The organism is Mycobacterium sp. 852002-51057_SCH5723018, assembly GCF_001667035.1.
GTDB lineage: Bacteria > Actinomycetota > Actinomycetes > Mycobacteriales > Mycobacteriaceae > Mycobacterium.
Genome location: NZ_LZIR01000127.1, coordinates 1 through 110193, shown reverse-complemented (window position 1 = coordinate 110193; position 110193 = coordinate 1). Strand labels below are relative to the sequence as shown.

Below are 110193 nucleotides of genomic sequence, written 5' to 3'. Positions count from 1 at the left end.
GCCCGCGCGCCTGGTGCGCCGCGACGATCTCGTGCATATGTGAGTAGAGCCGCGAGGCGACGCGTTCCACAAACAGCCGCTCGCCCAGCGCATCCAGCTCGTCGAGCAATTCGCCGCGTAGGTAGCCCGCGGCGCGCACGATCAGGCGCTCGAACTGCAAGCGGCCGAGTCGATACCGCAGCGCGGCGTCGAACACCCCGAGCAGCTCACCGACACCCGCCTGGCGGCGCCGGATCCGGTCGCCGACGTGTACCGCCGCCGTGAAGCCGTCGACCAGCGTGCCGTCAAGGTCGAAGAAGGCGCCGATTCCCGGTCCGGCCTGGCTCACGCGGATCTCCGCGACGGCGTCGGCGGGCGAGAACTTCGTGAGCGCCATCATCGCGACTCACCCCGACCGGGTCGCCGCGATGTATTGCGAGTGCATGAAGGCGTCGATCTTGACGTCCACTTCGGGTGGGGTCATCCCGTAGCCGGTCTGCAGCTCGAGCGTGTTGCGGACGGGTTCGACGGTCCAGCCGTGCGCGGTCAGCGATTCCGCGGTGTCGGCTGTCGTTTCATACGTGAGCGCTGAGAAGTCGACGTTGCCCGACATGTTGACACCGGGGTGGTCCGCCTCCAGGTCGGCGAGCCGCTCGCGGTCCAGGCGGGTTCCCAGCGCGCCGATGGCAATTCGGCTCCTCGGCGCACTGAGTCCGCTGATGCGGGTGAACAGCGCGTTTTGGGCTTCGTCGGTGAGGTAGGGCAACACCCCTTCCACCGACCAGGCGCTGGGGCTTTCCACGTCGAAGCCGGCCGCTTCCAGTGCCCGCGACCAGTCGGTGCGCAAATCCGCGGCGACCTCGACGCGGCGGGCCTTCGGCTCGGCGCCATGCTCGTGCAGCACCCGCGACTTGAATTCCAACACCTTCGGCAGGTCGACTTCGAAAACCGTTGTGCTATTGGGCCACTCGAGCCGATAGGCGCGGGAGTCGAGGCCCGCGGCGACGATCACCGCCTGCCGTATGCCCGCGGCGCCGGCAGCGGCGAAGAAGTCGTCGAAGAATCGGGTCTGCACCCCGTACAGGCGGGGAAAGGCCGTCTCGTCCTCGGTGGTCCCCGGCTTGGCAAGCACATCCGCCAGATATCGGTCCTGCGACGCGACGATGAACAGCTTCGCGAATTCGTCGCGTACCAGCGGTTGCGGGCCGACGGCGTGCAGCGCCCGCCATCCCGCCACCAGTAGGGCGGTGTAGCCCACGCCGCTGACGATGTCCCATTGGTCGTCGTCGGAACGAAGCGAACCGAATTCCGGTGTAGTGCTCATGTAGAACCAAGGTACTGCGGCGGCACCGTCACAACTCCAGAATCACCGTCACGGGGCCGTCGTTCACCAACTCCACCTGCATGTGCGCCCCGAACACGCCCGTCTCGACGTCGGCGCCCAGCCCGCGCAGCGCCTCGGCGAACGCCGCAACCAGCGGCTCGGCGAGCGCACCCGGGGCGGCCGCGTTCCACGACGGGCGCCGGCCCTTCGCGGTGTCGGCGTACAGGGTGAACTGGCTGACCACCAGGATCGGCGCGTTCACGTCGGCCGCCGACCGCTCGTCGGCGAGAATGCGGAGATTCCAAAGCTTTTCGGCCAGCCGCCGCGCCTTCTCCACATCGTCGCTGTGGGTGACACCGACGAAAGCGAGCAGGCCGTGGCCCTGCGGCCGGATCGCGCCCACCACTTCGTCGTCGACCGTCACCGCCGCCGACGAGACCCGTTGCACCAGAATCCGCATGGCCCTCGATGCTGCCAGGCCGGTCCAGAAAAAGGTCACGTAGGCTCGTCAGGTGTCTGTTCTGGTGGCGTTTTCGGTGACCCCGCTCGGGGTGGGCGAGGGCGTCGGCGAGATCGTCGCCGACGCGGTGCGCGTGGTTCGGGAATCCGGCCTGGCCAACAAAACCGATTCGATGTTCACGGTGATCGAGGGCGACACCTGGGAAGAAGTGATGGCCGTGGTGCAGCGCGCCGTCGAGGCGGTAGCCGCTCGCGCGCCCAGGGTCAGCACGGTGATCAAGGCGGACTGGCGGGCGGGAGCCGCTGATGCGATGACGCAGAAGGTTGCTTCCGTCGAGCGTTACCTGTCCGACGGTTAGCCCTGCACCGCGTCGCGGAAAGCCCGCTCGGCCGCACCGCCGTGCACGGCGAACACCACCCTTTCCAGCGAACCCGCCCGGTGTCGGCGAACGGCGCCGACCATCAGCCGGGCGGCGTCTTCGAGCGGGAAGCCACCGACGCCTGTGCCGAACGCGACCAGCGCCAGCGAGCGGCACCCGAGGTCGTCGGCCTTGCGCAACGTAGAACTCGTCGCCCGCTCGATGATCTCGGCCGAGGTCGGGCCGCCCAGCTCCATCGTGGCGGCATGGATCACGAAGCGCGCGGGCATGTCGCCGGCCGTGGTCTCGACCGCCTCACCGAGCTCGATCGGCGCCTTGCCGGTCGACTCGCGCTGCACCGCGGGCCCGCCGGCGCGCGAGATCGCCGCCGCGACACCGCCGCCGTGTCGCAGTTGGGTGTTGGCCGCGTTGGCGATCGCGTCGACCTCGAGCTTGGTCACGTCGGCCTGCACGACCTCTAACTCGATCATCGGCCCATTGTCTCGCAGACGCGCGTAGGGTTTGTAGACCCTGAACTGAGGAAGTGGCATGGACCCTGACGGCATGACCGGTAACGAGACCCCTGGCGCCGGGGGGCAAGGTGGCGATGGCGGCAGAGGCGGTAGAGGTGGTGCCGGGGGAGCCGGCGGCGCCGGTGGCCGAGGCGGAGATGGGGGATCCGGCGGCGCCGGTGGTCGAGGCGGCGATGGCGGCATGGGCGGCGCGCCCGGCCGCCGCGGTCAGCCCGGCGACGGCGGCGAGGGCGGCGCCGGCGGGGCGCCAGGCCCCGGCGGCACCCCCGGCCAACCCGGGCAGCCCGGCCGACCCGGGCAGCCGGGTGCGTAGAGGCATTGGTCCGCTAGGCCGCCAGTAGGCTCATCCCGGTGAGCGCACGCGCAGGCATCGTTGTCACCGGAACCGAGGTCCTCACCGGACGAGTCCAAGACGCCAACGGCCCCTGGATCGCCGACCGCCTGCTGGAGCTCGGGGTGGAGCTAGCACACATCACCATTTGCGGTGACCGTCCGGCCGACATCGAGGCCCAGCTGCGGTTCCTCGCCGATCAGGGTGTTGACCTGATCGTCACCAGCGGCGGCCTGGGGCCCACGGCCGACGACATGACCGTCGAGGTGGTGGCGCGCTTCTGTGGCCGCGACTTGGTGTTGGATACGGAGGTCGAGGAAAAGATCGCCAATATCCTCAAAAAGCTTATGGCGCATTTCGATCGAGAAAACTTCGATGCGGTGCGCGCCGCCAACCGCAAGCAGGCCATGATTCCCGCCGGGGCGCAGGTGCTCGATCCGGTCGGCACCGCACCCGGTGTCGTCGTGCCGGGCAAGCCGACGGTGATCGTGCTTCCCGGCCCCCCGCGAGAGCTGCAGCCGATGTGGCAGCGTGCCATCGAAACGTCCGCGGCACAGCAGGCGATCGCGGGCCGAACGACCTACCTGCAGAAGACGATTCGGATGTTCGGGCTGCCGGAGTCGGGGCTGGCTGAAACATTGCGCGGCGCTGAGGCGTCCGTCCCCGGCTTCGAGTCGCTGGAGATCACCACCTGCTTGCGCCGGGGCGAAGTCGAAATGGTCACGCGCTACGAGCCGGACGCCGCGGACGTGTACGCACAGCTGACCCAGCTGCTGCGCGACCGGCACGCGCAGCAGATCTACTCCGAAGACGGCTCGCGGGTCGACGACCTGGTAGCGCAGTTGCTGGCCGGCCGCTGGATCGCGACGGCGGAATCCTGCACGGCGGGGCTGCTGGCGGCTCGGCTGACCGACCGTGCCGGCTCCTCGGATTATGTGGCCGGCGGCGTGGTGAGCTATTCCAACGAGGCCAAGGCGGACCTACTCGGCGTCGACCCGGCGCTGATCGAAAAGCATGGCGCTGTCTCGGAGCCGGTGGCCGAAGCGATGGCCGCCGGCGCTCTGGAACGCTTCGGCGCCGACACCGCCGTGGCGATCACGGGAATCGCCGGCCCGGGCGGCGGCACACCCGAAAAACCCGTCGGCACAGTGTGTTTCACCGTCAAGCTGGCCGAGGGCGGCACCGACACCCGGACGCTGCGGCTGCCCGGCAACCGGTCCGACGTCCGCGAGCGCTCGACAACGGTGGCGATGCACCTGCTGCGGCGCATGCTGGCCGACGAGAAATCGGCCTAGCTCACTTCACTTCGGTTGGCAGAAAAGCGCTTTCGGCGGTGCCGAAGCGGATTCCGGTGGCGTCCTTGCCGACAAACGTCAGGAACGCCACGGCGATCAACACCGGCACGATCGTCGCGGCCAACGCGAACGGATAGCCGTGCGTCTCGGCCAGGCGCTCCTGAATGGGCAAGTTGAACGCCGCCAACAGGTTTCCGAGCTGGTAGGTCACGCCCGGGTAGAGGCCGCGGATGGCGTCCGGCGACAGCTCGGTCAAGTGGGCCGGGATCACCCCCCACGCGCCCTGCACGCAGACCTGCATCAAGAACGCGCCGAGGCACAACATCGCCGCGGTGCGCGAGTAGGCGAACAGCGGCACGATCGGCAGCCCCAGCAGGGCACAGAACACTACGGTGTAGCGACGGCTGATCCGCTGCGACAACGTGCCGAAGAACAGCCCGCCCATGATGGCGCCGAGGTTGTAGACCACGGCGATCCACTTGACGGTCACGCTGGAGAGGCCCGCCCCGTGATTGGTGGTCGCGCCGAGGAACGTGGGGTAGACGTCCTGGGTCCCGTGGCTCATCCAGTTGAAGGCGGTCATCAGCAGCACCAGGTAGACGAACCGGCGGATGATCGTGCCGTCGCGCAGCACGTCACGAATCCTGGTGCTGGTGAGCCGCATTCGATCCTGGGCGGCCTCCCAAACCTCCGACTCCTCAACGCGATAGCGGATGATCAGGCTGATCAGGCCCGGGATGATGCTCAGGGCGAACAACCAGCGCCACGACAACCCGAGCCAATTCATCACCACCAGCGAGGCGAGGCTGGCCAGCAGGTAGCCGAGGGCGTATCCCTCCTGCAGCAGCCCTGAGAAAAAGCCGCGTCGCTCGACGGGAACCTTCTCCATGGCGAGCGCGGCGCCCAGCCCCCATTCGCCGCCCATGCCGATGCCGTACAGCACACGCAGGATCACCAGGATGGTGAAGTTGGGCGCGAACGCGCACAGGAAGCCGACCACGGAATAGAACATCACGTCGACCATCAGCGGGAGCCGCCGGCCGACGCGGTCGGCCCACAGCCCGAACAGCAGCGCCCCCACCGGACGCATGACCAGCGTCGCCGTGGTGATGAAGGCGACCTCGGCCTTGCTGTGGTGGAACGTCTTTGCGATGTCGGCGTAGACGAACACCACGATGAAGTAGTCGAAGGCGTCCATCGTCCAGCCCAACAACGCGGCAATGAAGGAGTTTCGCTGATCGGCGGTCAACTTCTTTCGAGGGCTTTGTGTGGTCACTTGAGCATCGTGCAGTACCCCGCGGCGAATCGCGAGAGTAAGTTCGGCGAACATGCGAATCATCGACGCCGACGGCCATGTTGCCGAGAACCCTTCGCTGGCGATCGAAGCGATCAAACGCTGGCCGCAATACGTCAAGCCCAGCACCGACGGGCGGATGCGGCTGACGTTCGAAGGCCGCAACTATCCCGAGGACGAGGGTCCGGGCGCGGGGTGCCCGCCCGAACACGGCATCAGCGAGGCGGCCGACATCAATTGCCGCTCGGCCGAAGGCGTCCTGGGCGACGCCGACCGCGACCACATCGACACGATGGTGCTGTATCCGAGCCTCGGGCTGTGCGCGCCCAGCCTCGAGGACCCGGAGTTCGCCGCGGGCTTCTCGCGGCTCTACAACCAATGGATCGCCGACTTCTGCGCCTCATCGGGTGGCCGGTTGCGCGGCGTCGCCGTCGTCCCGATCGAGCACGGCCGGGCGGCCATCGACATCTTGACCGAAGCCAAGGACCTCGGTCTGGTGGCGACGCTCGTCCCGCCGGCGCTCAAGACCCGCAACCTCGACCACCCGGACCTCGATCCGTTCTATGCGGCCGCCGTCGACCTCGACATGCCGCTCGGCATCCACGGCGCCCCCGGCATCCACCTGCCGAAGATCGGCGTCGACCGCTTCACCAACTACATCCAGGTGCACTGCATCAGCTTCCCGTTCGACCAGATGACGGCGATGACCGCGATGGTCTCCGGCGGCGTCTTCGAGCGCCACCCGCGGTTGCGCGTCGCCTTCCTCGAGGCGGGCGCGGGCTGGGTGCCGTTCTTCATCGACCGCCTGCACGAGCATTACGAGAAGCGGGGGGACTGGGTCGAGCGCGGCTGGCGCCGCGATCCGCACGAGTACCTGGCCGCGGGCAACATCTTTGTGACGTGCGAGCCCGAGGAACCGATCCTGCCCGGCGTGATCGACGTGCTGGGCGCCGACTTCATCATGTTCGCCAGCGACTACCCGCACTGGGACGGCGAATGGCCGGAGAGCACCAAGCATTTACGCACCCGCGCGGACATCAGCGACGAGGCCCGCGAAAAGATCGGCGCGCGCAACGCGCAGCGCTTCTACAACCTCAACTAAGCCGCTGCCGCGTGGCAGGATCTGTTGAGCATGGGCCCTTTTCTGCTCCGCGCCGCGCTGACCGGTCTTGCGATGTGGATCGTCACCCTCTTCATGCACGGGATGAGATTCGTCGGCGGCAACACCACGGTGCAGACGGTCGGCGTCATCTTCGTCGTCGCCGTGATCTTCGGTCTGGTCAACGCATTCATCAAGCCGATCGTCCAGATCTTGTCGATCCCGCTGTACATCCTGACCCTTGGCCTGATCCACGTCGTGATCAACGCGTTGATGTTGTGGATCACCGCGTGGATCACCGCCCACACGACTCACTGGGGGCTGCAGATCGACCACTTCTGGTGGACGGCGATCTGGGCCGCCATCGCGTTGTCCATCGTGAGCTGGGTGCTGTCGCTGGTAATTCGTGACGTGACGCGCGCCTGAGATCGCCAAAATCTTTAGCGGGCCTGCCACCGCGGCGGTCGCTTCTCGGCGAAGGCACGCGGTCCCTCCTTTGCGTCCTCGGTCTCGAAAACCCGGTCGCTGTGCCGAGTTTCGTTGTCGTACGCCGATTCCAGGTCGAGCGCCAAACCCTCGACGGCTGACTGCTTCGTCGCGAAGACGGCCAGCGGTGCGTTGGCCGCGATGCGCTCGGCGTAGTCGTAGGCGGCATCCAGCAACCGTTCCGCCGGCACCACCCGGTTGATCAGCCCCATGGCCAGGGCGCGCTCGGCGTCCACCATGTCGGCCGTCAGCAGCAGCTCCATCGCCAGGGCGTAGGGCATCTGACGCGGCAGCCGGACGGTGCTGCCGCCGCCGGCGAACAGGCCGCGCTTGGGTTCCATCACCGCGAAGCGCGCCTCGGGGACGGCGACGCGGATGTCGGTCGAGGTCAGCATCTCGAAGCCGCCCGCAACGCAGGTTCCGTTGACCGCCGCGACGATCGGCTTGTACACCGGGAAGCGATGTAGCACGGCGTGGATGGCGTCATCCTTGTTCCACCCGTGGGGCCTGGGCAGATCGCCCGTGAGTTCCGGGATGAACTTCTTCAGGTCGGCCCCGGTGCAGAAGTCCCGGCCGGCGCCGGTGATCACCGCGACCCAGGCGGCGGCGTCGTCGCGGAACCCCGCCCAGGCGCGGGCCAGATCGCGGAAGTGTTCCATGTCCAACGAGTTACGCGTCTCGGGGCGGTTGATCGTGATCGTGGCGATGTGGGCGTGCAGCTCGTAATCGATGCTCACCGCGCCTCCCGCTGGCTGACCAGGCGAGCCACGTCGCGCGCGCAGCCCCACGACAACGTCACGCCATTGCTGCTGTGCCCGTAGTTGTGAACGCAGCGCGCGCCCCCGAGTGGTTCGGCCTCCACCCGCACCGACGGACGGTCCGGACGCAGCCCGGTGATCACCTCGATCACCTCGGCCTCGCACAGCCGCGGCTCGATCCGGCGGCACCGCTGCAGGATGCGGTCGGTCACCTCAGGATCCGGCGTGGTGTCCCAGCGGTCGGGGATGCTGATCCCGCCGCACACCACGCGCTGGGGGTGCGGGAAGTAGCAGGTCCATTCCGGGCCGGTGTTCATCTCCAAGAACAGTTGCCGCAGACCGGGATTGGTGAGCACGACGTGCTGGCCGAACAACGGCCGCACCGTGTCGTCGCCGGCCAGCTCCCCGGCGGCGAGCCCGGCACAGTTCACGACGATCGGCGCGGCGCCGGCGGCCTCGGCCAGGGACCGCACCGGACGCTCCTCGATTTCGCAGCCCGCCGCGGCCAGCCGCCGCGTCAGGTAGCCGAGGTAGTGCGGCATGTCGATCATCGGCACGGTGGCCCAAAAGCCGGCGCCGGAACCCGCGGGGACGTCGGCGGGGCCGGCCGGCCGCAGGTCGGGGATCAGGTCGGCCGCGGGCGTCGTCGCCTCGGCGGTCAAGTCGCCGACGGCCAGCGCCGGCGCCATCCGCACTCCGGTATCGGGGTCGTCGGCCAGTTCGCGGAACACCCGCAGCGAGTACGCCGTCCAATCCAGCGTCGCGGCGGCGCGTTCGGCCGGTCGCGGCGGTGCCCATACCGCACCGGCCACCGCCGAGGTGGTCCGCCGGGGGATTGCGGCCGCCCACAGCCGCACCGGCCAGCCCGCTTCGGCCAGGCAGATTGCCGACGTCAACCCGCTGACGCCGGCTCCGATCACAACGACCGGTTGCGGGTCACCCGCGTTACGCACCAAAGGCAGCGAGCTCCCGTCAGGAGTGGGGCGGTTGCTGGCCGTTCTGGCCGCCGAGCAGGCCGTTGAGGATGCCGAGAGTGCCTTGCACACCCGCGGGCGGCGTACTGGCCGGTGGAGTGGCGTCGGGAGTCAGCTGCCAGGGCTGGCAGCCCGAGGTCTTGAACGACTTGTCTGCGGGATCGATCTGCACCACCTGAGGCTTTTTGCTCAGCGCGTTGTCGATGAGGTTGCCGTCGGGGTTGCCCAGCCGCTTCCAGTAGCAGGTGCCGTCGCCGACCGGCCCCGCCGAGCTGTAGATGCCCGGCGCGATGTCGGAGCCCACCGCGAACGTGCCGTCATGGTCGATGGACGTCTTCGGCCCGGGCGGCGGCGCCGGCTCCGGATCGGCGGCGGCAACACCCGTCGACGCGGCCCAACCCGCGAGCAGCAGACCCGCGGCGGCACTTCGCGCGGCGAGCAGCTTAAACCCCATGGAATAGCAGCGTACCGGGGCGAGCACCCTATTTCACATCGGTGTTACCGCGCACACCGAGGACCGGTAGGGTCCCTCGCCCGCCTGCACTCGGCATCTGACACGGTTGGCACGACGAAAGAGCGCGGCCCATAAGACCTACGTCAGTCGACGCACCTTGCCGGCGTAGCCCAGCGCATGCTCGTACGTCTTGAGGTTGTCGCGAGAAATTTTTGCGTGCACCGGACGTTCGAGGAAGAAGCGCAGCACGGGGTTGTAGGCGTGGTAGGTCTCGTGGAAGGTCAGCACGGTGCTGCCGTCGGGTTGTTCTTCGAGCTGGTGGTAGCCCTCGGCACGGGACCACAGCGGCGCGCCGACCGCCACGTACCGCGACAGCTTGTTGAGCTCCGCCTCGGTCACCGTCTCCCAGGACCGCGCCCTGCCACCGGTCAGCAGGTACTTGGGCACTTCGAAGATGCAGGTGCGGACCAGGCCCTCGCCGGCTTCGTTGCCTTCGTTGAGGATCTCCATGCTGCCGGTGGGCCACTCGAGGACCCGCGGCCGCGGCGCGTCCGGCGGGGCCGGCGGATGAAGCACCCGCCACACCTTCCTCGGCGGCGCGTCGACATGGAATCGCACGGTGTAGGACTGCATCAGCTTGCTCCAACCAGGCTATCCCCAGGTATCCCAATATGTGACGGTCTCCACGGGCGGCCGCGCGGCCGGCCGGAAGTCGGTGCCGATGGTGTAGGCGACAGGGAACAGCGCGGCCTGGGTGGCCGTGGGCGGAATGCCCAACAGCTCGGCAACCTCTTGCTCCTTGGCCAGATGCATCGTCGTCCACACCGATCCCAACCCCCGTGAGCGCAGGGCGAGCAGGAAGCTCCAGCCGGCCGGGATGATCGACGCCCACGCCGACGCGGCGGTCAGCAGGCTGGAATTGTCGATGCGGTTGTCCAGGCACGGGATGACATGCACCGGAACTCGGCCCAGCGTGTCGGTCAGGGCCAGCGCGCTGGCGTAGACGCGTTGGGTCTGCGGATCGGACGCGTCCTTGGCGGCGTAGGCAAGGTACTCGGCACCGACGCCGCGGTAGATTTCGGCGATCGCGGCGCGCTTGTCCGCGTCGGTGACGACCAGCCATCGCCAGTCCTGGGCGTTGCTGGCCGTGGGGGCCTGCATCGCGAGGCGGATACATTCGAGGATCACCTCGCGGCCGACCGGCCGGTTCAGGTCCAGGCGCTTGCGGACCGCGCGCGTGGTGGTCAGCAATTCATCGACCGAGGCGATGTCCATCGGATCCTTAACGTTGGTTGAAGCGCGGTCACACGTCGATCGCACAAGACTGGTCGACGCCCAGCACGGTCAACGACCGCCCGAGGCCTAGGAAGACCGCGACGCACAGCGTGAGATCGAGGATCTCCTCGTCGAAGAACGACCCGCGCATCCGGCCGAAGAAAGCGTCGTCCATCGACGCGTGGTCGGTCGCGAAGCGTTCCGCGAACTCGATGGCGAGGCGCTGGCGTGCCGTGTAGCCGGGGTAGCTGGCGTACGCGGCGACGTTGTCGTAGAGCTCGGGCGCGACCCCGGCGTCGAGAACCGACTGGGCGCGAAAACCCGAGCAGGCCACGCAGTCGTTGATCTGAGCGATTCGCATCCTGGCCAGTTCCCGCTCCTCGGCCGGCAGGATGCTCTGTTGATATGCGCCGCGGATCATCCGCTCGACCATGGCGCCGAGCTGGGGCCGCAGCGTCCAGATCATGGCGGCCTCGCCACCGGGGCCATCCGGCACACTCAGTCGGGCCATCAGCGAACTCCGCTCGGTGAACATCGTTACCGAGTCGAGCAAACCAGATTCTCAAGTCGGCTGTCTAGGTCGGTGCCCGCGCTCAATTTGGCATATGTAGACCCGGCGTAGACCCGAAAGGTTGGTCGCGTTACCGTCCCTTGATCGAGGGCGCTCATCGGGCGAGCGCCCCGTGTCGGGAGGTCTCTGACGTGCTGTTCATGCACGAGGTGCACAAGGTGCGCGGCCGCCGCGAAGACGACTTCGAGGCCGCGTTTCGGGAGGGCTGGATGCCCATGCTGGGAGCCGGGGAGGACGCCCGGCTGCTGTGGTACGCCGATCACGCGCAGGGCAGTGGCCCGTCCTACACCGTCGTCACCATCACCGCGGTCAAGGACGGAGCGGCATGGGAACGGCTCGCGCGGAGGATTCAGCAGGGAGATCTGCGGGACTGGATCCGCAGCCTGGACGACCTGCGCCACGAGGTCGATGCCAAGCTTTTGGTGCCGCTCCCGTGGTCGCCGATTCAGGAGGTGCCTTTCGACGCGGTGCCGACCGTCGCACGCGAGCACGAGCTGTGCCTCTTCATGGAGGACACCATGTGGCCCTATCCGGATAAGTTCGAGGAATACATCCACCGCTGCGGCGACGTCTATGCGCGCAGCCTCGAGCGGCCGTCGTCCATGCTGACCATCCAGGCGGCGTTCCAGCCCGCGCTGGGCAGCCATCTGCGCCGGGAGGTCATCTTGATGCAGCGCATTCAACGGCCGGAGCAACTGCTCGAGTTGCTCCGCACCCACATTCCCCCCCAACACCGCGCCCCGGGAACGTGGATGCACGACGCCCTGGACCTGCGTGACCAGTGGACCAGCCGGCTGCTGCGCACGTCGGCGTGGTCACCCCTGTACTAGAGCCATGAACACCGGGACGATCATCGACGCCGCCGCCGCCGGCGATCCGGCCCGGGTCGCGCTGATCATCGATGGGCGCTCCGTCACTTATGGCGAGCTGGCCGCGACGGTGCGGCGGTGCTCCGCGCGCCTGGCCGCCCACGGCGTGATCGCGGGGCAGCGCGTCGCGGTCGTCGACAACGGAAGCCTGCTGTCGATCGCAACACTGCTCGCGGCGGCACGCGTCGGCGCCGCGGCCGCGCTGATGAATCCCGCGCTGACGCCGCCGGAGTTGCACGGGCTGTTGCGAAGTGCCGGCTGCGCCGACGTGGCCGTCGCGGGGGAGCCGTACGTCGATCGGCTCCGCGCCGCGGGCGCGCCCACGGTGCTCACGGTGTCCGACCTCGCGGGCGATGACGCGGTGTCACCGCCGCCGGCCTCTGACGCCGACCGCGAAGCCCTGGTGCTGTTCACCAGCGGCACGACCGGACTTCCGAAGGCCATCGGGATCACCGGGCGACAGCTCGCGAGGCGGATCAAGGGAATGGCCACTCCGTTCCGGGCGGATGCAAAGCCCTCGGTGGGGATGATGTGCGTCCCGTTCTTCCACGTCGGCGGCGCGCTGGGGACGCTGGGGGGTTTGTATTCGGGGAACACCTCGGTGGTGCAGCCACGGTTCGACGCCGGCGAGTGGTTGCGGCTGGTGTCGCAACATCGGGTCAGCACCACGTTCATGGTGCCGACGATGCTGCAGCGCATCCTCGACCATCCCGACCTCCCCGACACCGATCTGACGTCTTTGGTCGCGATCGCCTACGGGGCCGCCGCCGCGCCGATCACGTTGGTGCGCAGGGCAATGGCCGCCCTTCCCCATGTGGCGTTCGCCAACGTGTTCGGCCAGACCGAGACGCTCGGGGCGTATACGACCCTGCTGCCCGGCGATCACCTGGATCCGGCCCGCGCCGGCTCCGTCGGCCGGCCACTGCCGGGCGTCGAGGTGCGAGTGGTGGACCCCGCGACGGGCAACGACGTCGCGCCCGGAACCGTCGGCGAGTTGTGGGTGAACACCACCCAAAACGTCACCGAAGGCTGGCTGCACACCGGCGATCTCGCCCGCCGAGACGCCGACGGCTACATCTTTCCGTACGGCCGGCTCAGCGACACCATCAACCGCGGGGGAGAGAAGTTCGGGCCGGTCGAGGTTGAGGAGGCGCTGCGCTCGCATCCGGCGGTCAGCGACGTCGCAGTCACCGGGGTCGCCGACGACGAGCTCGGCCAGCGCGTGGGGGCGGCCGTAGTCGCTTGCGCCCCAGTGACTCTCGAGCAGCTGCGGGCGCACTGCCGCGAGTTGATCGCCTATTTCAAGCTGCCCGAGCGGCTGGCGATCGTCGAGAACATCCCCTACAACGCGACCGGCAAGGTCAACCGCCGCGAGCTCGCCGCGCTGATCTTGGATGAGACCTGAGCGGCAAACCAGGGAGGGCCGATGCTGTTTCTTCACGAGACCCACAAGGTGGTGGGCGCGCGGCAGGACGAATTCGAAGCCGCCTACCGCGAAGGCTGGATGCCGATGCTGGCAACCGAAGACAACGCTCGCCTGCTCTGGTACACCAACCACGCCCACGGCACCGGGGTCTCCTACAACGTCGTCACCATCACCGGCATCACCGACGGCGCGGCGTGGGAGAGCATGGTTCGACGCGCGCAGACGGGCGACCTCCGGCCGTGGATGCGCGAGCTGGACGACCTGCGCCACGAAGTCACGGGCAAGCTGTTGCTGCCCGTCGCCTGGTCACCGCTGCAGACCGTCGACCTGGCGAGCGTGCCGACCCGCGGTGAGACGCACCCGTTGACGATGTTCATGGAAGACACCGGCTGGCCCGACGCGCCGCTGGACGACTACATCCAGTCCTGGCACGACATCTACTACCGGCCGCTGTCCCAGGCGCCCGCCCGGATGCGCATCCTCGACATCCAGGCGTGCTTCCAGGTCGCGCACGGTAGCGCCCGCCGACGAGAAGCCATGTTGTGGCAGAAGATTGACGACTCGAACAACTATGCCGCGCTGGTCCATCTGCTGACCAAGGAGGTCCCGGCGGAGCACCGCGCGCCCGGCAGCTACATGTTCGAGGCGCTGAAGTATCGCGATCAGTGGGAGAGCCGCCTGCTGCGCACGTCGGATTGGTCACCCCTGTACTGAGCTCGGCGCCTCCGCCCGGTTCAGGATCCGGGTGGCATCGGCGACCATGCCGGCGCCGGCGGCCGTGGCGAGCGCGGCACGGATGTGACTGTGCGCTCAGGGCTTTCGGTGTGCGCCCAGGGCGGGGTCGGCCGGCGTGTCGCCACCGCGAATGCACACCCCGCGGCCCGTCGGGGCCACCGACTCCAAGAACGGCTCTGCCGCGGCGAGAAAGCCGGCCGGATCCGACGAGAAGACGACGTGCCCGGTATCGAGGAGTTCGAGCCGCGAGCCGCGAAGGGCGCCATGGGTGGCGCGCCCCGCGCGCAGCGGTATGGCGATGTCCTTCGTGCCCCAGACGATGAGCGTGGGCGCAGTCAGGTCGGCGGCGCGGCCGCGCAGATCGTGCCCGGGCGTGGCGAAGCTTCGCCACAGTCCCGTTCCGACGCGGACGCCTTCGGGCGTCTTCGCCATCGCGGTGGCGCGTTGGCTGAGTCGACGGTCGCTGTCGGTCTGGGCCTTCATGTAGCCGCGGACGAACAGGGGAGCGACCCGGCGAAACACCGCCGGCGTCCCGAGCACCCGACAAAACGTGCGGACCAACGGATTTAGCGGTACGAAGCCGCCCGCGTTGACCAGGACCAGGCCCGCGACCGATTCGGGACGGTTGATCGCCAGCCGCGCGGCGGCGAATCCGCCGACCGAGTTTCCGATGAACACCGCGCGCGACACACCCAGGCCGTCGACGACGTCTTCGAGCACGTCGGCCAGCAGCGGCGCGCTTGGCTCCAGCGTGGCATCGAAGGGATCCGATTCGCCGTGTCCGGGCCAGTCCACCGCGATGGTGCGGTAGCGCCGGGCCAGCGCATCGACGATCGGGTCGAAGTCGTGTCGGTCATGCAGCGTCGCGTGCAGCAGCAAAACCGTTGGCCCAGTTCCTTGTTCGCTGTAGGCGACCCGGCCCGCCCGGGTGTGGATGGTCGGCATGGGCAATTCCTCTCGCGCGTTGACCGACTGGTCGGTCAAACTGTACGCTACAACGATAGGAACGCCCTGACAAGGAGGAATCGGGATGCAACAAGCCCCGCCGCCCGAGGCGCCGTTCGCGGACAAGATGGCCTACTACCGAACCCAACACACGTCGACGGGGGTGCGGGCTGCTCATCTCGTCGGCACGCCGATCATCGCGGCCGGCCTGCCGTTGCTGTTCGCCAAACCGAAGATCGGCGCCACCATGTTCGTCGGCGGATGGGCCATGCAGATCATCGGCCACCGGCTGTTCGAGAAGAACCTCCCGTCCACGCACAAGGGCTGGATCACGTATCAACTGACCGGCGTGATCCACGTCTGCGAGCAGTACGGGGAGATGCTGGCGCGACGCGCCAAGCGCAGGGCGGGGTCGGGGTGAGACCGCCCGAACCCGGTCGCAACGCGCTGCTGGACGCCGGGCAGCGACTGCTTGGAACCGCCGACCTGGCCAGGATTTCTGTCAACGCGATCGTCGCCGAGGCGGGGATGGCGAAAGGTAGCTTCTACCAACACTGGCCCAGCCGCGCCGAATACGTGCGCGCCCTGCACGCCCGATTCCACGACGAGCTGCAGGACTCGATCGCTACGGCCACGGCCGACCTGGCGCCCGGGGCCGACCGGCTGGCGGCCGGGATGGATGCGTACCTTGATGGCTGCCTCGCCGAGCCCGCCACCAAGGCGCTGCTGGTCCAATCGCGCACCGAGGCCGGACTGAGCGACCTGGTCGCCGCCCGCAACGAGAGCGCGGCCGCATCGGTGCTGCCCGACCTGGTCGCCCTCGGCTGGGCGCCACCGGAACCGATCGCCGCGCTACTGGTCGCGGCGGTCGCCGAGATCGCCCTGATCGAGCTTGCCGCCGGCAAGCGCGACAAACGGTTGCGCCGCGGCTTGATTCGGCTCGCCACCCGAACACCTGAGGGTTAGGGAGAGGCCGCCGGGCGCGTCGAGCCTGCGCACAGATCGCTGTTGAGGCGCCGGCCCGCGCGCTGGGCGCAGTCTCGCCGCAACAAGCCGCCGCGTCAGCCTTCGAGTGTCCCGGTGAACTGCGCCTGCGCCGAGGCGGCTCGCGCCATCGCCTGTGCCGCCTGCGCACCGACGAGTCCCGGCGACAACTGGAAGGTGGCGGGAAGCTGATAGAGGCTGAACCGGTAGTGGTGTGCGCCGGTGCCCGCCGGCGGGCAGGGCCCGCTGTACCCGGCCTGGCCGGCCGAGTTCGGCAGGCTGCTTCCCCCCGCGGGGGTCTGACCATCCGCGGTGTTCCCGGGTCCCGGCGGGATGCCGACCACGATCCAGTGGACGTAGGGGCCGCGCGGGGCGTCGGAGTCGTCGACGACGAGCGCCGCCCCCGACGGCGACGACCACGTCAGCGGTGGCGCCACGCCGGCCCCCTTGCAGGTGTACTGCGCCGGGATCGGAGCCCCGTCGGGGAAGGCCGGGCTGCTGATCATCAGCGGCCCGCCGGCAGGCGCCGCCGGGACGGTCCGGCCCAGGGTCGTCACCTTCGGCGTCAGGGGAGTCGTCATGTGGGTGCCCCGCTGTCCGCCGCAGCCGGGCAGCGCGGCGAGGAGCGCCAGCCCGCCGACGACCGATGCGATTCGGTGAAATGTGCCCACCCGTCTCGATGCCATACGGAAAGTGTCGCTCGCGAACCGCGGGCGCGGAAGCGACTACTTGTCGCGCTTGACTTCGAGCACGCGCTTGCGCAGGCCGTCGGTCGCCGTTTCCATCAGCCCCTTCGCCCCCCTTTTGACCAGGAATCCCGGGATGGGCACGGAGGGGTCGACGGTGAGCTCGAAGTGGACGCGGGTGGAGTCGCCCTCGGGGGTCAGTGTGTAGCGGCCCTGTTGCGCGCGTTGCTGTTTGGCGCTCACCAGTGTCCAGCCGACGCCGTCGTCGTGCACGGAATAGTCCAGCACCTGCTCATCGGTGACGCCCACGATCTTGACCGCCTGCCGCGATTTGCTGGGGCGGCCCTGCTCGTCCCGCTCCAGGATTTCGATCTTTTTGTGAAACGAGGACCACTCGGTCAGCGACTCGAGGTCGAACAGTACGTCCATGATCTCGTCGGGTGTCGCCTCGATGACGACTTCGCGGGAGTCGGTGATAGCCATGGGGGATACATAGCCAATGCGGCGATGCTGAAACTCAAGGCACCAAAACGACCTTGCCGACGTTCTCCCGGGCCGCCAGCATGCGGTGCGCCCGCGGCGCTTCGGCGAACGGCACCGCCGCGTGGACGACGGGAGCGATCGTCCCGTCGTCGAGCGCCTTGGCGAGCGGGGTGATCCAGGGTTCGAGCGTGCCGCGGTCGTCCCACAGGCGCAGCATGTTCAGGCCGATCACGGCCTTGGACTCCGAGAGTTGGTCGATCAGGTTGAACCCGCGCAGCATCGCCACGGCGTGCGGCGCGGCCGCGCGCAGCGAGCGCTTCTCGCCGTGCTGTAGGTTCGAAATCCCGTATGCCACAAGCCTTCCGCCGGGGCGCAGCAGGGCATAGGACCGGCGCAGCGACGTGCCGCCCAGCGCGTCGAGCACCAGATCGTAGGGGTCGAGGCCCTTCCACCAGCCGTCGCGGCGATAGTCGATCGCCCGGTCCACCCCCAGCTCCGCCAGCTTCTGATGCTTTGCCGGCGACGCCGTGCCGTGCACTTCGGCCCCGGCGGCCTTGGCGAACTGGACGGCCGCGATGCCGACGCCGCCGGCGGCGGCATGCACCAGCACCCGCTCGCCGGCGCGTAGCGATCCGTAACCGTGCAGCGCCGCCCACGCGGTGGCGTAGTTGACGGGCACGGCCGCACCCTGCTCGAAGCTCAACGCGTCGGGGAGCGCGACGGAATCGTCGGCCGCGACGTTGACGACTTCGGCGTAGCCGCCGAATCTCGTTCCGGCCAGCACTCGTTCGCCGATGCGGTTGGGATCGACACCATCCCCGACGGCATCTACCGTCCCGGCGACCTCGTAGCCGACCACCGCCGGAAGTTTCGGCGCATCCGGATACATGCCCACCCGGGCGAGGTGGTCGGCGAAATTCACCCCGCGGCGCGCACCGTGACGCGCAGCTGGCCCGGGCCGGGCGGCGGTGGGTCGGGCCGCTGCTCGACCCGCAGCACCGAGGGGTCCCCGTGCTTGGTTATGACGACTGCGCGCATAGTGCGCCCTCCTGGAGCTCAGGCCTGCGGGGCGATGTCGGCCAGGCGGGGGAGGATGGCGCCGCGCCAGCCGGTGCCCATGCGCTCGAACGCGTCGGCCATCCTTTTGTCATCCAGGTCAAAGCCGCTGTGCTCCAAGAATACTCGGGTCCCGGCACCCTCGGGCTCCAGGCGCCAGGTGAGCGTCCAGGCCGGGGTGAAGGTGTAGACGAAGCGGCGCGGCGGATCGACCTCGAGCACCTTGCAGGCCTGCTTGCCGTAGCCCGGCATGTCCAGGGTGAACTGGTGACCGACCACCGCCGCCACCTCACCCTCGGCCCACCACAGCCGCATCAGCTCCGGTTCGGTCAGCAGCCGCCACACCTTATCCGGTGGTGCCGCCACGAACTGGTCCACCCGGATGGTGGCGGGAGATTTGCCGGCCAGGTCTGCTCGGGTCATGCCAGCTCCTCTGCTGCCTCGGCGAGCCCGGCCAGCCGCGCACGCCAGAACTTCTCGAACGGATGCAGCCACGAGCCCAGCTCCGCCAGCGGCTCTGCGGTCAGGCGGTAGATGCGCCGGCGGCCTTGCGGCTCGTCGGCCACGAGCCCGGCGTCACGCAGCACTTTGAGGTGCTCGGCGACGGCCGGGCGGCTGAGCTCGAACCGGTCGCTGAGTTCTCCCGCGGAAAGCGGCCGCCCGGCGAGGATCTCCAGCAGTTCCCGCCGCACCGGATTCGCCAGGGCGAGAAAGACGCGATCGGCGGTGGCCACGCCGGCAATATATGTCGGAACTTCCCGACATGTCAACTTTGTCCGACATGTGCTGACACCGTCGGACCGCGGCGGCTACCTTCCTCCTTGTGCATTTCGCCTGGGAGCGGCCGGCCGCCGGCGTGCATCGCTGCCGGCTGCCGTTCTGCGACGTCACGATCGGGCTGGTGCACGGCCGCACGGGAACGCTGCTCGTCGACACCGGAACGACGCTCGTCGAGGCGGCGGCGATCGACGCCGACGTGCGCCGGATCGCCGGCGGGCCGGTCACGCATGTTGTGTTGACGCACAAGCACTTTGACCACGTCCTGGGCTCCTCGGCGTTCGCCGATGCGGTGGTGTTCTGCGCGCCCGAGGTGGTCGACTACCTGTCGACGGCCACCGACGAGCTCCGCCGCGACGCGCTGGGCCACGGCGCGGACGCCGCGCAGATCGACCAGGCGATCGCCGCCCTGCGCCCTCCGCCACACGGGATCAACGACGCCGTCGTCGACCTCGGCGGCCGCACCGTTGCCATCGAGCACCCGGGCCGCGGCCACACCGCGTCGGACCTGGTGGTGTCGGCGCCCGGGATGGGGGATGACTGCCGGGTCGTGGTGTTCACCGGTGACCTCGTGGAGGAGTCCGGCGACCCCGCGATCGACGGCGATTCCGATGTGGCGGCCTGGCCGGTGACGCTGGATCGGGTGCTCGAAATCGGTGGTGCCGACGGCATTTACGTGCCGGGTCACGGGAAGGTTGTCGACGCGGGATTCGTGCGCCGGCAGCGGGACTGGTTGGGCCGCCGCGCCGGCCTCGAGTTCCGCTAGGCGCGAGCCGGGGCGCAGGCGGCGACGAGGGCATCCGGGTCGGTGACGCTGACCCACAGCGACCGCAGGGGCACCGAGATTCCCGAGAATTTCGCCCGGGCCGGTGGCTCTATCGTCAACGCCACCAAGCCCTTCCCCGACCCATTGACCAGCCAGCGCCCGCGCGCGTGGTGTACGCCCCGGGATAACACGCGCGCGTCCGTCCTCGCGGCGGTGGCGATCGACGCCAAGGGAATGTCGGCTTCGAACGCCCAGCCCATCTTGACGCGCAGCGTTCCCGCCTCCACCCGCACCTCGCTGCGCTCGGGTCCCAGCCCGAGGGGAACCGCCAGGGGGAGATACCAGCGCTCGAAGCGCATTTCGGTCTCCACGGCGGTGACGCTACTCTTCGCCGCTGTTTCTCGTGACTGATTGCCGGCGCGCGGCGCTGAGGCCGTATGGCAACAGTTTTGCCCCGGGAACGTAACCCCTGATTGAAGCGCCAGGCCCGGGGATAGACTCACGATCAGCGGAATCCTGCTGAAGAGGAGCGTAGACCCATGGCCATCATCGACAAGGACACCGAGGTCCGCGCGCCGTTCGAACAGGAGGTCGCCGCCACCCAGCAGTACTTCGACGACCCGCGCTTTGACGGGATCATCCGCCTGTACACGGCACGCCAAGTCGTGGAGCAGCGTGGCACGATTCCCACCGACTACACCGTCGCCCGCGAGGCTGCGGGCGCCTTCTACCAGCGTTTGCGGGAACTGTTCGCCGTGAAGAAGAGCATCACGACCTTCGGGCCGTACTCGCCCGGGCAGGCCGTGAGCATGAAGCGGATGGGGATCGAGGGCATCTATCTCGGGGGCTGGGCGACGTCGGCCAAGGGTTCCACCACCGAAGACCCCGGCCCCGACCTGGCCAGCTACCCGCTGAGCCAGGTGCCCGACGACGCCGCGGTGCTGGTGCGGGCCCTGCTGACCGCCGACCGCAACCAGCATTACCAGCGCCTGCACATGAGCGAGCGGCAGCGGGCCGCGACCCCGGCCTATGACTACCGGCCGTTCATCATCGCCGACGCCGACACCGGCCACGGCGGCGATCCGCACGTGCGCAACCTGATCCGCCGCTTCGTCGAGGTCGGCGTGCCCGGATACCACATCGAGGACCAGCGCCCGGGCACCAAGAAGTGCGGCCACCAGGGCGGCAAGGTCCTGGTGCCCTCCGACGAACAGATCAAGCGGCTCAACGCCGCCCGCTTCCAGCTCGACGTCATGCGGGTGCCCGGGATCATCGTGGCCCGCACCGATGCCGAGGCGGCCAACCTGCTGGACAGCCGCGCCGACGAGCGCGACCAGCCCTTCCTGCTCGGCGCCACCAACGTGAACATCCCGTCGTACAAGGCCTGCTTCCTGGCGCTCGTCCGGCGCTTCCACGAACTGGGCGTCAAGGAACTCAATGGCCATCTCCTCTACGCGATGGCCGACTCCGAGTACGCCAACGCCACCGGATGGCTTGAGCGCCAAGGCATCCAGGGGCTGATCTCCGACGCCGTCAACGCCTGGCGGGAGAACGGGGAGCATTCGATCGACGACCTCTTCGACCAGGTCGAGTCCCGGTTCGTCGCCGCCTGGGAGGACGACGCGGGGCTGATGACCTATGGCGAAGCCGTGGCCGAGGTCCTCGCGTTCGGCGAGAGTGAGGACGACGAGCCGCCCAGCATGAGCCCCGAGGAATGGCGCCGGTTCGCCGAGCGGGCGTCGCTCTACGAGGCCACGCAGAAGGCGAAGGAATTGGGCGTCAACTCGCCCTGGGACTGCGAGCTGGCGAAGACCCCGGAGGGCTACTACCAGATCCGCGGCGGCATTCCGTACGCGATCGCCAAGTCGCTCGCGGCCGCGCCGTTCGCCGACATCCTCTGGATGGAGACCAAGACCGCCGATCTCGACGACGCCCGGCAGTTCGCCGAGGCGATCCACGCCGAGTTCCCCAACCAGATGCTGGCCTACAACCTCTCGCCGTCGTTCAACTGGGACACCACCGGGATGACCGACGAGGAGATGAAGCGCTTCCCCGAAGAGCTCGGCAAGATGGGCTTCGTCTTCAACTTCATCACCTACGGCGGCCACCAGATCGACGGCGTCGCCGCCGAGGAGTTCGCCACCGCGCTGCGCCAGGACGGCATGCTGGCGCTGGCTCGCCTGCAGCGCAAGATGCGTCTGGTCGAATCTCCTTACCGGACACCGCAAACCCTGGTCGGTGGCCCGCGCAGCGACGCCGCGCTGGCCGCCTCGTCGGGCCGCACGGCGACGACCAAGGCGATGGGCAAGGGCTCCACCCAGCATCAACATCTCGTGCAGACCGAGGTGCCGAAGAAGTTGCTCGAGGAGTGGCTGGCGCTGTGGAGCGAGCACTACCAGCTCGGCGAGAAACTGCGCGTGCAGCTGAGGCCCCGACGCGCCGGTTCCGACGTGCTGGTGCTCGGCATCTACGGCAACGGTGACGAGCAGCTCGCCAACGTCGTCTTCGACCCCATCAAGGACCGCCACGGTCGCAGCATCCTCACCGTGCGCGACCAGAACACCTTCGCCGAGAAGCTGCGCCAGAAGCGGCTCATGACGCTGATCCACCTGTGGCTCGTGCACCGCTTCAAGGCCGACGCGGTGTACTACGTCACGCCGACCGAAGACAACCTGTATCAGACCTCGAAGATGAAGTCCCACGGGATCTTCAGCGAGGTCAATCAAGAAGTCGGCGAGATCATCGTCGCCGAGGTGAACCGCCCCCGCATCGACGACCTGCTTCGGCCCGACCGCGTCGCGCTGCGGAAGCTGATCACCAAGGAAGACTAGGGAGAACCTTCCCCCGGCCCCGGCCGGGACCCCAACGCTGGCCCGGCGAGTCATTTGCCGGCGCGGCCGCGGCGACACCGCCGCCCAGCCGTCCCGACCTCGACCGAGGTCCCTCGTGTCACGGTTTGAACCAGCCCGTGCCTGGAGTGCGCCCGGATAGCTGCAGCCGCTCGCTGCGTGGGTTTCATTTGCCTGCGCAACTCTCCCTTGCAGCAATAGTTGCACAGGTGTAGCATTAGCTATTGATATGCACACCGCAAGCGGAGGAGAGGGTAATGAAGACACAAACCAAGGCGGCGACCGCGCTGTTCGGCGGCGCCACGGCGCTGGTCCTGACGCTCGGACTCGGCGGCGTGGGCGTTAGCCCGGTAGGCGGCGCGGCGACGACCGCGGCGCACCAGTCCACCGCAGCAGCGCCCGCGCACCCAAACGCCGCACCGGCGGCCGGCACCGTCGTTCACACCGCAACCCTCACCGCGTGCGTTTCCGGCCTCGACTGCTGAGCCTGGCAAATTCCCACATCCGGCCGTTCGGCACGGTTTGCGGAAGCGCACGCGGGGGTAGGAATACCTCACCGCAATAACAGTGGCGAGTGAAGTGGGGGCTCTGATGAGATCTGACGCTAGGACCGCCGTCGCGCTTTTCGGCGGTGCGGCCATGCTCGTGTTGGCGGTCGGCTGCGGCGGCGGGAACAAGGGGCCCGCCAGCAGCAGCACGACGCCTCCCACTACCACCACTCCCACGTCCAGCGTGCTGCCCGCGCCCTCCACTGCTCCGGGCGGCCCGACCGGTGGCGGCGGCCCGGGCGGCGGTGGCGGCTGCGTGGGCAACGTCTGCGGCGGCATCCCGTGATCGCGCGCCGGCGTTAAGCACCGAGCGACGAAAGACTTGTTTCCCTAGCCGGTGGGGCCATGAGGATCTGGCCCCACCGGCTGAGCAATTCCTGGGGTCTTCCCTTCCGGCCCAGCGGGTAGCGCCTTGGGTTATGGTTCTCCGCAACTGGACTGCAAGGGGAACCCCATGGCCAAGCTCAGGTTTGGATATTTCATCGCCCCGTTCCACCGGGCCGGCACCAATCCGACGCTGGCTTTGCAACGTGACCTGGAGTTCGTCCAGCACCTCGACGCCCTCGGCTTCGACGAGGTCTGGCTCGGCGAGCATCACTCCGCCGGCAGCGAAATCATCAGCTCCCCAGAGGTTTTCATCGCCGCCGCCGCGGAACGCGCCAAGCGGATTCGGTTTGGTACCGGGGTCATTTCGCTCGCGTATCACAACCCACTGTGGGTCGCCGACCGGTTGATGCTGCTGGACCACCTCACCCACGGTCGCGTGATCGGGGGGATGGGCCCCGGCTCGCTACCCACCGATTCCTCGATGATCGGGCTCACCCCGACCGACACGCGCGAGCTGCTGGAGACCAACCTCGACATCGTCGTCCGGTTGCTGGCGGGGGAGACGGTGAGCGCCAAGACGGCCACGCATCAGCTGTTCGACGCCAAGTTGCAACTGGCGCCCTATTCCGACGGTGGCATCCCGCTGGCCGTCGCCGCGGTCGCCTCTCCCACCGGCGCCCGGCTGGCCGGCAAGCACGGCATCGGGCTGCTGTCCATCGGGGCGACGCTGATCGTCGAGGGCTTCGACGCGCTCGCCTACCACTGGGGGATCGTCGAGGAACGCGCCGCGGCTTTCGGCACCCAGGTCGACCGCAATGACTGGAGCCTGGTCGGGCCGATGCATATCGCAGAGACCGACGAACAGGCTCGCGCCGACGTGAAGTTCGGTATCGAGCCGTGGTTCCGGTACTTCCAGAAGGTGGCGGCCTTCCCCCAGATGACCATGCCGGGCGAGCGGCTCGACGAGATGATCGACATCATCAACGACAACGGCGCGGGGGTCATCGGCACACCGGAGCGGGCGCGGGCCCAGGTGCAGCGGCTGTGGGATCAGTCGGGGGGCTTCGGCTGCTTTCTGCAGATGGGCCACGAGTGGGCCAACCCGGCCGCGACCAAGCGGTCCGCCGAACTGTTCGCCGCCGAGGTGATGCCGCACTTCCAGGGGCAGGCGCAACCGACGCTGGACGCCGCCGCCCGCGCCGGCCAGGTGCGAGACGACCTCGCGCAGACCCAGCTGCAGGCTATCGAGTACATGACCAAGAAATATGAAGGCGAGAAACGGCCTACCTAGCGACGACCCGCGGCCGCCCCTACGGGTTTTCCGTAGTCACCGGGTTGGGGGTGGCCGGGTTTGTCACACCGGGAAGATGCCCGGGCCAGTCCGGCAGCTCCGCATTCGGTTCGGAAATCGGCGCAACTTCTAGCGGGACGCATTTTTTCGGGGTGAGCGCGTTCTTCCATGCGCCGGGTGGGTTGGGCGCGGCCGACAGCGCGCCGTCGGGGCAGCGGAACGAACACGAACCCTCCAGCGCCCCCAGAGGAGCGATGACCGAGGCGTTGAACAAGAAGATGTTGATGCCGCCGATCCCCTGCACGGCACCGCCGCCGTACTCGCAGTGCCAGCGACTGCCGTTCTCCTCGACGGGGAAGTCGCACCAGTAGTGGTAGGCCCCCATCTCCATGCCCGAGCCCCCCACCCCGGGGTAGTCGCACAACCCGGGGCCGGGCACGTTTCCGCCGATATCCGCCTGCGCCACGGGAACACTCAGACCTAGCCATGCGGTGGCCACGATGCCGAAAATAGCGAATCTTTTCATTCATTCACCTCTTCAAAGCCACCGAAGGTCACCGCCGCATCATCGGCACTTACCGTTCCGGCAAACCGACCAGGACACCCTTAGTAATTCGCCTTCCAGTGTCTTACTTAAACCCACGCCCATCGGCTTTTTGGTCTGAATTCCCGATGCCCGCGACTTCATTTTCGGTCAATGCCCAAGAAGCAGGAAAGAGACAAACGGGGCCGATGATCCGGTTTGAGCTGGTGTTTTCGGCAGTGTCCCGTGTTGATATCCGTATCTGGCGCCCGTTCACAGCTAACTCGGGGCTCCGCCCCGTCGAGCGCACCGATAGCCGCCCGGTAAGCGATCAAGCATCAGGACGAGTCGTTGCACAGAGCGGCTCAAAAGCCGAACCAGCGTACGAGCGCGGCACGCAATTCGCGCAATTCGTCGGCATCCGGTGTGGCCGCCGAGGACGCCCACGCCACGTAACCGTCCGGACGCACCAGCAGGGCGGTGGCCGGCACGTCGCCGACGGGTCGACCCGCCGCGACGGTGATTTGGTCGGCGATATCGGCGGCCGCGGCCGCAGCCACGCCGCGCTCGGTGAGATCGACGAGGAGCGGCCGCCCATCGCGGGCGAGCTGCGCGACGCGCCTGGTGCCGCCGGCGTCTTCGACGCCAAAGTCGGGCACCCAGCGCCCGGCCAGCGGGTGGGCGTTATCGACTGTGCCGTAACGGTTTTCGGCTCCCGAGATCAGGTCGCTGAGGCGACGGACGATCTCGGGGTCGGCGACGAGTTCGGAGAACAGTTCCCGCAGCGCGGTCACCTCGGGCCCGGGCCGGACCAGAGCCAACTGGGCCCGGCTGTGCATGATGACCCGCTCGGCGGCGGGCCGCCGCTCGGTCTCATAGGTGTCGAGCAACTCCGGCCCGACGCGACCTTGGAGGACGGCGGCCAGCTTCCAGCCGAGGTTCACCGCGTCCTGCAACCCGAGGTTGAGCCCGGGCCCGCCCATCGGGGAGTGAACGTGCGCGGCGTCGCCGACCAGGATCACCCGTCCCACCTGGTATCGGGAGGCGAGCCGGGAATTGATGCCGGAGAACCGGCGCAGATCCAGCGGCGCGTCGGGGGATGCGGGCCGCAGCGGCACGTCGGCGCCCAGGACGCGCTTGGCGCTGGCTTCCAATTCGGCCAGGCTCATCGGCGACTCGTCGACGTTGTCGTCGCGGGGTTCTTCGCGGGCCGCCCTGTCGAGTTCGAAGACGATCACCGCCGCCCGGCCGCCGAGCGCACCGTATGCGAAGACACCCTGCTCGGCGCGATGGAACTGCAGCGGCGGAACGCGGCCGAACCCCGGTATGTCGAGCCCGCCGTCCGGATCGACCCATTCGTCGGGCGGTAGGACGTCGAAGCCCAGGCGCGCGACCAGGTCGTACGACGACATGCCGCGGAAATCGATGCCGGCCAACTTGCGGGTCGTGCTGGTGCCGCCGTCGGCGCCGACGAGATACCTGGCCGTCAGCTGGTAGGGACCGTCCGGGCCGATGACGTGGACGGTGACGCCGTCGTCGTGCTGGTCGAAGCCGGTGAGCTTGTGGGCCCAGCGAATATCCGTGCCGTGTTGGCGGGCCCGCTCCGCGAATACCTGCACAAGCCGGGGTTGCTGAACCGGAAGCAGGAAGACCTGCGCGTCCGGCACCAGCGTGAGATCCAGCGGGAAGGCCGCGAACATCGCGCGCGGGTTGAGCCGCGGCGGCTCGTCGGACCCGGCCAGCGGGCCGTAGAGGCCGCGGTGGTCCAGCATCCGAACCGCTTGGCCCACAATGCCGTTGGCGCGCCGCCCCGGATTGGGGCCCGGCAGCGGGTCCAACACCATCGGGCGGATCCCGGCCAGCCCCAGTTCGCCCGCCAGCATCAGCCCGTTCGGGCCCGCGCCCGCGATGACGACATCAATCACTTACGCAAGCTTACGAGTTTGGGCAGCCCGACAACCGCCGGACCGGGTGTGCGATCTCATATGCGAGCGACAGCCGCTTCCCAGCCTGCAGCCAGCAACGAGGCGCAGACCTGAAGGATGACCCCCACCCCCCACCGTCGGCGCCCCGAAATCACTGTCTACGGAAAGCGGCGCCCGCGATTACGCATACCGCAGCTCGTTTTCACCGCGGCCGCCACCCTGGCAGTACTCTCGCTATTCGATGCGGCGTCCCCCGAGAAGGCACAAACCCAGCCGGGGTCAGTGCGTCTGACGGCCGCGGCCGTGGACTTGCCGGCGTCTCCGGGGCCTCCGTTCAGCCCGTATGCCCAAACCCGGCCAGGCGTGGTTGGCACCGGCGGCTTCGCCACCGACGGGAACGACGACCAAGCTGAACAACAAGCGCAGCTGCAGGAGCAGCAGGCCCAGCAACAGGCCCAACAGCAGGCCGAACAGCAAAACGAAGAGGCCCAACAGCAGGCTCAGCAAGCTGAGCAACAGGGTCAATGGGTCGAGGATCACCCGGGCCCGTAGCCGTGTGCGTTTGAAGCCCTTAAGGCTCAGTGCTAATGGGGCTCGCGTTCGGCCGCCTTCACCAGCCGCCCGGCGAAATACCGCACCGTCCCGCCCAGCGCGGCCCGCATCATCGGACCCGTCCCGCGGACGCCTTCGGTAAACGAACCGGTCCAGCGGATGTCGGTGCCGCCCGCCGGATTGGGCGTCAAGACCACCTCGCCCGAGTAGTCCTTGGCGGGGGTGGCCGGTGCGATCAGCTTGTAGGCGTGCCGGCGATCCTGCTCGTACGCGACGGTCTCCTCCTGCACCAGCACGGGCCACATGCCCACCTTGCGGACGGACCCGACGCCGCCCGGCGCGGGATCGCCCTCGCGCGCCCAACTCGACTGAACGACGAGGGGCCTGGCCCAGGTCGACCAGTTGGCGCCATCGGTCACGAGCCGGAACAGCGTCGCGGCGGGCGCGCTACTGGTGCGGTTGATTTCGAACGAGAACTTGCGACCCGACATGCCGACTCCCTGATGACAACCGCTAGGTGACCGTGAATGCAATTTCTTTGCGCGAAGGTGCATAGCGCGCAATCATTCATGCTATGCCACTGCCACCCACGCGAGGTGCGGCAGTTCGCTGTGCCCGGTCGTGCGGCGGATCAGACTGCGGCACAACATGTTAACGGCGCCGGGCGGCAGAGCCCACCGCGTCCGACGGTTGGTGGTTTCCGCGGTCATCCTCTCGCTCAGCGCCTGCGGCGGTGGCCACCACACGCCGCCCACCGCCGCGACGGCCCCCACCGCGCCGACCACCGATAGCACCGCCGCCAAGGCACGCGGCAGCCAGAAGGTGCTGGACGACGCGATCGAACCGGGCGCGCCGGGATGCTCGGCGGCGGCGGGCCGCAACGGCAATGTCGCCTGGACGGGGGTACGCGGACTGGCGGACATGTCGACAGGCGGCGCGATCACGACACGCACGGTGTTCGACATCGCCTCGGTCTCCAAACAATTCACCGCGACCGCCTTGCTGCTGCTCGTCGATGCGGGCAACCTGGCGCTCGACGACCCCATGTCCCGGTATCTGCCCGAGCTGCCGGCTTGGGCCGCCGCCGTCAACGTCGGACAACTGATGCATCAGACAAGCGGAATCCCCGAGTACGTCGGGCTGCTCGAGGCGCAGGGGTTCCAGATCGGTGACCGTACCACCGAGGACCAAGCCCTACGGGCCCTGGTCGGCGTCCCGAAGCTGGGTTTCCAACCGGGCTCCCAGTTCGAGTACTCCAATTCCAATTACCTACTGCTCGGCGAGGTCGTCCGCCGCATCGCGCGAAAGCCATTGGCGCAGTTCCTCGCCGACCAGATCTTTCAGCCGCTTGGCCTGGCGATGGTGTTGGATCCGACCGGGCCGATTCCCGACAAGGCCGTCTCTTACGAGAAGCGCAGCGGCGGCTACGGCGCCACCGAATCCCTCTGGGAGCAAGTGGGTGACGGCGGCATCCAGACCACGCCCAGCCAATTGGTCGCCTGGGCGGACAATTACCGGACCGGCCGGGTGGGCGGCTCGCGACTGCTTGATGCCCAACTCGCAGGGGCGGTGCCCACCGAACCCGGTGGCGCCGACCGCTATGGCGCCGGGATCTACCTACTGGGCAACGGAATGCTGGACCACGACGGCGCCTGGGGTGGATTCGTCTCGGCATTCCGCGTGAGCAGGGACCGCAACACGTCGCTGGCGGTCAGCTGCAATACGGACAAGCAGGACCCCGAAACCCTCGCCGACTCGCTAGCGAGGATCTGGATGTGATCGGGCGTCGGTCGTTAAAACGAGTGCAGTGCGGCCGTTTTCGAGGTGGACGCGGCTCAGGGTGGCGGGCACCGGAAGAGATGCCAGCAGGTGGCCCAGGCCGGCTTCGGAGATGCGGAAAAGGTCGCCCTCGACGGTCGCGCCCCGCTCCATCGTGTTGACCCGGGCAGTGTAGCGCGCGCCGAGTTGTTCGAGTTGCCGGCGCATAGTCACCTGTGCGCCTGATAGCGCTACGTCGCAGCCCGTTTCGACCAGGAGTGGCGATGTCGTCCCGCTCAATCGTGCGGCGATGTCCACGGCGGTCTGGTCGGCAAAAGCCGGCACGACGACCGTCACCCCGAACGGAGCGCCCGTTGCCGTCGCTGCGCCGGGCACCGCGACCGCGGCCATGTCGAGCAGGTTGCCGAAATTGGTGTAGGTGCCCATGCGGCGGTTGATCGAGTAGGGGTCGGCCCGTACCTCGGCCAGCGTGGGGTGTTCGGTGGTGGTGGGCAGCAGCAACGCATCGAAGCCGCCGAGGAGCTGGGCGGCGTCGGCTCGCGCGCGTGCCAGCGCATTCAGGTCGGCGGCGAACGCCGGGCCGGTGATCGCCCGTCCCGCGGTGATGATGGAGGCCACGACGGGATCCGCGCCCGCCGGTCGGGTCTCGAGGAATTCCCCGACGGCGGTGTATCGCTCCGCGACAAAAGCGCCGTCGTAGAGCAGTAGGGCCGCGTCGAGTAGCACGGAGATGTCGACCGGTTCGACAGTCAACCCCGCGTCGACGGCCAGGGCGACGCTCCGCTCGAACGCCGCCCGGTAGGCGTCGCTGAGGGCGGTCAGGTTGGCGGCGTTGGGAATTGCGACCCGGGCGGCGGTGGGTGCGGCGAGCCGAACGTCGGCGGGCCAGGGCCGGCTGCGGGGGTCGCGGGAATCGGGGCCGGCCATCACCGCGGCCGCGGCGGTAGCCACGTCGAGGTCTGCCGCGAGCACGCAGAGGGCGTCGAAGCTGGCGCACGCCGGGACCACCCCGTGCGTCGGGATGATCCCGAGGGTGGGCTTGATGCCGACGATGCCATTGAGCGCGGCGGGAACCCGAACGGATCCCGCGGTGTCGGTGCCGATGCCGATGTCGGCGATGCCCAGCGCCACCGCCACGGCCGAACCGGAACTGGAGCCCCCCGCGACGAGGCGGGGATCGCGTGAATTGCGCACGGCGCCATAAGGACTGCGGGTGCCGACGAGCCCGGTGCCGAACTGGTCGAGGTTGGTCTTGCCGAGGACGACGGCCCCGGCGGTGCGGAGCCGGTCGACGGCGGCGGCGGTGGTTGCCGGGACGTAGGCGAACTCGGGGCACGCCGCCGTGGTGGGAAGGTCCGCCACGTCGATGTTGTCCTTGACGGCGACCACGAGTCCCGCCAGCGGCAGGGCCTCGCCCGCGGCGAGCCGTTGTTCGACCGCGTCGGCGTCGGCGAGCACGTCCGCCTGTTCACGCAGCGTGATCCAGACCTCGGGCCGGTCGACTTCGGTGATTCTGTGATACGCGGCGGCCACCCGCGCGGTGGGGGAGAGGCGCGTGTTGGTGGTCATCCGGATATCAGAGCACGTGCGGCGCGATGAGGACCGCCGCGCTGGCCACGCCGAAACCGATCAGGAAAGCGATGACCGTAAAGCCCATCACCTGGCGGACATTCAGCTTTGCGATGGCGAGCACCGGCAGCAGCCAAAACGGCTGGATCATGTTGGCGACACCCTCGCCAATCGCCACCGACATCGACATCAGCCCGAGGTACACCGGGGAATGTTGGCCAATGGCCAGCGCCGAGCCGACCGCGATCGGCCCCTGCACGGCCCAGTGCCCGCCGCCGGACGGCACGAACAACGAGATCACGACCGACCCGATGAAGGTCAGGAACGGCAGCGTGTATTGGTCTGCGCCCCGCACCACCGCCTCGGCGAGCACCGTCTGCAGCGCCTTGCCCGATCCGGTGGGCAGATAACCCAGCAGCCCAACGATTCCGCCGTACAGCGGATACTGCAGCAACAACGGGCCAGACACCCGCGCCGCGCTCGAAAATGCGCGGATGAATCGAATCGGCGTGCCGTGCAGCAGGGCGCTCGTGACGGTGAACAACATGATCATCGACGAGATGTTCAGCGCGAAGCCGCTGAGTACGAAGTACGTGATGCCCGCGGCGAAGACGACGACGTTGAGGATCCACAGGTTTTCCAGCCACTCGGCAGGTGTCCGCTTGCCGGTACGCGCAGCCGCTTCCGGTTCCTCCTCGAACACCGCGGGGTCGGGCTCCAGGCTCTGTCTGGGCGCCATCCGCCAGATGGCGATGGCGAGCAGGCCCACCATGACGAGCACGGCGACCAAGTTGTAGGGCTGGAAAACCGTCGACGTCAACGGAACTGTCATGCCTGTCATCTTGTGAATCACGTTGATGGGGCTGGACGCATCGGTGTTGGCGAGCGCGATCGAGGACGACAAGCCCTGGGTCCAGACGATGTAACCCATGAAGCCGGTGGCGATGAGGTAACCGAAATGCGCGCCGGAGAGCCGTTTTGCCACCTGGCGCGCGACCAGCGCCCCGGCTACCAGACCCAGGCCCCAGTTCAGTAGCGACAACACGGTGCTGACACCGAAGCACAGCAGGGCGCCCTGCACCTGGTTTGTCGGCTTGCTCGCGACACGGATGATGGCCCGCTTGAGGATGGGGGCCTCGGCCAGCGTGTACCCGGTCACCAGGACGAGCACCATCTGGAACGCGAAGGTGTAGATGTTCTGCGCTCCCCACACCCCGCCGTACCAGGCCTTGAGCACGCCGGAGGCCGTCGCGCCGCGCACGAGCAGCGCGACGAGGGCGACCACGATGAGCGTGAGGATGACCGCAAACAAGTACGGGTCGGGCATGAGGCGTTCGACATACCGGACGCACAGCTCGGTGAGGCGCTGAACAACGCCCCGTCGTTCGACCGGTCGGTCCTCTGTCGTGGTCATCGATTTCCCTTATCTCTGCGCCGCGTCGTGATCTCGTTGCCGTGACGAAACCCTTAGGCAACTGGAAACAGGTTTCCAGCAGGTGAATTAAGCGGGCCCGGCGGGCGGTGACAATCACGATTGTCACCGAAGCAGACGGATTGAGGCCGCCGTTGCGATGAGTTTTGGCACCGAGACTTGTCTATATGTGTAGTTCGATCGGACTCGATCGGCTCAAACGATGAATCGAAGAAGCAGCCCCCGCGCCCCGCGCGGGGGCTTTTCCGTTGGGAAGGGTTGTCATGGGTTTGGGAAAAGGCGAAGTCGCGGACAAAGCAGTCTTGATCACGGGCGCCAATCGCGGCATCGGCCGGGCGCTCGTCGACGAAGCGCTGGGCAGAGGGGCCCGGCGCGTCTACGCCGGCACGCGGGATCGCTTTGCCGCGTCGGATCAGCGCGTCGTGCCGGTCGCACTGGACGTGACGAATGCGGCGCAGATCCAAGACGCCGTCGGCACGATCGACTCGCTTGACGTGCTGATCAACAACGCGGGCATCGCGCTCTACGACGACCTCAGCGATCCCTCGGTCCTCGAACGGCACCTTGCCGTCAACCTGTTCGGCACCTATGCGGTCACCCGGGCCTTCCTGCCCATGCTGATGCGCTCGAGCGGGGCGGTCGTCAACAACCTCTCGATCAACGCATTGGCGCCGCTGCCGCTCATTCCCGCGTACTCGGTTTCGAAGGCGGCCGCGTTCAACCTCACGATGTCGCTGCGCGCCTTCCTGGCTCCCAAAGGGGTGCGCGTTCACGCCGTGTTGACCGGGCCGGTGGACACCGACATGACCCGAGACCTCGACATTCCGAAATCGACTCCGCAATCCGTGGCGTCGGCCGTCTTCGACGCACTGGAACGCGACGAGGAGGACATCTTCCCCGACCCCGTGTCGCAATCGCTCGCGGTGGCGTGGACGAGCAGCCCGACCAAGGCGCTGGAGCGTCAGTTCGCCGAGCTGGTCGCCGCGGCACCGCCGGTGCTGGCGCAGCAGTGAGCACCCAGGAGGACATCATGAACGACCTATCCGGCAAGACCGCACTCGTCGTCGGCGCGAGCCGCGGCCTGGGGCGGGGCATCGCGACCGCGGCGGCCGAAGCCGGCGCGTCGGTGATCGCCGTGGCCCGCAGCGCAACCACCTTTCCCGAGCCGGCCAGCGGCAGCATCCAAGCGGTGGTGGCCGACGCGGCCGACGCGTCGGTGCCCGGCAGCCTGCTGGACCGATACGATCCGCAGCTCCTCATCCTGGTGGCCGGGGCGAGCCCGCTGGTGCGTCCACTCCAGCACCACACCTGGGAGACCTTCTCGGCCAACTGGCACACCGACGTCCGCATCGCCTTTCACTGGCTACGCGAGGCGCTGCTGAAGCCGCTGCGACCCGGAAGCAGGGTGGTGGTGATCAGCAGCGGCGCCGCCCTGGCCGGTTCGCCGCTGAGCGGGGGGTACGCCGGCGCCAAGGCCACCCAGCGCTTCATCACCGGTTACGCCCAAGAGGAGGCCAACCTCGCCGACCTGGGCATCACGTTCACGGCGCTGATGCCGCGGATCACCCCGCTGACCGAACTCGGCCGCCCCGCCGTGCGGGCGTACGCGGCCCGCAGTGGCCAGTCCGAGGAAGAGTACGTCCGCCAGCTCGGGAAACCGCTCAGCCCAGAGGGGGCCGGCGAGGCCGTCGTGGAGCTGCTGCGGGCGGACGCCGCCGGCGTTGCGCCCGGTTACCTGGTGACCGGAACCGGGCTGCAAAAGCTGGCCTGACCGCCAAAAACCCGCTGAAGACCCCAAAAAACCGCTGAAAACCGCAGAACCACAACGCGAAAGGTAAGACATGAACATGCAGACACCGCCGATCGTATCGGCAGACGACTGGGAGGCCGCGCGCCAGCGGCTCCTGGTGAAAGAGAAGCAATTGTTCCGGGAGCGGGATGCGCTGGCCGCCCAGCGCCGGCGGATGCCGTGGCTGGCGGTGGACAAGCCGTACGAGTTCGACGGCCCCGAGGGCAGGGTGCGCCTCGTGGACCTGTTCGACGGGCGGCGTCAGCTGATCGTCTATCGGGCGTTCCTGGAGCCCGGCGTGGACGGCTGGCCCGACCACGCCTGCCGCGGCTGCTCGATGATCGCCGACCATATCGGCAACCTGGCGCATCTGAACGCCCGCAACACCACCCTGGTGTTCGCCTCCCGCGCGAGCCAGCCCGACATCGCGCGGGTGAAGGCCCGGATGGGCTGGCACATGCCGTGGTACACGATCACCGACGACTTTGACAAGGACTTCGGGGTCGACGAGTGGCACGGCACCAACGCGTTCATCCGCGACGGCGACCGGGTGTTCCGCACCTACTTCATCAACAACCGCGGCGATGAGGCGCTGGGCAACACCTGGAGTTACCTGGACATGACCGCGCTGGGGCGCCAGGAGGACTGGGAAGACTCCCCGGACGGATACCCGCAGACGCCGGCCTACGCGTGGTGGAACTGGCATGACGCATACGGCGACGACCGTTCGCAGTGGTGGGAAGACCCCGACCCGGGCGAGCGCGACCCCAACGACCCCCGGCCGCGTCGCCAAGACTCGTGAAAGGCTTTGGGTTCGAGCGAGATAAGTGAGGTGCGCAATGCCGTCCACCAGCGGCGCCGACTTCGCGCAAGTCGCCGAACGGTATCGATCCGAGTTGCAGGCGTACTGCTATCGGATGCTCGGATCCGTCGACGAGTGTGAGGATTTGGTGCAGGACACCTATCTGCGCGCCTGGCAGTCCTACGACCGGTTCGAGGGCCGTTCCTCAATAAGGTTGTGGCTCTACAAGATTGCGACCAACACCTACCTGAACATGTTGCAGACGCGGAAGCGCCGCCCGCTTCCGTCGGGGCTGGGCGCCCCGGCCGACAGCGCCGCCGTCCCGCTTGCCCCGCCGCAATCCGAGATTCCATGGTTGCAACCCGCCCCGGACAGCCTGCTGTTCGGGGCGACCGACGATCCCGCCGTGGTGGTGTCGCACCGCAGCACCGTCCGGTTGGCGTTCGTGGCGGCGCTGCAACACTTGTCACCGCTGCAACGCGCGGTTCTGGTGCTGCGTGACGTGCTGGGTTGGCCGGCCAAAGAGGTCGCCGAGATATTGGAAACGTCGACGGCCGCCGTCAACAGCGCCCTGCAGCGCGCCCGCACGCAACTGGCGGAGGCCCGGCCCACGCCGGACGAGCTGAGCGAACCCGGCGAATCCGGGGCGCGCGACGTACTCGACCGCTACATGGCGGCCTTCCAGCGCGCCGACGTCGACGAACTCGCCGAGCTGCTTCGCGCCGACGTCGAACTCGAAATGCCGCCCATTCCAACGTGGTTCGTCGGACGGGATGCGGTGTGCGAATTCCTGGCGCGGGTGGTGCTGCATACGCCGGATCACTGGCGGCTGGCCCACACCCGGGCCAACGGCGTTCCGGCCTTCGCGTTGTACAAGCGCGTACCGGACGGCTCCTTCCGTGCCGCGGGGCTTGACGTCCTGTCGATGGCAGGCGGTCGCATCTCCCGCATCGTCGCCTTCAACGACCCGGCGCTGGTCGCCAAGTTCGGCCTGCCCGAGACCTTTACGGGACCGGCGAGGGGGTGAGGGACCGGACCGTGCCTGCGCCCGATGACGTGTCCGTACTGACCGCGGCCACCCGGTACCTGTTCGAGAACCTGCTGCTGGTTCGCGGGGCGGACCTCTCGGCGCCGACGCCCTGCCGCGGATGGGATCTGCGCCGCCTGCTGCGCCATGTGGGCGCCTCGTTGGCGGACGTCGCCGACGTGCTGGCGGTGGGGAAGGCGCCCGGACCGTCCGATCGCGAGCCGAGCGCAACGTCCGGGCCCGATCCGGTGGCCGCGCTGCGGACCGGCGTGGTCGACTTCCTGCTCGCCTCGACCGCGCCGCCGACGGCGGGCCGGTGGTGCGAGATCCAGGGGCGGCCCCTGCCCGCCGACGTCGTCGTCTACGTCGGCGCGCTCGAGATGGTGCTGCACGCATGGGATATCGCGCAGGCCTGCCGGGCCGACCGCCCCATTCCCCCCGAGCTCGCTTCGGCGCTGCTGTGCGTTTCGCCACCCCTTGCCGAAGCCGGGCTCGCCGGGCGCGTGTTCGCCGAACCCCTGACGCCACCGGCGACGGCCGCGCCGAGTGACCAGCTCCTCGCCCTTTTTGGCCGCCGACCCCTGCTTCGGTAAGCGCGGACGGACATCGCTGGACGCCGGGCCGGCCGGCTCACGGGCGGCCGGCCCGGTCCCGTCGGGCACCTAGACTGCGCCTATGGATTGCGGTTCCCGGCAAGATGCGGCGCCCGTGCCCGGCATGCTGCAGATCGAGGACTGCCTGGACGCCCTCGGCGACGTCGTGATGCCGCCCGGCGTCACGCTGATATCCCTGATCGAACGCAACGTGGCCAACGTCGGCGATGCCGTCGCGTATCGCTACCTGGACTACAGCCGCGCGGCCGACCGCCAAGTCGCCGAGGTGACCTGGACCCAATTCGGCGCCCGATTGCACGCCATCGGCGCGCGCGTGCAGCACGTCGCAAGCCGCGGCGAGCGGGTCGCGGTGCTCGCCCCGCAAGGCATCGACTACGTCGCGGGTTTCTACGCGGCGATCAAGGCCGGGACCATCGCGGTGCCGCTGTTCGCCCCCGAACTGCCGGGCCACGCCGAACGTCTCGACACGGCGCTCCGCGATTCCGAACCGACGGTCGTCCTGACCACAACGGCGGCAAAGGAATCCGTTGAGAAGTTCCTGAGCAACCTGACGCACCTCAAGCCACCGCACGTCGTCGTCATCGACCAGGTACCCGACTCGGAAGGGGAGTGGTTCGCACCTACCGAACTGGGCATGGACGACGTCTCGCACCTGCAGTACACGTCGGGCTCGACGCGCCCCCCGGTCGGCGTGGAGATCACCCACCGGGCGGTCGGCACCAACCTGGTACAAATGATCCTGTCGATCGACCTGCTGGACCGAAATACCCACGGCGTCAGCTGGTTACCGCTCTACCACGACATGGGCCTGTCGATGATCGGCTTTCCCGCGGTCTATGGCGGGCACTCCACGCTGATGTCGCCCACCGCGTTCGTCCGCCGGCCGCTGCGCTGGATCCATGCGCTGTCCGAGGGCTCGCGGCAGGGCCGCGTGGTCACGGCGGCGCCCAACTTCGCCTACGAGTGGACCGCGCAACGAGGCCTGCCCGCGCCCGGTGACGACGTCGACCTCGGCAACGTGGTGATGATCATCGGGTCCGAACCGGTCAGCATCGATGCGATCAGGACGTTCAACAAGGCCTTCGCGCCATACGGATTACCGCGGACGGCGTTCAAACCGTCGTATGGCATCGCGGAGGCGACGCTGTTCGTGGCGACCATCGAACCCTCCGCCGAGGCCTCGGTCAGCTATCTGGACCGCGAACAACTGGGCGCCGGCCATGCGGTACGTGTCGCGGCGGATGCGCCGAATGCCGCGCCGCAGGTGTCCTGCGGACGGGTGGCCCCCAGCCTGTTCGCGGTCGTGGTCGACCCGGATACCGGGAACGAATTGCCCGACGGCGACGTCGGCGAGATCTGGTTGCAGGGCAACAACGTGGGCCGCGGCTATTGGGGGCTACCCACCGAAAGCCGGCTGGCTTTCGGTGCCACGCTGCGGTCGCGGCTCGCCGAAGGCAGCCACGCCGCGGCCTCGACCGCCGGGCGCGCCTGGCTGCGGACCGGGGACCTCGGCGTCTACCTCGACGGTGAGCTGTACGTGACGGGCCGCATCGCCGACCTGGTGACCGTCGAGGGCCGCAACCACTATCCGCAAGACATCGAGGCCACCACCGCCGAGGCGTCGCCGATGGTGCGCCGCGGCTACGTGGCCGCGCTTACCGCGCCGGCTGACGATGGTGGCGAGCGGCTGGTGATCGTGGCCGAACGCGCCGCAGGCACCAGCCGCGACGACCCGGCGCCGGCCATCGAGGCGATCCGGGCCGCGGTGTCGCAGCGCCACGGCGTGACCCCCTCCGACGTGCGCTTTCTGTCCGCCGGCGCCATCCCGCGCACCACCAGCGGCAAACTGGCCCGGCGGGCCTGCCGCGCCCAATACCTCAGCGGCACGCTGGGCGCGCATTAGTTCCGAACCCTTGCCGAACCGCGCGGTGGTGGCATCCTGGCCGTGTGGGTTTGCTATTCCGCCTGGCGGAGCTGCTGATCGTGATCCTGCCGGTGGCGGGCATGGTCTTCGCCGCGGTGCGGGCGTTCGCCGCCAACAGGCGCCGCGCCGAGGAGCCGCGGGCCCTCGATCACGCACCGGTGGAAGAAGCGACCACACCGGCGGCCCAGCATGTCAATAGCCAAGCCGCGCTATGGCGTTCGCTGCGACGAGTGATCGAGGAGCACGGCCGCACCGACGCACGCTGGCTCGAGTATGAACTCGACGTCGCCAAGCTTCTCGACTTCCCGCTGATGACCGACATGCGCGACCCGCTCACCATCGGCTTCCACAAAGCCAAGCTGCGGGCGGACTTCTTGCGCCCCGTCAAAGCCGAAGACCTCCTCGATGACCGGGAGGCGGCGGCGTTGTATCAATCCGCGGTCGAGGACTACGTGACGGCGTTCAACGTCGCCGAGACCGAGGCGATGCGCCGGCGGCGCAGCGACTTCTCCCGAGGCGACCAGCAGCGAATCGCGCGGGCGCAGAGCCTGTTGCGGGTGGCGGCCGACCCGGCGGCCGCCCCGCAGGAACGCCAAAACGCTTTCGACCTGGCCCGCAAGGAAATCGACGGCCTGATCGTGTTGCCGGCCACCACACGCGCCAGCATCGAGCGCGGAATCTCCGGTCAGATAGAGGGATAGCCCGAGTGACCGCCATACCGGGTCCACCCGCCCCGGAATCAGACGGCAGCCCAGCGCCGGCGGGGTACCCGGTCACCGCACCACCGATTGTCGGTCCGGTGACCTTCGAGCAGCGCTGGGACGATCTGACGTTCCTGCACTGGCCGGTGCGGCCGGCCAGCGTCGAAAGTTTGTACCCGCCCGGGACCCGCCCCGACGTGTTCGCCGACGGGATGACCTACGTCGGGCTGGTCCCGTTCATGCTCAGCAGCACCAAGGTCGGCACCACGCTGGGGCTGCCGTATTTCGGCGGCTTCGCGGAGACCAACGTCCGGCTGTACTCCGTCGATGACGCGGGGCGACACGGCGTCGTCTTCCGTTCGCTGGAAACGGCCCGGCTGGCCGCGGTGCCCGTCATCCGGATCGGCCTCGGCGTCCCGTACGTCTGGTCGCGGATGCGGATCATGCGGGAACGCGGCCACATCACCTACGACAGCGTGCGCCGCTGGCCGGAGCGCGGCCTGCGCAGCCGGCTGGCGATCGCCATCGGCGATGCGGTCGAACCGACCCCGCTCGAGGTCTGGCTGACCGCCCGATGGGGCGCACACACCCGCAAAGCCGGACGGACGTGGTGGGTTCCGAACGAGCACGAGCCGTGGCCGCTGCGCGCGGCCGAGGTGATTGAGCTATCCGACGAGTTGGTGGACGCCAGCGCGGTGCGGCCGGCGGGTGATCGCCTGCGCGCGCTGTTTTCGGCGGGCGTGCGAACGCGCTTCGGCCACCGCTGCCTCGTCCAATGACGCTGTGATCAAGGGCAGGTGTAGCCGCCGTCGATGACGATGTCGGAACCGGTCATGTAGCTCGACGCCTCGCTGGCCAGATACAAGTACAAGGCGGTGAGCTCTTCGGGCCGCCCCATCCGGCCCAGCGGGATCTTCGGCTCCCACAGCCGGTGATACTCCACCAACGGCTCGACCAGCTCGGTGCGGATGTAGCCCGGGCTGACGCTGTTGACCCGGATGTTGTGCGGCGCGAACTCCACGGCCATGGCCTTGGTCAGGTGAATGACCGCCGCCTTGGAGGTGCAGTAGTGGCCCACCTGCTGCGGGATGTTGATGATGTGGCCGGACATCGAGGCGGTGGTGATGATGACCCCGCCGTTTCCCTGCGTGACCATCGCCCGGGCCGCCGCCTGGGCGGTGAGGAACACCCCGGTCACATTGGTGTCCTGGATCGCCTGGAATTCTTCGGGCGACATGTCCAGCAGCGCAGTCACATTCAAGAAGCCGGCGTTGCAGACCGCGATGTCGACGCCACCCAGGTCGGCGGTCACCCGGTCCACCATTTCGGCCACCTGATCCGGCTGGGTCACGTCGCAACGGATGGGCAACACCGCCCCACCGATGGGGGAGAGCTCGTCGGCGACCGCCGCCAAGGCCTCGGAATGCCGTGCCGCGATGGCGACTTGAGCGCCGGCTTGCAGGTATGCCTCCGCCACCTTCTTGCCGATGCCGCTGGACGCCCCGGTCACCAGCGCCGTCTTGCCGCGCAAGTCGAACAGATCCAAAACGCTCATTCGAAATCCCATCCAGAACAGTCACCGTTATGTGGAACACGTTCTAGTGTGTCCGCTATGGGCAAATTCAACAGGGCCGAAATCGAAGAAGCCGTCCGGAACTACTCGACCGTTGTCGAAGGGTGCAGCGCTTCGGGCGACTGGCGACCCTTCGCGGATCTATTCACCGAGGATGTCGTCTACACCGAGCATCACTATGGTGTCTTCCACGGCCGTGAGGCGGTGCGCGACTGGATCGTCGCGGTCATGGCACCCTTCCCGCACATGCGCTTCCCCAACGACTGGGTGGCCCACGACGACGACAACGACGCCGTCGTCATCATGATCAAGAACCTGCTCGACCACCCCACCGACCCGGACGGTGAGCCGTTCTGGTTCCCCAACTGGACCCGCCTCGTCTATGCCGGTGATGGTTTGTTCTCCAGCGAGGAAGACATCTACAACCCCAACCGGGATGCGCCGCGGGTCGTCACGGAGTGGATGCAGGCCGGCGGTCAGCTGGCGACAACCGACATCCTCCAGCCCAGCCCCTGACGCCCGAGGGCGCCTCTGACCGCCGAGCGTGCAATCTACGACGCTTCAACGGCGTGTCGCGTCGTGAATTGCACACTCGGCGTTGACGTTAGGCTGCCGCCTGCGCCGGCGGGCCCGGACCGGGGCCAGCGCCTGATCCCAGGCGAGCAACGTCGCGGCTTTCAGGTTGGCCGGCTTGACGCTGTCCCGGGAAAGCAGCGCAGTCGCAGCGGCTTTCGTGGCCGGCGACGCCTTCGACATGTGGCCGGAGTCGAACGGCGGCTGCGGGTCGTATTCGATGGCGAGCTGAATCGCCTTCGCGCGGCCGGCACCCCCGATCTCGCCGGCCAACCACAGCGCGAGGTCGAGTCCGGCCGACACACCCGCGGCCGTGACGACGTTGCCCTGACACACGATCCGCTCGTCGGCGACCGGGATGACGCCGAACGCCTTCAGCGCGGGAATGGCGATCCAATGCGACGTCGCGCGCCGTCCCTCGAGCAAGCCGGCGGCCGCCAGGATCACCGAGCCCGAACACACCGACGTCGTCCAGCTTGCGGTCCGGTGGGCCCGGCGCAGCCAATCGAGCAGCGCCTCGTCGCGCGCGTGCACCGGCGTCGCCGGTCCCCCCGGCACGAGAATCACGTCGGGGGAAGGGGTCTCGGCCAGCGAGTGGGTGGCACCGATGACCAGCACGCCGGAGTCGGCGGTGATCGGCCCGGTTTCGTGCCACACGAACCGCACGTCGGCGCCGGGCAGGTTGCGCAGCACCTCGTACGGGCCGATCATGTCCAGCGCGGTGAATCCGGGATAGGCCACGAACGCGATTTGGGTCATCGGTGTCGTCCTCTCAACTAAGCGAAAGCCTTGCGGTATTGGTCGGGTGAAATGCCCACGCGTCGAATGAAGTTGCGGCGCATGGTCTCCGCGGTTCCGAAGCCGCACCGGGAGGCGATCGCGACGACGGTGTCGTCGGTCTCCTCCAGCTGGCGGCGCGCGGCTTCGGTGCGGATGCGTTCCACGTATTGGCCGGGCGCCTCGCCGACCTCGTCGGTGAACACGCGCGTGAAGTGGCGCGGGCTCATCGCCGCACGGTGGGCCAGGTCGCCGATGCTGTGCGTGCCGCCCGGTTCGGCCTCGATGGCCTCTTGCACCTCGCGGATGGGTGCCCGTTTGGCGCGCGGCATCCACACCGGCGCCGCGAACTGCGTCTGCCCACCGGGGCGGCGCAGGTACAGCACGAGCCAGCGGGCGACCGTCTGCGCGACCTCGGTGCCGTAGTCGTCTTCGACCAGCGAGAGCCCGAGATCGATTCCGGCGGTGACGCCGGCGGCCGTCCATACCGTTTCCGAGCTGCGGACGAAGATCGGGTCGGGGTCGACGTCGATGCGCGGGAATTCGCGGGCCAGGCGCCCGGCGAAGGCCCAGTGCGTGGTCGCCCGCCGGCCGTCCAGCAGTCCCGCCTCCGCGGCCAGAAACGCGCCGGTGCAGACGGTGACGATGCGGCGGGCATGGCCGGTGATCGCCTTGATCCACGCCATCAGCTCCGGATTGGACCGGGCGGCGTCCACGCCACCTCCGCCGGGCAGCACGACGGTGTCGACGGGGTCGCCGGGCGCGGGCAGCGGCGCGGTGAGAAAGCTCAGGCCGGTGGCGGTGGTGACCGGTTGGCCGCCGGCCGCGGCCATCACGACGTCGTACCCGCCGCTGGTCAGCAGCGAGGCGCTGGTGAACACATCGTGGGGCCCCACCACATCGAGCGCCTGCACGCCGGGAAAGCCGACGATCACGACCTTGCGAGCCATGCGTTCAGTCTCGGTCCGACCAGGGGATGTCGTCTACGCCATGCACCCCACCATTTAGGACATAGGACCTGACCCACGGCCGCCGCGGCCGCCTTGGCAGACTGTGGCCATGGCACAGATAACCTTGCGTGGAAACCCGATCAACACTGTCGGCGAGCTTCCTGCCGTCGGATCTAAAGCCCCAGCCTTCAACTTGACCGGCGCCGACCTCGGCGCCGTCAGCAGCGAGCAGTTCAGCGGAAAGCCCATACTGCTGAACATCTTTCCGTCCGTCGACACGCCGGTGTGCGCGACGAGCGTGCGTACCTTCAACCAGCGCGCCGCCGATGGCGGTGTGTCGGTGCTGTGCGTGTCAAAAGATCTGCCGTTCGCCCAGGCGCGGTTCTGCGGCGCGGAGGGCATCGAGAACGTCAACACGGCGTCGGCGTTCCGGGACAGCTTCGGCGAAGACTACGGCGTCAGCATCACCGACGGTCCGATGGCCGGGCTGCTCGCCCGTGCGGTGGTGGTCATCGGCGCCGACGGGAACGTCGCCTACTCCGAGTTGGTGCCCGAGATCGCGCAGGAGCCCAACTACGACGCGGCGCTGGCGGCCCTGGGCTGAACCGGGCCTGACCCAGCCCGCGTGTTTGCGGCCGGATACGACTGGCCGCGCTGAGCGGTCGCATTGGCGTGCGGGGGTGTTAGCCTGACGTTCCCATGTTGACAAACACCGGTGACCGGGCCCGCTTCGCGGCGGCGATTCTCGCGGTTTCGGCCGTCCTCGCCGGGTGTGACGCCAAGTCCACCGTCAAACCCGACGGCGCCGCGCAATCCGTGGTCGACGTCGTCTCGAGCCAGACGGGCTTTCGTCCGACCGACGTGCACTGCCCGTCGGGCGTGCAGGCCAAGGTCGGCCAGGAGTTCGACTGCCACTTCACCGGGCCGGAGGGCAAGCCGTACACCGCGCACATGCGCATTCTCAAGGTCGACGGCGAACGGGTCGACTTCGACGTCAGAAGCCGTCCAAGCTAACCGGCGCGCTCACCTGGGATCGATGAGGTCACGAAAGCTCGCCGCGGGATAGACCGACGCGCCCACTCTGGCGACCCGATCGGTCAGGCCCTTGTCCGATGTCACGACGCGGATTTCGTCCGGTCGAGCGGCGGCCTGCACCAACCGCACGATCTCGTCGTCGGCGGAGTTGGCGGCCGCCTTCGGCGCATAGGCGACCTCGATCACCGACGAGGTGATGACGGTTGACGGCGGCCGCTCGAACACCACCGTCACTTGGCCTTGTTGGGTCGGCGCCCAGCGGTCGAGGCTGTCCACCAACGTGCGCATGGCGCGGCCGCGATCCTTCCACCAACCGTCGGGGCGACTCCCGATCACGTTCATGCCGTCGACGATCCACCGCACAGACACACGGTAGGGCACCTCGGTCAGGGCGGCGGCTGGCCGGGCAACGGCGGTGGCGGTAGACCCGGCACCCAGACGGAAAGGCCCTCCCGCATTCCCCGAGCCATCTCCTCCTTGAGGGCTGGGCTGCCGGGTGCGGCCGTCTCCCGGCAGCTACAGCCGAGGCCGGCGAAAGGGTCCGGTTCGGTGCTGTCCGGGCTGGGAGCGGCGCCGGCCGGCGCCACTGTTCCAACCCAAAGCCCGACGGCGATGGCGGCGCTGATCAGGCCTTTCGTGATCGCGCGGCGGCGGCGAGTCGTCATGTCATCCCCTTTCCTCGAGATGAATCGGTGAGGCTTCATACCCAGATGGACGCTCCGGCACCCCGATTGGCTGCACCGCCGTAGAGTTATCGGGTCCGCCACTGGATGAGGGGAACGCCGATGACGTCGTTGGCCGATACCGATGACCGGGTGGTTTCGCTGGCCCGCGGCATGCGAGACCTCGTGCAGGCGCAGGCCGCCGAATCCGAGCGGGCGCGCACCCTGACGCCGGCGATCGTCGACGAGATGTGGGCCACCGGACTGATGTCGGCGTTCAACCCCGCCCCGGCCGGTGGTGTCGAGCCTTCATTCACCCAGATGATCGAGACCTGGATCGAAATGGCTTGGCAGGACGGGTCATTCGGCTGGATCGGCATCGCCAACCTGCCGTCGTCCTTCGCCGCGGCGGCCTACCTGCCCGACGAGGGCTTCGCGGAAGTGTTCACGGCCCACGACAACCGCGTCACCCTGGGCGGCCAGTTCTTCCCCAACGGACAGGGCACCGCGGTCGACGGCGGCTATGTGCTGAACGGATCGTGGAACTTCGGCTCGGGCATCGGCCACTCCCAGTACATCGCGGCCGGTTTCCTGCCGCTGGACAACGGTGAGATGCGCTGGATCAGCGAGGGCTTGCCGGAGATGCGGGTGGCCGTGGTGCCGCGCGACCAGATCAGCTTCAACGACGGCTGGTTCGTCCAGGGGCTCAAGGGGACCGGGTCCTACGACTACAGCGCCCAGGACGTCTTCGTGCCGGCCCGCCGCACCTTTGAGCTGTTCGTCCGCCAGCCGCACCGCGGCACGTCGCCGGCCACGCGGATGGGGCTGATGCCCGTCACCGCCGCCGGTCACGCGTCGTGGGCGCTGGGGGTGGCCAAGAGCATGCTCGACGATGTGCAGGAGTTGGCGGCGACAAAGTTCCGGATGAGCGACATGGCGTCGCTCGCCAGCCGCCCGACCTTCCAGAAGGGGCTCGCACACCACCGCGCGGCGTGGCGCGCCGCGCGCCTGCTCGTGCTCGACGCGTTCACCTCCGCCGAGGCGGCCGTCGCCGCCGGCGACGATCTGACACCGGCCCTGCGCGCCGACATGCGGGTGGCGGCCGTCTACGCTACCGACACGGCCCGAGCCTGCGCCGAGTGGGCCCATCTGGTCGCGGGAACCAGCGCCATCCGCGAAGGCACCCGCCTGGAGCGCGCCTTCCGCGACATGTACACCGGAACCCAGCACGCCTTCATCAGCGAGAAGGTGGCCATCGATGTGGCACAGATCTGGCTGGGCATCATCGACGATCAGCCGGGGCTCTGAATCCCTAACGCCAACGCGCCACGGTTACCGCAGGCGCGACCCCCTACCGCTGCGAGTGAGCAGAATGCGCGAAAGTCACAAATGCGCCAAGAGCCGCTCTGCGAAGGCTTCGGGATGCTCGCGGTGCATGAAATGCCCGCCCGGTACCTCTTCGACGACGTACCCACCCTCGAACATCCGGCCCGCGCGGCGATAGTCCGAGGGCGTGGCGACGGGGTCGTCGAGCCCGGCGAAGACGACCGTCGGGACCTTGATCCGCGCCCTGAGCGATGCGCTGGGGATGGGGGAGAGTTTTCGGTAGTAGCCGAACGCCGCGCCGAGGCTGGCCCGGTTCGCGAAGCTCGCGCGCACGGCGTCGAACTCCGCCGGATCGGGATTCCACGTCGGAGACCATCTCCGATAGATGGCGGGCAGGGCAGCGAAGTCGTTGCGCGCGAATCGGTTCGACGCGCCGGGCAGCTTGTATGCCACGAAGTGGCGGGCGCCCCACAGCTTCTTCGGCGCCGGCCTGAGCGTCGCTGGGTGCGGAATCCCGATGACGAACAGCTTTTTGACGCGATCCGGGGCGAGGGCCGCCGCGCCGTAGGCGGCCGAGGCGCCCCAGTCGTGGCCGACGATGATGGCGTCGCGGGCCCCGAATGCGTCGATCAGGGCGAGCGGATCGCGCGCCAGGGTCTCTTGATCCGGGTCGCGATCGGGGATGGCGCTGGGATGGTAGCCCCGCATGAAGGGCGCGATGACGCGGTATCCGTTCGCAGCGATGCGCGGGCGAAGATCGTCCCAGGTGTGCGCCGTGTCCGGGAACCCGTGGAACAGCAGCACCAGCGGCCCAGAGCCCTGTTCCAGGTAGGCGAATTTGAGCCCGTTCGCGTCGACGAAATGGATCGCATCGGCCATGGCCTGAGGACACTACGCGCATGGTTGTCGGGCTGCGGGCGAATGCCCGCTTCTTCGGTCGCCTACCATCAGCGCATGCGCGGCTCGAAGATCCTGATCACCGGTCCGACCGGCCAAATCGCCACTCCGATCGCCCGGGCACTCGCGGCCGACAACGAAGTGTGGGGCATCGCCCGCTTCACCAATCCCGGCGCCCGAGAAGACCTCGAGGAGGCGGGGATTCGGTGCCGGCAGGTCAACCTGGCGGCGGGCGACTTCACCGGCCTGCCAAGCGATTTCGACTACGTACTCAACCTGGCGGTGGCCAAGAGCGGAAGCTGGGACAAGGACCTGGGGGCCAACGCGGAGTCGGTCGGCCTGCTGATGTGCCACTGTCGCGGCGCGAAGGCCTTCCTGCACTGCTCTTCTGCGGCTGTGTACGACCCGCCGGACGACGAACCGCGGACCGAAGCCGCCCCCCTGGGCGACAACCACAAGTGTTTGTTCCCAACGTATTCCATCTCAAAGATCGCTGGGGAGGTGGTCGCACGGTCGATGGCACGCGCGCTCGGCGTGCCCACCACCATCGCGCGCCTGAACGTCCCGTACGGCGACAACGGCGGGTGGCCGTACTACCACATGGAGATGACGCTGGCCGGCATCCCGATCCCGGTCCCGCCCGGCGGCCCCGCCTACTACAACCCCATCCACGAGGACGACGTCATCGCGACCATCCCCAAGCTGCTCGGGGTGGCATCGGTGCCGGCGACCACAGTCAACTGGTGCGGTGACCAGACCGTCAGCCTCCAGGATTGGTGTGGCTATCTCGGCGAACTCGTCGGCAAGGAGCCGGTGTTCACCGAGACTGAGCAGGCGCTGCGCGGCAATCCGACCGACGCGACGCGGATGCACGAGCTCATCGGCGGCACCACGGTCGACTGGCGCGAGGGGTTGCGCCGGATGGCGGCCAAGTTCCACCCCGAGTTGGTCGGCGCCTAAGAACCGGGTTCGACGATGCGGGCCGCCGCCTCGACCGCGGCGGCGCGGCGGCGGGCGACGATCTTCGCGTCCGTGGTGGCAGCGGCCGGGTCGGGCCAGTGCGTCCACGCCAGTCCGATCGCAAATAGAAAGACCACCAGCTGCTGGGGTTCCCACGCGGGATCGACGTGGCCATCCGCCTGCGCCTGTTCCAGGGCGGCGATGGCGCGCTCGGGTCTGTGCTCCTCGTCGAACTCCGGCATGTCCAGCGGAAAGCCTTCCAGCTGGGCCCAGGTGATCATCCGGACGTGTTCGGGCCGGCTCTGCGCCAGGTCGAAGATGTCGCCGACGAACTCGGGTACCGCGTCGGGTCGCAGCTCCACGGCGCGGAAGAACTCGGCCCCATCGGTGGCGACCACATCCCGAAAGAGGGTCTCCTTGTCACCGAAATGCGCGTACAGCCGCTCCTTGCTCGCGTTGGCGGCGCGCGCGATGCGATCGATGCGCGCCCCGGCCAGGCCGTACTGAGCGAACTCCGCGCGGGCGGCGGCCAGTATTTCGTCGCGGAGCTCGCTCTTCGTTCTCACAGGGACATCATACGCAGACGAACTGGTTCGTTTGCTATGGTGGGTGGAGAACCCCACCGTCAAGAATGGAGATGACCCGATGGCCACTACAGATGCGCTCGACCAGGCGATTGCGACGATGCCCAGGGGAGGTCCCGACGCATCGTGGCTGGACCGTCGTTTCGAGACGGATGCGCTCGAGTACCTCGACCGCGACGACGTGGCGGACGAGGTGAAGCAGAAGGTCATCGGGATGCTCGACCGAATCGGCACATTGACCAACCAGCATGAGAAGTACGCGCGCGCGGCACTCGACGTCGTCGCCGACGTCCCGAATCCACGCATCCTGGAACTCGGCGCGGGCCACGGAAAGCTCTCGGCCCAGATCCTCAAGCTCCACCCGACCGCCACCGTCACCATCAGCGACGTGAACCCAAACTCGGTCGCCAATATCGCCGCCGGGGAGCTGGGTTCCCACCCGCGGGCGAGCGCCCAGGTTGTTGACGCCACCGCAATCGACGCCGCCGATAACAGCTACGACCTGGTGGTGTTCGCGCTGGCGTTTCACCACCTCCCGCCGGCGGTCGCCTGTCGTGCCATCGCCGAGGCCACCCGCGTGGCCAAGCGCTTTCTCGTCATCGACCTCAAACGGCGAAGCCCGTTGGCCATGACGCTGTTTCCGGTCTTGACGCTGCCGCTGAATCTGGTGCTGTTGCCGTGGTCATGGATTCAGCCCGCGCTTCACGACGGGTTCATCAGCGCGCTGCGCGCCTACAGCCCGTCGGCGATGGAGGCGCTCGGCCGCGCGGCCGATCAGGAGATGAACATCGAGATGCTGCCCAGCCCAACGCGGTTCGGCATGCCGGCGCTCACCGTCGTGTTCTCCCGTCCTAACGGAGACAACCGTGGCTGAGAACACCGAGCTCGCCACCATCATGGAGCCGAGCGCGCGGGTGCAGACACTGCGCCGGGTTCTCGACACGGTGACCGACCGGCTCCGGCCCCTTGTCGACCTTCATCGGCCCTATGTCGACGGTGTCGACCACCTACCCGCCGACGGTCGATTCCTGTTGGTGGGCAACCACACCCAGTTCGGCTCCGAGATCTTCCTGATCTCTGATGCTGTGCGACGTGCGATCGGGACCCGCGTGCGCCCACTGGCCGAACGCGGTTTCGGGCGCATGCGCGGGCTGCCCGGCGATCTGCTCGCGGCGTACGGTGCCGTGGTCGGCGCGCCGGAGACCGCGCGCGAACTCATGCGCAACGACCAAACCATCCTCGTGTTCCCCGGGGGCGGCCGAGAGATCGCCAAGTTCAAGGGTGAGGAGTACCGGCTGCGCTGGCAGGGACGGGCGGGCTTCGCGCGTGTCTCGGTGGAGAACGGCTACCCGATCGTGCCGGCCGGTCTTGTCGGCGGCGACGACGTCTATCGGAGCTTGACGGAACGCGACAGCGCGTACGGGAGATTCAGCGAAGCGGTGAGCCGCAGGTTTAACGGGCGCCCGGACATGGCGATGCCGTTGATGCGGGGGATCGGCCCAACCTTGATTCCCCGACCGCAGCGCATGTACCTACGGTTCGGCTCGCCGATCGACACGAGCAGACCGCTGGGTGTCGATCAGCAGCAGTGGGTGGACATCGTCAAGGAGCAAACGCAACGGGCGCTGCAGGAGATCCTGGGTGACCTGATCCGGCTGCGCACCGACGATCCCTATCGCGGCCTCAACCCGCTGGCGTGGCGCCGCGCGACGACGCCGGAGGAATCGTGGCAACATCGCGAAGGTGACCAGTAGCTCCGCCGGGCAGCGCCTGCGTGACCTCGCGCTGCTGCGACGCGTCCGCGACCGGATCGACCGGGACTACACGCAGCCGCTGGACGTCGAGGCCCTGGCCCGCGGGGTGCACATGTCCGCCGGACACCTCAGCCGCGAATTCCGGCGCGCCTACGGCGAATCGCCGTACTCCTACCTGATGACGCGTCGCATCGAGCGCGCGATGGCGCTGCTGCGCCGCGGCGACCTCAGCGTCACCGAGGTCTGTTTCGCGGTCGGCTGCTCGTCGCTGGGCACCTTCAGCACCCGGTTCACCGAACTGGTCGGCCTCCCGCCCAGCGCCTACCGGCGCCGGCACGCGGATGCGGCGGCGGGTCTGCCGCCGTGCGTGGCCAAGCAGGTGACCAGACCGATCAGGAATCGAGAAGCGCCCGTCACCGCGCCCTACCTAGCCTGAGCGCATGGACATCACCATTCACTCGAGCTTCCTCCCGCACGACGACCCCGAGGCCTCGCTGGCCTTCTACCGCGACATCCTCGGCTTCGAGGTTCGCCTCGACGTCGGCAAGGGCAAGATGCGCTGGATCACGGTCGGGCCGCCCAGCCAGCCCGGCACCAACATCGTGTTGAATCCGCCGGCCGCCAATCCCGGCATCACCGACGACGAGCGCCGCACCATCGCCGAGATGATGGCCAAGGGCACCTACGCCATGCTGCTGCTGGCCACCAAGGACCTCGACGGCGCCTTCGAGCGGCTGCAGGACAGCGACGCCGAGATCGTCCAGGAGCCGACGGAGCAACCGTACGGGCTGCGCGACTGCGCCGTCCGCGATCCCGCGGGCAACCTCATCCGCATCCAGCAACTGCGCTGAGTTACCGCTTCTCGGTCTGGCCTGCGGCGACCGCGTCCGCCGCCTTCGCGGCGGCCGGACCGGTGATGCGACCCGAGATTTCCGGCGCCAACATCGCCAGACGGGCGAACGCACGTTGGTGCAGGGGAGCAACGCAGATCTCCGGCTCGTTTCGCGAGATCGCGCGCACGACGGCATCGCCGACCTGCTTCGGCGTGCCGGTGCCCACGCCACGCGGCATCGCGGCACCACTCTCGGCGAACATCCCGGCCTCGCGGATCGCACCGGGCGAAATCACCGACACGCCAATACCGCTGCCGCGCAGATCTTCTCGTAGGTTCAATGCGAATCCCCGCAGACCGAACTTGGTCGCCGCATACACCGATGCCCTCGGTAGGGCGGTGAAACCCGACAGGGACGAGACGAAAACGAAGTGCCCACTGCCGCGTCCCTGCCAGCGCGGCAACAGCTCTCGGGTCATGCGTAGCGGTGACTCGAGGTTGACGCGAAGCGCCCGGCCGATCTGTTCCTGGCTGAAGCTATCTAGGCGTCCCGATGCGGGAAGCGCCGCGTTGGCGACCAATACGTCGATGTCGCCGGCCCTTTCGAGCAACGCGAGCGCCGCCCCCTCCTCTGCCAGGTCAGAGACGACCGCCGCGTGCCCCGAGCCAGGGAGCGATTTGGTGAGCTGCTCGAGCTCCTCGGCCTTGCGTGAGCTGAGGACCAGTGTCGCTCCGCGCGCCGCCAGCGCGTAGGCGATCGCTCGTCCCAGGCCGCCTGTCGCCCCGGTGAGAAGGGCTGTCCTGCCGTCAAGATCCATGCCAGAAATCTACGCGCACCAACGGTGCCGACGGCGCGCCGGCACGGGTGACGCCGCCCACACGGAAAAATTCCGAACCCCAAGCGGATTCGGAACTTTCCGGTGCAGCATGCGCGGGTCAAGATCCCTTGCTGTAGCGCGTCAGGAAACCGACAGCCGCGACGCCCGCGGCGGCGCCGATCGCGCCCCACAGCACGACCTGGAAAACCATCGACCCGAAGAACCAACCGAACGTCAGTCCGAGGTACAGCACCCAGATCAGGCGGAACACGCTCCAGGCCGCAACGAGGCCGGCGCTGATTCCGATGTAGAGGCTGCGCTGCCGATCGACGCGGTTGATCTGCTCTTCGATGCTGGCGGGGACGATCTTCATCTTTCTGAGTTCCTTTCATGTGGCGCCGCCGGGTTGGCGTCGTCGTTGCGGTAAGTACAGATCGACCGATCGGCTACCGATCCCAAGAATCTGCGTGGCACAGCACCTCGCGATGCCGCCTTCTAGTCCATTAGTGTCACGCGATAACAGATCGGGTTTGCCAAAGCGTGGAGGAGCCGTGAGCCTGAGGAAGTCGTCCGCGCGGAGCTGAGCGCGTGGAGCCGTCTGAATGTCGACGAGATCGTCAGCTACTTCGCTGATGACGCCGTCTGGGACAACGTCCCTCTCGGCGCTGTGTCAGGCCACGAGGAAATTCGTACGGCCGTGCAGGGATATGTCGACCGCACGACGCAAGGGAACATCGAGATTGTGAATCTCGCCGTTGCGGGAAGTGTGGTTCTGACCGAGCGCGTCGACCACTTTGTGTACGACGGCAGGCCCATCCACGCCCGTGTCATGGGAGCCTTCGAGGTTCACGGCGACAAGATCACGGCTTGGCGCGACTACTTCGACGTGCCCAACAGCGCGTCCTAGCTGTACCCGGCCGTCACGGCGCGACCGAGGCCGTCTCGGCGTCCTCTTCGACCGCGTGATTCATCTCGGCCCTGAACCGGCGATACCTTTCGCTGTGTCCTGGCCGGCGCCGGACGATCAGCCAACCGGCCGCCAGCACGGCGAACCACAGCGGGAACCATGCCAAGGCGAGCGCGGTTTCCCGCTCGGTGTAGAGCGTCCAGATCACGAACACGAAAAAGCCCAGAATGGCCCAGCACATCACCACGCCACCGGGCATCTTGTAGGACGACGCGGCATGGCGCTGTGCGTGCCGGCGGCGGTAGACGAGGTAGCTGACGATGATCATCGCCCACACGAACATGAACAACAGCGACGAAATCGTCGTCACCAGCGTGAAGGCACCCATCACGGAACCGCCGACGTAGAGCAGCGGAATGGACGTCAGCAGGAGCGCGGCGGTGAGAAAAACAGCGAGCGCCGGCACGCCGCCGCGGTTCAGCCGACGGAAGGGCGCGGGGGCGCTGCCTTCGTCGGCCAGACCGAAAAGCATGCGGCCGGTGGAGAATACGCCGGAGTTCGCCGAGGAAGCGGCCGCGGTGGTCACGACGAAGTTGACGATGGACGCCGCGGCGGCGAGCCCGGCCAGGGAGAACATCGTCACGAACGGCGACTCGCCGCTGGGGAACCGCCGCCAGGGGACGACGGTGAGGATCGCCAGGAGCGCGCCGATGTAGAAGATCGCCACGCGCAGCGGCACGGCATTGATGGCTCGGGGGAGGGTGCGGCGCGGGTTGGCCGTCTCGGCCGCCGCGGTGCCGACGAGTTCGACGCCCACGAATGCGAAGAACGCGATCTGGAACCCGCCGACCACTCCCATGAACCCGGTCGCGAAGAATCCGCCGTCGTTCCAGAGGTTTTCAACCGTCGCGTGATTGCCTTGCGGCGAAACGAAATTCGTCGCCAGAAGGACGGCGCCGACGACGATGAAGCACAAGATCGCGGCGACCTTGATCAAGGCGAACCAGAACTCGATCTCCCCGAAGTTGCGCACGCTGAACAGGTTGAACAGCAGGATCAGCCCGACGGTGATCAGGGCCGGTAGCCATGCCGGCAGGCCGGGCCACCAGAACTTCGCGTAGCCGGTGATCGCAACGATCTCCGCGATCGCGGTGACGACCCAGGCGAACCAGTACGACCACCCGATGAAAAACCCTGCCGCAGGCCCCAATAGGTCGGCGGCGAAGTCGAGGAACGACTTGTAGTTCAGGTTCGACAACAGCAGTTCGCCCATCGCGCGCAACACGAAAAAGACGAAGAACCCGATGATCCCGTACACCAGCAGCACCGCCGGGCCGGCCAGCGAGATCGTCTTCCCGCTCCCCATGAACAGGCCGGTCCCGATGGCGCCACCGATCGCGATCAACTGGATGTGTCGGTTGGCAAGGCCTCGGCGCAACTGCGGGAGAGTATCGGCGGCATTGGGACCGGCGACATCGTTTGCCATTGGTGATGTCCTCGTCAGTTAGGAACCGTTGCTGTCCCGCGCTAGGCGCAGACGACCACATGATTCCTTATTTTCCCTCTCCGTGGGTGACGACGGCGGTTGTCGCGTCCCGTTTTACGCTCCGTCGTCGCGTGTCTTGACGACCAGTTTGCCGACGTTCTTGCCGTCGAACAGCATGTTGATCGCTGTGGGCAGCTGCTCGAAACCCTCGACGACGGTCTCGAGCGGCGTCAGCCTGCCGTCGGTGATCAGGCCGGCGATCTCGCTCATCGCCTCCGCCGCGCGCCCCAGGTGGTCGAGGACGATGAAGCCGCGCAGCGTGGCGCGCTGCACGAGCAGGTTGCCGAAGGCGCGCGGTCCCGGCGGCGGGTCGGCCGAGTTGTAGCCGGAGATCAGGCCGCAAAGGGCAACGCGCGCACCGATGTTCAGCCGAGCGAACACCGCGTCCATGATGTCGCCGCCGACGTTCTCGAAGTCGACGTCGATGCCGTTGGGGGTTGCCGCGGCGAGCTGGGCGGCCCAGTCGCGGGCGCGGTGGTCGACGGCCGCGTCGAAGCCGAGCTGGTCGGTGAGCAGGGCGCACTTCTCCGGTCCGCCGGCGATGCCGACGACGCGCGCGCCGGCGGCCTTGGCGAGCTGCCCGGCAACCGATCCGACGGCGCCGGCCGCGGCCGAGATGACGACGGTTTCGCCCGGCTTCGGCTTTCCGATGTCACGGATGCCGATCCACGCGGTCAGCCCGGTCGTTCCGAGCGCACCCAGGTAGGCGCTCGGCGAAATGTCCGCGGCGATGTCGACCGGTGTCACAAACGTCGCGTCCGAGACGACCGCGTACTCCTGCCAGCCGAGGAGGCCTTGCACCATCTGCCCCACCGCATATTTCGGATTCTTGGAGGCGACGACCTCGCCCAGACCCCCCGCGCGCATGACCTCGCCGATGGCCACCGGCGGCAGGTACGTCGGCGTGTCGTTGATCCATGTGCGATTTGTGGGGTCGAGCGATATCCAGTCGACGCGCACCAGCGCCTCGCCGTCCACGATCTCGGGCACCGCCTGCTCGCTCAGTTCGAAGGTGTCTGGGCCAATGCGTCCGGTGGGGCGCTCGCGGAGGAGAAAGCGGCGGTTTCGCTCGGGCATAGGCGCACCGTACCCTTCAAAAAGGGGCAGCTGAACGGGAGGTTTGGCGCGATGAACGTGGTGTCGCGAATCGCCTTGACGCCCATCGCCCTGACGTCGATGGTGGTGCTGCCGCCGATGGGACCGGCTGCCGGCGATCCGCCCCCCACCGAGGTGATCACCGCGGTTGCCGTCGGGCCCGGCGGCCAACCGATCAACGGCTACCAGGAGGCGCCGCCACAAGGCAACGTCACCACCGTCAGCGAGTGCACCACACCGTCGCCGTCGACGGTGGCAGCGGATGTGTACTCCTGCTCGCCCAGCGCGGCCGGCGCCGGCACCTGCTGGCCGTCGACGCCCGGCTCCCTGTTGTGCGTGGACGATCCCTGGGACAAGCGCCTGCATCGGGTGTCCTACGACGGCCCGCTGCCGCCCGTGCAGCCGACCGCCACCCCGGACCCGTTCGCACTGACACTGGACGACGGCACCCGTTGCCAGCTCCGCAACGGAGGCGCCTGGGGTGGGCGCCCCGACGGGTACGTCGGTGTCTACGGATGCGGCGGCCCGGGCAGCAATCTCGCGGTGCTGTGGCTGCCCAGCCAGGGCGCCGGGACCTGCGTCGACCGCTCGTCGGCGGTGTGGACGGTCAAAGTCGGTCAGCTGGGCGCACCCGGCGCTGCCGTCCCGCCGCCCCAGACCCGGGCGGTGACGGCCGCGTGGCTCGCTGGAGCCAGGGCCGGGGAGTGAAGCGACAAGTGTTATAACGCAACGTATGTCAAGCCCCGGCCAATCGATTAGCCACGTTTCCGACACCGCCCGCTGGACGGCGCTGCACCGGGCCACCGAATCCGCCCGTCCCGACGCGCTGTTCAGCGACCCGCTCGCCGCCCGTCTCGCCGGCGAGCACGGCCGCGCCATCGTCGCGCGCGCGCCCCGGATGACCCGCAACGGGTGGTGGCTCGTCGCGCGCACCAAGATCATCGACGACACCATCATCCAGGCGATCGCCGACGGCTGTGACCGGGTGTTGAACCTGGCCGCGGGCTTGGACACGCGGCCCTACCGGTTGCAGCTCCCCGCGGAATTCACCTGGGTGGAGGCCGATCTGCCGAAGTTGCTCGAGGAAAAGACGCGGCTGCTGGCCGACCAGACCCCGCGATGCCGGCTGACCCGGACCGCCGTCGACCTGGCCGACCCCGGGGCGCGGGCCGCCTTCCTGGATGAGGCGCTCGACGGCGCGACCAGAGCGCTGGTCCTGACCGAAGGCCTGCTGATGTATCTCGACGACGCCGACGTCGTCGCGCTCTCCGACGCGATCAAGCGTCCCGAGGTCACCTGGTGGATGCTCGACTTATCCGGTCCGGGGCTGAAGAAGATGATGAACAAGAAGATGGCCGACCTGCTGCAAAACGCGCCGTTCAAGTTCGCGCCCGAGAACGGGTTGACCTACTTCGAGGACCTGGGCTGGCGCACGGTCGAGGTGGAATCGCTGTTCGTGGCCGCCCACCGGCTCCGCCGGTTGCCGGTGTTCATGCGCCCGGGCGCCTGGCTGCCCCAGCCGGACCCGCGCCGACCGGGGTCGAGGGTCTGGAGCGCGGTCGCCCTATTGACCCACTGAGCGGTCCGGGATCACCAGACCCGTATCCAGTCGACGAGCATGTCGGCCGGATAGGTCCCCGACCCGGGATCCCCGCCGCCGGAGCCGGCAACCGCGAGATTGAAGACCGGATAGACGGTGTACCCGGGCCCGTTGAACGGCCAGTCCGGCAGCGAGCTGGCCGGCACGTCGAAGTACGGCTGCGCGCCGTCGACATAGTCTTTCCAGAAGCGGATGCCGGCGTCGTCCCACTGGGTGCGCCAGGTGTGCCAGGCGCTGTCCACCGCGATGTTGTGCGTCTTCCATTCGCCACCGTTCGCCTTCGCGTGAACGGTGGTGGCCGAGGGCCAGTTGCCGTTGCCGTACCACTCCATGACGTCGATCTCGCCCTGATCGTCATTGCCCAGCCAATACGCGGGCCAAGCGCCCGCGGTCAGGCAGTTGAGCTTGATCCGGGCTTCCCAGGTGTGGCCGACCCCGCCGCGCCAGAGGCTTTGCACCTTGCCGCTGAAGTACGTGGGGCCGTCTTTGGCGGCGCGCAGCACGAGGTTGGAGTTGCCGTCGAGGAAGACGTTGTGGCGGTCGTCGCGGTACTGCCCGATGTTCTCGGGCCGCTCCCAATACGTCGGATCCTTGATCGTCTCGCGGGCCTTCGCGATCGCCCATTTCGACGAGTCGGGCGCCGAGCCGGCCGGGCCGTCGAATTCGTCGTGGAAGATGTAGCTCCCGGTCTGGCCGCTGGGCGCGGCCGGCGGCACCCGACCCTGTCCCGACGGGTAGGCCCGGGCCTGGGGAAGCGGCAGCGCGGCTGCCAGCACGCCGATCCCGGTGGTCAGCATCATGCGGCGGCGGTCCATCTCCGGCATAAGCAAGGGACGATAGCAGCCCAGCCCCCGCGGGGTCGAAACAGCAATTCTGTCGGTGCCCGTCGCTACAGTTCGGATCGCGGTGGGCCGGAAACGGGCGGCGGCGCGGTAGCGGTTCTGGATTCGGGCGAATTCACGGCCAATTCTCATGTTTGCGCATGGTTTGGTCTCAGGATTACCAGGGCATTCTGGAATCACGATCCGATAACCAGCGTTGTTACATTTTGCGGGTTGCCCGGGGAGGAGTGGAATCGTGGCGAATGAATCCGGAGCGACGGTTATTTTCCTTGAATCGCATCCGACTTGGCTGGCTGCCCAGCGCCGTGCCCGGGAGCGAACCGAAGCGATGCACCGCCACCCGTCCTCCCTTACGCGCCACCGCGCGGCGGCTTCGGGCGCGGTTAGTCGGAAGTTCAAGGTGTACTCCAGCACCGACACCCCGGCCTGAGCTTTCCCGCGCGGGCGGGCGAATCGAACGGCGTGACGGCCCGACAACGAATACGCCAATTTCGCATTCGGTCCAGTCGCATTAGCTGGTGTCTTCGCCTGATCGCCTTTAGCGCGCACGCCGGACGCGAATTCGGCTCCCTTTGTGGTTGACCGTTTACATCGCCGGGCCGAGCTACTACGCTGGGTAGTAGCCTGATCTTGGCGGGAGAAGCGGATGGTCAACGCCCCAGTGACAGCGCAGCGCGGCATGACCGTGGCGATGGTCGCGTTCGTCGCGGCGTTCCTCCTCCACGCGGTCGATCACCTTCGACGGGGGATGCAGGCATCGCCGCCGCCGGTCGTGGTTGGCGGCATGATCCAGGCCGTCTTCGTCCTGATGGGGGCGGTTCTGGTGTTGCGGCACCACCGGTGGGCCGCGCATGCCGCGGTCTTCGTGGGTTTCGGCAGCGTGCTGTTGTTCACCTACGGCCACCTGCTGCCCACGTTCCTGCCCGGCTATCAAGACAGCTTCACGTCGGGCCCGCGGATCAACGTCACGTGGTTCTCCTGGCTGACCGCCGTGGGCGAGATCGGTGCCGGGCTGGTCCTCGGCTATGTCGGCCTGCAAGCGCGCGCTCGCCATGAATCACGTTGCGAGGCAAGGCAATAGCAAAGGCTGCGGAAAGGCTCAGACGTCGGCATAATCCTTGGTGTGCCGCAGACCCACAGAGCCAAGGCGCTCGCCAACCCAGCCCAGCCGCATAGCGCACTTCTGCACGAATTGGAGCGCTACATCGAGGCCCACAATTCCAGCGTGACCGACGTCAATGTGGTGAGCGCGACGGACACCGGTCAGGCGGACACCAGCCACAAGCCCGTCCGCCATTGGTACCAGGTCACGTACGAGGCGTGATACCGCCGGAACCCCCGATGATCATCGGCAGCAGGTATTGGCGCACGTAGGCGCGGGTGTCGTCGATGGTGTCGAGCTTGATGCTGGTGTGCGGGGTAACGATGAAGGACAAGGTGAGCCGGGTGTGCAGCTCGGCGACGGTGCGCAAGTGGCGCTCTTGGTCGGCAGTTGTGCCGGTCGTGCCGTAGATCTCAGTGCGCAATTCGGCTGCGGACTGCTCCACGGCGAAGTCGATTATCGGGCCGGCGTCGACGGTCAGGCTCGGCAGGATGGTCTCGGGTTCGGTGCGCAGCAATTTCTTGAGTAGCGCGTGTTCGCGCAGGAACGTCACCGTGAACACGGTGCCGTAAACCAGCCGGTCTTCGAGGCCGGTGGCATGCGAACAGGCTTGTTCGTTGCCATCGAAGTAGCGACGCGCCTCGGCGAGGACGACGGCGTCGATGAGGGCCGCCTTGGTGGGGAAGCGGCGGTACAGGGTCGCCCGGCCGACGCCGCTGCGACGGGCGACGTCCTCCATCGTGATGCGCCGCATTCCGACGAGTTCGGCCTGCTCGACGGTGGCCCCCAGGATCCGGGTGGTGATCTCGTCGGGTCGATGCAGTTGGGCGAGCACGGCGGGCTCGGGAGCGGTGAGGCGCCGCACGAAGTCCGCCGTTCGGCTCGTGGTCACGTGATCGCTCCTTGCTCGCTCATGCGGGTCGCCGTATCGTAGCGATCGATACGCTGCGAGACATTACTCGTCTATCTGTCTCGCAAAGCATCGTAGCGGATATTCCGTCGCTGGGGGGTTGCCATGGGCGTTGGCCTGTTCGGCCGGTGGGTCGCCATGCACGGGGTAGCCCGGGCGTTCATGAAGGTGCAGGCGCGGCGCGGCGACCCGTTGGCCCGGCTGATCGCCGGCCACGGCCGCGGCATCGATCCCTACCCGCTCATGGAGCAAATCCGGGCGGGGCGACCGCTGGTACGCGCGCCGTTCACGTGGGTGAGCGTGGACCACGATCTATGCCGAGAAGTGTTGCGCGACAAACGCTTCGGTGTGACCGCCCCGGCCGCCATGGACCTGCCGAGGCCGCTGCGCGCGCTCATCTCGCGAACCGACGAGCGGGCGGTCGCCAATCCGGTCGAACCGCCCGCGATGGTCGTCGTCGACCCGCCCGAGCACACGCGTTACCGGCAGTTGGTGGCCCAAAGCTTCACCCCGCGCGCGATCGACAGGCTCACCGACCGCGTCACCGAGGTGACCGACCAGCTCCTCGCGCGCCTCGCCGCGATCCCGCACCCGGACCTGATCGGCGATTTCGCGTCCCAGCTGCCGGTGGCGATCATCGGCGAGATCCTCGACCTGCCAGCCGACGCGCACCCGCGGATGTTGGAGTGGGGCCACAGCGGGGCCCCGCTGCTGGACATCGGGATCAGCTGGCGCACCTACCGGCGGGCCATCGACAGCCTGCGCGGCGCCGACCGTGAGCTGCGGGATCGCTTCCACCAGCTCAGTGCCGGTGCCACGGGCGACAATCCGTTCAGCCGGCTGGCCACCCACGGCACGCTGACCGACCACGAGTTCACCGCCAACGCCGCGCTGCTGATCGGCGCGGGCTTCGAGACCACGGTCAACCTGATCGGCAACGGCATCGTTCTGCTGCTGCGGCACCCGGAGCAACTCGCGCGGCTACGCGACGACCCCGAGCTGTGGCCGTCCGCCGTCGAGGAGATCCTGCGGATGGACAGCCCGGTGCAGATGACGGCGCGCACCGCGCACTGCGACGTCGAGATGGGCGGTCAGCGCGTCGCCGCGGGCGACATGGTTGCCCTGCTCCTCAGCGGCGCCAACCGCGACCCAGAGGTGTTCGAGGACCCCGCCAGGTTCGACGTCGCCCGGCCCAACTCGCGCGAGCACCTTGCGTTCGCGTCCGGCATCCATGCCTGCCTTGGCGCGGCGCTGGCGCGCATTGAAGGCACCACCGCGCTGCGCGCGTTGTTCGAGAACTTTCCCGATCTGGAGCTGGCCGCGCCGCCGCAACCGCGGGGGCTGGTGAACCTGCGCGGATTCACCCGGCTGCCGGCGCGGCTCGGCAGCAGGAAAACCGCCGTCGACCTTTCCGCGTGACGAAATCGCCCGACTTAAGGAGCCGCATGTCCCCCCAGGATCATCCCAACAGCGCACCGGGCCTACCCATGCTGTTTCCGCGCTGGCTAGACCGGTGGCAGATGCGGTACATGAATCCGGTCATGCGGCGAGGGGCGCGCTATCTTCCCACGTTCGCGGTGGTCGAACACCGCGGTCGCAAGTCGGGCAAGCCGTATGAGACCGTCGTGAACGCGTTCCGCAAAGGCAACGTGCTCGCCGTCCTGCTGGGCCACGGTAAGACCGACTGGGTCAAGAACGTGCTGGCCGCGGGCGAGGCGGAGGTGAAAATTCGAGGGCGCGACGTGCGCATCACCAACCCGCGGGTGCTGCCCGCCGGTTCCGACGCCGAGGGACTGCCGCGCCTCGTGCGATTGGGAGCGCGCCGCATGGGGGTTCTGGTCGCCGACATCGCCTGAGGCGCGTCGACCCGATCGGCTACAGCTTGCCGGCGACGAAGTCGGCCGCCTGGTTGGCCATGCCCGCGTCGATGTAGGCGCTCGCGAGGTGTTGTGGCCAGTTCTCTTTCCAGGTGTTCGGGTCGGCCGGGTTGCACACGGGATCGGCGCCGTGGCACAGCTCGATCGTCCTGTCGTTGTAGAGCGGGTTGAAGTTCGTGATCGGCCCCATCCATTGGCTTCCGTTGCCGAACAGCGCGACGGCGGCGATGTGTTGATCGGTGCCGTCCGGCAGGGGACTGTCGAAACCGAAGGCGTTGAAGGGCACCGCGAGCACCACGTCGGTGACGGCCGCGCCCAGCGAATAGCCGCCCAGCACCAGCCGCGTGTCGGGGCAGGAGTTGACCACGTTCTGGATGTGATGGCTCATGTCGTTGGCCCCGATGTCGATCTCCGTGTCGGCGGGGTACTTCACCGCGTAGGTGCCGATGTTCTTGTTGCCGGCCTTGGACCGGAGCGCGCTGATGAACGCGTTGCCCAGGACCCCCGCCCCCGCGGATTCGTATCGGCCGCGCGCGAAGACGACCTCGACCTGCGGGCAGCTCGCGGCCGCGGCCGTCGGTGTCGCGGACGGAAGCGCCCACAGGCCGGCCGCGGTCACCACCGCGGCCAGCGTGATATCAACCAATTTGCGGGAAGGCAAAGCGTGCACAGCATGATGGTAAAGGGATCGCGCCCAACCCGCTGGCCGATGGTGTCGACCACCCCGACGATGCGACGTAGCCGACGGATATGTTCGGCTCATGGGCCGCGCCGACACCAGTTCCCCGAAGCGCTTGTTTGCGCTGGCCGAGCAGGTGCAAGGCTTCATGCCACCCGACGAGGGCCGCGCGCTCTATGACGCCGCGCTGCGGTACCTGAACGGCGGCGTGGGCGTCGAGATCGGCACCTACTGCGGCAAATCCACCCTGTTGCTCGGGGCGGCGGCGCAACAAACCGACAGCGTGCTCTACACCGTCGACCATCATCACGGCTCGGAGGAACACCAACCGGGCTGGGAATACCACGACACCTCGATGGTCGACGGCGTCACCGGGTTGTTCGACACGCTGCCGACGTTTCGCCGCACGCTCGACTCGGCCGGGCTGGACGACCACGTTGTCGCCGTGGTGGGCAAGTCGCCCGTTGTCGCGCGGGGGTGGCGCTCACCGCTGCAGTTTTTGTTCATCGACGGCGGCCATTCGGAAAAAGCCGCGACCGAGGACTTCGAGGGATGGGCGAAGTGGGTCAGCGTCGGTGGGGCGCTGGTCATCCACGACGTGTTCCCCGACCCCCGCGACGGAGGGCGGCCCCCCTACTACATCTATTGCCGCGCTGTGGATTCCGGTCAGTTTCGCGAGGTTTCGGCCACGGGGTCGCTGCGGGTACTGGAACGCACCGGCGGCCAACCGGGCGAGCCGATCGTCACCGCCCCGGCCCGGTAACCACGCATTCGCAGTCGAAATCGCTCTGCAGGCCCATCGGCAGCCCGTCACCGCGGAAGATCGCGCCGCCCGCCGTGGTGTCCGACAGCGCGTCGGCCGCCAGGATCATCGCCGCCCCGGTCCAGGTGGTGCGCTCCTCGGGCCAGCGCTTCCCGTCGGCGAATACCAGACCCGTCCAATAGGAGCCGTCCTCTTCACGCAGGTGTTGCATCGCCGCGAACTGCTGATGTGCGGCGGACCGGTGGCCGATGGCATCGAGGGCCATGACCAATTCGCATGTCTCGGCGCCCGTGACCCAGGGCCGATCGTCGACGCAACGGATGCCCAGGCCGCTCACCACGAAGTCGTTCCAGCGCTGTTTGATTCGGTCTGCGGCCGCCGGGCCGCGCAGCGCACCGCCGAGGATCGGGTAGTACCAGTCCATCGAGTAGCGGTCCTTTTCGGTGAACGCCTCGGGGTGCGCTGCGATCGCGTGGCCCAGCCGCCCCAGCGCCAGTTCCCATTCAGGCTGCGGGTCCCCGGCGAGAGCGGCCAGCGCCAGCGCGCAGCGCAGACTGTGGAACACGCTGGCGCAACCGGTCATCAACGCTTCCGGCAGCGGCCCGGATTCGCTTCGGGCCCAAGCGATCTCGCCGTAACCGAACTGCAGGTCGATGACGAAGTCGACCGCCTTGTGTACGACCGGCCACATCTGGGCGGCGAATGACCTGTCGCCGGTGATCAGCATATGGTGCCACACGCCGGTGGCGATGTATGCGCAGAAGTTGCTGTCGCTGTTGGCGTCTTCGATGACGCCTGCACGCGTTTGGATGGGCCACGAGCCGTCGGGCCGTTGCGTGCGGCGGCTCCACTCGAACGCGGCGCGCGCCGGGTCCAGCAGCCCGGCCACGGTGAGCGCCATGGCGCACTCGATGTGATCCCACGGATCGGTGTGGCCACCGTCGAACCAGGGGATGGCGCCCGACGATTCCTGCGCAGCGGCGATCGACATCGCGGTCTGGCGGCATTGGCCGGGCGTGAGGACACCCGGGACGGCCGGCGCGCTATACCGATGCAACTGAATACCCCGGGGCGGCTTCGCTTCCCGTCGCCTGCGGCTTCGTGAAGTACATCGCGATGCTCTTGCCGACGAGCGGGTTGAGCAGTGACTCCGCCAGCTGCGTTATCTTCGGCCGCCGCATCAGATCCCACACCAGGAGCTGGTGATACGCGGCGACGGCGGGATGGTCCGAATTCGACACGCCGACCGCGCATTTGAGCCACCAGAACGGTGAGTGCAGCGCGTGTGCGTGATGGGCGTGGGTCAATTCCATTCCGCCGCCGGTGATCTTGTCCCGCAGCTCGCTGGCCCGGTAGATGCGGACGTGGCCACCCTCGTTGCTGTGGTATTCGTTGGAAAGCAGCCAGCACACCCGTTCGGGAAGCCAGCGCGGCACGCTGACCGCCAGTGTGCCACCGACTTTGAGGACTCTGACCAGTTCGGCGATCGCGGCTTCGTCCTGGAGTACGTGTTCCAGGATTTCGGATGCGATGACGCAGTCGAACGTCTCGTCGGCGTACGGCAAACTCAGCGCGTCACCCAGAACCGCCTTCGCCGACGCCGCCGCGGGCGCCTCTCCGGCTTCTTTCATCGCACGCAAGATAGCTTCCACGGAGCGCAACTCGGACGCGTCGCGGTCGAAGGCGATGACGTCGGCGCCGCGCCGATAGGCTTCGAAGGCATGCCGGCCGGCCCCACAGCCAACGTCGATCACCTTGACCGAAGGCCTGACGCCGAGCCGGTCGAAATCGACCGTCAGCATCGCGCGATCGCCCGCTCGTAAACCCCCACCGTCTGAGCGGCCACAGCTTCCCAGCTGAATACGTTGACCGCGCGATTTCGGCCGGCCCTGCCCATGCTGCGGCGCTTTTCCGGCGAGTCGAGAAGCGACCCGAGCGCGCCGGTCAGCGCGTCGACATCGGCCGCGGGAACCAGCTCGGCGCACGCGCCGTCGGTGCCGAGGACCTCCGGTAGCGCACCGACCCGGCTGGCCACGATCGGGGTTCCGCTCGCCATCGCTTCCACGGCCGGCAGCGAAAACCCTTCGTAGAGAGACGGAATGCAGGCGACCTCGGCCGAAGCGAATAGCGCCGCGAGTTCGGCGTCGGACAGCCCGCTGGTGATGTGGACGATGTCGGAGATCCCGAGTTCGGCGATGAGCTTGTGGGTGGGGCCGTTGGGTTCGACCTTGGCGACCAGCCGCAACTCGAGGTCTCGGCGCGTGCGCAGCCTGGCGACGGCGTGCAAAAGGTTCCGGACACCCTTGAGCGGGGTGTCGGCGCTGGCGATCGCGATGACGCGACCGGGTTTGCGCGGTTCTGCCCCCGGCTTGAACAGGTCGGTGTTGACGCCCAATGGCACCACGTGCAGTTGATCCGGCGAGACACCGAAGTCGGCGACGATGTCGGCGGCGGACGACGATGACACCGTCAGCAGGTCCGGGATGCGCCGCGCCACCTGCTCCTGCATCTTGGAGAATCCATACCAGCGGTGCACCAAGGGCTTTCGCCACCATTTCGCGGCGGCAACATCGAGCACCCGGTCGCGCGTGATGGGGTGGTGCACGGTGGCCACCACCGGCAGCCCCGCGCCGGCGAGGGTGAGCAGGCCGGTGCCCAGGCTCTGGTTGTCGTGTACGAGGTCGAATTCGTCAGCCCGCTCGGCCAATAGCCGGGCGACGCGCAGCGTGAACGTTCGCGGTTCGGGGAAGCCCGCCGTCCACACCGTCAGCAATTCCAACAGGTCGATCGAGTCGCGAATCTCGCGCGGGTGCGGCACCCGGAAGGGATCGGGTTCGCGGTACAGGTCGAGGCTGGGCACCTTGGTCAACCGCACTCGTGGATCGAGCAGTTGGGGATAGGGCTGGCCGGAGAACACTTCGACGTCGTGGCCGAGTTCGACCAGACCGCGGCTGAGGTGGCGCACGTAGACGCCCTGTCCGCCGCAATGGTCCTTACTGCGATAGGACAGCAGGGCAATTCGCATACTCAACTCTTAGCCGCCGAGGAGTTAGGACGGACAGCCGCCCCCCAATCCATCGCGATCAACGGGCCGCCGAGATCCGTGACAGCAAACTGGACATGTGTCCAGACTATAGTTCGATCACCTAAACGACGCAACGAGCCCGAACAACGCCGGGGCTGGGCGTAGCGGTCACGGCGCACCCGCCTCTGGGAACGCTGGCCGCCGAACTGCGGCGGGTTGGGAGGAGCGAACCTCGCACGATCGCAGTCGCGGCGCGGCGCGCTTCCTGCGCAGTGGGGCAGCTGTGGCGGATGTGACCTCACGGGGTAATTCACCGACCTCTCTCCTAGCGAGCATTTCGCATCCGCGAGTCGCCATCAATGAGGAAGGTTTGCGACCGTCATGCCCCAACCACATCGCTCGCTCAGTGCGCTGCCCGCCGTCGCCGCGACCGTGGCAGCTGTGGCGTTGGCCACAGGCTGCGCGAGTTCCGGCCCAACAGCTCAGCAGCAACCATCGATCACCTTCGGTTCTCAAGGCAGCGCAACGCCCGGAATGGCGGGTCAGGCCGCGCCGGTGCCCTCCGCTCCCGGCACGAGCAACATCGGGCCGTCGTCCGCGCCGCAGGTGCCGCTACCAGGCGCGGGCGAGCGGGTCGTGTTCGAGCGCAACGTCAAACCACTGTTCCGGCAACACGACCGTGAGTCCGGTTCTAGCCTTCAGACCGGCACACGGTAACGACGATCCGCCGCCCGTTAGTGCGCCTGACGTCCACGCGAAACGCGACGAGGTATATCTGGCAAATCCAAATGTCTTGGGGAACAGACATATTGGAAAACCCTGTGACTGAACTCAGATGAGGCCCTGATCCCGAGCCACTTCTTCCAGCAACCCGCGCAGCCTGCGGCGCGCGCTATGCAGGCGCGACATCACCGTTCCGATCGGGATGTCCAATATCTCCGCGATCTCTCGGTATCGGTAACCGTGGACATCGGCGTAGTAGACGGTCATTCGTTGGCTTTCCGGCAACGCTTCGAGTGCTTCGATCACCTTGCGGTCCGACAGGCTCTCGAGCACATCGAGCTCCGCGGGGCGCCACCGCGCCGAGCAAACCTCAAACCGCCCCCGGTGCTGTACGTGATCGATGTCTGCGCTTAGCTGCTCGGCGGGCCGGGACAGGGACTTCCGATGGTTGTTGATCCACGTGTTATGCATGATGCGATACAGCCATGCACGCAGACGCGATTCTTCCCGGAGTGTATGAAATTGACTGTAGGCCTTGAGCATCGTGTCCTGGATCAGATCCTCGGCGTCGGCGCGATTGCCAGTCAGCCTTCGAGCGGCGCCATAGAGGTCATCGAGCAGCGGGCCCACGTCGCGTTCGAATCGCATCGCCAACGCCGCGTCCCTGTCCAAGCATCCGGTTCCCATGCTCACATGGTCGGCTCGTGGAGCCTTGCCGCCAAGTTCTGATTTCGTTGAGACTCGACCGATTTCGGCGGCGCTCAAGCAACCGCAGCCCCACAGCAGCTCGATTATCGGTACATTCGCCCTCGAGTTATCGGCCCATTAGTGACGAGCATCATAGGGATAGACGCGAATACCCGGGCGCCACTGAGGTGTCAAACATCGTGTGAGCAAACAACTCCGAGAGACGCAGCTCACTGTCCCGTTAGCTAACAAGAGGTTTAGCAATGTCGTTCGCCGCTGTGACGCCAGGTCCGACCTGGCGCCGCAATGCCTCGGAGGCTTTGCTGGGCGGCGTGCCGGCCGAATGACATCAATTCGCCCTTGATGCTGGGGATTTCGTACACGGAAGGGAACGGGGTATGTCGTTTGTAGTCGTAGATCCGGAATGGGTGGAGTCAGCGGCCGGGCAGGTGGACAGCATCGGATCCGCCCTGGACGAGGCGCGTGTGGCGGCCGCCGTTCCCACTACCGCGCTGATGCCGGCTGCCCAGGATGAAGTATCGACCGCAGTGGCATCGCTATTCGCCGGAGTCGGCAAAGACTTCCAGGCGCTCGGCGCGCAGGCCAGCGAGTTTCATCAACGGTTTGTGCAGGCGCTGACCTCCGGCGTGGGCGCGTATGCGACCGCCGAGGCGGCCAATGCCTCACCGCTGCAGACGCTCGAGCAAGACGTGCTCGGGGTGATCAATGCACCCACCGAGACATTGTTGGGGCGTCCGCTGATCGGCAACGGCGCGAACGGAGCGACGGGCACCGGCCAGGCCGGTGGGGCCGGTGGGTTGTTGATCGGTAACGGCGGCAATGGCGGTTCGGGTGCTGCCGGGCAAACGGGTGGTGCGGGCGGCGCTGCCGGGCTGATCGGTGTCGGCGGAACCGGCGGCGCCGGCGGTACCGGCGCCGCGGGCGGCAACGGCGGCACCGGCGGGTTGCTGTGGGGCAGTGGCGGCATCGGCGGGGTAGGCGGAACCGGCGGCGGGACCGGCGGGGCTGGGGGTAACGGGCTGCTGTTCGGCAACGGCGGCATGGGCGGCATCGGTGGGGCCGCCACCGGCACCGGGAACGGCGGAGCCGGCGGCGCCGGCGGCAACGCTGGCTTCCTGGAAGGCATCGGCGGGACCGGCGGGGCTGGCGGCGCCGCTACCAGTGGGATCGCCGGGGCCGGCGGCGCCGGCGGCAACGGGTTAGGCCTCTTCACCGGTTTCGGCGGTACGGGTGGCACCGGGGGCGCCGCGACCACTGGAACCGGCGGGGTCGGCGGCACCGGCGGCGCCGGCTTCGCCCACAGCATCTTCGGAATCGACCTGGCAGCGGGCGGGACCGGCGGCGCCGGCGGCGCCGCTACCTCTGGATTGGCCGGCGCCGGCGGCGCCGGGGGTACCGGCACTGCCGCGGGCCTCGTCGCAATTGACCTGACCGAGGGCGGGGCGGGCGGCATCGGCGGCGCCGCCACCACGGGCGCCGCCGGAATCGGCGGTGCAGGCGGCGGCGCCGCCGCTCCCGACCTCGTCGGGTGGGGCGTTGCTGTGGGTGGCGCCGGTGGGTTCGGCGGGGCCGCCAGTGGTACCGGCGGGACCGGCGGGATCGGTGGTGCCGGGGGCATCGGCGCCGCGGCGGTCGGCATCGGCAGCGGGGGTGCCGGCGGGCACGGCGGCGTCTCCGCCCTCGGCAACGGTGGCGCGGGCGGCGGCGGCGGTGAGGCCGCCGGGCTACAGGCGGCCATCGGCGGGGCCGGCGGGGCCGGCGGCGACGCCCCCAATGGGATCGGCGGCAACGGCGGCAACGGTGGTGACGCCCTCAGCTTCCTCGCCGGCGGCGGTAACCGCGGGAACGCCGGCAGCGGCATCGGGCCCGCCGACGGCGGCAACGGCGGCGATGCCGGGGCAGTCGTCGACGGCTCCTTCACCCAGTCACTACTTGGCAACGGCGGCAACGGCGGCAATGGCATCAACGGCGGGACGGGTGGCATCGGCGGTAGCGCCGGCACGATCATCGGCACGCCCGGAACGAACGGATTGGCATAGCAGCGTTGTCGAGCCGCGGCTGCGCCGAGCATTTCCAACGTGGAACCTGCATGCGACCGTCGTCGACCCGAAATCCAGTCGCATCGCTGGGTGAGTCCAGCCCGCTTGTTACCATCGCGCCGTGCGATCGTTCTCACGCCGCGACGTCCTCAAGTACTCGCCGGTCCTCCTGGGCCTGGGGGCGGCGGCCGCATCGGTCGGAGCGCCCAGGGCCTCAGCCGCCGACCTGCGGCTGATCGATTTCGCCGAGCGCAGGATCGCGCCGGACGAGATCAAAGCGGCGGGCTATGGCGGCGTGGTGAACTATGTGTCCGACTCGCGGCCCGGCGCCAACTTCGAGGCGAAGCCCATCACCAGCGCGTACGCGGACTCGCTGCGCGCCGCGGGTCTTCAGATCGTCAGCAACTTCCAATACGGCAAACCGGGTTGGCCCGACCCGTCGGACTCCACCCGCGGCTACGACGGCGGCGTGGCGGACGCCCAGACGGCCCAGCGACTGCACGCCGCCGCGGGTGGCCCGGGTTCGGCCCCCATCTTCTTCAGCATCGACGACGACATCGACCAAAACTTCTGGAATACCTCTGGGGTGCAATGGTTTCGGGGAATCAACTCGGTGCTGGGCGTGGGCCGCACCGGCATCTATGGCCACGCCCAGGCGTGCGGCTGGGCGATCAGGGACGGCGTCATCGGCAACTCCAGCACCCCGGGCCACCGGTGGGCGTGGCAGACCAGGTCCTGGTCGCACGGGGACCGCGAACCCGCGGCGGTGCTTTATCAGACCGTGGTCAACAGCCCGTCGAACCCGGGACCCTTGCTGGGCGGGATCAACGTCGACGTCGACGAGGTGCTGGCGCCCGATTACGGGCAGTGGGATTTCAATCGCTGACCCGGGCGCTAATGCCCAGGTGTGCCGAACTGTCAGTGGTTTCCTGGGGTGTCGTCGAGGCGATGAAGTCCTCCAGAATTTCCGCCACGGCCATTGGCGCCTCCACGTGCGGGAAGTGCCCGATACCCTCGAGCACCTCGAGGCGACTGCCGTCCAGGGCATCGTGGGCGGCATAGGCGTGCGCGACGGGAATGATCCGATCGTGGTCTCCCCAGATCAGCACGGTGGGCAGGCCGGCTGCGACATGTAGCTTGTTCAGGGCGCTGACGGCCTGGCCGCGGTAGTCCACCACCGAGCGCAGCGTCCGCAAGAACGCCTGGCGAGTTCCAGCATCCGAGAGCGAGGAGTACGCGTACCACATCTGGCCGGCTCGCGGTGCCTGAATCCCCGCCGAGGTCAGCCACGAACCCAGCTTGTTGCCGAGGCTCAGCACCGGTTGCGGTGCGACGATGGGCAGCACCAACTCGGCGCCGGGCGCAGAGAGAAATCGCAGCACCGGACTGAGGTCGGGGCCGAGGCCGCCGCTGCCGATCAGGACCAGCCGCTCGCAATAGTCGCGGTGCTGATGGGCGAACTGCATCGCGATACCGCCACCGAGCGACTGCCCGACCACGGTTGCCCGGTCCACCCCGAGTTCGTCGAGCAGATCGCGCAGAAAGACCGCGAACGCTCCCAGGGAGTAATCGCCGCGCGGCTTCGCGGACATGCCGTGGCCGAGCAGGTCCGGCGCGATGACGCGATATTTCTTCGACAACAGCGGGATGAGCGCCTGCCAGGTCGCCGAACTGCCGGCCATTCCGTGGATCAGCAACAGGACTGGCCCATGCCCAGCATCCCGGTAAGCGATTCGGTCTCCGTGCAGTTCGAGGTACGTCAATTCGTTCATGTCCACCGTTTACCCAGCTTCAGTAGTTGGACGCATCGGCCCTTACCCACGGTACGCAACTTACGCCTTCGTAGGTTACCCACGGGTAATAGTGTGGTTGGCCTCACTTCGCGGTCTGAATTGCCGGCACCCCGCGAGCCGATGGCTCGCGGGGTGCCGCGCGTTATACGCACTCCGGGTGTTACTTGAGGTCGAACCGGTCGGCGTTCATCACCTTGACCCAGGCCGCGACGAAGTCCTCGACGAACTTCCCCTGGCTGTCGTCCTGGGCGTAGACCTCGGACAGCGCACGCAGCACCGAGTTGGAGCCGAACACCAGGTCGTTGGCGGTGGCCGTCCACTTCCGCTGACCCGAGGAGCGGTCGACCACTTCGTAGACGTTCTCCGCCGTCTCCGACGCCTTCCACTCATTACCCATGTCGACCAGGTTGACGAAGAAGTCGTTGGTCAACACTCCGGGCCTGTCGGTGAACACGCCATGCTTGGCGCCGCCATGGTTGGCGCCGAGGGCGCGCAGCCCACCGACCAGCACCGTCATCTCCGGCCCCGTCACGCCCAGCAGGTAGGCCCGCTCCTGCAGCAGCTGCTCCAGCGGCGCCTTCTCGCCGGGGCGGATGTAATTGCGGAACCCGTCGGCCCGCGGCTCGAGCACCGCGAACGACTCCACGTCGGTGTTCTCCTGCGAGGCGTCGGTACGCCCGGGCGCGAAATGCACGGTGATCTCGTAGCCGGCGTCCTTGGCCGCCTTCTCCACCGCCGCCGAGCCGGCCAGGACGATCAGGTCGGCCAGCGAGATCTTCTTGCCGCCCGACGCCGAGTTGTTGAAGTCCTGCTGGATCCCTTCCAGGACGGGCAGCACCTTGTCCAGCTCGGAGGGCTCATTGACCTCCCAGCTGCGCTGCGGCTCGAGGCGCAGCCGCGCCCCGTTCGCGCCGCCCCGCTTGTCGGTGCGACGGAAACTCGACGCCGCCGACCACGCCGTCTTGACCAGCTGGGGAACCGACAGGCCGGACTCGAGCACCTTGCCTTTCAGCGCCGCTACGTCGTTCTCGTCGACCAGCTCGTGATCGACGTCCGGAACCGGGTCCTGCCACAGCTGCGGCTCGGCAATCCATGGCCCCAGGTAGCGGGTGATCGGCCCCATGTCGCGGTGCAGCAGCTTGTACCAGGCCTTGGCGAACGCGTCTTCCAGCTCTTCGGGATGGTCCAGCCAGCGCCGCGTGATGTCGCGATAGATCGGGGACTCGCGCATCGAGATGTCGGTGACCAGCATGGTCGGTGCGCGACCCGGCCCGCCGAACGGGTCGGGGATGGTGCCCGCGCCGGCGCCGTCCTTCGCGACGAACTGCCAGGCATCGGCGGGGCTCTTGGTCAGCTCCCACTCGTAGCCGTACAGCGTCTCCAGGAAGGTGTTGTCCCACTTGGTGGGGGTGGGCGTCCAGACCACCTCGAGGCCGCTGGTGATGGCGTCCTTGCCCACGCCGGTGCCGTAGGAGCTCTTCCAGCCCAGCCCCTGTTGTTCGATCGGCGCGGCCTCCGGCTCCGGGCCCACCAGATCGCCACTGCCGGCGCCGTGAGTCTTGCCGAACGTGTGGCCGCCGACAATGAGTGCGGCGGTCTCCTCGTCGTTCATCGCCATCCGGCCGAACGTCTCGCGGATGTCGATCGCCGCGGCGACCGGATCCGGCTTGCCTTCGGGACCCTCCGGGTTCACGTAGATCAGGCCCATGGTGGTCGCGCCGTAGGGCTGGGAGAGGGAACGCTCGCCGGAGTAGCGCTTATCGGTGCCCAGCCAGGTGTCCTCTTCACCCCACAGGATCTCTTCGGGCTCCCAGACGTCCTCGCGGCCGAAGCCGAACCCAAAGGTCTTGAATCCCATCGATTCCAGGGCACAGTTGCCGGCAAAGATGATGAGGTCGGCCCAGGAGATCTTGTTGCCGTACTTCTTCTTGACCGGCCATAGCAGCCGGCGGGCCTTGTCCAGGCTGACGTTGTCCGGCCAGCTGTTGAGGGGGGCGAAGCGCTGCATGCCCTGGCCGCCGCCGCCGCGGCCGTCGTGAATGCGGTAGGTGCCCGCGGCGTGCCAGCTCATCCGGATGAACAGGCCGCCGTAGTGGCCGTAGTCGGCGGGCCACCAGTCCTGTGAGGTGGTCAGCACCTCGAACACGTCGGCCTTGAGCGCCTCGACGTCGATCTTGGCGAACTCCGCGTCGTAGTCGAAGTCCTCACCGAGCGGATTGCCCTGGGGCGAATGCGGGTGCAGCGTCGTGACGTCGATCTGGTCGGGCCACCAGTCCCGGTTGGTCAGGGGCGCATGCGATTTCGGCTTTGGGGAAGAGATTGCCGGATTTTCGCTCTCACTGGTGCTGCCCGTCTTGCTGTCTTCGTGGGGCGGGCGGCTTTCAGAGATATCGGATGACACAACGTTCCTTTCCGGTGGTGGGTAATGCGGGCTGCGATCACGGAGTGATCAGGAATCTGCGGTCGAGCAGTCGGGGCACAGACCCCAATAGATGACTTCGGCCTCGTCGAGAACGAAGCCATCCAGAACGTTGTCGTCCGATGGGGTCAGGCAGGGCGCCTCGCCGACCGCGCAGTCGACGTCGGCGATGACGCCGCAGGAGCGGCACACGACATGGTGGTGGTTGTCGCCGACGCGGGCCTCGTAGCGGGCGACCAGGCCCAACGGCTGAATCCGCCGAACCAGACCCACGGCGGTCAGCGCATTGAGCACGTCGTAGACGGCCTGGCGGGACACATCGGGAAGGCCGACGCGGACCGCCGAGAAGATCGATTCGGTGTCGGCGTGCGGATGCGAGTGCACCGCCTCCAGGACGGCGATCCTGGGCCGGGTCACACGCAGATCGGCCATCCGCAGTTGTTCCGCGTGCTCAGCCGTTGAGGACACATTTGCCAATATGCCACTTATCTGGATTCAGTCAAGACTCTCTTCGAGGACGGCGCACAAATAGGCGGTGAACCGTGCGCGCGGCGGCATGAACGACCTTGCACGAAAGGGAAACTGCGCCCGCCGGCCTTACGAGGCGGGCTTCAGGGCGCTGCCGTTGCGCCACTGATCCCAGCTGAGCGTCCAGTCGCCGTTTTGTGCCAGGGTCAGCGGCGGGCCGCCGCTGTTGCGGATCTCCACCACGTCACCCGGCACCGAGAAGTCATAGAACCATTTGGCGTTGCCGGCGTTGAGGTTCAGACAGCCGTGCGAGGTGTCCTGGTGGCCCTGGGCCCAAACCGTCGCGTCCAGCTCGTGCAGATAGATGCCGTCGCTACTGATCTTGGTGGCCCAGTTGATGGTCTCGCGGTAGCCGAGCCGCGAGTTCTTGGGCAAGCCGAACGTCGAGGAATCCATCACCACCGGGTTGCCCTTGTCGAGCACGGTGTAGATGCCCGGGGGAGTCCACAACGAGATGGTGCGCCCGCCGACGTTTTCGGTGCCGCCCATTCCCATGGACGTGGGCATGGTGCGCACCAGGGCCCCGTTGTTGAAGACGCTGACCTGATGGGTGGCGTCGTCGGCAATCGACACGTGCGCGTCGCCGATCCGGAACGAGACCCGGGTGTCGTCTTGCCCGAATAGCCCGCTGCCCAAGGAAATTCCGTAGATCTTGGCTTCGGCGGTCACCGTCGTGCCCGGCGCGTAGTAGTGCTCGGGTCGCCAATGCGCGTTCTGGTTGTCCACCCAGTACCACGAGCCCTGCGCCGTCGGGTTGGTGGTCACGTGCAGCTGCCGCTCGGCGGCTGCCCGGTCGGCGATCTGCTCGTCGAAGTGGGCGACGACGACCGTTCCCACGCCATAGGTGCCGCCGTCGTGCAGCGCGGCCTCCGACGTGGTGGTAAACGTCACCTTGGTCTGGTTGGACGGCTGCAGCGTGGAGAACGACGAAACCTGTGTGCTATCAACACCATTGGCCCCGTGACTGGTGACGGTCAGCGTGTAGGTGCGCCCGTAGCCGAGGGGCACGGTGGGCTTCCAGACGACGTTGTCCGGGGTCATGACGCCGTCGACCGGCTTGCCGCTCTCGTTGACCATGCGGACGTCCACCAGCGTCCCGCCATCGGCCTTGACCAGCACTGGCGCCACCGGGTCGACGTCGCGTGCACCCGAGGCAGGGGTGACGCTTATTCGTGCCGGCTCAGGCGGTTTCGAAGCAACCCCGTGCTGCGCGCATGCGCCCACCACCCCGACGACGACGAACAGGGCCAGCAGGAACCGACGAGGCCAGCCGACGCCCCGCGCTCGCCGGACGAACCCGCCGCTGGTCTCGGATTTCATCTCGCTGTCAGATCCCATGTTGTGCTGTAAGTAGCCCAGGGTGTTCTCGCCGAAACGTGACGCGAGAATGGCGTCATGGCCGACGACGAACTCGACAGTCTGTACTTGGCGGAGCCGGAGGCTTTCACCGCGCGGCGCACCGAATTGGTCGCCGCGGCCAAGAAGCGCGGCGACGATGCCGCCGCCAAACGGATCTCCGCGGCGCGCAAACCAACGACGGCGGCCTGGATCGTCAACCGGCTCGCGCTGTCGGACAAGGACGCCAAACGGCGCCTGGCGGACCTGGGCGACCGCCTGCGCGCCGCACACGCCGAGATGGACGGCGAAGGCATCCGGGAACTGTCGGCCGAGCAGCACAAGCTGATCGGCGAGCTCGCGCGGGCGGCGTTCGAAGCCGCCGATGCCAAGCAGCCTTCGTCGGCGGTCCGCGACGACGTGACCAGCACCTTGCAGGCCGCGGTCGCCGATCCCGACGTGACGGCGCGCCTCGGTCGACTGGCCAAGCCCGAGCGATGGTCGGGTTTCGGCTCGTTCGGCGATGCGGTGCCGGTGCTCACCGCCTCGCGGAAGGCGAAGGGCGAATCCGAGCGATCGCGGCCGCAGCCGGCAAAGCAACCGCCGCGCGAGGCGGCCGCCCAGCGCCGTCTCGAAAAGCTGACCGCGGCCGTGACCGCCGCCGAGCACGACAAGGCCGAAGCCGACGCCACGCTCGAGGAGAGTCAGGCGGAACGCGATGCGGCTCGGCAGCGTCGTGACGAAGCGCTTGTGGCCCTGCGTAGGGCGGAGCGCGAATTCAGCACGGCCGAGGACAAATTCGAGAAGGCCAAGCGCGCCAGCCGTGCCGCCGCCGATTTGGTGAAAGAGGCCAAGGCCCAGCTCAAGCGCTCGTAGGCGGGGTTGAGCGGCCCGGTTTTCGATGCACGGCCCGTTTCCCAGCGGGCTGCCGGGGTATTAGCACAGCCGTGACTTCTTTATGGTTGGCCGATCGGGCCGAACAGCCTTGGGCCGCAAGCCAGCTTGACGAGCTTGGCCAGGCTCCGCGTTCCGCCGATGTCATCGTCGTGGGCGCCGGTATCACCGGGCTCATGACCGCCGTGCTGCTGGCCCGCGCCGGCAGGGACGTACTGGTCCTGGAGGCGCGCACGGTGGGGGCCGGCGCGACCGGAAACACCACCGCCAAAATCAGCCTGTTGCAGGGCACCCACCTCTCCAAGGTGCTGCCCAGGCACGGCCGGGACCTGGCGCGCGCGTACATCGACGGCAACCGGGAAGGCCAGGATTGGGTGATCAACTACTGCCAGTCCAACGGCATCGCGGTGCAGCGCGAGGACGCCTACACCTACGCCCAGTCCGCCAAAGGCGTGTTTTCCGCCCGCGCCGAGCTGAAGGCGTGCGAAGCGGTTGGCCTGCCCGTCGTGTGGGACGACGCAGCCGACGTGCCGTTCTCCTACCACGGGGGCGTGCGGCTGCCCGAACAGGCGCAGTTCGACCCGATGCCGTTCCTGGACTCGTTGGCCACGGAGCTGCTCGACCGCGGCGGACGCCTCGTCGAGCACACCCGCGTGCGGCGGGTGTCGGCCCGTGGCAAAGGGGTCCACGTGCACGTCAACGACGCCGCGCAGCAGGACGTCGAACTCGAGGCGGGCCAGCTGGTGCTCGCCACCGGCATCCCGATCCTGGATCGCGGCGGTTATTTCGCGCGGGTGAAGCCGAGCCGGTCCTACTGCCTGGCGTTCGAGGTCCCGGGAAACATCACGCGGCCGATGATGATTTCCACCGACTCGCCGACCCGCTCAGTGCGCTACGCGCCCGCCGCAGACGGGGAGCGACTGATCGTGGGCGGCGCCGGCCACACCGTGGGTCGCAAGAAGAGCCCGTCCAAGGCGCTCGAGGAACTGTCGTCGTGGGCACGCAAGCACTACCCGGGCGCCGTGCAAACCCATTTCTGGTCGGCGCAGGACTACACGCCCATCGACCAGTTGCCGTACGTCGGACCCATCCTGCCCAACACCGAAACCATCTTCATCGCAACGGGTTTCAATAAATGGGGAATGACGAACGGGGCCGCCGCGGCGCTGGCGTTGTCCAGCCGCATCCTGGGCGGGCGGATGGACTGGGCCCGCGCGTTCGCCAGCTGGAGCCCCCATGAGCTGACGGGGCTGTTCACCGCCGTGCAGTTCAACGCCGAGGTGGGATTCGACTTGGCGAAGGGCTGGATCACCCCGGTGACACGCACCGGCCGCCGCGACCCCGTCAACGGCGAAGGCGGCGTGGTGAGCGGACCCCCGTGGCACCTGGAGGCCCGCTGCCGAATCGACGGCACCGAACACCGCGTTTCGCCGGTGTGCCCACACCTGGGTGGGATCGTGAACTGGAACGATGCCGACAAGGCGTGGGAATGCCCGTTGCACGGGTCGCGGTTCGCGCCCGACGGCACCTTGCTGGAAGGGCCGGCCACCCGCGATCTGACCGCATCACGCTGAGACCGTCACACCTGACGCCATGACGGCTGCGCAGGGTCGACCAGCTTCTGATCGACGGGGCCTACCCCGAAGACGGCGATCACCGCCGGGTCGGGTTGGTCTGCCGGAACGCCATCGTAATGCGGCGTATGCGCGGCCCGCTTCACAAAACCACCCGGGCCGACGGGAACCGCGTCCTGCGGCTGAAAGTCATTGCCGCTGTTGACAAACCAGGTACCGAACACCACCACCTGGATCCGGTCGGTCGCATAGGTGTGCGGTGCGCTGAACCAACCCGGATTCCACTTCATCACGACCAAATAGGGCCCGGGCTTGTCGAAATCGCCGTATAGCTTGGCCATTTCGCCGCTGTGCGGCGGCAGGTTGCCCCAGGGCTGAAACCCGATTTGTTCGTACGGCTGGACGAAGGTTTCGGCCGGATCCGGACCCGTCTTGTGTGGCGGCGACAACGCGATGTCTGCCATGTTGCCCGTCTTGTCACCCGCACCTAGCGCCGCAACCAACAGCGGCGCCGCCATGAGCAGCGACCGGCGGCTCGATTCCATCTCACCCATCAGATGCCCCTCAATATCCGGCTGATCAACGATAAGTTTCAGGCCAGCTTCCGGTAGACAAGCCAGCGCAACTCGATCGGCGACTCCTCGCGCGTGACATCGAACACGTCGAGACCGCTGGCCCACCCCTCGAACCAGCCCGTGGGCGGCCAGGCCCCTTCCGGTAGGTGGGCCTTCTCGTACTCGTAGGCCGAGTCGTCGGCCACCAGCTCAAGAGGCAGCTCGGCGGCCGCCGCGGTCACCTCGGTGCGCGTGAAGATCATGGTGTTGCACTGCTGCCCGAGTTCGAGCGCCGTGCTGTCGGGGGTGTAGCCCGGCCGCGTCAGGAAGGCGTTGAACACCAAATATCCGCCGGGGGCCAGGCAGTCCGCGGCGAGTTCGAACACCCCCCGCAACTCGTGGGTGGTCCGAAAGTCCGGCACCACCTCGGACAGCACCATCAGCTGGTATTCGTCGTGGACGCCTTCCACGGCCGTGAAGACGTCGCTCTGGATGACGCGCACGCCAAGCGATTGGCTTTCGGCCTCCGAGCGCATCACCTCGGCGAACTTCGGCGCCATTTCTACCGCGTCCACCGGATGGCCTCGCCGAGCCAGGGCCAGCGCATTGCGCCCGGTTCCCGCGCCGATGTCCAGCACCCGATAGGCGCTCGGGTCGGCTGCCTCGCCGGCCAGCGCCATCACGCGCGCGTCGGGTTCGGTGCCGAACAGCGGCGGCGGACGGGTCGCAACCCAGTGGTCGTAGTCGGCCTCGACGGTCCGCCATTCGGCCGTGACGCGGTAGTTCAGGCCCGTTCCGAACGGAACCTGGAACGAGATCACGACGTCCGAACGCTGGGACGCCTTGAAGGACTTCGCCAGCTCAGCCTCCAGCACCGTCCTGAGCTGAACGGACTGCTCGGAGGAGTACCAAACGCCCAGGGTGGCGCAGAGGTTGCGGCACAGCTGGACGTACTCGTCGAGCATGCCGGGGACAGCCGGCACCGCGATCTGGCCCTCGGCCATTGTTCGGCGGTACATCCGCCTGACCATCGCTTCGCGCAGCGTCGAGGAATCGAAAGATTTGGGGGGCGGCTCGTCCACCAGACCCTTCTACCGCACCGCGTGCCAGGCCGCACAGCGGGAGGGTCCGGCGCCTCCGCTGATGCAGTCGGCGCGGTGCCGGCCATTTGTGGACGCGGGAGATGTAGTACTAGAGGAACGCGATTGGTTGCTGGTCCCGCGCCGCCCAGTACGCCGTCACGGAAGCCGTCAGCGGGCCTGACGGCCGTTCGAACCGATCGGAGGGAACGTCATGGATTTCGCGCTACTGCCCCCGGAGCTGAATTCCGCGCGGATGTATGCCGGCCCTGGTTCGGGACCGATGTTGGCCGCCAGCGTGGCCTGGGAGGGACTCGCCGGCGCCCTGCATTCGGCGGCGAGCTCGTATCAGTCCGAGATCGCCGTGCTGACCGCCGGACCCTGGATGGGCCCTTCGGCGGCGGCCATGGCCGCCGCGGCCGCGCCCCATGTGGCGTGGACCAGAATGGCCGCCGCACAGGCGGAGGAGGCCGCCAACCAGGCCAAGGCCGCGGCCGCCGCCTACGAGACGGCTTTCGCGGAAACGGTGCCGCCGCCGGTGATCGCCGCCAACCGCGCCCTGCTGATGGCCTTGGTCGCGACCAACATCTTCGGCCAGAACACCGCGGCGATAGCCACCACCGAGGCCCAGTACGCCGAGATGTGGGCCCAAGACGCCGGCGCCATGTACGGCTACGCCGATGCGTCGGCGGCGGCGACGACGATGACGCCGTTTTCTTCGCCGCCGCAGAGCACGAATTCGGGCGGTCCGGCCGCCCAGGCCGCGGCGGTGGCGCAAGCCACGGGCACCTCCGCCGGAAACGTGCAGAGCAGCGTGTCCAGCGTCCCGCAGGCGATCTCCGCGGTGCCGAATGCCCTCACCAGCCTCGCGGCCCCGGCCCAAGCCACGCCGCTTGACCTGCTGGACCTGATCAATCTCTTGGGCAGCCTGAGCGGGATCTTCGTCGACCCCGAGATCAGCGCGGCGGGACTTGCGGCCGACACAACCCTGGGAACGACGGCGCTGCCCTACGACATCGGCGGTTACTACGTCGGTATCCACACCGACGACATCGTCAGTGGCTGGGCGGGAATTCAGACCTGGCCCGGCTCGGCGCCCGTGCCCCCGACGCCGTTCCCGGTGATCACCAACTTGGCAGGCGGATCGGCGGTGTCCGCGGGCATCGGTGAGGCGAAGACAATTGGGGCACTGTCGGTTCCGCCGGCATGGACCTACGAGACGACGATGATCCGTCCGCTTGCGGTGGCGTTGCCGGCCGCCGGCGTCGGCGCCGCGGAAGCCACGGCCGGGAGCGCGGGAAGCTTGTTCAGTCAGATGGCCCTGGCGAGTATGGCCGGGCGCGCGATGGCCGGCACCGGCCCCGGCACCGGCGGCGGCCCGGCCCGCCGGGAGCGGATCGGGATGCCCACAGTGCCCACAGCGGCTGAGAAGGGGCCGCCGCAAGTCCCAGAGGGAGGGCCTGTCACGAGCATCGCAGCCGAGTTACGTGAACTGGCATCCCTGCGCGACTCGGGAATCCTCACCGACGAGGAATTCACCGAGCAGAAAAGGCGCCTGCTCGCTCATTGACCCCGGGGCAAATTGTGCATCACGGCAATAGTTGCCAATTGATTCGTTATCGCCTTATGTACCCGACCGGTAACCCGGCGTATTCGATCGGTTCGCATTCGGGCAACCGGCGAACGCCGGTCGGTCTCCACTAAATGCAGATTTGTATCGGCGTCATTCCACCGGCCGAAGTGCTACGGTTTGCACGCAATTCGAAATCTCCGCGGGCCTCGAGAGCCATCATGTCCAATTTCGGACGCGCAAGAGCGGCGCGCACCGCATTGGTGGTCGCGTGTATCGGTCTGGCCTGGTTTGTCGCGCCCTGTACCCCGCCGGCGACGGCCGCCAGCGGCGTGTACGGCAACCCGGAGGCGGCCGCCAAGTATTGGCAGGCGCAGTCGCTCGAGGACAACTGCGGTCTGGTGTCGGTGGCCGACGTGGTGGGGGAGGTGACCGGCCAGTCGCCGACCGAGAAGCAGATGATCAAGCTGGCCCAAAACACGCCCTCGGGAACCAACCCGGGCCCGATTTACGCCCCACGCGACGACCCCAGCCACTCCAACGGCAACGGCGGGATCGAAATGGCGGACGAGGTCGTGCTGCTCGGCCACTTCGGGATCAAATCGGCCATGATGTGGGATGCACACCCCGAACAGACCGGGCTACCGGCGCTGGAGCAGTACCTGAGCAACCACCGCAAGGTCATCGCCTGGGTCAATTCCGCGATCATCTGGAACACCAGCGACGAGCGCAGCAAGGCCGATCACTTCCTGGTCGTCACCGGCGTCGACACCAATCAAGAGATCGTTCACCTCAACGACCCCGGCGCCGACCACGCCGACGAGCAGGTCAGCATCGCCACCTTCACCAAGGCGTGGCACACGGGGCAGGAGTCCATCGTCGTCACTTCGGCAACCGGCTGAGCAAAGGCGCCGCCACGAATTTCGCCATTTTTAATAATTGTGCTCGGCGACGGCCCATATACTGGCGGCACCCTCGACGCCGACAGAAAAGAAGGCATGAAATGTTTGCACCTCGTTGGCTGGCCAAACTCACTATCCCCGTGATCGTTGGCGCTGCCCTCACCACTGGCACCGGGATTGCGATGGCCGACAGCAACGACGACACATATCTCACCAAACTGAAGAGCCTCGGATTCACGTGGACGTCTGGGGGCGACTCCGACATCGTTGCACTGGGACACCAGATCTGCGCGGAGCGCATGTCTGGCAAAACGCCAGATGCGATCGCCACGGATACCCACGCCAACCTGAGTTCAAAGGGCTACTCATTCGCGGACGTCACCGGGATGGTCAGCGCCGCGGAATCCGTTTACTGCCCGGGTTAGTCGTCGCCCGGCCCGACGCGCAAGCCTGAGGGCGGTACTGTTTCCATAACCGTGTGGGCAATACCGCTGGGTGGGAACGTGTCATGGAAGCACCGATGCGGGTGGAGAGCTTGCGCCGCTACCCGGTGAAGTCGATGCTCGGCGAAACCGTGGACAGCATGTTCGTCGACGAGCACGGCGCCGAAGGGGACCGGCGGCTGGCACTCGTCGACACCGAGACCGGTTACGTGGCCAGCGCCAAGCAGGCGCGGCTGTGGCGCGGGCTGTTGAAGTGCACCGCCAACGCCGATACCGGGCGGGTCAGCATCGGGCTGCCCGACGGAACGCAGGTCGAGGCGGACGACCCGCGCATCGACGAACTGCTCTCGAAACTGTTGGAACGCAGGGTCCGGCTGGTCAGCAAGCGACCCCACGGCGCCACGGTGGAACGCCCCGACCCGGAGAAGTTGCTCGAGCTCGGCTTGGACGCCGAGGTCGGCGGCCGCATCCTTCAGATCGCCCAGGCGACCCCGGGTGACTCGTTCACCGACGACGCCCCGTTGCACGCGATCACCACGGCCACCCTCGAGCAGATCGGCGTCGAGGCCCTGCGCTACCGGCCCAACCTGGTGATCGCGACCCCGGCCGGCTACCCGCCGTACACCGAAAACCACTGGAACGGCAGGGAATTCAGCATCGGCGAGACGCGGATGCGGGGCCTGCCCGCCACCACACGATGCGTAGTGCCCACCCTCGAACACGGCCCACTGCCACGGGCCCCGCAGGCACTGCGCACGCCCGCGCTCGAGAACCGTTGGAACGCAAGCGGTTCCGGAGGGCAGCCGTGTGCAGGGGCATACCTCGAGGTAATGAGGCCCGGCATCATTCGCGTCGGCGACCCCGTCACCATCGCTCCGTAGCGCGTCAGGCGCCCAGATTGCGCACGGCCGTGTCGAGGTCCTCGGCCTGCTCGGCCAGCTCACGATCCGAGAGCTCGCCGCCGCCCGTTCGCTGCACCACGTCGTCACGCGTCGCGATCTGCAGCGCGCCTCGGTAATCGGCCGAGTCCAATTGCGCCGGCGTGACGACCTCGATGCGGCCCTCGATGGCGACCAGCGCGGCATCCGGTTCCCGGGCGGCCAGCAGCCGCCGCACGTGTTCGGCTTTGACCGTCAATGGGTTCGACATCAGCTCGCTCCAACCATTTTCAGGACCAGCAGCACCGCGACCGCGAGGAATACCACGACGAAGACGCAAACGGCGACGACGGTCAGCACGGAGCCAGGGGTGAATCGCCGGGTGTTGGGCGGCTGCGGCTGGGCCACACCCGAGGTCTGCGGCGCGGCCGGCGGGGTGGTTCCCGGGGCGACACCGCCACCCGTCTCGAGCCCGGGCGTTTGGACGGGATCAGGATCGGGAGGTTGCGCGGTCATCGCTGATACCGGTCCTTTCGGGGCTTCCAGCTCGGATGGGGCGGCTTTGGCTCCCGGCCCCATCACCACCCGAATGCTGCGATACCCGGCCAGTCGGCGCCCAAACCCGCAGGTCGGATCCGAGCCGGGCAGTGACCCAGGCCACACGAATGTTTGAGGACCCGGCCCTGTGGAACCACTGGCAGAGAACAACCAATCGATTCGCGGCAGTTGCTGGCTAACGCCCGAAGGAGACTTTTATGAGCGAGCACGAGAAGGCCGACGAAGCCCGCAAGGGCCTCGTCGACTCGGTGAAGGGCAAGGCGAAAGAGGTTATCGGCGCTGTTACCGGGAACGATTCGCTCACTGCCGAGGGGCAGCTCGAACAGACCCAAGCCCGCCAACGCAAAGAGGCCAACAGCGCTGAGGCCGTCGCCGAGGCCGAGGCCGAGCGCGCCCGGGCCGAGGCGGCCGAAGCCAAAGTCGAAGGCGCCCAACAGCGCATTGCGGCCAACGCGCAGGCCGTGGCGGCCGAAGATTCGATCGAAGCCCAGCAGGCCGCACAAAAGCGCGCGGCCGAGCAGGCGGCTCAACAAACCGCGGTCAGGGAAATGACCCAGGCCGAGCTGAATGCCCAACGCGAGGCTCAGCGGGCGAAGGCCGAGGAGCGCGAGGAAAAGCGTGACGCCACAGCGGAAGTCGTCGACGCCGCCGCCGAGCATCAAAGCTCGGTGCAGGCGGCCGCGAACGAAAAGCTGGAAGCCGAGCGCCTCCGTCGCCACGCCGACGACGTGGCCAACGAAGCCGACCTGCCCTGACACGGGGCCAGACACAGGAGCAGTTGATGAAAATATCCGAAGTCCCGTTTGCACTGCTGCGGTTTAACTACCAGCTCGCCCGCTTTCCACTGCAGGTGATCGAGGAGCGGGTGGTCACCCGAATCGGCACCGAAGCGCCGGCGCGACTGTTTTACGAGCGCTCGCTGGGCATGCTCGACGCCACAGTCGGCAACGCTCTGGGTGACCCGGAGCTCGTCGAGCGCGGGACGGCGCTGGTCGAGCGCACAGACGCGCTGAGTCGTGCGGCGAAGCTCGACGCGAAGGCGGAGACCACGCGCGAGCAGGCCAACAGCAAGCTGGAGCGCACCCGTGACCAGGCAGTCGCGGACCGGCAGGAGGCGGAGGCGGCGACCGAGCAGGAGATCAAGGAGGCCCGCGCCGCCGCCGAGCAACGCAAGCGTGACGCGGCCCGGTCCGCCCAGAAGCGCAGCGCCTCGGCCAAACAGCAGGCGGACAAGGTGGCCGCCGAACGCAAGGACGCTGTCAAAACGACCAAACGCCAAGTCGAGTCGACGACGCGGTCCGTCGAGAAGGCCGCCGCCAAAGCCGCCGAGGCCAGGCTCGACGATGCCGAGGAGAAGCTGGGCGAGGCCGCGGCCAAGCGCGCCGAGGCGGAGCGGGTGGCCGAACTGGCTACCGCCGAGAAGCAGAAGCGCCAGGCCGAGCGGTCGAGCGGGTCTAGTTAGGCCTCACGCCACTTGATGCCGCACCCGATCGACGGCCGTTGGTTCGGATCGACGGGCCGGCCGGCGAGCACCGCGTCGACGGCCGCCCGAACGTCGGCGGCGGTCACAGGCTGGCCGTTTTTCGGGCGAGAGTCGTCGAGCTGGCCGCGGTAGACGAGCCGACGCTCGCCGTCGAAAACGAACGTGTCGGGGGTGCACGCCGCGGAGAAGGCGCGGGCGACGTCCTGGGTCTCGTCGTAGAGGTACGGAAACGTCCAGCCGTGGCGGCGCGCCTCTTCGACCATCTCGTCGGGGCCGTCCTGCGGGTAGGTGACGACGTCGTTGCTGGAGATGCCGACCATCGCGACGCCCTTGTCCGCGAGGTCGCGGCCCAACTCGGCGAGCCCGGACGCGACGTGCTTGACGTAGGGGCAGTGGTTGCAGATGAAGGTAATGACGAGCGCGGGGCCGGTGAGGTCGTCGAGGCTGACCGTGGCGCCGGAGGCCGGCTCGGGTAGCGAAAACGACGGCGCGGGGGTGCCGAGGGCGAGCATGGTGGATTCGATGGCCATGGCAGCGAGGCTAGACCTTGGAACCGAGCCCGGCGATCAGGTTGACCGTGACCGCCAGCACCACCGCCCCGAGCAGGTAGGACAGCAACGCATGGCGCAACACCGTCGCCCGGATCGACGTCAACCCGATCTCGGTGTCGGACACCTGGAACGTCATGCCGACCGTGAAGGCCACGTAAGCGAAGTCGCGAAAGCGCGGCCGCTCCGGGTCGTGGAAGTTGATTCCGCCGGGTTCGCCGGAGTAATAGAGCCGCGCGTAGTGCACCGTGAACAGGGTGTGCACGGCGAACCACGACGCCGCGACGGTCAGGATGCCCACCAGGGCGGCCCCGAGCGCCTCGGTACCGGAGCGGGACCCGGCCGCCACCACATAACCGACCCCGAACAGGCTCGCGACGCTGGCCGAGAGGATGACCGCGTCGGCGACCCATCGGGTGGGGTCCTCGCGGGTCACGTATTCGGAGGTTCGGTCGGCGTCCATTCCGACGATGATCAGCAGCGTCCACACCACGTACACGCCGGCGGTGACGACCCAGCCGACGAGCGCGAATCGCCACCCGGCGGTGTTGCCCACCGTGATGGCGACGGCCACTCCCAGCAGCACGGCAATGAAGATCCGAACCGCGACGGTGTCGCGGGACAGTACAAGTAGGGATTTCACAAATCCTGGCCTAGCACCCGACCTAAACACCCGCACCCATCGCCACGCAGCCGGCCGCGCTAGGTGTTGGGACCGCCCCGGCCGAGCCTGTTGGCCGCGAAGGTGGCGGCCTGGGCGGTCATCCCGGACTGGATGTAGGAAACGTGCGCCATGATGTTGCCGCCGGCCGAGCAGATCGGGTCGTCGGGCGCGCACAGGCTGATGGTCCTGCCGGCGAGCACCGGGTTGATCGTCGGCAGCGGCTGGCCACCCCACAGCATGCTGGAGAACCCGCTGGACGGCTCACCGAACAGGGCGACGGCGGCGACGCGATCGGCCACCGGGGCCGGCAGCACCTGGCTGGCGAGGTCGATCACGGTCGAGCCCTGCGAATACCCGCCGAGCACCATTTTCGTGTTGGGGCAGCTGGCGGCGACGTCCTGGATGTGCGCGCTCGCGTCATTGGAGCCGGCCGTTGCGCTGTTGTGGTAGTCGTCGTTCGCCGGGTAGTTGACCGCGTACGCACTGACGGAGCGCCCACCGACCTGCGACGTGAGCGAGTCCACGAACGCCTGGCCGACGTCGGCGAGGCCGGGCTCCTGATGGGTGCCGCGCGCCCACACCACCGCGACGTCCGTACATGGGTCGGCGGACGCGGCGGGAGCCTGGATGGGCGCGCACAGCAGCGCCCACGCCGTCACAGCCGAAATTCCAACGATGCGAGCAAGTCTGCGTGCACTCATCGCCAAAGCCTGACACACCGCCGCCACCGATGGTGCGCCCGGTGTGGTCTGCCGACCGTTAACACGCGGCGGCGCGGGCGATCCGATCGGCGCGCCAACACGACGCGCGCATCGGTACGTCGATCACGTCGGCCCCGGGGAATCGCTCCGCCAGGGCGGCGCCCGCATCGGCCAGCTTGCGCGCGCGGTCGTCGGGCGACGCGACGATGACCCCGCTGTAGGTGCCCAACATCGCGACGACGTCGGCGACCGTCATCGTTCGCACGAATCGGAACGTCTCGCGGGCGATGTTGTGGAAGATCGGCGGCTCCGGGAGAACCACGTCCAGGCGCCGCCGGATTCGGTCGTCCGGTTGCGCGTCGGACGAGTCCACGCTGGGCAGCCGGACAAGATTGCGCACCCAGTCCACCTCGCGGTCACGGCTGGTCCAGATCACGCCGAACCGACCGCCGTCGCGCAGCACCCGACCGATCTCCGGGACGGCGCGCTCGTGGTCCATCCAATGCCAGGCCGACGAGACGAACACCGCGTCGGCGGACGCGTCGGGAAGCGGAATCGACTCGCCGCGGCCCTCGACGACGCGCACTCCCGGGGAGCGTGCCGTCAACACCTCCCGCATCCGCGCATCGGGCTCGACCGCGATGACCTGCGCGGCACGGTCCACCAGCGTGCGGGTGAACAGTCCGGTGCCGGCGCCGACATCGACGGCCACCTGGCATCCGGGCGGCACCAGCCAGTCCACCGCCTCCTGCGGCGGGTGCGGCCGCAGCCCGTCGTAGTCCTCGGCGATAGTTCCGAAGGACATCGCGCGTTCTTGGCGATCGGTCACAGCCGCCACCGTAGCCCGCTTGCCCTCAGCACCGCGGGTTACATGAAGCGGAGGTTGTTGGGATGGAAACGGTTGGGTGAATTCCGAGATTTTTCGGCCAGGTTTTCCTAGAGTCTGGCATGCCGGCCCTGTGACGCGTCCGACCGTCAGAAATGTGGCGTGAGGTGCTCGTCCCGGTGATAGAGCGTGGATCCATGGGGTTAGAGGGAAGGACACCGGGGGATGAGTTTTCTGACGTCGCCGCCAGAGATTATTTCGTCGCTGTTGCATGCGGGCGCGGGCCCCTCGCCGATGCTGGCCGCCTCCGCGGCCTGGGATGGGCTGGCCACCGAGTTGGGTTCGGCGGCGCAGTCGTTTTCGTCGATCACCTCCGGGTTGGCCTCCGACGCCTGGCAGGGAGCCGCGTCGGCGGCGATGGTGTCGACCGCCGCGCGGTACACCGGGGTGCTGAGTGCGGCGGCGTCGCAGGCGCAAACGGCCGCCGCGCAAGCACAGGCCGTCGCCGGCGAGTTCGAGTCCGCGCTGGCCGCGACGGTGCACCCCGCGTTGGTGAGCGCCAACCGGAACCAGCTGGTGCAGCTGGTGTTCTCGAACCTGTTCGGGCAAAACGCACCGGCGATCGCCGCCACGGAAGCCACGTACGAGGAAATGTGGGCGCAAGACGTGTCCGCGATGATCGGCTACCACGGTGGCGTTTCGGCGGCCGCGGCGCAGCTGCCGTCCTGGCCCGCGGCGGCGCAGGCCCTGCCGGCCCAGGCGTCCGCCGCGATCGCCAACCCGGTGGGCACCGCGCTGAGCTCGCTGAGCCCCGCCGCTAGCGACCCCATTTCCGGGCTGCTCGGGCCGATCGAGCAGAACTTGAACGGCGTCGTCGGCCAGGTCGAACATCAACTCATCAACGTGATCAATGCACCCACCGACCTGTTGTTCGGACGCGAGCTGATCCCCAACGGGCCGCAAGCGACCGGCGGCAGCGCGACGATAAATGGCAACACGGCAACCGCTCCGCTGACGATCGTCGGCGGTACCGAGCCGATCGTGAACGCCTCCGTTGGCGGCGGAGCCCCTGCGCCGCTGCTGGTAGACACCGGATCCACGGGCCTTACCATCCCATTCCAAAAAGTCGGGGGGCTATTAGGCGTACTTCAGCTCGGCGTACCCACCGGACTTGGTGTCGGCGGGTACAGCGGCGGAATCGACTACCTCTACGCCACATACAACGCACCGGTGAATTTCGGGGGCGGACTCGTCACCGCCAGGACGCCCGTCAACGTCGAATTCTTCGCATGGCCAAACTCCATCCAGTCGCTGATGAACAACGGCCTCACGTACCAGTCCTACTTTGCTAGCGACGGTGCGGCGGGCGTTTTAGGCGTCGGGCCAAATGCCGGGGGCCCGGGCCCCAGCATTCCGACCCAGGCGTTGCCGGCACCCTTCAATCAGGGTCTGCTCATCGATCAACCCGCTCATCAGCTTGTGTTCGAAGCGAACCCGGGACCCGGGATAGCCACGCTTAACGGGTCGCCGATTACCAACCTGCAAGTAAGCGTCGGTAATGGGGCACCCGTAACCGTTCCGTCGATAGTCGACTCCGGTGGTGTCGAGGGAACCCTCCCGTTGGGCCTGAACGCCCAACCGGGACAGACGATTACCGTCTCCGCCCCGGGCGGTCCGGTGCTGTACTCGTTCGTTTACGGCGGGACCTACTTCCCAACACCAATCTCCAGCGGATTGATGAACACCGGGAACCTCCTTTTCGCGCAGCACCCGGTGTACATCAATTACGGCGCTAACACCACAACCATTTATTAGCGCGTCGCCGTGACCGAACCGAGTTTCGCCGCCCCGAGCCGCTGGGTATCCGCGGGGCCATGGGTTGGGTGACGCAGCATGCCGTGGCGATCGCGTCGGCATTGCTCGCCGCCTTCTGGGCCGCGGTAGGCATCGTCGTCCGGCAACAGGTCGCGCAAGGTGTCCCGGCCGAAAAGGGCATGTCAGGGACCATGGTGACGACGCTGTTTCGCGAACCGCTGTGGTGGGCAGGCACTCTGGCCGCCGTGGCCGGCTACGTGTTTCAAGCCCTGGCGCTGGCGCACGGCTCCCTGCTGCTGGTGCAGCCCCTGCTGGTGTCGTCGCTGCTGTTCGCGTTGCCGTTGAGCGCGAGGCTTTGCCACCAACGCATCAAGTGGGCCGATTGGGGCTGGGCCACGCTGTTGACGGCCGCGCTGGCGGTTTTCGTGCTCGTCGGCCAGCCGCGTGAGGGCCATGACCGGCCGCCGGTAGCGGCGTGGACGCTGGCGTTGGCGATCACCGTGCCCCTGGTCATCGCCTGCGTGGTCGCGGCCGGCCGCACCATTGGCCGTGCGCGTGCCGTGTTGCTGGCCGTCGCGGTGGCGGTCCTGCTGGGGATGATCGCCGTGTTGACGAAGATCTGCACCCACCGCTTCGCCGTCGGCGGCTGGCATGGGCTGCTGAGCGTCCCGGCGCCCTATGTGCTGGTTGCGCTGGCAGTGGGACTAACGCTGTTGCAGCAGTCGGCTTTTCATGCCGGAGCGCTGCAGGCGTCGGTGCCCATCATGTTGGTCGGTGAGCCGATCGTCGCGGTGCTGCTCGGGATCATTGTGCTCGGCGAGCATGTCGCGGTGCGGGGGCCGGCGATGCTGGGCTTGGTGGCCGCGGTGTTGGCAATGGCGGCGGCCACTGTGGCGCTGGCCCGCGATCAGGCTCCCGAAGCGAATTCGCAGCTGCGGCAGCGCCGCCCGGAGTCTGCGACGGCCCCTCGGGGAGCTGACCCTACGACAACGGTCGCCGTACAAGGGTTTCAGGGGCACTCATAGCGCGGGGCGCAGATCGTTGTCTCGCGTGTCGGGGGATCGCTGCTGCTTGGCGATGTAGAGGTTGGCGTCCGCGGCCGCGTACAGCGTGGCGATATCCGCGTCCTTGCTGCTGGCCGACGCGGTGCCGACACTGGTGCCCGGGGTATGCAGCCGCACGCCGGCGACGAACCGCTCCGCTGTGCTCGGCGTCGGGCCCGCCCGGTCAGCCACGCACACCGCGAACTCGTCGCCGCCGAGCCTCGACAGAACGGCGTTGGCGGGGGCCACTTCTCGCCAAAAATCCGCTCGGCTGATCAAATGTTTATCGCCGGCGAGATGCCCGTCGGTGTCGTTGATCTGCTTGAAGTTGTCGATGTCCAGCGCGATGACGGTGATCGTGCCCGCGGCCGAACGGCACCGCGCCAGCAGGTCGGCGGTGGCAATCTCCCAGCCCGCGCGGTTCAGCAGACCCGTCAGCGGATCGGTGCACGCCGCCGCCACCAGACTTCGCGTCACCAGCCCGAACGACTCGGCCGCCCCGACGATCGCGATGACGAAGATCAAGTAGTCGATGTACAACTTGGGAATGGGCGCGACTGCAAGGCCGACGACAGACGCCAGGGTGAGCACGCCGACCAGCGCCGTGCCGCGGCGCGGCGAGTAGAACGCGCGCAGGTACATCGCCAAAAACATCGGCGCGATCAGGCATGCCAACTCGGCGGTGATCGCCACGTGGAAGGCCATCACGATGGGTGTGGCGACGATCGCGACGGCCGTCGCCGGCGCGGGTTTGCCGGGCCGCACAGCCAGCCAGGCCAGCGCCGCTAATCCCAGGGCGATCGCCACGATGCCTCCGGTCGGATTCCCGGGCTTCAACCCGGGGTGGATCCGAAAGACGGTGCTGAATACCACGCCCCAGATGTAGAGGAATGTCGTGGTGCCCAAGTAGATCCGGAGCAGCCGAACCTGATGTTTCCCGTAGAATCCGCTGCCAGAATCAGCGCGCAGCCGCAATCGGTATCGGCTCGCCCGACGGCCGATTGGGCTTCGCAGCCTAAGACCCATCCGGCCAACTCTCCTGGTCATGTGCTGATGCTCCGCCAACTCTGACATCGCCATTTCGGCGAGCACGCGCGTTTGCGGATTATTCGAACCGTACTAAAGCGTGCCGGGACGCGCGGAAAGAAACCGCAAATTCAGAGCCCAACCGCCGCCGAGCGACGCCGCAATTCAATCCAGGGGCGGAAGAAAGGGATTGGGGACTCTCGCGTCATCCCACTTCAACATATTACGCACCGGGGGGCTTGCGGCAAGACCGGGGTCATGGCGCAAAATCGCTGGCCGAAACGGAAAAACTCACGGAAGCGGGGGATTGCGCTGTGCCGATAACCGAGCATGCGGTAGTTGTTGCCGGAGGCGGCCCGACGGGGCTGATGCTGGCGGGTGAACTGGCGTTGGGCGGCGCCGACGTCGCCATCGTGGAGCGACGCGTCAGCCAGGAATTGACCGGCGCTCGCGCCGGCGGCCTGCATTCGCGCACGATCGAGGTGCTCGATCAACGCGGAATCGCCGACCGGTTCCTGTCGCAGGGTCAGGTGGCGCAGGTCGCGGGTTTCTCCCAGATTCGGCTGGACATCAGTGACTTTCCGACCCGGCATCCCTACGGGTTGGCCCTGTGGCAAAGCCACATCGAGCGCATACTGGCCGACTGGGTCGACGAACTGCGGGTGCCGATCTATCGCGGTCGGGAGGTGACGGGCGCCGCGCAAGACTCGACGGGCGTCGACCTGGAGCTCGCAGACGGCCAGCCGATGCGGGCGCAGTATCTGGTCGGGTGCGACGGCGGACGCAGCCGGGTTCGAAAAGCCGCCGGCATCGACTTTCCGGGCTGGGATGCGACGACGAGCTACCTGCTCGCCGAGGTCGAAATGGCTGCCGACGCGCCAGCGCCGGAATGGGGCATCCGCCACGACGCCCTCGGCGTCCATGCGCTGAGCACGGTGGACGACGGGGAAGCGGTGCGGGTCATGGTGACCGAGCGGCAGGTCGGCCCCACCGGCGAGGCCAGCTTGCGCGAGCTGAGCGAGGCCGTCGTCGCCGTCTACGGCACCGATTACGGAATCCACAGCCCCACATGGATTTCCAGGTTCAGCGATGCGGCGCGGCAGGCCGCGGTCTACCGTGCCGGGCGGATCCTGGTGGCCGGCGACGCCGCACACATCCACCACCCGGTGGGCGGGCAGGGCCTCAACACCGGCGTGCAGGACGCGGTGAATCTGGGGTGGAAGCTGGCGCAGGTGGTCAACGGAAGGTCATCCGACAGCATCCTCGACACCTACCACGACGAACGGCACCCGGTCGCCGCGCGCGTGTTGCGCAACGCGATGGCGCAAATGGCGCTTCTTCGCCAAGACGACCGCACCAAGGCCTTGCGCGACACCATGTCCGACCTACTCGGCATGGACGAGCCGCGCAAGCGATTCGCCGCGATGATGTCCGCCTTGGACATCCATTACGACCTCGGTGAGGGACACCCCCTGCTGGGGCGCCGCATGCCCGACCTTGACCTGGTGACCGCCGACGGACCGCTGCGGGTCTTCGAACTGCTGCACGAAGCCCGGCCACTGCTGCTCAACCTCGGCGAGCCTCGCGCCTTCGACATCACGCCGTGGGCGGATCGGGTGCAATCGATCGACGCCAAACACGTTGGGATATGGGAACTTCCGGCGATCGGGGAGGTCACGGCCCCCACCGCGGTGTTGGTTCGTCCCGACGGGCATGTCGCCTGGGTGGGTGACGGAGATCAGGCCGGGCTCCCAGACGCGCTCACCACCTGGTTCGGGCCGGGCCGCTGACGGCTAGCAGAAGAAGCTCGCCCGAGCCTTCGCGACGACTTTCGCTAGATCCGCGCGGGACGCCGAGAGTATCGTCAGCGAGTCGTAATAGGCGTGCCCGAATTGAACGCCGCCGCCGGCGAACTCGAAGACGTCAACGACGCGAACTGCCAGCGGGCTTCGGCCGTCGCCGCCTGCACCGCGGTACAACCATTCGACACATAGTGCGTCCCCATCGCCGGCCCAGCCTTCCAGCTTGGGATCCAGATCGGGGACGGCGGCGAGAAGCATCGCGTAATAGCCGGGGATTTCAGGCTTCATGATGGGGCGGGCCATGCCAGGGTTAAGGATCATTCCGTTGCTGTTGTAGCAACTGGCTAGTCCCATGCCGACTTCGGCGTTGTCAGCGTGCCAAAGCGCGTCATAGTTTCGGACGAACTTCGCCGGCTCGACCGCGGCGCCGGCGCCGGCGGCGGGCGCGCCGGCCAAGGCCGGTTCCCACGTTGGACGATAGGCCGGAAGCGCGAGTGTGCCGCCGACGGCTGGTGCCAACAGCCTGGCCTGATCATAAAAGCACCTGCCCTCGACGATCAGGCCATCCCGCAGCCTGCATGCGTACACGGCGGGATAGCTGATCTGGCTTCCCTGATATGCACCGAAGTTGTCGGTCAGCAGGTACACGCAATCTTCACGGGCAAAATGCTTTCGAACCGCGATCTGTACGGACGACACGTTGCGTACGAAGCGCTCCGCCGCGGCGCGAAGGCGCGACTGCGGCAGCGGCGAATGCATCCCCGCATCCCACAATGTGCCAGCGGTGTGAAACAGCTGACTGAGTGCCGCCGGCGTCGGCTGGGCTCCGAATTCGCTGAATTTCTCGACAAACTCGTCAACGTCCTGATCGGGCTGCGTCGGTGCGGCGTCCAGCCGGTGAGCCTGGGTCATCATTTTCCTTAGGTGTTTGTCGGCAGGGCGGCTGGTTCGGCGATCATTGGCTCCGTGCGCAGGCCACCGTCAATGAATGGCATCGCGACGAGCGCGTCGAGCAATTCCGGGTCGGGGAACGCTTCGGCCGGACTAACGACCCCCGCGTTAATCGCCTTGCCTGCTGTGAGGCGCTCGGCCGCCTCCACTGAGACGAGTGCGCCAATCTCGTAAATGTCCCCAACTCCCGAAATCCAGCTACGCCGGGGGTCAGTTGGGCCATAGGCATCGACGACGATGCTGAATTGCGTTGAATCCCGAGGCTCCCCCGGACCCGACCCGTTGTGCGGTGCATCGTCGGTGGGGAAGAAGGTGGCCTGCGTCATGTAGACATCCACGGCGCCGGTTTGGACGTGCCGGGGTACGGTCACGGCCTCACAAGTGCCGGAATAATCCGCGATGACGGGCCGCGTTGTGAGCGTCGGCGGGAACCGATACGTGTCGAATCTCGGTTCGCTGGGGGACGGCAGTAGCTGCAGCCGTCCGTCGCGGTAGACCACATGCGCACTGCTTGTTCGCGCCGCCTTTGTCGCGAGGCTCCCAGGAGTCAGCTTCCAACCGTCGATGGCGTACGCGACGGTCACGCGGTGCAGCGGCCCCATCGGCGCAGCGAGCCGATGGGCGATCAGATCGGCGAGCGCAGTGAAGAAGCTCATTCCGGGGACAACCACCGACCCCGCGGCGCGGGCCGGCCCGTCCAATTCGCGTATCAGCCCGTAGAGGTAGTCCGGCTCGGAGGTGTGATCGAGATAGTGTGCACCCGCACGCACCGCGGCCTCGGCGACCGGCTGCCCGTATCGGCTGAATGGTCCGGCGCAGTTGATTACGACTGCGCACCGTTGCGCGAAGCACTGCAACGCATCCAAATCATCGATGCCGGCCTGATAGGTCTCGCATGCGGTCGGCAGGTCCGCCGCGACCTCAGCGAGTCGCCCGGCATCGCGCCCGCACAGCACTGGTCGATGACCCCGATCCGCCAACTGCCTGGCAACGAACTTCCCCGTGTAGCCGGTTGCGCCGTACACACCGATCGGTGCCGGTGCGGCGCGCCCGGTCATGATTCACTCGCCGGCTGATCGAGGCCTGGGCGTAGCCGCTCACAGAGCTTGCGCCTCGTCTCGTTGACCGCTTGTCGCTCTTGGAATTTCGACGTGCCCTCATCAACTTTCATACACACTGTCTTAACGTACTTAGAGTACGTATGTCAAGTACGTAACCTGAGTATGTGATTGGTATATCCTCGGAGAGTGATCAGCCGCGCACGCACACAAGCAGAGCGAACCCGCGCCACGACGGACCAGCTAGTGGCGGCGGGGCGCGAACTGTTCGCTAACAACGGCTACGACCCCACCTTCCTGGACGCAGTGGTCGAACGTGCGCGGGTAACCAAGGGCGCGCTTTACCACCATTTCGATGGCAAGCGTGCACTTTTCGCAGCGGTTTACGAGGCCGAGCAGCGCAGCATCGCGCGCGCGGTCAACGTCGCCGCCGGCAAGGAGGACAACAGCTGGAAAGCCTTCTTGGCGGGTTGCCAAGCGTTCTTCGATGCGGCAACGGATTCAGGGTTTCAGCAGATCTTGATCGACGCGCCCGCCGTCCTCGGCTGGAAAGACATGCGCGATATCGAAGATCGGCACCTGATGGCGATGATCAAGCAGGGCCTAAGTCAGGCCATGGACGGCGGGCACATCAAGCGGCGTCGCGTCGACCCGTTGGCCCATCAAGTGCACGGCGCGATGTGCGAGGCTGCGATGGTCATCGCTCGCTCCGATGACCCCGAACACGAAGCGCACGAAGCAATGTCGGCGCTGACGGAATTGCTCAACGGTTTGGTGTCCCCGCCGAAAGCGCGCGGCAGGGCTTCCAAGCCCACCAGGTCGTCGCGTTCTCGTATTCGCGCATCGTCAGAGCGCTAAGTACGCTCGCCTGCCAGGCTTCGCATTCGACCGCGGCGACGCTTAGCGCCGCCCGAATGCACCGGGCCCGGCGTGGAAGAGTCCTATCAAAAGCACCCCGACCGCCGTCGCGCAGAACGGCCACAGGGGCTCATTCCCGCGAAATGCGGCGTGCAGCGCCACGGCGGCCAGCACCAAACCAGCCCATCCGGCGACGACATTGGGCACGGGACCGCCGCCCCAAGCGTTCGGGTAGCGCTGCTTGGTAATCCCGCGGACAAAGTGCGGAATTGCGTTGCCGCCCAGCACTCCTCCGACAAATGCCAGCACCAGCGTCCACATCACGACCTATCCGCCTTTCGTTGCACCTGGTGCGTCAGCACCGGCATCAGCGCCGCATCCACAATGTGCACGATCTCGTCGTCGCCCAGTGGTTGATCGGTCACCAGGATGCGGGTGAACACGAGCGCGGAGGCGATCTCGGACGCCAACTCGTGGTCCGCGTGAGCCGGCAGTTCCTTTCGCTTGACCGCACGCTCGACGAGCCGGCCGATCACCGCTCGCTTTTCGTTCAGGACCTGAGCACGAACGTGCTCGGCGAGCTCGGCGTTTCCGCGCATCGCGTTGAGCAGACCCAAGATCACCGCGCCGTCTTGCGACGCGAGGCCGTCGCGCATATGGGCGACCGTCTGAATCAGGTCGCCGCGAAGGTCACCGGTGTCGACCTCTTCCGTCGCGACGGCGCCGCGTCGCGCCAGCGCCGCGATCACCAACTCGGCCTTACCCGGCCAGCGCCGATAAATCGTCGCCTTGCTGGCGCCCGCGCGCGAGGCGACGGCATCAATCGTGAGCCGGTCGTATCCGGTGACCGCCATCAGCTCGACCGCCGAATCGAGGATCGCGTCGGTGCGGCCTTCACCTCGGACCACGGACCCTCCTGGTGAACGAAACGGTTTCGTACACTTGGCACGCTAGGTGCCACCCGGGTCGGTGGTCAAGCGTCGAGGCGCGCTCGAGTCGCGGTCAGCGAGCTTTTAGTCGGGCGGCTCTGCCTCCGAGCCGCCTAGGGTGCCCTCGCGCTTCCGATCGCTGGGTTTGCCGGGCACGCCCTCGGCTTCGCGCTCACCGGCAACCTTCTCGTCGAGCTGATCGACGATGTTCTCCAGCTGCTGAGCGCGGTCTGGATGGTCTTGGTCGGGTCCAGTCATGTATCGCTTCCATTGCGTTCGCAGATTTGGGGGAGCGGCTCGGATCGATGCGAGCCCGTCGCTATCCCATACCCCGCCGCGCGGTTGCTAACCGGGCTGAAGCACTTCGATTGCGGACCAAATCGTGATGAGGTGGGCCAGTCGTAGTGGTCCAGTAGATGTGCGGCTCTGTTGCCCGCGTGGTCGGGCAGGAAGAATCACCAACGGCTCCGCCCAAAGTGAACTCGCCCAACCGAATTCGCCCTACAGTGGACCACAACCCACCAACCCCGAGCCGCAGAGCGACTGGACCACCCGATGGCCTACCTTGCAGATCACACCGGCGGGGCCCAGGGAAAGGCAACACGAACATGGCCGACGGGCTGACGCCGCATTTCGAGGATGTGCAGGCGCATTACGATCTATCTGACGACTTCTTCCGCCTGTTCCTCGACCCCACCCAGACGTATACCTGCGCCTATTGGCTTGGCGGCGAGGACATGACATTGGAACAGGCGCAGATCGCCAAGATCGACCTCTCGCTGAGCAAGCTGGGCTTGCAGCCGGGCATGACACTGCTGGACCTCGGTTGCGGCTGGGGCGCCGCCATGTTGCGAGCCATCGAGAAATACGACGTCAACGTCATCGGTTTGACGCTGTCCAAGAACCAGGTTGCTCACGTCGAGCAGCTGTTCGCGGAATCGGATAGCCCGCGTTCCAAGCGGGTGCTGCTCGAGGGCTGGGAGCGGTTTCACGAGCCGGTGGACCGGATCGTGGCCATCGGCCCGCTCGAGCACGTCGGCTACGACCGTTACACCGCGTTCTTCGAGAGGGCCTATGAGCTGTTGCCGGCCGGTGGCACATTCTTGCTGCACACGATCACCGTCCTCTCGGAAAAGGAAATCATCGCGTCGGGATTGCCGCTGACTCCGGCGATCGTCGAGTTCAGCGACTTCATGAAAACCGAGATCTTCCCCGGCGGCTACCTGCCGACCATCGATATGGTCAAGGAGTTCTCGGCGAAGGCCGGCTTCAAGCTGAAGCGTCGCCAGTCGTTGCAGCGGCATTACGCAAAAACTCTGGACGTATGGGCCGCGGCCCTCGAGGCACACAAAAGCGAGGCCATCGCGATTCAATCGGAAGAGGTCTACGAGCGGTACATGAGGTACCTCACCGGTTGTGCGAATCTCTTCCGCAAGGGCTACACCGACCTCAACCAATTCACCCTGCGGAAGTAGTGATCATCGTTCCCACACACCCCTGGACCAACCAAACGGGGTCAGGCCACCGCGATCTTGTCGACCAGCCGCTACCGATTGCAGGTGAACATCTGATTTTGCGGACGACGGATGCAAATTCAGCGGTGCGCGGGCGGCGCGCCGGTGGAAGTATCGCAAGAGTGGCTACCAAGAAACCGCAAACAATCTCTTACCCGGCGCCCGACGCACGCCCGCGCCGCAACGGCGCAGACCCCCTCGACCCGCACGTCATCGTCCTGTTCGGTGCGACGGGGGACCTCGCCAAACGCAAGCTGCTGCCCGGTCTGGCCTACTTGGACCAGTCGGAGCTCGCACCCGATATCCAAATCGTGGCGACGTCGCTCGAGGATTTCAGCGACGACGAGTTCCGGGAACTCGCCAAGAACGCGATCGACTCGTTCGGCGTCCACAAGCTCACGGACGAGCAGTGGGCGAACTTCGCGAAAATGATCAGGTACGTCCCGCAGAGCGCCGGACCCGAAGCGCTCGCCGAGGCGGTCGCCGAAGCCGAAGACAACCTGGGACCGGACGTGCGACGACTGCACTACCTGTCGGTCCCGCCAAAAGCGGCGCGCGCCGTCATCACCACGCTGCGCGACGCCAAGCTCGTCGAGCGCTCCCGGGTGGTGATGGAAAAGCCGTTCGGCACCGACCTGGCAAGCGCGGTGTCGCTCAACAACTTCCTGCATGAAACGTTCGACGAAGCCCAGATTTTCCGTATCGACCACTTCTTGGGAAAGGAGGCGGCGCAAAACATTCTGGCGTTCCGCTTCGCCAACGGTCTGTTCGAGCCGATCTGGAACCGCAATTTCATCGACCACATCCAGATCGACATTCCCGAAGCCCTCGGTCTGGACCAGCGGGCGAACTTCTACGAGAGCACCGGCGCCTACAAGGACATGGTGGTCACCCATCTCTTCCAGGTGATGGCGTTCGTGGTGATGGAGCCGCCGACAGCGCTCGAGCCGCGCGCCATCAGCGAAGAGAAGAACAAGGTGTTCCGGTCGATGCTGCCGGTGAAGCCTTCGAATGTGGTGCGCGGGCAATACAGCGGTTACCGCGAAGAGAACGGCGTGGCAAAGGACTCCGACACCGAGACGTTCATCGCGCTCAAGGTCGGCATCGACAACTGGCGCTGGGCCGGCGTGCCGATCTATCTCCGCACCGGCAAGAAGATGGCCGAGGGCATCCGCATCATCTCGATTGCGTTCAAAGAGGCGCCCCGCACCATGTTCCCGCCGGGCTCGGGCGTGGGGACGCAGGGCCCCGACCACCTCACCTTCGATCTCGCCGACAACTCGAAGGTGTCGCTGTCCTTCTACGGCAAGCGGCCGGGCCCCGGCATGAAGCTCGACAAGTTGTCCATGCAGTTCTCTTCGCAGGAGATCGACACCGTCGCCGACGTGCTGGAGGCCTACGAACGGCTCATCCTCGACGCGATGCGGGGCGACCACACCCTGTTCAACACCGCCGAGGGCATCGAATCGCTGTGGGAGCGTTCGCAGGACCTGCTCGACGAACCGCCGCCGGTCAAGGTGTATCAGCAGGGCACGTGGGGGCCGAACGCGATTCACCAGCTGATCGCCCCTCATGCGTGGCGGTTGCCGTTCGAGCGAGAGTGGCGGGAAGCCAAGGGCTGATCGCGTCGCCGCGCTGCGTAACACTGGATTCATGACGAATGGAAACAACCGCGCACCAGACGTCGCGGCCATCGAGGCGGTGGTCCAGGCCTGGGAGAAGGCGCTAGCCGAACACGACGCCGAGGCCCTGGTGGCCTGCTATGCACCCGATGCCGTGCTGGAAAGCCCGGTCGCGGCTCACATCCTCGGTGGGGCCGGGGTGTGTCGAGGCCACGACGAGCTGCGTCCCTTCCTCGCCGAGGTCGTCGCTCGTACACCCGACGAGCGCCAGTATTACCGGGCAGGGTTCTTCACCGACGGGAGGCGCGCGACCTGGGAGTATCCCCGGGAGACCCCGGACGGCCAACAGATGGACTTTGTCGAGGTGATGGAGATCGAGAACGGATTGATCACCGCCCACCGCGTCTACTGGGGATGGCGGGGCGTCCAGATCCTCATCAACGATCAGTACCACCGGCCGTGATCGCGACCTAGCTGTTGCTGGCCATGACGTTGTTGTCACGGACGGAGCTGAGCCGGGCTTCATGAACCTGGCAGAGAGGAAGCATCTTCACTGCGGCAGGTGACCGGATCCTCAGCGTTCGAATAAGTTCGAGCATGAAGACTTGACCCTCACGCGGCGTGAGGCACCAGCCTGATCGACGTGACGCAGGAGATTCGGGTGGACGAACTCACCGTGGGCGAAGTCGCCGAGCGATTTGGCATCACGGTCCGGACGCTTCACCACTATGACGAAATTGGGCTGTTGACCCCGAGCCGGCGTGCAGCGTCGGGTTATCGGGTTTACACGTCGGGAGACCTGACGCGCTTGTCCCAGGTCATCGTTTACCGCCGGCTCGAGCTGTCTCTTGGCGAGATCGCGAGCCTGCTCGAAGAGGGCAACGAGGTCAGCCACCTGGTTCGCCAGCGCGAACGCGTCATGTCCCGACTCGATGAGATGAAGGACCTCGTCGAGGCAATCGATCAGGCATTGGAGAAAGCAATGACGAACACACCCATTACCGACGACGACATGCGCGAACTCTTCGGTGACGGCTTCGACGACTACCAGGCACAGGCCGAGCAGAAGTGGGGCGAGACCGCAGAGTGGAAGGAATCGCAGCGTCGAACGAAGTCCTATGGTAAGGACGACTGGGTCCAGATCAAGGCCGAGGGAGAAGCTGTTGAGAAGGCTTTGTCCGACGCCTTCCGCGCTGGGCTCCCGGCCGACTCTGAAGAGGCGATGAATGCGGCGGAGCAACACCGGCTCCATGTGAATCGCTGGTTCTACGACTGCCCGCCGGCCTTCCACCGCAACCTGGGCGACATGTACGTGAGCGACCCCAAGTACGTCGCCACATACGACGAATCATTCGGGCTCCCGGGCCTCGCGGCCTACTGCCGCGATGCGATCCACGCGAACGCGGATCGAACTGGCCACTGACCGGCGCGGAAAGTAGTCGAACTAGGGCGAACAGCCACCGGCGTCGCTAGTGCCGATACGCGTCAACGAAGTATTGGCCTCATACACCTAGCCGGTGGACTCGGTCTGCTGAGGTGACTGTCCGAGCCAGTCGTGCAGCTTCGCGTAGATAGCGGAGTGGTTGAGCAGATCGAAGTGGTGCAGGCCGGTGAGCGTCAGGCCGTGGTCCGGCTCGAACGGAACCCGTCGAGACCTGCCCACCCCAGCCGCGCTCGTGGGGCGCACCAGGCGGTCGCCGAGGGCCACGCCCAACGCTCCCGGCCCCGCGCTGGTGGCGACGAAGTGGTAGACGGCGTGGGGGAGGAACGGCACCTCGTGGCAGCGGTCGCACAGGAATTCGTCCGGGTCGCAGTCACTCCAGTCCTCGTCGAGCAATGCGCCGTACCGTAGATCCTTCGTGCCGGCGCTGCGGGCGTTGAGAAATCCAGAGACGGCGCGGGTTTCGGGTAGCCGGGCCAGCAGCCACGACGCGGCGTTGACGCCCTTTTCCAGGTCGGCTCCCAGGTGCGGGGAACCCAGGCAGACGACGTGGCGGACGGCGTCGGGCCAGCCGTGCTGTTGCTCGGTGCCGTAGTGGCACGCGCTGCGCACCACCAGTCCGCCCATCGAGTGCCCGATCAACGCGATCTCCTCGACCGGCACCGGCCACAGCGTCTGCAGCTGATCGATCAGGGCGGCCAGGGCTTTGCCGTTGTCGGAGATGTGCAGGCCCGTGTTGTAGCGCAGGTAAACGGGCGTGAACCCGAGGTCGCTGTGCAGCCGCGCCCCGTAGGGACGCGCGGCCTCGCCGTCGCGCGGGCGCCGCCACCACGACCTTTCGGTCATGCACCAGCCGTGCATGAACACCGCGATGCGGCCGGTCGCCTCCGGGAACGCCGCGGCGATGTCTGCGGCGTTCATCGCGACGGGCCGCCCCTGGCGGCGAATCTGCATGCTCAGCGCGAATCCGTTCTCACGCTCGGTCAGCTCGTCGCCATAGATTCCATTGAGCGCGGCGATCACCCCGGCGACCGTGGGATGCGATTCGACGGTGTCGTCCTCGTCGTCGCCCAGGGCCTCGGCGGTCAGTTCACCGGCCCCGCGCAGTGAGGCGCGTATCGCGCAGTCGACGCCGTAGTAGACGGAGGCGGCGATGCTGTTGTGGACCACCTCCACGGGTTTCGCCACGGGGCCAATCGAGCCGAAGACACGCCGCGCGACGCCGCTGTGCATGTCGCGGATCAGAGTCGTCACAACGCGGGTGCCTTCACCGGCGAGGTCGGCGAGCGAGCGGATTTCCTGTCCTTGCACGAGCTGCTCCTCCCTGGCTTTGACCGTGGGTTCCCATTCTTGCGAGGGTTATTACCGGGGCCGCCTATCCTGGCCGGAGTGGCCGAACCGTCCCTTGACAGACCCGGGGCACTATCTCCGGAGGAGCTGCGCAAACGCCTCGACGGTTTGACCATCCGCGACGCCGCACGCCTGGGCCGGCGCCTGAAGAACCTGCGCGGGGCGAAGCCCGACAAGCTGCGGCAGCTCGCCGACCAGATCGCCGCCGGCGAAGCGCTGGTCGCCACCCGGCAAGCCGCCCGTCCGGCAATCACCTACCCCGACCTGCCCGTCAGCGAGCGGCGACAGGACATCGCCGAGGCCATACGGGACAACCAAGTGGTCGTCGTCGCCGGGGAAACCGGATCGGGCAAGACCACCCAGCTGCCCAAGATCTGCCTGGAACTCGGCCGCGGCATCCGCGGCACCATCGGCCACACGCAGCCTCGGCGGCTGGCCGCCCGCACGGTCGCGCAGCGCATCGCCGACGAGCTGGGCACCCCGCTCGGGGACGCGGTCGGCTACACCGTCAGGTTCACCGATCAGGTCAGCGACCGCACCCTGGTCAAGCTCATGACCGACGGCATCCTGCTGGCGGAGATCCAGCGCGACCGCCGGCTGCTGCGCTATGACACGCTCATCCTCGACGAGGCCCACGAGCGCAGCCTCAACATCGACTTCCTGCTGGGTTACCTGCGCGAACTGCTGCCGCGCCGCCCGGACCTCAAGGTGATCGTCACCTCGGCGACCATCGAGCCCCAACGTTTCGCCGCGCACTTCGGCCGAGCCGAGCATGGACCCAGCGGCGGCGCGCCGATCGTCGAGGTGTCCGGGCGGACGTACCCGGTGGAGATCCGGTACCGGCCGCTGGAAGTTCCCGTGAAGTCGGGCTCCCAGGAAGAGTCCACCGATCCCGACGACCCCGACCACGAGATCGTGCGCACCGAGACCCGCGACGAAATCGAGGCGATCGTCGACGCGATCGGTGAGCTCGAGGCCGAACCGCCCGGCGACGTTCTCGTGTTCCTGTCCGGCGAGCGCGAAATCCGCGACACCGCAGAGGCTTTGGGAGGGTTGAAGCACACCGAGGTGCTGCCGCTCTACGCCCGGCTGCCGACCGCCGAGCAGCACAAGGTGTTCGCGCCCCATACCGGGCGGCGCGTCGTGCTGGCGACCAACGTCGCCGAGACGTCGCTGACGGTGCCCGGGATCCGTTACGTCGTCGACCCGGGCAACGCCCGCATCTCCCGATACAGCCGCCGCTTGAAGGTGCAGCGGCTGCCGATCGAGCCGATCTCGCAGGCGTCGGCCGCGCAGCGGGCCGGCCGCTCCGGGCGGGTGGCGCCCGGCGTGTGCATCCGCCTCTACTCCGAGGACGACTTCGCGGCCCGCCCGCGCTACACCGACCCCGAGATCCTGCGAACCAACCTCGCGGCGGTGATCCTGCAGATGGCCGCGCTGCAGCTCGGCGAGGTCGAGGACTTCCCGTTCCTCGATCCGCCGGACCGGCGCAGCGTCCGCGACGGTGTGCAGCTGCTGCAGGAGCTCGGCGCGTTCGACGCCCACGGTGCGATCACCGACCTCGGCCGGCGCCTGGCGCGGTTGCCGGTGGACCCACGGCTGGGCCGGATGATCCTGGCGGCCGAGGCCGAGGGCTGCGTGCGGGAGGTGCTGGTGCTGGCCGCCGCGCTGACGATCCCGGACCCGCGGGAGCGGCCCACCGACCGCGAGGAGGCCGCGCGCCAGAAGCACGCCCGCTTCGCCGACGAGGGCTCGGACTTCCTGTCCTACCTGAACCTCTGGAACTACCTGCGAGACCAGCGAAAGACGCTGTCGGGCAACGCTTTCAGGCGAATGTGCCGCGACGAGTTTCTGCACTACCTGCGCATCCGCGAATGGCAGGACTTGGTCGGCCAACTGCGCAGCATCGCCCGCGACCTGGGAATTGTCGAGTCCTCAGATGCACTCGAGCCGATCGATGCCGCGCGCGTCCACGCCGCGCTGCTCGCCGGGTTGCTGTCACATGTGGGTATGCGCCGGGAGGATGAGCGCGAGTATCTGGGTGCCCGCAATTCGCGGTTCGTCTTGGCACCCGGCTCGGCGCTCGCCAAGCGACCGCCGCGCTGGGTGGTCGTGGCGGAGCTGGTCGAGACCAGCCGCCTGTACGGGCGGACCGCCGCGCGCATCCAGCCCGAGGTGGTCGAGCGGGTCGCGGGCGACCTGGTGCAGCGCAGCTACAGTGAGCCGCACTGGGACGCCAAACGTGGCGAGGTGATGGCCTACGAGAGGGTGACCCTGTACGGCCTGCCACTCGTCGCGCGCCGCCGCGTCGGCTACGCGGGCGTGGAGCCGGAGGAGGCGCGCGAACTGTTCATCCGCCACGCGCTGGTGGAGGGCGATTGGCAGACCCGCCATCACTTCTTCCGCGACAACGCGCGGCTACGCGCGGAGCTCGAGGAGCTGGAGGAGAGGGCCCGCCGCCGCGACCTGCTGGTCGGTGACGAAGACGTCTACGCGCTCTACGACGTCCGCATCCCGACCGACGTTGTCTCCGCCCGCCACTTCGACGCGTGGTGGAAAAAGCAGCGGCACAAGACACCTGACCTTTTGACGTTCGCCCGCAACGACCTGCTGCGCACCGAGGACACCGCCGACTCCGACCGACCGGACACCTGGCGGGCGGGCGATGTCGCGCTGCCCCTGACGTACCGGTTCGAGCCCGGCGCCGCCGACGACGGCGTCACGGTGCACGTCCCGATCGACGTGCTCGCGCGGTTGGGTGGCGACGAGTTCGCCTGGCAGGTGCCGGCGCTGCGCGAGGAGCTGGTCACCGCGCTCATCCGGTCGCTGCCAAAAGACTTGCGCCGCAACTTCGTTCCCGCACCTGACACCGCTCGAGCGGTGCTGGCCGGGATCGACCCTGCGCGGGAGCCGCTGCTGGAGGCATTGCAGCGCGAATTGCGCCGCCGCACCGGGGTTCTGGTGCCCGTCGACGCCTTCGACCTGGCCAAGCTGCCGCCGCACCTGCGGGTGACGTTTGCCGTCGAGTCCACGGACGGCACCGAGGTCGCCCGCGGCAAGGACCTGCACGCGCTGCAGCACGGGCTGGCGACGCCGGCCCGGCACGCGGTCGCGCAGGCGGTCGCCGGCGAGCTGGAACGACCGGGATTGCGCAGCTGGCCCGACGACCTCGACGAAGTGCCGCGCGTCGTCGAGCGCACGGTTGACCGACGCACCGTGCGGGGCTTCCCCGGGTTCGTCGACGCGGGCACCGCCGTCGACCTGCGCGTGTACGCAACGCCCGCCGAGCGGGATCGTGTGATGCGACGGGGCACGCGGCGACTGCTGCGGCTAAGTGTGGCGTCACCGGTCAAAGCCGTTGAGCGGCAGCTCGATCCGCGCACTCGCTTGCTGCTCGGTGCCAATCCAGACGGCTCCCTGGCCGCGCTGCTCGACGACTGCGCCGACGCCGCGACGGACGCGCTGCTGCGGGCGCCGGTGTGGACCCGCGACGAGTTCACCGCGCTGCGCGATCACGTGGGGGAGGCCCTGCTTTCGACGACGGTAGACATCGTCGGCCGGGTCGCGAAGGTGTTGTCCGCCGCCCAGGACGTGCAACTCGCGTTGCCCGCTCAGGCGCCGCCCGCGCAGGTCGACGCGATCGCGGACGTCCGCGGACAGCTGGACCGGCTGTTGCCGTCCGGGTTTGTCACCGCGACGGGCCGCGCACATCTCGCCGATCTCACCCGCTACCTGACCGCGATCCGCCGGCGCCTCGACCGGCTGCCTCACGCCGTGGAGGCCGACCGGGATCGGATGGCGCGGGTGCACGCCGTGCAGGACGCGTACGACGAGCTGGTGCGCGCGCTGTCTCCCGCACGGTCGGCGGGCGCCGACGTGCGCGACATCGTCCGCCAGATCGAGGAGCTGCGGGTGAGCCTGTGGGCCCAGCAGCTCGGCACACCGCGTCCGGTCAGCGAGGAGCGGATCTACCGCGCGATCGACGCGGTGCTCGAAGGTCCCTGAAGGCCGGCACGGAGAGGCGCCGAGAGATCAATTCCGACGAATCCCTAGGGCATACAGTCGATTTCGAGGCGGCGTTCACTCGGCTCGGGCCTGATCGATCTGGTCGAGGGCGTATCGCGCGGCATCCGCGTTCGCCATCTTCCCGCCCGCGTCCGTCAGCGACTGGTACACGTCCTCGCCGAGCGCTTGCCGTAGGTGGGCGACGGCGGCATCGATTTCGGGGAAAGTGGCGAGCGCGAAAGCCGTAAATGAGAACCCTACGATGGTCGCGGCCGCCTCATACCGTCCGATCCGATCCAAGTGGCTGGCCAGAACGGCCAGCGGACTGACCATGTGGGAGTAGCTACCAGTGTCGAAGAAGTTCTTGATCGCCAGGGTCAAGAAGTCAAGGGCGTCCATCGGGTCGCGGTTGGCGGCGGCGAAGGCCGACAAGTTCACCGCGGTGTAGGACTCGATCATCCGGTTGCCGCTGTCATGAGCGACCATCAGACCGCGGCGGAGCGCCTCGTATGCCGCAGTGGGATTAGCATCGCGCCAGACGTAGCCGTATGCGAGCAATGCAAATGCCTGAGCGCCCGGATTATCGGTCGCATCCGCCGCGTCGAGCAGCTCCTCGGAGGCGGCCTTCGCCTCATCGAACTCGCCTGCGGTTGCTAGAGCCATGACCATTGAGCCGCGATTAAAGGCACTCATACCCTCGCCACACGCGAGCCGCTTACGGCACAGCGCCAGCCAGCGGTCGATGAAACCCACAGTGATGTATGTGCCGCCCAGCGCTGTCGGCTCGATATCGAACAGCATGTCATCGAAATGGCCGGTCCCGAGGATCGCGACGGCAGCGTCGGCGTATCCGACACCATCGGTCAACCTTCCGGTCCGGTAGCACTCGGCGGCTATCACATAGAGCTGACCCAAGCGCGGATGATCGACTGCTCGAGCGCGGCCGATCAGCTCCTCCGCCCACGTGGACGGCTCGTGTAGCTCAATCCACCCGCCGAGATATCCGGCATAGACGGCGATGGCGGCCGCGGTGTCGAGGTGGTCATGAGCCGCTGCCCATCGGAAAGCGGTTCGCAGGTTGGCCAACTCGGTAACCAGCCAGCCGTAAGCGTCGCGCTGGCGCGAGCTGTCCCAAAGTGCGAGCACGTCGGGTTCGCGTTCGGCGAAGTAGCGGGCGTGTGCCTGACGGGTGGCCTCCCCGTCATCCGATGCCTCGAGCTGCTCATCGGCGAACTGGCGGATCGTCTCCAACATCGAGAACCGCGTCTTTCCGGTGGACCGGTGGGCGACCACCAGCGATTTGCGCACCAACGCATCCAGCAGATTGAGTACCGCAAACTGATCCTGGATGCCGGCTACGGCGCGGGCACCTTCGAGGTCGAATCCGCCGGCAAACACCGAACACCGCTCCAGGAGCGCCCTTTCCGGTTCGTCCAGCAGGGCATAGGACCAAGCCACCGCGTGACGGAGTGTTTGGTGGCGTTCCACTCCGCGTCGCGCTCCGACGAGCAACCGGAACCGCTGATCGAGACGATCGCGCACCTCGATCGCCGTCATCGATGCCATCCGCGAGGCTGCCAGCTCGATGGCCAGCGGGATCCCGTCAAGGCGCCTGCAGATTTCCACCACGGCGGCGGCCTCATTGGCCGTGGCCATCGAAAAGTGCGGCGCCACCGCCCGCGCGCGTTCTACGAACAGGGTTGCCGCCGCGGAGTCGATGCCCGCGCCGATGTCATCGACGCCATCCTCGCGGCATCGGCGACCGTGACGGTCCTGGCGACCAGCCGCGAAGGATTGGGGATCGCGGACGAACGACTGTGGCCCGTGCCCGCGCTGGACATAGGCGCCGGCATGGACTCCGCGGCCGCAACCCGGTTAGGATAAACCGCGCGGGCGGTGGCGG

At 67.6% G+C, this 110193-nt stretch carries 122 protein-coding genes and 1 pseudogene (1 of these 123 only partly in view); 62 read left to right on the top strand and 61 right to left on the bottom strand.

Features of this window, described 5'->3' with window-relative positions; genetic code table 11:
- The 3 genes in view from A5764_RS26315 to dtd are tightly spaced (at most 28 nt apart) and all read right to left on the bottom strand, a layout consistent with a single transcriptional unit that may run on beyond the window.
- Positions 1 to 376: the beginning of an HAD-IB family hydrolase gene (locus tag A5764_RS26315; protein WP_067119782.1), read on the bottom strand. 410 nt of this gene lie to the left of the window's left edge; only the first 376 of its 786 coding nucleotides appear in the window; it begins with the start codon at positions 374 to 376; the stop codon falls past the left edge of the window.
- Positions 377 to 385: 9 nt separating this feature from the next.
- A complete protein-coding gene (locus tag A5764_RS26310; protein WP_067119556.1) occupies positions 386 to 1303 on the bottom strand; it encodes an SAM-dependent methyltransferase in 918 nt (305 codons plus the stop codon).
- 28 nt (positions 1304 to 1331) lie between these two features.
- On the bottom strand, positions 1332 to 1763 hold the full coding sequence (gene dtd, locus A5764_RS26305) for a D-aminoacyl-tRNA deacylase (protein WP_067119553.1): 432 nt from the start codon (positions 1761 to 1763) through the stop codon (positions 1332 to 1334).
- Positions 1764 to 1815: 52 nt separating this feature from the next.
- Here dtd and A5764_RS26300 point away from each other — a divergent pair, with 52 nt between their 5' ends.
- Entirely contained in the window at positions 1816 to 2121 is a 306-nt protein-coding gene (locus A5764_RS26300; RefSeq protein WP_067119552.1) for an MTH1187 family thiamine-binding protein, read from the top strand.
- Here A5764_RS26300 and A5764_RS26295 read toward each other — a convergent pair.
- Positions 2118 to 2612 carry a macro domain-containing protein gene (locus A5764_RS26295; protein WP_067119550.1) on the bottom strand — a complete coding sequence of 165 codons (495 nt, stop codon included), beginning with the start codon at positions 2610 to 2612 and terminating at the stop codon, positions 2118 to 2120. The genes A5764_RS26300 and A5764_RS26295 overlap by 4 nt on opposite strands.
- Before the next feature lie 116 nt (positions 2613 to 2728).
- Between A5764_RS26295 and A5764_RS26290 the strand changes: the two genes are divergently transcribed.
- Both A5764_RS26290 and A5764_RS26285 read left to right on the top strand, forming a co-directional pair.
- The gene (locus tag A5764_RS26290) at positions 2729 to 2995 is read left to right on the top strand and encodes a hypothetical protein (RefSeq protein WP_156664897.1); all 267 of its coding nucleotides are present in this window, start codon (positions 2729 to 2731) and stop codon (positions 2993 to 2995) included.
- A 4-nt stretch (positions 2996 to 2999) separates the two neighbouring features.
- Positions 3000 to 4280: a competence/damage-inducible protein A gene (locus tag A5764_RS26285; protein WP_067119543.1), complete on the top strand. Its 1281-nt coding sequence runs from the start codon at positions 3000 to 3002 to the stop codon at positions 4278 to 4280.
- Position 4281: 1 nt separating this feature from the next.
- Here the strand turns inward: A5764_RS26285 and A5764_RS26280 are convergent, their stop codons facing one another.
- On the bottom strand, positions 4282 to 5619 hold the full coding sequence (locus A5764_RS26280; protein WP_231989827.1) for an MFS transporter: 1338 nt from the start codon (positions 5617 to 5619) through the stop codon (positions 4282 to 4284).
- Here A5764_RS26280 and A5764_RS26275 point away from each other — a divergent pair.
- The gene (locus A5764_RS26275; protein ID WP_067119539.1) at positions 5609 to 6676 is read left to right on the top strand and encodes an amidohydrolase family protein; all 1068 of its coding nucleotides are present in this window, start codon (positions 5609 to 5611) and stop codon (positions 6674 to 6676) included. The genes A5764_RS26280 and A5764_RS26275 overlap by 11 nt on opposite strands.
- Positions 6677 to 6706: 30 nt before the next feature.
- Positions 6707 to 7099 carry a phage holin family protein gene (locus tag A5764_RS26270; RefSeq protein WP_067119536.1) on the top strand — a complete coding sequence of 131 codons (393 nt, stop codon included), beginning with the start codon at positions 6707 to 6709 and terminating at the stop codon, positions 7097 to 7099.
- A gap of 14 nt (positions 7100 to 7113) precedes the next feature.
- Here the strand turns inward: A5764_RS26270 and A5764_RS26265 are convergent, their stop codons facing one another.
- The 6 genes from A5764_RS26265 to A5764_RS26240 form a co-directional block, all read right to left on the bottom strand.
- The gene (locus A5764_RS26265; protein ID WP_067119533.1) at positions 7114 to 7896 is read right to left on the bottom strand and encodes an enoyl-CoA hydratase/isomerase family protein; all 783 of its coding nucleotides are present in this window, start codon (positions 7894 to 7896) and stop codon (positions 7114 to 7116) included.
- On the bottom strand, positions 7893 to 8870 hold the full coding sequence (locus A5764_RS26260) for an FAD-dependent oxidoreductase (RefSeq protein WP_067119776.1): 978 nt from the start codon (positions 8868 to 8870) through the stop codon (positions 7893 to 7895). Before A5764_RS26260 ends, A5764_RS26265 begins: the two co-directional genes overlap by 4 nt.
- A 19-nt stretch (positions 8871 to 8889) precedes the next feature.
- Positions 8890 to 9345: a hypothetical protein gene (locus A5764_RS26255; protein WP_067119530.1), complete on the bottom strand. Its 456-nt coding sequence runs from the start codon at positions 9343 to 9345 to the stop codon at positions 8890 to 8892.
- A gap of 138 nt (positions 9346 to 9483) precedes the next feature.
- Positions 9484 to 9978, bottom strand: a complete 495-nt coding sequence (locus A5764_RS26250) for an SRPBCC family protein (RefSeq protein ID WP_067119527.1) — start codon at positions 9976 to 9978, stop codon at positions 9484 to 9486.
- 18 nt (positions 9979 to 9996) lie between these two features.
- On the bottom strand, positions 9997 to 10620 hold the full coding sequence (locus tag A5764_RS26245; protein ID WP_067119524.1) for a nitroreductase family protein: 624 nt from the start codon (positions 10618 to 10620) through the stop codon (positions 9997 to 9999).
- A gap of 28 nt (positions 10621 to 10648) precedes the next feature.
- Complete coding sequence (locus A5764_RS26240) at positions 10649 to 11131, bottom strand: carboxymuconolactone decarboxylase family protein (protein ID WP_067119773.1); 483 nt, start codon at positions 11129 to 11131, stop codon at positions 10649 to 10651.
- Positions 11132 to 11331: 200 nt separating this feature from the next.
- Between A5764_RS26240 and A5764_RS26235 the strand changes: the two genes are divergently transcribed.
- Genes A5764_RS26235 through A5764_RS26225 form a run of 3 tightly spaced genes read left to right on the top strand, consistent with a single transcriptional unit; the run spans position 11332 to position 14200 of the window.
- Positions 11332 to 12021, top strand: coding sequence for a hypothetical protein (locus A5764_RS26235; RefSeq protein ID WP_231989832.1), 690 nt, complete (start codon positions 11332 to 11334; stop codon positions 12019 to 12021).
- 4 nt (positions 12022 to 12025) lie between these two features.
- Complete coding sequence (locus A5764_RS26230) at positions 12026 to 13465, top strand: class I adenylate-forming enzyme family protein (protein WP_067119518.1); 1440 nt, start codon at positions 12026 to 12028, stop codon at positions 13463 to 13465.
- Between the two features lie 21 nt (positions 13466 to 13486).
- Positions 13487 to 14200 (top strand): hypothetical protein, encoded by a 714-nt coding sequence (locus tag A5764_RS26225; protein WP_067119515.1) that lies wholly within the window; start codon positions 13487 to 13489, stop codon positions 14198 to 14200.
- 96 nt (positions 14201 to 14296) lie between these two features.
- On the opposite strand, the gene A5764_RS26220 is transcribed toward A5764_RS26225, so the two are convergent.
- The gene (locus A5764_RS26220) at positions 14297 to 15166 is read right to left on the bottom strand and encodes an alpha/beta fold hydrolase (RefSeq protein WP_082951933.1); all 870 of its coding nucleotides are present in this window, start codon (positions 15164 to 15166) and stop codon (positions 14297 to 14299) included.
- Between the two features lie 85 nt (positions 15167 to 15251).
- Between A5764_RS26220 and A5764_RS26215 the strand changes: the two genes are divergently transcribed.
- Positions 15252 to 15587 carry a DUF962 domain-containing protein gene (locus A5764_RS26215; RefSeq protein WP_067119507.1) on the top strand — a complete coding sequence of 112 codons (336 nt, stop codon included), beginning with the start codon at positions 15252 to 15254 and terminating at the stop codon, positions 15585 to 15587.
- A complete protein-coding gene (locus A5764_RS26210) occupies positions 15584 to 16132 on the top strand; it encodes a TetR/AcrR family transcriptional regulator (protein ID WP_067119504.1) in 549 nt (182 codons plus the stop codon). The genes A5764_RS26215 and A5764_RS26210 overlap by 4 nt, the downstream gene beginning before the upstream one ends.
- Positions 16133 to 16227: 95 nt before the next feature.
- On the opposite strand, the gene A5764_RS26205 is transcribed toward A5764_RS26210, so the two are convergent.
- The 5 genes and pseudogenes from A5764_RS26205 to A5764_RS26185 form a co-directional block, all read right to left on the bottom strand.
- Positions 16228 to 16836: a YbhB/YbcL family Raf kinase inhibitor-like protein gene (locus tag A5764_RS26205; RefSeq protein WP_067119501.1), complete on the bottom strand. Its 609-nt coding sequence runs from the start codon at positions 16834 to 16836 to the stop codon at positions 16228 to 16230.
- A 39-nt stretch (positions 16837 to 16875) separates the two neighbouring features.
- On the bottom strand, positions 16876 to 17319 hold the full coding sequence (locus tag A5764_RS26200) for an SRPBCC family protein (protein ID WP_067119498.1): 444 nt from the start codon (positions 17317 to 17319) through the stop codon (positions 16876 to 16878).
- Positions 17320 to 17353: 34 nt separating this feature from the next.
- A pseudogene (locus A5764_RS26195) lies at positions 17354 to 18357 on the bottom strand (zinc-binding dehydrogenase).
- Positions 18358 to 18375: 18 nt separating this feature from the next.
- The gene (locus tag A5764_RS26190; RefSeq protein ID WP_067119495.1) at positions 18376 to 18798 is read right to left on the bottom strand and encodes an SRPBCC domain-containing protein; all 423 of its coding nucleotides are present in this window, start codon (positions 18796 to 18798) and stop codon (positions 18376 to 18378) included.
- Positions 18795 to 19109: a helix-turn-helix transcriptional regulator gene (locus tag A5764_RS26185; protein WP_156664896.1), complete on the bottom strand. Its 315-nt coding sequence runs from the start codon at positions 19107 to 19109 to the stop codon at positions 18795 to 18797. Before A5764_RS26185 ends, A5764_RS26190 begins: the two co-directional genes overlap by 4 nt.
- A gap of 89 nt (positions 19110 to 19198) precedes the next feature.
- Between A5764_RS26185 and A5764_RS26180 the strand changes: the two genes are divergently transcribed.
- Positions 19199 to 19918 (top strand): MBL fold metallo-hydrolase, encoded by a 720-nt coding sequence (locus A5764_RS26180; RefSeq protein ID WP_067119492.1) that lies wholly within the window; start codon positions 19199 to 19201, stop codon positions 19916 to 19918.
- On the opposite strand, the gene A5764_RS26175 is transcribed toward A5764_RS26180, so the two are convergent.
- The gene (locus A5764_RS26175) at positions 19915 to 20277 is read right to left on the bottom strand and encodes a hypothetical protein (protein WP_231989831.1); all 363 of its coding nucleotides are present in this window, start codon (positions 20275 to 20277) and stop codon (positions 19915 to 19917) included. The two genes, A5764_RS26180 and A5764_RS26175, sit on opposite strands and share 4 nt — an antisense overlap.
- A 180-nt stretch (positions 20278 to 20457) precedes the next feature.
- Here A5764_RS26175 and aceA point away from each other — a divergent pair, with 180 nt between their 5' ends.
- From aceA to A5764_RS26160, 4 genes are all read left to right on the top strand, one after another.
- Positions 20458 to 22749: an isocitrate lyase ICL2 gene (gene aceA, locus A5764_RS26170; protein WP_067119488.1), complete on the top strand. Its 2292-nt coding sequence runs from the start codon at positions 20458 to 20460 to the stop codon at positions 22747 to 22749.
- Positions 22750 to 23024: 275 nt separating this feature from the next.
- On the top strand, positions 23025 to 23252 hold the full coding sequence (locus A5764_RS28640) for a hypothetical protein (RefSeq protein ID WP_067119485.1): 228 nt from the start codon (positions 23025 to 23027) through the stop codon (positions 23250 to 23252).
- A 106-nt stretch (positions 23253 to 23358) separates the two neighbouring features.
- Positions 23359 to 23601, top strand: a complete 243-nt coding sequence (locus A5764_RS28635; protein ID WP_156664895.1) for a hypothetical protein — start codon at positions 23359 to 23361, stop codon at positions 23599 to 23601.
- A 168-nt stretch (positions 23602 to 23769) separates the two neighbouring features.
- On the top strand, positions 23770 to 24933 hold the full coding sequence (locus A5764_RS26160) for an LLM class flavin-dependent oxidoreductase (protein ID WP_067119483.1): 1164 nt from the start codon (positions 23770 to 23772) through the stop codon (positions 24931 to 24933).
- A 19-nt stretch (positions 24934 to 24952) separates the two neighbouring features.
- On the opposite strand, the gene A5764_RS26155 is transcribed toward A5764_RS26160, so the two are convergent.
- Positions 24953 to 25459 (bottom strand): hypothetical protein, encoded by a 507-nt coding sequence (locus A5764_RS26155; RefSeq protein ID WP_067119481.1) that lies wholly within the window; start codon positions 25457 to 25459, stop codon positions 24953 to 24955.
- 362 nt (positions 25460 to 25821) lie between these two features.
- Complete coding sequence (locus A5764_RS26150; protein WP_067119478.1) at positions 25822 to 27381, bottom strand: FAD-dependent monooxygenase; 1560 nt, start codon at positions 27379 to 27381, stop codon at positions 25822 to 25824.
- A gap of 117 nt (positions 27382 to 27498) precedes the next feature.
- Here A5764_RS26150 and A5764_RS28630 point away from each other — a divergent pair, with 117 nt between their 5' ends.
- Positions 27499 to 27933 carry a hypothetical protein gene (locus tag A5764_RS28630; RefSeq protein WP_156664894.1) on the top strand — a complete coding sequence of 145 codons (435 nt, stop codon included), beginning with the start codon at positions 27499 to 27501 and terminating at the stop codon, positions 27931 to 27933.
- A gap of 32 nt (positions 27934 to 27965) precedes the next feature.
- Here the strand turns inward: A5764_RS28630 and A5764_RS26140 are convergent, their stop codons facing one another.
- The gene (locus A5764_RS26140) at positions 27966 to 28424 is read right to left on the bottom strand and encodes an SRPBCC family protein (protein WP_067119472.1); all 459 of its coding nucleotides are present in this window, start codon (positions 28422 to 28424) and stop codon (positions 27966 to 27968) included.
- 157 nt (positions 28425 to 28581) lie between these two features.
- Between A5764_RS26140 and A5764_RS26135 the strand changes: the two genes are divergently transcribed.
- Positions 28582 to 29712, top strand: a complete 1131-nt coding sequence (locus A5764_RS26135; protein ID WP_082951932.1) for a serine hydrolase domain-containing protein — start codon at positions 28582 to 28584, stop codon at positions 29710 to 29712.
- Here the strand turns inward: A5764_RS26135 and A5764_RS26130 are convergent.
- Complete coding sequence (locus A5764_RS26130) at positions 29692 to 31281, bottom strand: allophanate hydrolase (RefSeq protein WP_067119467.1); 1590 nt, start codon at positions 31279 to 31281, stop codon at positions 29692 to 29694. The two genes, A5764_RS26135 and A5764_RS26130, sit on opposite strands and share 21 nt — an antisense overlap.
- 7 nt (positions 31282 to 31288) lie before the next feature.
- Positions 31289 to 32695 (bottom strand): TIGR00366 family protein, encoded by a 1407-nt coding sequence (locus A5764_RS26125; RefSeq protein ID WP_067119465.1) that lies wholly within the window; start codon positions 32693 to 32695, stop codon positions 31289 to 31291.
- Between the two features lie 281 nt (positions 32696 to 32976).
- Between A5764_RS26125 and A5764_RS26120 the strand changes: the two genes are divergently transcribed.
- The 8 genes from A5764_RS26120 to A5764_RS26085 all read left to right on the top strand — a co-directional run bounded on the left by A5764_RS26120 (position 32977) and on the right by A5764_RS26085 (position 40349).
- Positions 32977 to 33726 (top strand): SDR family NAD(P)-dependent oxidoreductase, encoded by a 750-nt coding sequence (locus tag A5764_RS26120; protein ID WP_067119463.1) that lies wholly within the window; start codon positions 32977 to 32979, stop codon positions 33724 to 33726.
- Positions 33727 to 33743: 17 nt separating this feature from the next.
- Positions 33744 to 34484, top strand: coding sequence for an SDR family oxidoreductase (locus A5764_RS26115; RefSeq protein WP_067119768.1), 741 nt, complete (start codon positions 33744 to 33746; stop codon positions 34482 to 34484).
- A 76-nt stretch (positions 34485 to 34560) separates the two neighbouring features.
- Positions 34561 to 35304, top strand: coding sequence for a DUF899 domain-containing protein (locus A5764_RS26110; protein ID WP_067119764.1), 744 nt, complete (start codon positions 34561 to 34563; stop codon positions 35302 to 35304).
- Between the two features lie 37 nt (positions 35305 to 35341).
- Positions 35342 to 36331, top strand: a complete 990-nt coding sequence (locus tag A5764_RS26105; protein ID WP_067119449.1) for a sigma-70 family RNA polymerase sigma factor — start codon at positions 35342 to 35344, stop codon at positions 36329 to 36331.
- 11 nt (positions 36332 to 36342) lie between these two features.
- On the top strand, positions 36343 to 36924 hold the full coding sequence (locus A5764_RS26100; RefSeq protein WP_197501733.1) for a TIGR03086 family metal-binding protein: 582 nt from the start codon (positions 36343 to 36345) through the stop codon (positions 36922 to 36924).
- An 82-nt stretch (positions 36925 to 37006) separates the two neighbouring features.
- Positions 37007 to 38848 (top strand): fatty acyl-AMP ligase, encoded by a 1842-nt coding sequence (locus A5764_RS26095; RefSeq protein WP_067119438.1) that lies wholly within the window; start codon positions 37007 to 37009, stop codon positions 38846 to 38848.
- 44 nt (positions 38849 to 38892) lie between these two features.
- Positions 38893 to 39570 (top strand): hypothetical protein, encoded by a 678-nt coding sequence (locus tag A5764_RS26090; RefSeq protein ID WP_067119435.1) that lies wholly within the window; start codon positions 38893 to 38895, stop codon positions 39568 to 39570.
- A gap of 5 nt (positions 39571 to 39575) precedes the next feature.
- Entirely contained in the window at positions 39576 to 40349 is a 774-nt protein-coding gene (locus A5764_RS26085) for a YqjF family protein (protein WP_067119426.1), read from the top strand.
- An 8-nt stretch (positions 40350 to 40357) separates the two neighbouring features.
- Here A5764_RS26085 and A5764_RS26080 read toward each other — a convergent pair whose 3' ends face one another.
- Complete coding sequence (locus tag A5764_RS26080) at positions 40358 to 41125, bottom strand: SDR family oxidoreductase (RefSeq protein WP_067119423.1); 768 nt, start codon at positions 41123 to 41125, stop codon at positions 40358 to 40360.
- A gap of 57 nt (positions 41126 to 41182) precedes the next feature.
- Between A5764_RS26080 and A5764_RS26075 the strand changes: the two genes are divergently transcribed.
- Positions 41183 to 41659 (top strand): nuclear transport factor 2 family protein, encoded by a 477-nt coding sequence (locus A5764_RS26075; protein ID WP_067119421.1) that lies wholly within the window; start codon positions 41183 to 41185, stop codon positions 41657 to 41659.
- A 45-nt stretch (positions 41660 to 41704) separates the two neighbouring features.
- On the opposite strand, the gene A5764_RS26070 is transcribed toward A5764_RS26075, so the two are convergent.
- Together A5764_RS26070 and A5764_RS26065 are read right to left on the bottom strand one after the other, a co-directional pair.
- Positions 41705 to 42475 (bottom strand): DJ-1/PfpI family protein, encoded by a 771-nt coding sequence (locus A5764_RS26070; protein WP_067119420.1) that lies wholly within the window; start codon positions 42473 to 42475, stop codon positions 41705 to 41707.
- A 17-nt stretch (positions 42476 to 42492) separates the two neighbouring features.
- Positions 42493 to 43443 carry a GlxA family transcriptional regulator gene (locus A5764_RS26065; protein ID WP_067119418.1) on the bottom strand — a complete coding sequence of 317 codons (951 nt, stop codon included), beginning with the start codon at positions 43441 to 43443 and terminating at the stop codon, positions 42493 to 42495.
- A 109-nt stretch (positions 43444 to 43552) separates the two neighbouring features.
- Here A5764_RS26065 and tpx point away from each other — a divergent pair, with 109 nt between their 5' ends.
- The gene (gene tpx / locus A5764_RS26060; protein WP_067119762.1) at positions 43553 to 44047 is read left to right on the top strand and encodes a thiol peroxidase; all 495 of its coding nucleotides are present in this window, start codon (positions 43553 to 43555) and stop codon (positions 44045 to 44047) included.
- A gap of 95 nt (positions 44048 to 44142) precedes the next feature.
- Entirely contained in the window at positions 44143 to 44457 is a 315-nt protein-coding gene (locus A5764_RS26055) for a DUF4333 domain-containing protein (protein ID WP_067119416.1), read from the top strand.
- A gap of 9 nt (positions 44458 to 44466) precedes the next feature.
- Here A5764_RS26055 and A5764_RS26050 read toward each other — a convergent pair whose 3' ends face one another.
- Positions 44467 to 44841, bottom strand: coding sequence for an NYN domain-containing protein (locus A5764_RS26050; protein WP_067119759.1), 375 nt, complete (start codon positions 44839 to 44841; stop codon positions 44467 to 44469).
- Between the two features lie 23 nt (positions 44842 to 44864).
- Positions 44865 to 45143, bottom strand: a complete 279-nt coding sequence (locus A5764_RS27915) for a hypothetical protein (protein ID WP_082951922.1) — start codon at positions 45141 to 45143, stop codon at positions 44865 to 44867.
- A gap of 120 nt (positions 45144 to 45263) precedes the next feature.
- On the opposite strand from A5764_RS27915, the gene A5764_RS26045 reads away from it, so the two are divergent.
- Positions 45264 to 46448, top strand: coding sequence for an acyl-CoA dehydrogenase family protein (locus A5764_RS26045; RefSeq protein ID WP_067119413.1), 1185 nt, complete (start codon positions 45264 to 45266; stop codon positions 46446 to 46448).
- A gap of 75 nt (positions 46449 to 46523) precedes the next feature.
- Here A5764_RS26045 and A5764_RS26040 read toward each other — a convergent pair whose 3' ends face one another.
- Entirely contained in the window at positions 46524 to 47345 is an 822-nt protein-coding gene (locus tag A5764_RS26040) for an alpha/beta fold hydrolase (RefSeq protein ID WP_067119410.1), read from the bottom strand.
- A gap of 75 nt (positions 47346 to 47420) precedes the next feature.
- Between A5764_RS26040 and A5764_RS26035 the strand changes: the two genes are divergently transcribed.
- Positions 47421 to 48323, top strand: a complete 903-nt coding sequence (locus A5764_RS26035) for an NAD(P)-dependent oxidoreductase (RefSeq protein WP_067119756.1) — start codon at positions 47421 to 47423, stop codon at positions 48321 to 48323.
- On the opposite strand, the gene A5764_RS26030 is transcribed toward A5764_RS26035, so the two are convergent.
- Positions 48320 to 48889 (bottom strand): TetR family transcriptional regulator, encoded by a 570-nt coding sequence (locus A5764_RS26030; RefSeq protein ID WP_067119407.1) that lies wholly within the window; start codon positions 48887 to 48889, stop codon positions 48320 to 48322. The two genes, A5764_RS26035 and A5764_RS26030, sit on opposite strands and share 4 nt — an antisense overlap.
- A 79-nt stretch (positions 48890 to 48968) precedes the next feature.
- On the opposite strand from A5764_RS26030, the gene A5764_RS26025 reads away from it, so the two are divergent.
- From A5764_RS26025 to A5764_RS26010, 4 genes are read left to right on the top strand one after another with little or no spacing between them, the layout of a single operon-like run.
- The gene (locus A5764_RS26025; RefSeq protein WP_067119753.1) at positions 48969 to 49781 is read left to right on the top strand and encodes a class I SAM-dependent methyltransferase; all 813 of its coding nucleotides are present in this window, start codon (positions 48969 to 48971) and stop codon (positions 49779 to 49781) included.
- 22 nt (positions 49782 to 49803) lie between these two features.
- Positions 49804 to 50661, top strand: a complete 858-nt coding sequence (locus A5764_RS26020; protein WP_067119750.1) for a lysophospholipid acyltransferase family protein — start codon at positions 49804 to 49806, stop codon at positions 50659 to 50661.
- Positions 50651 to 51097 carry a helix-turn-helix transcriptional regulator gene (locus tag A5764_RS26015; RefSeq protein ID WP_067119405.1) on the top strand — a complete coding sequence of 149 codons (447 nt, stop codon included), beginning with the start codon at positions 50651 to 50653 and terminating at the stop codon, positions 51095 to 51097. The genes A5764_RS26020 and A5764_RS26015 overlap by 11 nt, the downstream gene beginning before the upstream one ends.
- A gap of 4 nt (positions 51098 to 51101) precedes the next feature.
- Positions 51102 to 51512 (top strand): VOC family protein, encoded by a 411-nt coding sequence (locus tag A5764_RS26010; RefSeq protein WP_067119402.1) that lies wholly within the window; start codon positions 51102 to 51104, stop codon positions 51510 to 51512.
- A gap of 1 nt (position 51513) precedes the next feature.
- On the opposite strand, the gene A5764_RS26005 is transcribed toward A5764_RS26010, so the two are convergent.
- Positions 51514 to 52311, bottom strand: a complete 798-nt coding sequence (locus tag A5764_RS26005; RefSeq protein WP_067119399.1) for an SDR family oxidoreductase — start codon at positions 52309 to 52311, stop codon at positions 51514 to 51516.
- Positions 52312 to 52429: 118 nt separating this feature from the next.
- The gene (locus A5764_RS26000) at positions 52430 to 52684 is read right to left on the bottom strand and encodes a hypothetical protein (protein ID WP_067119396.1); all 255 of its coding nucleotides are present in this window, start codon (positions 52682 to 52684) and stop codon (positions 52430 to 52432) included.
- Between the two features lie 150 nt (positions 52685 to 52834).
- Between A5764_RS26000 and A5764_RS25995 the strand changes: the two genes are divergently transcribed.
- Positions 52835 to 53218, top strand: coding sequence for a limonene-1,2-epoxide hydrolase family protein (locus A5764_RS25995; RefSeq protein ID WP_067119393.1), 384 nt, complete (start codon positions 52835 to 52837; stop codon positions 53216 to 53218).
- Between the two features lie 13 nt (positions 53219 to 53231).
- Here the strand turns inward: A5764_RS25995 and A5764_RS25990 are convergent, their stop codons facing one another.
- Positions 53232 to 54704: an amino acid permease gene (locus A5764_RS25990; protein ID WP_067119390.1), complete on the bottom strand. Its 1473-nt coding sequence runs from the start codon at positions 54702 to 54704 to the stop codon at positions 53232 to 53234.
- 114 nt (positions 54705 to 54818) lie between these two features.
- A complete protein-coding gene (locus tag A5764_RS25985) occupies positions 54819 to 55841 on the bottom strand; it encodes an NADP-dependent oxidoreductase (RefSeq protein ID WP_067119385.1) in 1023 nt (340 codons plus the stop codon).
- Positions 55842 to 55892: 51 nt separating this feature from the next.
- On the opposite strand from A5764_RS25985, the gene A5764_RS25980 reads away from it, so the two are divergent.
- Both A5764_RS25980 and A5764_RS25975 read left to right on the top strand, forming a co-directional pair.
- Positions 55893 to 56567: a hypothetical protein gene (locus tag A5764_RS25980; RefSeq protein ID WP_067119382.1), complete on the top strand. Its 675-nt coding sequence runs from the start codon at positions 55893 to 55895 to the stop codon at positions 56565 to 56567.
- 25 nt (positions 56568 to 56592) lie between these two features.
- Positions 56593 to 57438, top strand: coding sequence for an SAM-dependent methyltransferase (locus tag A5764_RS25975; RefSeq protein ID WP_067119379.1), 846 nt, complete (start codon positions 56593 to 56595; stop codon positions 57436 to 57438).
- An 11-nt stretch (positions 57439 to 57449) separates the two neighbouring features.
- On the opposite strand, the gene A5764_RS25970 is transcribed toward A5764_RS25975, so the two are convergent.
- Entirely contained in the window at positions 57450 to 58283 is an 834-nt protein-coding gene (locus A5764_RS25970) for a family 16 glycosylhydrolase (RefSeq protein ID WP_067119376.1), read from the bottom strand.
- 664 nt (positions 58284 to 58947) lie between these two features.
- On the opposite strand from A5764_RS25970, the gene A5764_RS25965 reads away from it, so the two are divergent.
- Entirely contained in the window at positions 58948 to 59382 is a 435-nt protein-coding gene (locus tag A5764_RS25965) for a hypothetical protein (protein WP_156664893.1), read from the top strand.
- Positions 59383 to 59424: 42 nt separating this feature from the next.
- Positions 59425 to 59625, top strand: a complete 201-nt coding sequence (locus A5764_RS25960; RefSeq protein WP_067119371.1) for a hypothetical protein — start codon at positions 59425 to 59427, stop codon at positions 59623 to 59625.
- Here the strand turns inward: A5764_RS25960 and A5764_RS25955 are convergent.
- Positions 59609 to 60295, bottom strand: a complete 687-nt coding sequence (locus A5764_RS25955; RefSeq protein WP_067119368.1) for a TetR/AcrR family transcriptional regulator — start codon at positions 60293 to 60295, stop codon at positions 59609 to 59611. The genes A5764_RS25960 and A5764_RS25955 overlap by 17 nt on opposite strands.
- Positions 60296 to 60418: 123 nt before the next feature.
- On the opposite strand from A5764_RS25955, the gene A5764_RS25950 reads away from it, so the two are divergent.
- On the top strand, positions 60419 to 61732 hold the full coding sequence (locus A5764_RS25950) for a cytochrome P450 (protein ID WP_067119365.1): 1314 nt from the start codon (positions 60419 to 60421) through the stop codon (positions 61730 to 61732).
- Positions 61733 to 61758: 26 nt separating this feature from the next.
- Complete coding sequence (locus tag A5764_RS25945; protein WP_067119362.1) at positions 61759 to 62169, top strand: nitroreductase family deazaflavin-dependent oxidoreductase; 411 nt, start codon at positions 61759 to 61761, stop codon at positions 62167 to 62169.
- Between the two features lie 19 nt (positions 62170 to 62188).
- Here the strand turns inward: A5764_RS25945 and A5764_RS25940 are convergent, their stop codons facing one another.
- Complete coding sequence (locus A5764_RS25940) at positions 62189 to 62860, bottom strand: cutinase family protein (protein ID WP_067119359.1); 672 nt, start codon at positions 62858 to 62860, stop codon at positions 62189 to 62191.
- Positions 62861 to 62951: 91 nt separating this feature from the next.
- Between A5764_RS25940 and A5764_RS25935 the strand changes: the two genes are divergently transcribed.
- Entirely contained in the window at positions 62952 to 63632 is a 681-nt protein-coding gene (locus A5764_RS25935; RefSeq protein WP_067119356.1) for a class I SAM-dependent methyltransferase, read from the top strand.
- Here A5764_RS25935 and A5764_RS25930 read toward each other — a convergent pair.
- From A5764_RS25930 to A5764_RS25910, 4 genes are all read right to left on the bottom strand, one after another.
- Positions 63613 to 64689 carry a prenyltransferase gene (locus A5764_RS25930; protein WP_067119354.1) on the bottom strand — a complete coding sequence of 359 codons (1077 nt, stop codon included), beginning with the start codon at positions 64687 to 64689 and terminating at the stop codon, positions 63613 to 63615. The two genes, A5764_RS25935 and A5764_RS25930, sit on opposite strands and share 20 nt — an antisense overlap.
- Entirely contained in the window at positions 64676 to 65434 is a 759-nt protein-coding gene (locus tag A5764_RS25925) for a class I SAM-dependent methyltransferase (protein WP_067119352.1), read from the bottom strand. The genes A5764_RS25930 and A5764_RS25925 overlap by 14 nt, the downstream gene beginning before the upstream one ends.
- Positions 65428 to 66657 (bottom strand): glycosyltransferase family 4 protein, encoded by a 1230-nt coding sequence (locus A5764_RS25920; protein WP_067119350.1) that lies wholly within the window; start codon positions 66655 to 66657, stop codon positions 65428 to 65430. The genes A5764_RS25925 and A5764_RS25920 overlap by 7 nt, the downstream gene beginning before the upstream one ends.
- A gap of 831 nt (positions 66658 to 67488) precedes the next feature.
- The gene (locus tag A5764_RS25910; RefSeq protein WP_067119747.1) at positions 67489 to 68067 is read right to left on the bottom strand and encodes a sigma-70 family RNA polymerase sigma factor; all 579 of its coding nucleotides are present in this window, start codon (positions 68065 to 68067) and stop codon (positions 67489 to 67491) included.
- A 398-nt stretch (positions 68068 to 68465) separates the two neighbouring features.
- Between A5764_RS25910 and A5764_RS25905 the strand changes: the two genes are divergently transcribed.
- A complete protein-coding gene (locus A5764_RS25905; RefSeq protein ID WP_082951918.1) occupies positions 68466 to 70127 on the top strand; it encodes a PE family protein in 1662 nt (553 codons plus the stop codon).
- A gap of 121 nt (positions 70128 to 70248) precedes the next feature.
- The gene (locus A5764_RS25900) at positions 70249 to 71013 is read left to right on the top strand and encodes a DUF1906 domain-containing protein (RefSeq protein ID WP_067119336.1); all 765 of its coding nucleotides are present in this window, start codon (positions 70249 to 70251) and stop codon (positions 71011 to 71013) included.
- Here the strand turns inward: A5764_RS25900 and A5764_RS25895 are convergent.
- The 4 genes from A5764_RS25895 to A5764_RS25880 all read right to left on the bottom strand — a co-directional run bounded on the left by A5764_RS25895 (position 71003) and on the right by A5764_RS25880 (position 76187).
- Entirely contained in the window at positions 71003 to 71899 is an 897-nt protein-coding gene (locus tag A5764_RS25895; RefSeq protein ID WP_067119334.1) for an alpha/beta fold hydrolase, read from the bottom strand. The genes A5764_RS25900 and A5764_RS25895 overlap by 11 nt on opposite strands.
- Positions 71900 to 72080: 181 nt before the next feature.
- The gene (gene katG, locus A5764_RS25890) at positions 72081 to 74321 is read right to left on the bottom strand and encodes a catalase/peroxidase HPI (protein ID WP_067119330.1); all 2241 of its coding nucleotides are present in this window, start codon (positions 74319 to 74321) and stop codon (positions 72081 to 72083) included.
- A gap of 48 nt (positions 74322 to 74369) precedes the next feature.
- Complete coding sequence (locus A5764_RS25885; RefSeq protein ID WP_067119327.1) at positions 74370 to 74771, bottom strand: Fur family transcriptional regulator; 402 nt, start codon at positions 74769 to 74771, stop codon at positions 74370 to 74372.
- Between the two features lie 165 nt (positions 74772 to 74936).
- Positions 74937 to 76187, bottom strand: coding sequence for an Ig-like domain-containing protein (locus tag A5764_RS25880; protein WP_067119745.1), 1251 nt, complete (start codon positions 76185 to 76187; stop codon positions 74937 to 74939).
- Between the two features lie 75 nt (positions 76188 to 76262).
- On the opposite strand from A5764_RS25880, the gene A5764_RS25875 reads away from it, so the two are divergent.
- Together A5764_RS25875 and A5764_RS25870 are read left to right on the top strand one after the other, a co-directional pair.
- Entirely contained in the window at positions 76263 to 77078 is an 816-nt protein-coding gene (locus tag A5764_RS25875) for a hypothetical protein (protein ID WP_067119322.1), read from the top strand.
- A 71-nt stretch (positions 77079 to 77149) separates the two neighbouring features.
- Positions 77150 to 78670: an FAD-dependent oxidoreductase gene (locus tag A5764_RS25870; protein WP_067119319.1), complete on the top strand. Its 1521-nt coding sequence runs from the start codon at positions 77150 to 77152 to the stop codon at positions 78668 to 78670.
- A gap of 5 nt (positions 78671 to 78675) precedes the next feature.
- Here A5764_RS25870 and A5764_RS25865 read toward each other — a convergent pair whose 3' ends face one another.
- Positions 78676 to 79224 (bottom strand): tat pathway signal sequence, encoded by a 549-nt coding sequence (locus A5764_RS25865; protein ID WP_067119316.1) that lies wholly within the window; start codon positions 79222 to 79224, stop codon positions 78676 to 78678.
- Between the two features lie 38 nt (positions 79225 to 79262).
- The gene (locus A5764_RS25860; protein WP_067119313.1) at positions 79263 to 80306 is read right to left on the bottom strand and encodes a bifunctional 2-polyprenyl-6-hydroxyphenol methylase/3-demethylubiquinol 3-O-methyltransferase UbiG; all 1044 of its coding nucleotides are present in this window, start codon (positions 80304 to 80306) and stop codon (positions 79263 to 79265) included.
- 211 nt (positions 80307 to 80517) lie between these two features.
- Between A5764_RS25860 and A5764_RS25855 the strand changes: the two genes are divergently transcribed.
- From A5764_RS25855 to A5764_RS25840, 4 genes are all read left to right on the top strand, one after another.
- Positions 80518 to 81873 (top strand): PPE domain-containing protein, encoded by a 1356-nt coding sequence (locus A5764_RS25855; protein WP_067119310.1) that lies wholly within the window; start codon positions 80518 to 80520, stop codon positions 81871 to 81873.
- Between the two features lie 221 nt (positions 81874 to 82094).
- Positions 82095 to 82775, top strand: a complete 681-nt coding sequence (locus tag A5764_RS25850; RefSeq protein WP_067119307.1) for a C39 family peptidase — start codon at positions 82095 to 82097, stop codon at positions 82773 to 82775.
- A gap of 101 nt (positions 82776 to 82876) precedes the next feature.
- On the top strand, positions 82877 to 83200 hold the full coding sequence (locus A5764_RS25845; RefSeq protein WP_067119304.1) for a DUF732 domain-containing protein: 324 nt from the start codon (positions 82877 to 82879) through the stop codon (positions 83198 to 83200).
- Between the two features lie 83 nt (positions 83201 to 83283).
- Positions 83284 to 84099 carry an MOSC domain-containing protein gene (locus A5764_RS25840; RefSeq protein ID WP_067119301.1) on the top strand — a complete coding sequence of 272 codons (816 nt, stop codon included), beginning with the start codon at positions 83284 to 83286 and terminating at the stop codon, positions 84097 to 84099.
- A gap of 4 nt (positions 84100 to 84103) precedes the next feature.
- Here A5764_RS25840 and A5764_RS25835 read toward each other — a convergent pair whose 3' ends face one another.
- Together A5764_RS25835 and A5764_RS25830 are read right to left on the bottom strand one after the other, a co-directional pair.
- Positions 84104 to 84367, bottom strand: a complete 264-nt coding sequence (locus A5764_RS25835; protein WP_369807370.1) for a hypothetical protein — start codon at positions 84365 to 84367, stop codon at positions 84104 to 84106.
- Entirely contained in the window at positions 84367 to 84612 is a 246-nt protein-coding gene (locus A5764_RS25830) for a DUF6480 family protein (protein WP_067119298.1), read from the bottom strand. The genes A5764_RS25835 and A5764_RS25830 overlap by 1 nt, the downstream gene beginning before the upstream one ends.
- A gap of 239 nt (positions 84613 to 84851) precedes the next feature.
- Between A5764_RS25830 and A5764_RS25825 the strand changes: the two genes are divergently transcribed.
- Positions 84852 to 85409, top strand: coding sequence for a CsbD family protein (locus tag A5764_RS25825; protein WP_067119295.1), 558 nt, complete (start codon positions 84852 to 84854; stop codon positions 85407 to 85409).
- Between the two features lie 26 nt (positions 85410 to 85435).
- Entirely contained in the window at positions 85436 to 86116 is a 681-nt protein-coding gene (locus A5764_RS25820) for an IF2 family translation initiation factor (RefSeq protein ID WP_067119292.1), read from the top strand.
- On the opposite strand, the gene A5764_RS25815 is transcribed toward A5764_RS25820, so the two are convergent.
- The 4 genes from A5764_RS25815 to A5764_RS25800 are packed head-to-tail and all read right to left on the bottom strand — an operon-like array spanning position 86113 to position 88879.
- Complete coding sequence (locus tag A5764_RS25815; RefSeq protein ID WP_067119290.1) at positions 86113 to 86667, bottom strand: thioredoxin family protein; 555 nt, start codon at positions 86665 to 86667, stop codon at positions 86113 to 86115. The two genes, A5764_RS25820 and A5764_RS25815, sit on opposite strands and share 4 nt — an antisense overlap.
- 10 nt (positions 86668 to 86677) lie before the next feature.
- On the bottom strand, positions 86678 to 87328 hold the full coding sequence (locus tag A5764_RS25810; RefSeq protein WP_067119287.1) for a DUF1345 domain-containing protein: 651 nt from the start codon (positions 87326 to 87328) through the stop codon (positions 86678 to 86680).
- A 59-nt stretch (positions 87329 to 87387) separates the two neighbouring features.
- Positions 87388 to 88050, bottom strand: a complete 663-nt coding sequence (locus tag A5764_RS25805) for a cutinase family protein (RefSeq protein ID WP_067119284.1) — start codon at positions 88048 to 88050, stop codon at positions 87388 to 87390.
- A 58-nt stretch (positions 88051 to 88108) separates the two neighbouring features.
- Positions 88109 to 88879: a class I SAM-dependent methyltransferase gene (locus A5764_RS25800; protein WP_067119281.1), complete on the bottom strand. Its 771-nt coding sequence runs from the start codon at positions 88877 to 88879 to the stop codon at positions 88109 to 88111.
- 222 nt (positions 88880 to 89101) lie between these two features.
- Between A5764_RS25800 and A5764_RS25795 the strand changes: the two genes are divergently transcribed.
- On the top strand, positions 89102 to 90691 hold the full coding sequence (locus A5764_RS25795) for a PecA family PE domain-processing aspartic protease (RefSeq protein WP_082951916.1): 1590 nt from the start codon (positions 89102 to 89104) through the stop codon (positions 90689 to 90691).
- A gap of 59 nt (positions 90692 to 90750) precedes the next feature.
- Positions 90751 to 91716 (top strand): DMT family transporter, encoded by a 966-nt coding sequence (locus A5764_RS25790; RefSeq protein ID WP_067119275.1) that lies wholly within the window; start codon positions 90751 to 90753, stop codon positions 91714 to 91716.
- On the opposite strand, the gene A5764_RS25785 is transcribed toward A5764_RS25790, so the two are convergent.
- Entirely contained in the window at positions 91711 to 92709 is a 999-nt protein-coding gene (locus tag A5764_RS25785; protein WP_067119272.1) for a GGDEF domain-containing protein, read from the bottom strand. The genes A5764_RS25790 and A5764_RS25785 overlap by 6 nt on opposite strands.
- 365 nt (positions 92710 to 93074) lie before the next feature.
- On the opposite strand from A5764_RS25785, the gene A5764_RS25780 reads away from it, so the two are divergent.
- The gene (locus tag A5764_RS25780) at positions 93075 to 94550 is read left to right on the top strand and encodes an FAD-dependent monooxygenase (RefSeq protein WP_255361149.1); all 1476 of its coding nucleotides are present in this window, start codon (positions 93075 to 93077) and stop codon (positions 94548 to 94550) included.
- A gap of 3 nt (positions 94551 to 94553) precedes the next feature.
- On the opposite strand, the gene A5764_RS25775 is transcribed toward A5764_RS25780, so the two are convergent.
- On the bottom strand, positions 94554 to 95474 hold the full coding sequence (locus A5764_RS25775) for a nuclear transport factor 2 family protein (RefSeq protein ID WP_197501731.1): 921 nt from the start codon (positions 95472 to 95474) through the stop codon (positions 94554 to 94556).
- Positions 95475 to 95482: 8 nt separating this feature from the next.
- Positions 95483 to 96571, bottom strand: coding sequence for a trans-acting enoyl reductase family protein (locus A5764_RS25770; RefSeq protein WP_067119267.1), 1089 nt, complete (start codon positions 96569 to 96571; stop codon positions 95483 to 95485).
- Positions 96572 to 96760: 189 nt separating this feature from the next.
- Between A5764_RS25770 and A5764_RS25765 the strand changes: the two genes are divergently transcribed.
- Positions 96761 to 97429: a TetR/AcrR family transcriptional regulator gene (locus tag A5764_RS25765; RefSeq protein WP_231989823.1), complete on the top strand. Its 669-nt coding sequence runs from the start codon at positions 96761 to 96763 to the stop codon at positions 97427 to 97429.
- Between the two features lie 42 nt (positions 97430 to 97471).
- Here the strand turns inward: A5764_RS25765 and A5764_RS25760 are convergent, their stop codons facing one another.
- The 3 genes from A5764_RS25760 to A5764_RS29030 all read right to left on the bottom strand — a co-directional run bounded on the left by A5764_RS25760 (position 97472) and on the right by A5764_RS29030 (position 98616).
- Positions 97472 to 97753: a hypothetical protein gene (locus A5764_RS25760; RefSeq protein ID WP_156664892.1), complete on the bottom strand. Its 282-nt coding sequence runs from the start codon at positions 97751 to 97753 to the stop codon at positions 97472 to 97474.
- Positions 97750 to 98337, bottom strand: a complete 588-nt coding sequence (locus A5764_RS25755) for a TetR/AcrR family transcriptional regulator (protein WP_067119262.1) — start codon at positions 98335 to 98337, stop codon at positions 97750 to 97752. The genes A5764_RS25760 and A5764_RS25755 overlap by 4 nt, the downstream gene beginning before the upstream one ends.
- Positions 98338 to 98442: 105 nt before the next feature.
- Positions 98443 to 98616 (bottom strand): hypothetical protein, encoded by a 174-nt coding sequence (locus A5764_RS29030; RefSeq protein WP_197501730.1) that lies wholly within the window; start codon positions 98614 to 98616, stop codon positions 98443 to 98445.
- 350 nt (positions 98617 to 98966) lie between these two features.
- On the opposite strand from A5764_RS29030, the gene A5764_RS25750 reads away from it, so the two are divergent.
- From A5764_RS25750 to A5764_RS25735, 4 genes are all read left to right on the top strand, one after another.
- Entirely contained in the window at positions 98967 to 99833 is an 867-nt protein-coding gene (locus tag A5764_RS25750) for a cyclopropane mycolic acid synthase family methyltransferase (RefSeq protein WP_067119258.1), read from the top strand.
- Between the two features lie 161 nt (positions 99834 to 99994).
- Complete coding sequence (gene zwf / locus A5764_RS25745; RefSeq protein WP_067119255.1) at positions 99995 to 101494, top strand: glucose-6-phosphate dehydrogenase; 1500 nt, start codon at positions 99995 to 99997, stop codon at positions 101492 to 101494.
- Positions 101495 to 101525: 31 nt separating this feature from the next.
- Positions 101526 to 101957 (top strand): nuclear transport factor 2 family protein, encoded by a 432-nt coding sequence (locus A5764_RS25740; RefSeq protein ID WP_067119252.1) that lies wholly within the window; start codon positions 101526 to 101528, stop codon positions 101955 to 101957.
- Between the two features lie 198 nt (positions 101958 to 102155).
- Positions 102156 to 102917, top strand: a complete 762-nt coding sequence (locus tag A5764_RS25735; RefSeq protein WP_067119733.1) for a MerR family transcriptional regulator — start codon at positions 102156 to 102158, stop codon at positions 102915 to 102917.
- Between the two features lie 87 nt (positions 102918 to 103004).
- Here A5764_RS25735 and A5764_RS25730 read toward each other — a convergent pair whose 3' ends face one another.
- Positions 103005 to 104246, bottom strand: a complete 1242-nt coding sequence (locus A5764_RS25730; RefSeq protein WP_067119250.1) for a triacylglycerol lipase — start codon at positions 104244 to 104246, stop codon at positions 103005 to 103007.
- Positions 104247 to 104315: 69 nt separating this feature from the next.
- Between A5764_RS25730 and hrpA the strand changes: the two genes are divergently transcribed.
- Positions 104316 to 108290 carry an ATP-dependent RNA helicase HrpA gene (gene hrpA / locus A5764_RS25725; RefSeq protein ID WP_067119730.1) on the top strand — a complete coding sequence of 1325 codons (3975 nt, stop codon included), beginning with the start codon at positions 104316 to 104318 and terminating at the stop codon, positions 108288 to 108290.
- Between the two features lie 75 nt (positions 108291 to 108365).
- Here hrpA and A5764_RS25720 read toward each other — a convergent pair whose 3' ends face one another.
- On the bottom strand, positions 108366 to 109946 hold the full coding sequence (locus tag A5764_RS25720; RefSeq protein ID WP_156664891.1) for a hypothetical protein: 1581 nt from the start codon (positions 109944 to 109946) through the stop codon (positions 108366 to 108368).
- A 6-nt stretch (positions 109947 to 109952) separates the two neighbouring features.
- Between A5764_RS25720 and A5764_RS25715 the strand changes: the two genes are divergently transcribed.
- Entirely contained in the window at positions 109953 to 110174 is a 222-nt protein-coding gene (locus A5764_RS25715) for a hypothetical protein (protein WP_067119244.1), read from the top strand.
- The last annotated feature ends 19 nt before the right edge of the window (positions 110175 to 110193 follow it).

Excerpts from the sequence above, each read along its gene's own strand:
- A5764_RS26310 (WP_067119556.1), bottom strand. The coding sequence starts at position 1,303 with ATGAGCACTACACCGGAATTCGGTTCGCTTCGTTCCGACGACGACCAA.
- dtd (WP_067119553.1), bottom strand. The coding sequence starts at position 1,763 with ATGCGGATTCTGGTGCAACGGGTCTCGTCGGCGGCGGTGACGGTCGAC.
- A5764_RS26295 (WP_067119550.1), bottom strand. The coding sequence starts at position 2,612 with ATGATCGAGTTAGAGGTCGTGCAGGCCGACGTGACCAAGCTCGAGGTC.
- A5764_RS26290 (WP_156664897.1), top strand. The coding sequence starts at position 2,729 with ATGGCGGCAGAGGCGGTAGAGGTGGTGCCGGGGGAGCCGGCGGCGCCG.
- A5764_RS26275 (WP_067119539.1), top strand. The coding sequence starts at position 5,609 with ATGCGAATCATCGACGCCGACGGCCATGTTGCCGAGAACCCTTCGCTG.
- A5764_RS26280 (WP_231989827.1), bottom strand. The coding sequence starts at position 5,619 with ATGATTCGCATGTTCGCCGAACTTACTCTCGCGATTCGCCGCGGGGTA.
- A5764_RS26270 (WP_067119536.1), top strand. The coding sequence starts at position 6,707 with ATGGGCCCTTTTCTGCTCCGCGCCGCGCTGACCGGTCTTGCGATGTGG.
- A5764_RS26255 (WP_067119530.1), bottom strand. The coding sequence starts at position 9,345 with ATGGGGTTTAAGCTGCTCGCCGCGCGAAGTGCCGCCGCGGGTCTGCTG.
- A5764_RS26250 (WP_067119527.1), bottom strand. The coding sequence starts at position 9,978 with ATGCAGTCCTACACCGTGCGATTCCATGTCGACGCGCCGCCGAGGAAG.
- A5764_RS26245 (WP_067119524.1), bottom strand. The coding sequence starts at position 10,620 with ATGGACATCGCCTCGGTCGATGAATTGCTGACCACCACGCGCGCGGTC.
- A5764_RS26240 (WP_067119773.1), bottom strand. The coding sequence starts at position 11,131 with ATGGCCCGACTGAGTGTGCCGGATGGCCCCGGTGGCGAGGCCGCCATG.
- A5764_RS26235 (WP_231989832.1), top strand. The coding sequence starts at position 11,332 with ATGCACGAGGTGCACAAGGTGCGCGGCCGCCGCGAAGACGACTTCGAG.
- A5764_RS26230 (WP_067119518.1), top strand. The coding sequence starts at position 12,026 with ATGAACACCGGGACGATCATCGACGCCGCCGCCGCCGGCGATCCGGCC.
- A5764_RS26225 (WP_067119515.1), top strand. The coding sequence starts at position 13,487 with ATGCTGTTTCTTCACGAGACCCACAAGGTGGTGGGCGCGCGGCAGGAC.
- A5764_RS26220 (WP_082951933.1), bottom strand. The coding sequence starts at position 15,166 with ATGCCGACCATCCACACCCGGGCGGGCCGGGTCGCCTACAGCGAACAA.
- A5764_RS26215 (WP_067119507.1), top strand. The coding sequence starts at position 15,252 with ATGCAACAAGCCCCGCCGCCCGAGGCGCCGTTCGCGGACAAGATGGCC.
- A5764_RS26205 (WP_067119501.1), bottom strand. The coding sequence starts at position 16,836 with ATGGCATCGAGACGGGTGGGCACATTTCACCGAATCGCATCGGTCGTC.
- A5764_RS26200 (WP_067119498.1), bottom strand. The coding sequence starts at position 17,319 with ATGGCTATCACCGACTCCCGCGAAGTCGTCATCGAGGCGACACCCGAC.
- A5764_RS26190 (WP_067119495.1), bottom strand. The coding sequence starts at position 18,798 with ATGACCCGAGCAGACCTGGCCGGCAAATCTCCCGCCACCATCCGGGTG.
- A5764_RS26175 (WP_231989831.1), bottom strand. The coding sequence starts at position 20,277 with ATGCGCTTCGAGCGCTGGTATCTCCCCCTGGCGGTTCCCCTCGGGCTG.
- aceA (WP_067119488.1), top strand. The coding sequence starts at position 20,458 with ATGGCCATCATCGACAAGGACACCGAGGTCCGCGCGCCGTTCGAACAG.
- A5764_RS28640 (WP_067119485.1), top strand. The coding sequence starts at position 23,025 with ATGAAGACACAAACCAAGGCGGCGACCGCGCTGTTCGGCGGCGCCACG.
- A5764_RS28635 (WP_156664895.1), top strand. The coding sequence starts at position 23,359 with ATGAGATCTGACGCTAGGACCGCCGTCGCGCTTTTCGGCGGTGCGGCC.
- A5764_RS26160 (WP_067119483.1), top strand. The coding sequence starts at position 23,770 with ATGGCCAAGCTCAGGTTTGGATATTTCATCGCCCCGTTCCACCGGGCC.
- A5764_RS26155 (WP_067119481.1), bottom strand. The coding sequence starts at position 25,459 with ATGAAAAGATTCGCTATTTTCGGCATCGTGGCCACCGCATGGCTAGGT.
- A5764_RS28630 (WP_156664894.1), top strand. The coding sequence starts at position 27,499 with ATGACCCCCACCCCCCACCGTCGGCGCCCCGAAATCACTGTCTACGGA.
- A5764_RS26140 (WP_067119472.1), bottom strand. The coding sequence starts at position 28,424 with ATGTCGGGTCGCAAGTTCTCGTTCGAAATCAACCGCACCAGTAGCGCG.
- A5764_RS26135 (WP_082951932.1), top strand. The coding sequence starts at position 28,582 with ATGTTAACGGCGCCGGGCGGCAGAGCCCACCGCGTCCGACGGTTGGTG.
- A5764_RS26130 (WP_067119467.1), bottom strand. The coding sequence starts at position 31,281 with ATGACCACCAACACGCGCCTCTCCCCCACCGCGCGGGTGGCCGCCGCG.
- A5764_RS26125 (WP_067119465.1), bottom strand. The coding sequence starts at position 32,695 with ATGACCACGACAGAGGACCGACCGGTCGAACGACGGGGCGTTGTTCAG.
- A5764_RS26120 (WP_067119463.1), top strand. The coding sequence starts at position 32,977 with ATGGGTTTGGGAAAAGGCGAAGTCGCGGACAAAGCAGTCTTGATCACG.
- A5764_RS26115 (WP_067119768.1), top strand. The coding sequence starts at position 33,744 with ATGAACGACCTATCCGGCAAGACCGCACTCGTCGTCGGCGCGAGCCGC.
- A5764_RS26110 (WP_067119764.1), top strand. The coding sequence starts at position 34,561 with ATGCAGACACCGCCGATCGTATCGGCAGACGACTGGGAGGCCGCGCGC.
- A5764_RS26105 (WP_067119449.1), top strand. The coding sequence starts at position 35,342 with ATGCCGTCCACCAGCGGCGCCGACTTCGCGCAAGTCGCCGAACGGTAT.
- A5764_RS26095 (WP_067119438.1), top strand. The coding sequence starts at position 37,007 with ATGGATTGCGGTTCCCGGCAAGATGCGGCGCCCGTGCCCGGCATGCTG.
- A5764_RS26080 (WP_067119423.1), bottom strand. The coding sequence starts at position 41,125 with ATGAGCGTTTTGGATCTGTTCGACTTGCGCGGCAAGACGGCGCTGGTG.
- A5764_RS26075 (WP_067119421.1), top strand. The coding sequence starts at position 41,183 with ATGGGCAAATTCAACAGGGCCGAAATCGAAGAAGCCGTCCGGAACTAC.
- A5764_RS26070 (WP_067119420.1), bottom strand. The coding sequence starts at position 42,475 with ATGACCCAAATCGCGTTCGTGGCCTATCCCGGATTCACCGCGCTGGAC.
- A5764_RS26065 (WP_067119418.1), bottom strand. The coding sequence starts at position 43,443 with ATGGCTCGCAAGGTCGTGATCGTCGGCTTTCCCGGCGTGCAGGCGCTC.
- tpx (WP_067119762.1), top strand. The coding sequence starts at position 43,553 with ATGGCACAGATAACCTTGCGTGGAAACCCGATCAACACTGTCGGCGAG.
- A5764_RS26055 (WP_067119416.1), top strand. The coding sequence starts at position 44,143 with ATGTTGACAAACACCGGTGACCGGGCCCGCTTCGCGGCGGCGATTCTC.
- A5764_RS27915 (WP_082951922.1), bottom strand. The coding sequence starts at position 45,143 with ATGACGACTCGCCGCCGCCGCGCGATCACGAAAGGCCTGATCAGCGCC.
- A5764_RS26045 (WP_067119413.1), top strand. The coding sequence starts at position 45,264 with ATGACGTCGTTGGCCGATACCGATGACCGGGTGGTTTCGCTGGCCCGC.
- A5764_RS26040 (WP_067119410.1), bottom strand. The coding sequence starts at position 47,345 with ATGGCCGATGCGATCCATTTCGTCGACGCGAACGGGCTCAAATTCGCC.
- A5764_RS26035 (WP_067119756.1), top strand. The coding sequence starts at position 47,421 with ATGCGCGGCTCGAAGATCCTGATCACCGGTCCGACCGGCCAAATCGCC.
- A5764_RS26025 (WP_067119753.1), top strand. The coding sequence starts at position 48,969 with ATGGCCACTACAGATGCGCTCGACCAGGCGATTGCGACGATGCCCAGG.
- A5764_RS26020 (WP_067119750.1), top strand. The coding sequence starts at position 49,804 with ATGGAGCCGAGCGCGCGGGTGCAGACACTGCGCCGGGTTCTCGACACG.
- A5764_RS26010 (WP_067119402.1), top strand. The coding sequence starts at position 51,102 with ATGGACATCACCATTCACTCGAGCTTCCTCCCGCACGACGACCCCGAG.
- A5764_RS26005 (WP_067119399.1), bottom strand. The coding sequence starts at position 52,311 with ATGGATCTTGACGGCAGGACAGCCCTTCTCACCGGGGCGACAGGCGGC.
- A5764_RS26000 (WP_067119396.1), bottom strand. The coding sequence starts at position 52,684 with ATGAAGATCGTCCCCGCCAGCATCGAAGAGCAGATCAACCGCGTCGAT.
- A5764_RS25990 (WP_067119390.1), bottom strand. The coding sequence starts at position 54,704 with ATGGCAAACGATGTCGCCGGTCCCAATGCCGCCGATACTCTCCCGCAG.
- A5764_RS25985 (WP_067119385.1), bottom strand. The coding sequence starts at position 55,841 with ATGCCCGAGCGAAACCGCCGCTTTCTCCTCCGCGAGCGCCCCACCGGA.
- A5764_RS25980 (WP_067119382.1), top strand. The coding sequence starts at position 55,893 with ATGAACGTGGTGTCGCGAATCGCCTTGACGCCCATCGCCCTGACGTCG.
- A5764_RS25975 (WP_067119379.1), top strand. The coding sequence starts at position 56,593 with ATGTCAAGCCCCGGCCAATCGATTAGCCACGTTTCCGACACCGCCCGC.
- A5764_RS25970 (WP_067119376.1), bottom strand. The coding sequence starts at position 58,283 with ATGCCGGAGATGGACCGCCGCCGCATGATGCTGACCACCGGGATCGGC.
- A5764_RS25965 (WP_156664893.1), top strand. The coding sequence starts at position 58,948 with ATGGTCAACGCCCCAGTGACAGCGCAGCGCGGCATGACCGTGGCGATG.
- A5764_RS25950 (WP_067119365.1), top strand. The coding sequence starts at position 60,419 with ATGGGCGTTGGCCTGTTCGGCCGGTGGGTCGCCATGCACGGGGTAGCC.
- A5764_RS25945 (WP_067119362.1), top strand. The coding sequence starts at position 61,759 with ATGTCCCCCCAGGATCATCCCAACAGCGCACCGGGCCTACCCATGCTG.
- A5764_RS25935 (WP_067119356.1), top strand. The coding sequence starts at position 62,952 with ATGGGCCGCGCCGACACCAGTTCCCCGAAGCGCTTGTTTGCGCTGGCC.
- A5764_RS25925 (WP_067119352.1), bottom strand. The coding sequence starts at position 65,434 with ATGCTGACGGTCGATTTCGACCGGCTCGGCGTCAGGCCTTCGGTCAAG.
- A5764_RS25920 (WP_067119350.1), bottom strand. The coding sequence starts at position 66,657 with ATGCGAATTGCCCTGCTGTCCTATCGCAGTAAGGACCATTGCGGCGGA.
- A5764_RS25910 (WP_067119747.1), bottom strand. The coding sequence starts at position 68,067 with ATGGGAACCGGATGCTTGGACAGGGACGCGGCGTTGGCGATGCGATTC.
- A5764_RS25905 (WP_082951918.1), top strand. The coding sequence starts at position 68,466 with ATGTCGTTTGTAGTCGTAGATCCGGAATGGGTGGAGTCAGCGGCCGGG.
- A5764_RS25895 (WP_067119334.1), bottom strand. The coding sequence starts at position 71,899 with ATGAACGAATTGACGTACCTCGAACTGCACGGAGACCGAATCGCTTAC.
- A5764_RS25885 (WP_067119327.1), bottom strand. The coding sequence starts at position 74,771 with ATGGCCGATCTGCGTGTGACCCGGCCCAGGATCGCCGTCCTGGAGGCG.
- A5764_RS25880 (WP_067119745.1), bottom strand. The coding sequence starts at position 76,187 with ATGAAATCCGAGACCAGCGGCGGGTTCGTCCGGCGAGCGCGGGGCGTC.
- A5764_RS25875 (WP_067119322.1), top strand. The coding sequence starts at position 76,263 with ATGGCCGACGACGAACTCGACAGTCTGTACTTGGCGGAGCCGGAGGCT.
- A5764_RS25865 (WP_067119316.1), bottom strand. The coding sequence starts at position 79,224 with ATGGGTGAGATGGAATCGAGCCGCCGGTCGCTGCTCATGGCGGCGCCG.
- A5764_RS25855 (WP_067119310.1), top strand. The coding sequence starts at position 80,518 with ATGGATTTCGCGCTACTGCCCCCGGAGCTGAATTCCGCGCGGATGTAT.
- A5764_RS25850 (WP_067119307.1), top strand. The coding sequence starts at position 82,095 with ATGTCCAATTTCGGACGCGCAAGAGCGGCGCGCACCGCATTGGTGGTC.
- A5764_RS25845 (WP_067119304.1), top strand. The coding sequence starts at position 82,877 with ATGTTTGCACCTCGTTGGCTGGCCAAACTCACTATCCCCGTGATCGTT.
- A5764_RS25840 (WP_067119301.1), top strand. The coding sequence starts at position 83,284 with ATGGAAGCACCGATGCGGGTGGAGAGCTTGCGCCGCTACCCGGTGAAG.
- A5764_RS25835 (WP_369807370.1), bottom strand. The coding sequence starts at position 84,367 with ATGTCGAACCCATTGACGGTCAAAGCCGAACACGTGCGGCGGCTGCTG.
- A5764_RS25830 (WP_067119298.1), bottom strand. The coding sequence starts at position 84,612 with ATGACCGCGCAACCTCCCGATCCTGATCCCGTCCAAACGCCCGGGCTC.
- A5764_RS25825 (WP_067119295.1), top strand. The coding sequence starts at position 84,852 with ATGAGCGAGCACGAGAAGGCCGACGAAGCCCGCAAGGGCCTCGTCGAC.
- A5764_RS25820 (WP_067119292.1), top strand. The coding sequence starts at position 85,436 with ATGAAAATATCCGAAGTCCCGTTTGCACTGCTGCGGTTTAACTACCAG.
- A5764_RS25815 (WP_067119290.1), bottom strand. The coding sequence starts at position 86,667 with ATGGCCATCGAATCCACCATGCTCGCCCTCGGCACCCCCGCGCCGTCG.
- A5764_RS25805 (WP_067119284.1), bottom strand. The coding sequence starts at position 88,050 with ATGAGTGCACGCAGACTTGCTCGCATCGTTGGAATTTCGGCTGTGACG.
- A5764_RS25795 (WP_082951916.1), top strand. The coding sequence starts at position 89,102 with ATGAGTTTTCTGACGTCGCCGCCAGAGATTATTTCGTCGCTGTTGCAT.
- A5764_RS25790 (WP_067119275.1), top strand. The coding sequence starts at position 90,751 with ATGGGTTGGGTGACGCAGCATGCCGTGGCGATCGCGTCGGCATTGCTC.
- A5764_RS25775 (WP_197501731.1), bottom strand. The coding sequence starts at position 95,474 with ATGACCCAGGCTCACCGGCTGGACGCCGCACCGACGCAGCCCGATCAG.
- A5764_RS25770 (WP_067119267.1), bottom strand. The coding sequence starts at position 96,571 with ATGACCGGGCGCGCCGCACCGGCACCGATCGGTGTGTACGGCGCAACC.
- A5764_RS29030 (WP_197501730.1), bottom strand. The coding sequence starts at position 98,616 with ATGACTGGACCCGACCAAGACCATCCAGACCGCGCTCAGCAGCTGGAG.
- A5764_RS25750 (WP_067119258.1), top strand. The coding sequence starts at position 98,967 with ATGGCCGACGGGCTGACGCCGCATTTCGAGGATGTGCAGGCGCATTAC.
- A5764_RS25740 (WP_067119252.1), top strand. The coding sequence starts at position 101,526 with ATGACGAATGGAAACAACCGCGCACCAGACGTCGCGGCCATCGAGGCG.
- A5764_RS25720 (WP_156664891.1), bottom strand. The coding sequence starts at position 109,946 with ATGGCCACGGCCAATGAGGCCGCCGCCGTGGTGGAAATCTGCAGGCGC.